Below are 113,444 nucleotides of genomic sequence, written 5' to 3'. Positions count from 1 at the left end.
TAGGCCCCCGCGCCGACGAAGAATGGCACCGAGCCCGCCGGCACGTTCTTCGCCGCGAGGCGGGCAAGCTGCCGCTCCACCTCCAGTTCGCCCTTGGCGCGCGGCAGATCGGGCAGCTCGCCCTCGCGCTTGTCCTTCGGGATGTCGGCGAACAGGGCGTCCACGGAGGCGATGCCGATCCGCGCCATCATCTCGGCGCGGTCGTCGGCGGTCAGCGGCAGGTATCGCATGATGCGGTCTTTCTCAGGCAGGCGGCACGCGCACGCGTCAGCCCAGCGTGTCCAGGAAGGCCTTGTAGGCGTCGGCATCCATGAGGGCGTCGAGCTCCGCCGGGTCGGCGAGCTTCAGCTTCAGGAACCAGCCCTGGCCCTCGGCGTCGGTGTTGACGAGGCCGGGATTGCCCTCCAGCTCGGCGTTCACCTCCACCACCTCGCCGGAGAGGGGGGCATAGACTTCGCTCGCCGCCTTCACGCTCTCGACGACGGCGGCCTCCTTGCCCTTCTCCACGGTCTTGCCGACGTCCGGCAGCTCGACGAAAACCACGTCGCCGAGCTGGCTCTGGGCGTAGTCGGAGATGCCGACGACGGCCACCGCGCCGTCGACGCGGACATATTCGTGGTCCTTGGTGTAGCGCACGCTGGTCATGGTCTCAGGCCCCCGGTTCAGGATTTGCGGTGGTAGCGCGTCGGCATGAAGGGAAGGGCGACGACCGAGGCGGGCAGCGCCTTGCCGCGCACCAGCACTTCGAGCGCGGTGCCGGGCGCGGCATAGGCCGGCGGCACATAGCCCATGGCGATCGGCGCGTTGAGGCTCGGCGCGAAGCCGCCCGAGGTCACGACGCCGATGACCGCGCTGGCGGCGGCGATCTCGGCCCCCTCGCGCGCCGGCTGGCGGCCCTCGATCCTCAAGCCAACGCGGGTGCGCTGCGTACCCTCGGTCAGCTCGCGCTGGATGCGCACCGCGCCGGGAAAGCCGCCATCGAGGCGCCGGCGCTTCTGGATCGACCAGGCGAGCGCGGCCTCGATCGGCGAGGTGGACAGGTTGATGTCGTGCCCGTAGAGGCAGAGCCCCGCCTCAAGCCGCAGGCTGTCGCGCGCGCCGAGGCCGATGGCGCGCACCTCCGGCTCGGCCATCAGGCGCGCCCAGAGCAGCGGCGCCTCCAGCGCCGGCACGGAAATCTCGAAGCCGTCCTCGCCGGTATAGCCGGAGCGCGACACCTGCATGGGGAAGTCGTCCACCAGCAGCACCGCGGCTTCCATGAAGCCGAGGCCGAGCGCGTCGGGGCAGTGGCGCTCCATGACCATGGCCGCCTCGGGCCCCTGGAGCGCGATCAGCGCGCGGTCCTCCACCACGTCGAGCCGCACGGAGGAGGGCAGGCGCGCGGCGATGTGGGCGAAGTCCACCTCCTTGCGGGCGGCGTTCACCACCAGCAGCAGGCGCCCGTCATTGGCCTCGCCGGCGGGGCGGGTGACCATCAGGTCGTCGATGATGCCGCCGTCCTCGGCGGTGAGCTGGGAATAGCGCTGGCGGCCCTCGGCAAGATTGAGAATGTCGGCCGGGATCAGCGCCTCGAGCGCGCGGGCGGTGGCGGCGTGGTCGCGCCCCTGCAGGATCGCCTGGCCCATGTGGGAGACGTCGAACAGGCCCGCATGGGTGCGGGTCCAATTGTGCTCGGAAAGGATGCCGTCGGCATATTGCACCGGCATCTCGTAGCCGGCGAACGGCACCATGCGGGCGCCGAGGGCGATATGTTCGGCGTAGAGCGGGGTCTTCTGGAGGGGACCCGCGTGTTCGTCCGGCTGCGCCATGAAAGGCTCCCGACAGGATGCGCCAAGCTGGCGGACCCGTGTCCGGGTCCGCGCGGCGCCCCCTCTGTCCGGGAAACCTGAGAGATTTCACCACGCCTCGTGGAAGGGCGCGGCTTACTCCTTCGGTGAGCGCCTGCCTCCGTCGCGGGAGGTGCGCTGCTTTCCAGAGTCTCGTCCCCCTGCGGCCCTTTTGCCTGAGCGGTTCCGGGGCGGTTGCGCCTTCGGCGCCGGCTGCGCCCCGAAAGGCCGCCGGTCTCTCCCGCAGGGATCGTCCGATCGGCTTCGCGCCACTCCTGATAGGCGAGTCGCGATGCCGTGCCGCAGCATAGGGGATAAGGCGATGGCGTCAATGCGGGAGGGCGCCGATGCGCGTTCCGGCGCAAGGACCGGCAGTTTCTCCGGTCATCGCCGGCGCTTCCGGGCCATCGGAAGATGCCGGTGACGGCACGCGCGTAGTTCCCTCCGCCGCCGTTACTGTCATGGGCATCACCGCATGAGAAGCGATGGATTTTTCTGTGTTTCGGCAATTCCGGTTGCATTTCTATTCCGTGAATGGCTCCTTCGCCGGGCGCGGGGTTCGATTTGGTCGGGTGGGATAGGAAATCATCATGCACATGATCCGCCTTCTTCTCTTCTTTCTCTGCGTCGCTTCCGCGCCCGCGCTGGCGGCGGAACGCACCATGATCATCCTCGATGCCTCCGGCTCCATGTGGGGCGCCATCGACGGCAAGCCGAAGCTGGAGATCGCCCGGCAGGCGCTGCGCCAGACGCTGGCCAGGCTGCCGCCCGGCGCGGAAGTCGGCCTCATGGCCTATGGCCATCGCGAGCGGGGCAACTGCGCCGACATCGAGCTGGTGGTTCCCCCCGCGCCCGGCAGCGGCGCCGCCATCGCGGCGGCGGCCGACAAGATGCGCTTCCTCGGCAAGACGCCGCTCACCGAAAGCGTCCGGCAGGCGGCCTCCGCGCTGCGCTCCGGCGAGGACAAGGCGACCGTCATCCTCATCACCGACGGGGTCGAGACCTGCGCCGCCGATCCGTGCGCGCTCGCGGCCGAACTGGAGGCGACGGGGATCGACTTCACCGCCCATGTGGTCGGCTTCGGGCTGACCCGGGAGGAAGGGCGCCAGGTCGCCTGTCTCGCCGAGCGAACCGGAGGGCGCTACATCCGCGCCGGCAACGAGGCGGAACTGAGGGACGCGCTCGCGCGCACCGTCGCCGCGCCCCCGGTGCCCAAGCCGCAGACGGCGGCGCCGCCGCCGTCCGTCGCCGTCCCGCGGGCGACGGTTTCCACCGCCGCCAAGCCCGCGATCGGCACGAGCTTCACGGTCAAATGGACCGGCCCCGCGGCCGCTAACGACTATCTGGACATCGTTCCCGCCGGCACCAAGGACATCGGCAACGAACTCTCCTACGCCTATGTCGCGAAGGGCACGGACGCGGCCCTGCGCGCGCCCGGAACGCCCGGAACCTACGACATCCGCTATGTCTGGGCCGGGCCGGACCAGCATCGGGTTCTGGCGACGGGCAAGGTCGAGGTTGGCGACAGCAAGGTGGCGCTCATCGCGCCCGCCTCCGTTCCCGCCGGATCTGCGTTCGAGGTGACCTGGAAGGGACCGGGCGAGGGGCACGACTATGTGGATGTCGTGCCCTCCGGCCACAAGGAAACGGCGGGCGAACTCTCTTATGCCTACGCCAAGCAGGGCAACCCGGCGACGCTGAGGGCACCCGGCGACGTCGGGCGGTACGCCTTGCGCTATGTCCTGGAGGCGCCCGGCGGCCGCACGGTGCTGGTCTCCGTCCCGCTGGAGGTGACCGCCGCCACCGCGGCGCTCGCCTTCCCGCCCAAGGCCAAGGTGGGCGCGGAGCTGACCGTCAACTGGCGCGGACCGAAGGGCGCGGGAGACTATGTGGACCTCGTTCCCGCCGCCCACAGGCAGACGACGGGCGAAACCGACTATGCCTATGTGGATAAGTCGGACGACGGCGAGACGGTGGAACTGAAGCTGCCGGCGCAGCCGGGCGCCTATGTGGTGCGCTATGTGCTCGAAGCCCCCGGCGGCCGGCGCGAGCTGGCGCGCGTCCCGCTCACGGTGGAGGATGTGGAGCCGGTCATGCTGAAGGCCCCGGCGCAGGTCGCCCCGGCCGCCGCCGTCGAGGTGGACTGGTCCGGGCCGAACGGCAAGGGCGACTATGTGGACCTCGTCCCGGCCGGCGCGGCCGAGACCAGCGGCGAGCTGGACTATGCCTATACCCGCACGCTCGACGGCAAGCCCGCCGTGCTGACCGCGCCGAGCGCGCCGGGGCGCTTCGAGGTCCGCTACGTGCTCCAGGGCGTCGACGGCCGGCGCGTGCTCGGCCGGGTGCCGGTGGAGGTGCGCTGAGCACCTGCGGCGGGCGGGCGCTGTCCTCCCGCCGCAATCCGGGTGCCCATCGCCCGCGCCTCTGATATATGCCCCCTCCGACCGAGACTTCCGACGAAGGGGCATTCCTCATGGCGAACGTCACCGCTTTTCCCGACAAGGCCACCATCGCCAAAGAGACTGCCCGCATGCTGATCGAGGTGGAGGCGGTGCGCTTCTCCTCGGGCGAGCCCTTCATCTTCACCTCAGGCTGGGCGAGCCCGGTCTATGTGGATTGCCGGCGCCTGATCTCGTTCCCGCGCGTGCGCCAGACGCTGGTGGACTTCGGCATCTCCACCATCTTCCGCGAGGCCGGCTACGAGAAGTTCGATGCGGTGGCGGGCGGCGAGACCGCCGGCATCCCATTCGCGGCCTGGGTGGCGGACCGGCTCATGCTACCGATGCAATATGTGCGCAAGAAGCCCAAGGGCTTCGGCCGCAACGCGCAGATCGAGGGCCATATCGAGGAGGGCCAGCGCATCCTGCTGGTGGAGGACCTCACCACCGACGGCAAGAGCAAGGTGCTGTTCGTGAACGCGCTGCGCAATGCCGGGGCCGAGTGCGGCCACTGCTTCGTGTTCTTCTATTACGACATCTTCGCCGAATCGGCGGGCATCCTCAAAGACGCCGGTCTCACCCTGCACCGGCTCGCCACCTGGTGGGACGTGCTGGCGCAGGTGAAGGAGATGAACACCTTCCCGACCGAGCAGGTGGCGCAGATCGAGGCATTCCTCCACGATCCCCACGCCTGGTCGAAGGCCCACGGCGGCGCCGCCACCACCGGAGAGTGAGCCCCCGCCGATGGACCTCTACGCCCTGATGCGCCCGGCGCTCGGCCTCGTCTCGCCCGAGCGTGCCCACGAGCTGGCGCTGGCCGCGCTCCGGCACGGTCTGGTGCCGGCGGCGCCGGATGGCGACGACCCGGTGCTGGCGACCCGCGTGTGGGGGCTTTCCTTCCCCAACCCGGTGGGCCTCGCCGCCGGGTTCGACAAGAATGCCGAGGCGGTGGACGCCATCCTCGGCCTCGGCTTCGGCTTCGTGGAGGCGGGGACGGTGACGCCCCGCCCGCAGCCGGGCAACCCGAAGCCGCGCCTGTTCCGCCTGGAGGAGGACGAGGGGGTCATCAACCGCTTCGGCTTCAACTCGCAGGGGCTCGACCCGTTCGTGCGCCGGCTGGAGGCGCGCCGCGCGGCGGGCCGGCCCGGCATCGTCGGGGCCAATGTGGGGAAGAACAAGGACACAGCGGACGCGGTCGACGACTATGCAGCCGGCATCGCCGCCACCTGCCGCCTTGCGGACTATCTGGTGTGCAACATCTCCTCGCCCAACACGCCGGGCCTGCGCTCGCTCCAGGCCAAAGTGGAGATGGAAACCCTGATCGCCCACGCCATCGCCGTGCGCGACGCCGCCATCGCCGATCCGGCGGCCCGCCCGCCGCTGCTGGTGAAGGTGGCGCCCGACCTCGACGACCAGGGGCTCTGCGACGTCGCCGAAGTGGCGCTGGAGACCAGGGTGGACGGCCTCATCATGGGCAACACCACGCTCGCGCGGCCGGCCACCCTGAAAAGCCGCTTCAAGGGCGAAACCGGCGGCCTGTCCGGCAAGCCGCTGTTCGCTCTGTCGACCGAGCGCCTCGCCGCGCTCTACCGGCTGACGCGCGGCCGCATCCCCCTGGTGGGGGTCGGCGGCATCGCCTCGGGCGCGGACGCCTACGCCAAGATCCGCGCCGGGGCGAGCCTGGTGCAGATCTACTCCGCCATGGTGTTCGGCGGGCCGTGCCTGGTGGCGCGGGTCAAGGCGGACCTTGCCCGGCGCCTCAAGGCGGACGGCTTTACCTCAGTCGCCGATGCGGTGGGTGCCGACGCCCGGTGAGCCGGCCTCGGCCTTCAGCAGGTCGCGGATCTCGGTCAGCAGCGCCTCGGTGGCGGTGGGCGCCGGCGGCGGCGCCTTGGCGGCGCTCTCCGCCTGCTGGCGGCGCAGATGGTTGATGCCCCGCACCAGCATGAACAGGATCGCCGCGACGATCAGGAAGTTGATGGCGATGGTGATGAACGCGCCGTAGGCGAGCACCGCCCCCTGCTTCTTGGCGTCGGCGAGGTTCTCCGCTGTCACCGCCGAGGACAGCGGAACATAGTAGTTCGAGAAGTCGAGGCCGCCGGTGACGGCGCCGATCACCGGCATGAAGATGTCGCTCACCAGGGAGGTGACGATGTTGCCGAAGGCGGCGCCGATGATGACGCCCACCGCCAGGTCGACGACATTGCCCTTCACGGCGAAGTCCCTGAATTCCTTCAGCATGTTTGTCAGCATGGTGGCCTCTCTTGGTCGTCGTGGCGCGGTCGGCTCCGGGCGTGGGGCACCAGGAACGCCGGCTCTCGGCGCGCCCCGCCTTGCAAGCCTAACCCGAAACGCGCCGCCCGGTTCGCCCAAGGCGCGACTTATCGTGCGCGTGACGCTTTCATGACTTTGAGCGCGCCCTTGCCTATGTTAGGGAGTGCCGCCCTCGTCCGCGGGGGCGGGCCTTCGGGCTCGATGGAAACGACCCTTCACGGGCCCTCATGGCCACCATGACGGGCAGCATGGCGAAACCGGCGAGAATGGCGGAACGGCAGACCAGCTTCGGGTATGAAGATCTTCTGGCGTGCGGACGTGGCGAGCTGTTCGGGGCCGGAAACGCGCAATTGCCGCTGCCGCCCATGCTCATGTTCGACCGCATCTCCGAGATTTCGGAAACCGGCGGCGAATACGGCAAGGGCATGGTGCGGGCCGAGTTGGACGTCAATCCAGACCTTTGGTTCTTTCCCTGCCACTTCAAGGGCGATCCGGTGATGCCGGGCTGCCTCGGCCTCGACGCCTTGTGGCAGATGGTGGGCTTCTTCCTCGGCTGGCTCGGCTCTCCGGGGCGCGGGCGGGCGCTCGGACTGGGCGAACTCAAATTCTCCGGGCAGGTGCTGCCCGAGATGAAGAAAGTGGTCTACGGGGTGGAGCTCAAGCGCGTCATGCGCTCCAAGCTGGTGCTCGGCATCGCCGACGGCTGGCTCGAGGCCGACGGCACCGTGATCTACCGGGCCAAGGACCTCAAGGTCGGCCTCTTCCAGACGGACATGGCTCCGGGGTCGGCGGGCGCCTGACAAGGCCTCGCCACGATCCCGCGCCATAACGTCTCAAAAGCAATGGGGGACGGGTGACATGCGCCGCGTCGTCGTTACCGGGATGGGCATCGTCTCGTCCATCGGAAATTCCACGCAGGAGGTGCTCGCCAGCCTGCGCGAGGCCAAGAGCGGCATCTCTTTCGCGGACGACTACGCCAAGCTCGGCTTCCGCTCGCAGGTGCATGGCGCCCCGACGCTGAACGCGGAAGAGGTGGTGGACCGGCGCGCCATGCGCTTCCACGGCGGCGGGACCGCCTGGAACCATGTCGCCATGGACCAGGCGATCCGCGACGCGGGGCTGGAGAGCACCGACATCTCCAACGAGCGCACCGGCCTCGTGATGGGCTCGGGCGGCTCGTCCACCAAGACCATCGTCGACGCCGCCGACATCACCCGCGACAAGGGACCGAAGCGCGTCGGCCCGTTCGCGGTGCCGAAGGCCATGGGCTCCACCGCCTCGGCGACGCTGTCCACCTGGTTCAAGATCAAGGGCCTGAGCTATTCCATCTCGGCCGCCTGCGCGACCACCAACATCTGCATCGGCAACGCCTACGAGCTGATCCAGTACGGCAAGCAGGACATGATCTTCGCCGGCGGCTGCGAGGACCTGCACTGGACGCTTTCCGTGCTGTTCGACGGCATGGGCGCCATGTCCTCGGCCTATAACGACCGCCCGGCGGTGGCCTCGCGGGCCTATGACAAGAATCGCGACGGCTTTGTCATCTCCGGCGGCGCCGGGGTGCTGGTGCTGGAGGAGCTGGAGCACGCCAAGGCGCGCGGCGCCCGCATCTATGCCGAGGTCGCCGGCTACGGCGCCACCTCCGACGGCGCCGACATGGTGGCGCCCTCCGGCGAGGGCGCGGCGCGGGCCATGAAGCTCGCCATGTCCTCCATCAAGGCGCCCATCGACTACATCAATCCGCACGCCACCTCGACGCCGATCGGCGATCTCAAGGAGATCGAGGCGATCCGCGAGGTGTTCGGCGCCAATTGCCCGCCGATCTCGGCGACCAAGTCGCTCACCGGCCATTCGCAGGGCGCAACCGGCGTGCACGAGGCGATCTACTCCATCCTCATGATGCAGAACGGCTTCATCGCCGAGAGCGCGAACATCGAGGAGATCGACCCGGCCTTCGCCGACATGCCGATCGTGCGCCAGCGGGTGGACAACGCCCAGCTCGGCCACGTGCTTTCCAACGGCTTCGGCTTCGGCGGCACCAATGCCTGCCTGGTGCTGAAGCATGTGGACGCCTGACGTCGGCGGGTTCCGGCGGCAGGCATCAACGAAGCTGCTCTAAGGGTAGGCGATGCAGGATCTGATGAAGGGCAAGCGTGGTCTGGTGATGGGCGTCGCCAACGACCACTCCATCGCCTGGGGCATCGCCAGGGCGCTGGCGTCGCAGGGCGCCGAGATCGCCTTCACCTATCAGGGCGAGGGCATGGGCAAGCGCGTGCGCCCGCTCGCCCAGAGCATCGGCTCGGACCTGCTGATGCCCTGCGACGTGGAGGATCTCGCCAGCGTCGACCAGGTGTTCGCGACCCTCAAGGAGACGTGGGGCAGCATCGATTTCCTGGTGCATGCGGTGGCCTTCTCCGACAAGTCGGAGCTGAAGGGGCGCTATGCCGATACCAGCCGGGAGAACTTCTCCCGCACCATGGTGATCTCCTGCTTCTCGTTCACCGAGGTGGCGCGGCGCGCCGCGGCGCTCATGCCGAACGGCGGCTCGCTGGTGACGCTGACCTATGGCGGCTCGACGCGGGTGATGCCGAACTACAACGTGATGGGCGTCGCCAAAGCGGCGCTGGAGGCGTCGGTGCGCTATCTGGCGGCCGACTACGGCCCGGCCGCCATCCGGGTGAACGCGATCTCCGCCGGCCCGGTGCGCACGCTCGCGGGCGCCGGCATCGCCGATGCGCGGCTGATGTTCAACTACCAGAAGCGCCACGCCCCGCTGCGCCGCACGGTCAGCATCGAGGAAGTGGGCGGCTCCGCGCTCTATCTGCTGTCGGACCTGTCCACCGGCGTCACCGGCGAGGTCCACTTCGTCGATTCCGGCTACAACATCATCTCCATGCCCCATCCGGACGTGCTGAAGACGCAGGAGGATGCGGAGGCCAAGCTCGCCGCCGATGCTCCGATTGCAGCCGCCGAATAGCCGCGCGGCGCCCGCGCGATGGCCGGCCACAGCCCCAATTCCGGCCTCTCGCGCCGGCATCTGATCGCGGCGGCCGCCGGTGCTCTGTCCGCCGCGGCGCTGCCCGCGACGTCGCGCGCGCAGGCCGCCGGCCCGCGGCCCCTGACGGTGGAGGCGGCCGCCAAGCTCGGCGCCCTGCCGGGGAAGGCCGTGCTGGGGGCGCCGGGGACCGCGCCGCGCATCACTGAGCTGGTGGATTTCAACACGCCCGAATGGCGCCGCTCGGCGCGCGACATGCGGGAACTCCTGGCCGGAGACCCGCGTCTCGCCTATGCGGTGGTCCAGGCGCCGCGCATCGATGTCCGCTCGCTGGAGGCGGCACGGGTGGCGCTCGCGGTGCTCGGCAGGGGCGTGGACCTGTTCGAGGCCTTCTATTTCGATCTGGCCGAAAGGGACGGACCGATCGACGGCGTGGTGGCCCTGGGGGCGGCCCAGCGCGCGGGTCTCGACCGCTACCAGATCTTCAACCGCTCCATCCAGCCGCAATATACCGAAGATCTTTCGCGGGCCGCTGCGCTGGCCTCGGCGCTCGGCGTCATAGACACCCCGGCCTATGTGATCGGCGACGCGGTGTATGCGGGCTATCTCGACCTTGCCCGCAAGCGCGCGCTGCTTGCCGCAGCGAGACCTTGAGGCAGGACCGCTTCTCCGGTTAAGGAGACGGTATTTCCCTCCTCGATGCCGGGTCCTCCGGAGCACGCGGCGAAACCTTCCATGCCGGATCTCCTGATCGCTGTAATCGTCTTCCTGGCGCTGTTCTGCGGCGCCATGCTCGGCATGGCGGTCGCGCGCCGGCTTGCCGAGCGCCATCTCGCCAAGGAAACGCAGGATGCGGTGAAGCTCGGCGTGGGCATGGTGGTGGCCGTGTCCTCGCTGATCCTCGGCCTGATGACCGCGTCAGTGAAAGGCAATTTCGACTCCACCTCGCGCGACGTGCAGCAGTTCGCCACCTATCTCATCACCCTCGACGGCACGCTGCGCGACTACGGGCCTCAGGCCGAGCCGGTGCGCCTGGCGCTCGCCGGATTCACGCGCGAGCTGCTGGCGGATACCTGGGGCATCAGGGAGCCGGCCGCCGCTCCCAATGGGCGGGGACAGGCGCAGGAGCACGACCCCTGGTCGCAGGTGCCGTTCTCCGACGTCACGCGGGCGCTGCGTGCGCTGTCGCCGGAGACGCCCCTTCAGATCGAGCTGAAGGCGGAGGCGCTCGATCGGAGCCGCAGCCTGTCGGTGCTGCGATGGACCGTGATCGAGGAAAGCGTGACCGCGGTGCCGCCGCTCTTCACGGCCGTGCTGATCGCCTGGCTCACGTTCATCTTCATGAGCTTCGGCCTGTTCGCGCCGATCAACCGGGTTTCCGTCACCACGCTCATGCTGTGCGCCGCCTGTCTCGGGGGCGCGATCTTCATCATCCTGGAGATGAGTTCGCCGTTCGACGGGCTGATCCATGTCTCGCCCGCCTCCATGGAGCATGCGCTGGCGCAGATGATGAAGCCGGTTTAGGGCACGCGCCGATCAGCTCGCACGGCAAGCTGATCGGATAACGCGTTCCCTCCCGACCGCGTGGATGGCCGGGACAAGCCCGGCCATGACGTGGCTCAAGGATTTAAGGGGGCTCCAGGCGCCCATCTCTGCGATTGACCAAACGGCCGCTCACGCCTTCCTGCGGCGGGTCGTGGTGCGCGGCCCGTCCGCGAGCGGCGCGGCGGCGGCGGTGAAATCGGCCCAGGGGTCGGCGGCGGCCGCGAGGCGCGCCGGCGCGTTCGCAACCGTGAAATAAGCGGGACCGATGGCCGGGCCCAATTCGTCCCAGTGGAGCGGCATGGAGACCGGCGCGCCGGGCCGGGCGCGCGGCGAATAGGGCGCGACGGCGGTGGCGCCGCGCTGGTTGCGCAGATAGTCGATGAGGATGCGCCCGCGCCTTTTGGCCATGGCGATGGTCGCCACATAGCGCTCGGGACTGTCGGCCGCCATGGCGTCGGCGATCGCCTTGGTGAACGCCTTCACCTGCGGCCATTGTGCCTTGGGTGTGAGCGGCGCAACGACGTGCAGGCCCTTGCCGCCGCTGGTCTTCACGAACGGAACGAGGCCGGCCTGCTTCAGCCGCTCGGCAACCTCGACGGCGCCGGCAAGGGTCGCCTCCCACGGCACGCCCTCGCCCGGGTCGAGGTCCATGACGATACGGTCAGGCGTCTCCCAGTCCTTCACCGTCGAGCCCCAGGGATGGATCTCCAGCGCCGCGGCCTGGACCAGGCCGAGCAGGCCGGCGAGGTCCTTGATGCTCACCAGCGCCGCGCCTGAGGCGTCCCTCGGATCGCGCACCGCGACGATGGCGCGCCGCGCGCCCTGCCACAGGTGCTTCTGGAAGAAGCGCTCGCCCGCAATGCCCTCCGGGCAGCGCACCAGCGCGAGCGGCCGGCCCGTGAGATGCGGCGAGGCCCGGTCGTAGACCTCGGCCCAATAGTCGGCGAGGCCCTGCTTGGTGACGCCTGCATCGGGCCAGTAGATCCGGTCGGGATGGGTGAGGGCGGCCGGCGCCCGGCGCGGCGCCGTTGCCTCCGCCGCCGGTTGTTTCGCCTGTGTCGGCATCTCGCGCACCACCTTGCTGGCCGGCTTGTCGTCGCGCAGGCCCTGGAACGAGGCGTGGCGCAGGTTGCCGTCCGCCGTGAAGCCGCGGAACTCCACCTCCGCCACCACCTTGGGATCGACGAAGCGCACGCCGCGCGCCGCCTCCGCCGACAGGGGCACGGCGAACGTGCTCTGGGCCGTCTCCAGGGCGGAGAAGGTGCGGAACAGCTCGCGCGCCGCGGCGGCGGAAAAGCCGGTGCCCACCCGCCCCACCGGCACGAGGCGGCGCTTCTCGTAGACACCGAGCACCAGGGAGCCGATGGCGCCCTTCGCCACCGACGAGGGGGTGAAGCCCGCCACCACGAATTCCTGCCGCGCCGTGCACTTGGTCTTGATCCAGTCGCGCGAGCGGCCGGAACGGTAGCGGCCGTCAGCGCGCTTGGAGACGATGCCCTCCAGCGCGAGGCGGCAGGCATGGGCGAACACCTGCGCGCCGTCCTCGGTGAAATGGGCGCTGAAGCGCAGCACCGGCGGCGCGCCCGCGAGCAAGGCCTCCAGCCGGGCCTTGCGCGCGATCAGCGGCACCGCCGTGAGGTCGACCCCGTCCAGATGGATCAGGTCGAACGCATAGAGCACGAGCCGGTCGCTGCGGCCCTCGGACAGATCGTGCTGGAGCGCCGAGAAATCCGCGGCGCCGGATGCCGTCTCCACCACCACCTCGCCGTCGATCAGTGCCTGCCGCACGGGGACGCCGGCGAGAGCCTCGGTCAATGCGGGACCGAAACGGTCGCTCCAGTCGAGCCCGCCGCGGGTGATGAGCCGCACCGTCCCTCCGTCGATGCGGGCGAGGACGCGGTAGCCGTCGAACTTGATCTCATGGACATAGTCCGCCCCCTTCGGCGGGGCAGCGGCGAGGCTCGCCAGCATGGGCGCCACCACATCCGGCAGCGCTGCGGCCTTGGCGCCCGGCAAAGCGAGCGGATCGTCGGCGGGCGGCGCGGCGGACACCGCTTGCGAGACGGCGGCCCGCTTGGGCTTGGCCCCGGCCTTCGCCGCCGGCAGCTTTTTGGCCTTGGCCTTCGGCGCCATCTTCGGGGTCGTCTTGGGTGCGCTCGCGGCCTTCGGTGCGGGGTCGCCCACCGGTCCGCCGGTGCGGGAGGACCAGCCCGGCGCCTCGCCTTCCACCGCCTCGATGGGGCGGCCCGTCTTCACCGAGAGCGGCTCGCGCTCGACCACCGGCGGCGCGTCCGGCGACCGGGCCTCGGCGTCCTCGCCTTTGATCAGCAGCCAGTTGACCCGCTTTTCCCGCGCCCGCGGCGCCATGCGCACCAGGTGCCAGCGGCCCTTGAGCTTGTCGCCGTGGAGCGCGAATTCCAGGTGCCCCTTCTTGAGCCCCGCATGGGCGTCGCCGATCGGGCTCCAGGTGCCGCGGTCCCAGACGATGACGGTGCCGCCGCCATATTCGCCCTTCGGGATCGTGCCCTCGAAATCCCCATAGTCCAGCGGATGGTCCTCCACCTCGACCGCAAGGCGCTTGTCCGCCGGGTCGAGGCTCGGGCCACGCGTGACTGCCCAGCTCTTCAGCACGCCGTCGAGTTCCAGGCGCAGGTCGTAATGCAGCCGCCGCGCCGCGTGCTTCTGGATGACGTAGGCGGCGCCCTTCGCCTTTTGAGCTGCGCCGCGCGGCTCCGGGGTCCGGGTGAAGTCGCGCTTCCTGCGGTAGGTGGCGAGCGACATGGCTCAGCCCGCCTTTCGCCGGGACTTGGCCGCCGGCGCTTTCGCTGGGGCCTCCTTGGCGCCCTTCGCCTTGGCGCTGCGCGCCGGCGCCTTCTTCGGCGCCTTCGCGGATGGGGTGCCGCCCGCCGTCCCGGCGCTGCGGCGCAAAGCATCCATCAGGTCGATCACCTTGCCGCCGGCCGCCTTGCGGGCGGGCTTCAGGGGCTTGCCGGCCTGCTTGGCCTTCACCAGTTCGGCCAGGGCCGCCTCGTAGCGGTCCTCGAACCCCGCCGGATCGAACGTGCCGCGCTTGGTGTCGATGATGTGCCGGGCGAGGTCGAGCATCTCCCCCTTGGTCTTCACCTGCGGCACGTCGGCGAACGCCGCGCGGGCGGAGCGCACCTCGTAGTCGAAGTTCAGCAGGGTGGCGACGAGACCCTCGTCCTGCGGCCGCACCAGGATCACGCGGAAGCGGCGGAACAGCACCGCATGGGCGAGCGCCGCCGCCTTGGCCTTGCGCAGTCCCTCCCTGAGCGCCACGAACGCGGTCTCGGCGCCCGCATCGGCCGGGGCGAGATAATAGGAGCGGTCGAGATAGATCTCGTCGATCTGGTCGCAGGGCAGGAAGCCGGTGACGTCCAGCGTCTTGTCGCTCTCGGGGACGGCGGCGGCCACCTCCTCGGGCTCCAGCGTCACGGTGCGGCCGTCGGCGGTCTCGTAGCCCTTCACCTGGTCTTCCGCCGGGACCGGCTTGCCGGTGACGGAATCCACGAACTCCCGCTTCACGCGGTGGCCGGTGGCACGGTTCAGGGTGTGGAAGGCGATGCGCTCGGAGGTGGAGACGGCGGTGAACAGCGCCACCGGGCAGGTGAAAGCGCCGATCCTGAGGACGCCCTTCCATTGCGCACGCGGTGCCATCTCGCCCCTCCCCGGCCCCTGTTGTGTCCGCCCTCTGCGGGGCGGAGAACGCGGCAGGCCCGGCTTTCGTTCCGGCGCGCTACCGCAGCCCCGCCTCGGCCAGTGCCGCTTCCTGCCGGTGGGCGAGGGCGGCCGGGTCGAAATCGCCGATGGCCTCCTCGAACAGCCGGTGGAAGTTCAGCTCCGCATTGAGGTGCAGGAACACCGCGCCGAGGCCGATGGCGGCGCGGTCCATGAACACGAACTCGCGCGGCACCGTCACCGGGCCGAGCGCCTTCAGCGCGGTATGGACCTGGAACGCCTCGCGCCGCCCATACTGGCCCGGCGCCACCCCGTCGGCGATGGTGCGCACCCGGTCGTCCATCAGCGGGCCGTAGATGAAGCCGGCCCAGATGTTGAGCACGTCGATGACCTCCCGCTTCAGGCCCTTGAAGCCCCAGGTCTCGTAGGCGCCGACGATGCGCGCCTCGTCGCCCGCCATGAGGCCGCGATAAAGCTCCACCACCCCGGCCACGAAGCGCGGCGGGAAGATGCGGATGCAGCCATAGTCCAGCAGGTTGATCCCGGCGGGAGCGTCCTCGTCCCGGAACACCGTGTAGTTGCCGAGATGGGGATCGCCGTGGATCACGCCGAACCGGCTGAACGGCACCCACCAGGCGGCGAACATGGCCTGCGCGAGACGGTTGCGGGTCTCAAGCGGCTCGTCCACGAAGGAGAGGATGCGCTCGCCCTCCAGCCATTGCAGCGTCAGGAGCCGGCCGGTGGACAGGTCGGCGCGCACGCGCGGGACGCGGACCCGCTTCTCGTCGGCAAGCATGGCAGCATAGAGCGCGGCGTGCTTCGCCTCGCGGCGATAGTCCAGCTCCTCGCGCACCCGCTCGCCGATCTCGACCGCGATCTCGCGGGTGTCGATCACCGCGCTCAGGCGGCGATGCAGCGAGAACAGCAGATCGAGCTGGGCGAGGTCCGCCTCCACCGCCGCCTGCATGTCCGGATACTGGAGCTTGCACGCCACCTCCTCGCCGTCGAGCGTGGTGGCGCGGTGCACCTGGCCGAGGGAGGCGGCGGCGGCCGGCTGGTGGGCGAAGGTGGCGAACCGGCTTTCCCAGTCCCGCCCGAGCTCCGCCATCATGCGGCGCTTCACGAACGCCCAGCCCATGGGCGGGGCGTCGGCCTGGAGCTTCTGCAGTTCGGCGGCATATTCCGGCGGCAGCAGGTCCGGAACCGTGGCCATGAGCTGCGCCACCTTCATGAGCGGGCCCTTGAGGCCGCCCAGCGCCGCGGCGAGCGCGGCCGCATTGGCGCCGCTCTCCCCGCCGATGAGGCGGCTCGATGCCATGCGGGCGGCGACGCCCCCCATGCCGGCGCCCACCCGCGCATAGCGCAAGGCGCGGGCGGAGAAGCGGTTCCTCTCCTCGTCGCTCATCGTCCCGGGTTTCCTGTTCGCCTGTCTTCCGTCAGGTGGGGTCGCGGCGGCCGGAAGTCCAGGTGACGCAGGGCAGCACCGGCCGCGCAAGCGGCGTCGGCATGTCGCAGGAGCGGGCCGCGCCCCCAAGGCCCGCCGCTCAGCGCGGCTCGACGCCATCGCGGATGGCGCGCAGGCGCGGATAGAGTTCGGGGAAGCTGTCGAGCGGCGTCACGCCGACCATGCGCATGTGGCCCGTCGTACCGAAGCGCATCCACTGGATCACCTTCACCGGCGTTCCGGTGCGGGCGTCCACGCCCTTCGCCATCACCTCGTAGCCGGTGTGGTTGGCGATGCGCAGCGGCTCGGCCCGCTCGACCTGGAGGTCCTTCAGGCCCGGCAGGCCGGCGAGCGCGCGTACCGCGAAGCGGCCGCGCTCGTCGTCGCGTGGCGCCCCGCCGGCGACGGAGACGACGAAATAGGGCTGCTCGGCGCCATCCACCACGTTGTTCGGCCCGTCGGTGAGGATGACGGTGGAGCCGCCGAGCGTGCGCACCACCCGGAAGCCGGCGAGGTCATTGAGGGTGTAGGGCAGCGCCGCCACCTGATCGCGGGCCGAGCGGAAGGCGAGCGTCGACAGCGCCGCGCGCACCTTGGCGTCGGGATAGGCGGCGTCCTGGCCCTCCGGCACCTGGACCGTCACGAGGGCAGTCAGCATGTCGTTGCCCGCCAGCAGCACCCACTTGCGCAGCGTCACCGCGCCGGCGGCCTGGGTGCCGGTGACGAGGATGCCCTTGGCTCCGGCCACCGGGAAGTTCTCGCGGCGCTGGACCTTGATGCCCTTCTCGGCGAGCGCCGCGTCGGTGAAGCTTGCCTCCAGCTGCGGGAACGCCTCGGCCGGCATGTCCACCAGCAGCACCGCGGCGCCCTTCTCGCGATCCTCGAAGCCGGCGAAGGTGCGCCCCTCGCTCATGCCGTCCGGCGGAACCATGCCGATGATTGAGCCGCGCGGGAACTCCACCTCGGCGGCGGCGGCGCTGGACAGGGCGGCGGAGACGGCGACGAGCACGGCGGCAAAGGCAAGGCGCATCAGGCGGGCTCCAAGGGGCCGGACCGGGATCCGGACGTTCGGCTTCTGTGGTCCAAAGGGGGCCGAAGCGTGACGAATCAAGCGGAAACCGTCACCCGGCGCAAGGTGAGGTTGATGCGACCGCCGCCGTCGATCAGCGTGGACGAGCCGGCGATCACCCGGTCCACCCCGTGAAAGGCGAGCCGGCTCGCCCCGCCGAGCCGCAGCACGTCGCCGGACGACAGACGCACCGAGCGGGTGGGATCGCTGCGCGCGGGGCCGCCGATGCGGAACACGGCGGTGTCGCCCAGCGACACCGACAGGACCGGCGCCGTCAGGTCGTCCTCGTCCCGGTCCTGGTGCAGGCTCATGCGCGCATCCGGGGCGTAGAGGTTGACGAGGCAGGCCTCCGGCGGCGGGGCGTCGCCCGCATGGGCCGCCCACAAGGCGCGGAGCGCCGCCGGCATGGCCGGCCAGGGCGCGCGGGTGTCCGGATGGAACGGCTGGTAGCGGTATCCGGTCTCGTCCGACACCCAGCCGAGCGGCCCGCAATTGGTCATGCGCACCGAGAACGGCTTGCCGGTGCGCGGCATGCGCGGGGTGAAGAGCGGCGCCGCGGCGATCACCGCGCGGATGTCGGCGATGAGCGACTCCTGCGCCGGCCGGTCGAGCGCCTCCCGGAACCAGAGGCATCCGGGCGCGATCTCAAGGCCCTGTTGATCGGCTTCACTTTCCCGCACCTGCGGCGCCTCCGAAGCGATTGGGATGGAGTAGTCGAAAACACCCCATTCGCCATGGTGCCATTGCAGCGAAGACAGGGCAAATATTCGGCTGAAACCATTCGTGACGCTTGAGCGTGACTGCTGCCGGGAACTTTTTCTTCGCTCGGCTGTCCTTCTCTTCAGTTTCGTAGCCGAGAGGAGTTCGGATCATGAGACATGGCAAGACCTTCGGGCTTTCGCTTTTCCTGCTGGCCGCCGGCACCGGCGGCGCGCTGGCTCAGGCGACGGTCGTCACCCCCCTCCAGCAGCAGTACATCACCGCCTATGTGGCCCAGAACCCGGTGCCGGCCGCCACTTACGGGTCCGAGTTCGATCCCACCGTGGGCGCGGTGGTTCCGGAAACCGTGGTGCTGAATCAGTTCGCGGTGCGCCAGGAGGAGAACCGCAACTGGGACGGCGGCCAGGATGCGGTGCGCTCCATGCTCTATTTCGTCACGCCGACCCAGCAGACGGTGCTGGTGGAGCCCGGCACGCGCCGCGTCGTCTACGTGATGCGGTAGAGCACCCCTCTAACTTTTAGCGCAAGAACGCGGTATCCGGTCAGCTTGCAGCTGCAAGCTGGCCGGTGCGCGCCGGATGCGCGCCACGAACGGGGGGGCCGATGGCGCCGCACGGAAAATTCTACTGGAACGAGCTGCTGACCGACGACGTGGAGAAGGCCAAGGCCTTCTACGGCGCGACGCTGGGCTGGACCTTCGAGCAGATGCCCATGGAGAGCGGCGGCACCTATTTCGTCGCCATGCTGGGCGAGGAGGCGGTGGCCGGCATCATGGACAAGACCGACATCGTCCCGCCGTCGGTGCCGCCGCACTGGTTCAGCTACATCAACGTGGACGACCTGCCGGCCCGCCTCAAGATCCTGGAGGCGGAAGGCGGGCGCATGCTGCGGCCGCCCTTCGAGGTGCCGGGCGTCGGCGCCTTCGCCATCGTGATGGATGCGACCGGCGCCCCGCTCGGCTTCATGAGCGCGGTGGACGCCTGAGGCGCTGGCCTCACACCGCGAGATCGTCGAGCCGCACCTGCCGCACGCCCGCCGCCGTCATGTCGGCCCACGCCTTGGCGAGCGAGCCGTCGAGGTCGATGGCGCGGCAGCAATCGTCCACCACATGGGTCGCGAAGCCGTGCCGCGCCGCGTCCACCGCCGACCAGGCGACGCAGAAGTCGGTGGCGAGGCCGGCGAGGTAGACGGTGTCGATGCCCTTGTCCCGGAGATAGCCCGAGAGCCCGGTCGGGGTGGTGCGGTCGGCCTCGTAGAAGGTGGAATAGCTGTCGATCCCCTTGTGCACCCCCTTGCGGATGATGAGCTGGGCGTGCGGCACATCCACATGGGCGGAGAAGCGCGCGCCGGGCGTGTCCTCGACACAGTGGTCGGGCCACAGCACCTGCGGCCCGTAGGGCAGGTCGATGGTCTCGAACGGCACGCGGCCGGAATGGCTGGAGGCGAACGAGGCATGGCCCGGCGGGTGCCAGTCCTGGGTCAGGACGACGTTGCGGAAGGTCGCCGCCGCGCGGTTGCACAGGCCGAGAACCTCGTGGCCGCCCGGTACGGCAAGCGCCCCGCCGGGCAGGAAGTCGACCTGCAGGTCCACCACCACGAGGACGGAGCGCGGGTCTGACCCCGGGGCGCGGCCCCTCGGGTGGCGGTCGGTCATGAAGGTTCTCCTCGCAGCAATGTGAAAAAGGGCCGAAGCGGCGCAATGGACGCCTTGCGGCGCCAAATGGCCCCCCCTATATGCGCCTTCGATCGTCGTTTTCGCGACGAACCCCAATTTCGTAAAGGGGGCCGGCGGATCGCCGCGGGAGGGGCCCGTGGGTATCCCCAGCGGACGCCGAAAGGGTCCGGCCGGTCTGCCGGCAAGGAGAAACATATGGCCAAGATCATCGGCATCGACCTCGGCACCACCAATTCCTGCGTCGCGGTGATGGAGGGGTCCACCCCGAAAGTCATCGAGAACGCCGAGGGCGCGCGCACCACGCCCTCCATCGTCGCCTTCACGGAGGACGGCGAGCGCCTCGTCGGCCAGCCCGCCAAGCGCCAGTCCGTCACCAATCCCGAGCGCACCTTCTTCGCGGTGAAGCGCCTCATCGGCCGCCGCTACGACGACCCGACCGTCGAGAAGGACAAGAAGCTCGTGCCCTACTCCATCGTGCGCGCCGACAATGGCGACGCCTGGGTGGAGGCCGACGGCAAGAAGTATTCGCCCTCGCAGATCTCCGCCTTCATCCTGCAGAAGATGAAGGAGACCGCCGAGGCGTTCCTCGGCGAGAAGGTCGAGAAGGCGGTCATCACCGTCCCGGCCTACTTCAACGACGCCCAGCGCCAGGCCACCAAGGACGCCGGCAAGATCGCCGGCCTCGAAGTGCTGCGCATCATCAACGAGCCCACCGCGGCGGCGCTCGCTTATGGCCTCGAGAAGAAGAATTCCGGCACCATCGCGGTCTACGACCTCGGCGGCGGCACGTTCGACGTGTCGGTGCTGGAGATCGGCGACGGCGTGTTCGAGGTGAAGTCCACCAACGGCGACACGTTCCTCGGCGGCGAGGACTTCGACATGCGCCTGGTGACCTACCTGGCCGACGAGTTCAAGAAGGAGCAGGGCATCGACCTGCGCAACGACAAGCTCGCGCTCCAGCGCCTCAAGGAGGCCGCCGAGAAGGCGAAGATCGAGCTGTCGTCTGCGACCCAGACCGAGATCAACCTGCCCTTCATCACGGCCGACGCTTCCGGCCCGAAGCATCTCACCATGAAGCTCACCCGCGCCAAGTTCGAGGCGCTGGTGGACGACCTGATCCAGAAGACCGTCGAGCCCTGCCGGCTCGCGCTCAAGGATGCCGGCCTCACCGCCGGGCAGATCGACGAGGTTGTCCTCGTCGGCGGCATGACCCGCATGCCCAAGGTGCAGGAAGTGGTGAAGCAGTTCTTCGGCAAGGAGCCCCACAAGGGCGTCAACCCGGACGAGGTGGTCGCCATCGGCGCCGCCATCCAGGCGGGCGTGCTCCAGGGCGACGTGAAGGACGTGCTGCTGCTCGACGTGACCCCGCTGTCGCTGGGCATCGAGACGCTGGGCGGCGTGTTCACCCGCCTCATCGACCGCAACACCACCATCCCCACCAAGAAGAGCCAGGTGTTCTCGACGGCGGAGGACGGCCAGACCGCGGTGACCATCCGCGTGTTCCAGGGCGAGCGCGAGATGGCGGCGGACAACAAGCTGCTGGCCCAGTTCGACCTCATGGGCCTGCCGCCGGCGCCGCGCGGCGTGCCGCAGGTGGAGGTGACGTTCGACATCGACGCCAACGGCATCGTCAACGTCTCCGCCAAGGACAAGGGCACCGGCAAGGAGCAGCAGATCCGCATCCAGGCCTCGGGCGGCCTGAACGATGCCGACATCGAGAAGATGGTGAAGGACGCCGAGGCCCACGCGGCCGAGGACAAGAAGCGCCGCGCGGCGGTGGAGGCGAAGAACCACGCCGAGGCGCTCATCCACTCCACCGAGAAGGCCCTCGCCGAGCATGGCGAGAAGGTCGGCGCGGCGGAGAAGGGCGCCATCGAGACCGCCGTGGCTGACCTCAAGAGCGTGATGGAGGGCGACGACGCCGAGGCCATCACCGCCAAGACCAACGCCCTGGCCCAGGCCTCCCTCAAGCTCGGCGAGGCCATGTATGCGGCCCAGCAGGGCGGCGAGGCGGGCGCCTCCAAGCCGGCGGACGACGTGGTGGACGCCGAGTTCACCGAAGTCGACGACGACAAGAAGAAGTCGGCGTGACCTGACGCGCGGCGCGCCGCTCTCCCCTCGCGGGACGGGCGGCGCGCTTTGCGCGTTCGACGGACGCGGCAGGGTCGCCGCGACGATTGTGTGCGGCGCTGGCCGAATTCCCGCCGTCGCCCTCCGGTTTGGCCGGGGGCTCATTTCATAGGGCATGTCCCTGACGCATGCCCGGGCGCGGCGGATGGAGGCTCGGTCAGGGCGGAGCATGACGGCCAGGGCTTAAAGGACGCTCCCTTCGCGGAGCCGGCGGCGGGTGAAGACGGAACATGGCCAAGCGCGATTATTACGAAACCCTCGGCTGCGACCGCGGCGCCGACGAGACGGTGCTGAAGACCTCCTACCGCAAGCTCGCCATGAAGTGGCATCCCGACCGCAACCAGGGGGATGCGGAGGCGGAGATCCGCTTCAAGGAGGTCAACGAAGCCTACGAGGTCCTGAAAGACCCGCAGAAGCGCGCCGCCTATGACCGGTTCGGCCATGCCGCGTTCGAGAATGGCGGCGGGGGCGGCCCCGCCGGATTCGGCGACGTCGCCTCCACCTTCGCCGACATCTTCGACGACCTGTTCGGCGGCGGCATGGGCCGCGGGCGCGGCGGGGCCGGCGGCGGGCGCGGGCGCGGCGCGGACCTGCGCTACAACATGGAGATCACGCTGGAAGAGGCGTTCTCCGGCAAGACCGCGCAGATCAAGATTCCCACCTCCGTCACCTGCGAGGCCTGCTCGGGCTCGGGCGCCAAGCCCGGCACCCAGCCGAAGGCCTGCCGCACCTGCGGAGGCGCGGGCAAGATCCGCCACGCCCAGGGCTTCTTCACCCTGGAGCGCACCTGCCCCACCTGCCAGGGCCGCGGCTCGGTGATCGAGGACCCGTGCGGCGCCTGCGGCGGCGCGGGCCGGGTGACGCGCGAGCGCACCCTCTCGGTGCAGATCCCCGCCGGCGTCGAGGACGGAACCCGCATCCGCCTCGGCGGCGAGGGCGAGGCCGGCGTGCGCGGCGGCGCGGCGGGCGACCTCTACATCTTCCTGTCCATCGAGCCGCACACCTTCTTCCAGCGGGAGGGGGCGGACCTCTATTGCCGGGTGCCCATCTCCATGGTCACGGCCGCGCTCGGCGGCCAGGTGGAGGTGCCCACCATCGACGGCGACAAGACCAAGGTGAAGATCCCCGAGGGCACCCAGTCGCAGAAGCGCTTCCGCCTCTCCGGCAAGGGCATGCCGATCCTGCGCACGCGCTCCCACGGCGACATGTATGTCCAGGTGGTGGTGGAGACGCCGCAGAAGCTCACCAAGCGCCAGCGGGAGCTGCTGGCCGAGTTCGACAAAGAGAGCTCCGGCGAGACCCACCCGGAATCCGCCGGCTTCTTCTCCAAGGTGAAGGAATTCTTCCAGGGCGCGCCGGGCGAGGGGGCGTGACACGGGGCCGGCTGGTCCGCTCTCCGCATCGAGACAAGCGCCGGAGCCAATCCCGGGTGCGACATCGCGTCGGTGCGGCTGCGGACGTAAGGGCAGGAGAGCAGGTGGCGGCCGGTCCGGCTTGACCCCCACTGCTTTCCCGTCTAATCGCCTGCCATCCCCCCGGGGGCTCCGAGGTGTCTATGCTGCATTCACACGACCAGCGCAGGGCGAGCTGCAAGCTGCCGCTCGGAAAGCCGCCGCTGAAGGACGAGGTGCGTTTCCTCCAGTCGTGGTTCCAGAATCCGCTGAAGACCGGCGCGGTCTCGCCCTCCGGCCCGGCGCTTGCGAAGATGATGGCGCGGTATCTCGATCCCGCCCACGACGGCCCGGTGATCGAACTCGGACCAGGCACCGGCCCCGTGACGAAGGCGCTGCTGGAGCGCGGCTTTTCGCCGGAGCGCCTCTATCTCGTCGAATACAATCCCGATTTCTGCGCCCTGCTGCGCCTGCGCTATCCCGGCGTGACCGTGATCCAGGGCGACGCCTATGCGCTCGGCAAGACGCTGGCCGGCAAGCTGCCCGGCCCGGCGGTGGGCACCATCTCCTCGCTGCCGCTGTTCACCATGCCGCAGCCCGAGCGCCACCGCATGGTCAACGAGGCGTTCGACCTGTGCCGTCCCGGCGCGCCGTTCGTGCAGTTCACCTATGCGGTGGTCTCGCCGGTGCCGCTGCTGCCGGGCAAGATCGAGGGCGAGGTCTCCCCACGGGTGTGGCGCAACCTGCCGCCCGCCCGCGTGTGGGCCTATCACCGCCCGTGAGGGCGAGCGCGCCGCCGCCTCCTCGCGCCCGCGCGGCGGAGACGGCGCCGTGACGCGCTTCGTTTATCTCACCCACCCTCAGGTCAAGGTGGATCCGGCCGTGCCGGTGCCCGACTGGGGCTTGTCCGACATCGGCCGGGCGCGCACGCGCGCCTTTGCCGCCCAGCCGGGGCTGAAGGCGTTCCGGCGGGTCGTCGCCTCCACCGAAGTGAAGGCCAAGGAGGCGGCGCAGATCATCGCCGCTGCCCTCGGCCTCGCGGTGGACGTGCGAGACGGCCTGCACGAGAATGACCGCTCCGCGACCGGCTACCTGCCCGAGCCCGAATTCCAGGCGGTGGCCGACGCCTTCTTCGCCAATCCGGACGAGAGCGTGCGGGGGTGGGAGAGGGCGCGGGACGCCCAGGCGCGCATCGTCGGCGCGGTCGAGGCGGCGCTGGCCGCTGCGCCCGGCGAGCCGACCCTGTTCGTCGGCCATGGCGGGGTCGGCACCTTGCTTCTGTGCCATCTCACGGGCTACCCCATTGCCCGGGTCCACGATCAGCCGCCGGTGGGCGGCGGTTGCTGGTACGCGGCCGGCGCCGGTGCGCCGCCGCGCGGCTGGCGCACCATGGAGGAGGGGCTGAGCCCGTGAGCGACGCTGAAATCTCCCCCCGCGAGCGCCTGATCGTGGCGCTCGACTTCGCGACCGTTTCCGCCGCCGAGGCGCTGGTCTGGCAGCTCGGCGACGACGTCGCCTTCTACAAGATCGGCCTGGAGCTCACCATCGCCGGCGGCCTCGACTTCGCGGCCGATCTCATCGGCTCCGGCAAGAAGGTGTTCCTGGACCTCAAGCTCCACGACATCGGCAACACGGTCGAGAAGGCCACCGCCGCGGCTGCCGAGCGCGGCGTCAGCCTTCTGACGGTCCACGCCTATCCGCAGACGCTGAAGGCCGCCGCCAAGGGCGCCGAGGGCAGCGCGCTGAAGGTTCTGGGCGTTACCGTCCTCACCTCCTACGACGATGCCGACCTCGCTGCCGCGGGCTATGCGAGCGGGGTGGAGGACATGGTGCGCCGGCGCGCGGCGAGCGCGCGCGAGGCGGGCGTCGCCGGCGTCATCTGCGCGCCGACGGATGCGGCCATGGTGCGAACCATCCTCGGGCCGTCGGGCCTCGTGGTGACGCCCGGCGTGCGTCCGTCCGGCGCCGACGTGGGCGACCAGAAGCGCATCGCCACGCCCGCGGACGCGCGGCGCGCGGGGGCGGACATGATCGTGGTGGGCCGGCCCGTCACGGCGGCGGCCGATCCGCTGGCGGCGGCGCGGGCCATCATCGCGGAACTGGCCGCGGCCTGAGCGGCAAAAAAAGGGGGGCGCAGGGATGGCGAAGGGCTACTGGTTCGTGAACCTCGACGTGGTCAACCCGGTCGATTTCATCACCTATCGCGACGCGAACCTCGACTACGCGCAGCGTCACCACATCCCGCTCCTGGTGCGCGGCGGCGACTTCGAGCAGATGGAGGGCATCAAGCGCCACCGCAACGTGCTGGTGGAGTTCCCCTCCTTCGAAGCCGCCGTTGCCGCGCATGCTTCGCCGGAATACGCGCCGATCGCCAGGCTGCGGAGCGCCACCGCCATCTGCGACGCCGCCGCTGTGGAGGGCTTCGACGGTCCCCAGCCCTCGGCAGCGCCGCCGACGCCGGTCGCCGGCCGGCCGCTCGGCTACTGGATGGTGCGGATCGATGTGAGCGATCCCGAGCGCTACAAGGACTATGCCGCGGCCGTTACCGAGCCGTTCGCCGAATACGGCGCCTGGTTCGTGGTGCGCGGCGGGCGCAACGCGCTGCTGGAAGGCAAGGGCCGCCAGCGCTACGTGGTGCTCTCCTTCACCGACGTGGAGACGGCGCGCGCCTGCTATTTCTCGCTCGGCTACCAGCGCGCCCTCGCCATCCGCAAGGAGGCCGCGGAGGCGGACTTCGTCATCATCTCCGGCTTCACCGGCCGCGAGACCTTCTCCGCCTGACGGGCGGCCCGTCCGCCCCCGCGAAACCCGGAGCACCTGTCCGTGTCCGATCTGCGCATCGTCATCTCGGGAGCCGGCGGCCGCATGGGCCGCGCTCTGATCTCGGCCATCCTGGACACGCCGGGCCTCGCTCTGGCCGGGGCGCTGGAATATGCCGGCAGCGGCCATCTCGGCGAGGATGCCGGGCTCATGGCCGCCGGCCGTCCCGCCGGGGTCAAGGTGACGGGCGTCGACGCGGCGCTGCCCGCGGGCGACGTGGTGGTGGATTTCTCGACCCCCGCAGCCTCGGTCGGGCTGGCGCGCCGGCTCGGCGCGTCGGGCACGCCCATGGTGATCGGCACCACCGGCTTCTCGGCCGCCGACCTCGCCGCGCTCCAGGAGGCGGCCGGCGCCATCGCCATCGTCCGGTCCGGCAATATGAGCCTCGGCGTGAACCTGCTGGCCGCGCTCACCCGCCGGGTGGCGCAGACGCTGGACGAGAGCTTCGACATCGAGATCGTCGAGATGCACCACAACAAGAAGGTGGACGCGCCCTCCGGCACCGCACTGCTCCTGGGCGAGGCGGCCGCCGAGGGCCGCGGCCGGCATCTGGACGAATGCGCCGACCGCGGCCGCGACGGCGTCACCGGCGCCCGCAAGAGCGGCGATATCGGCTTTGCCAGCCTGCGCGGCGGCTCGGTGGTGGGCGAGCACGTGGTGATCTTCGCCGGCCCGTCCGAGCGCATCGAACTCGCCCACAAGGCCGAGGACCGCCAGATCTTCGCCCGCGGCGCGCTCGCCGCGGCGCGCTGGGTCAAGGGCCGCCCCGCCGGCCTCTATTCCATGGCCGACGTGCTCGGCCTCGCCGATTTCTGAGGAGCAAGAAGAAGATGTCTGATCGCGTCCTCGTCCTCGTCCGTCACGGGCAGAGCGAGTGGAACCTCAAGAACCTGTTCACCGGCTGGCGCGACCCCGGCCTCACCGAGCAGGGCGTCGCCGAGGCGAAGCGCGCCGGCGCGCTGCTGAAGGCCGAGGGGCTCGCCTTCGACGTCGCCTTCACCTCCGCGCTCACCCGCGCCCAGAACACCTGCCAGCTGGTGCTGGGCGAGATGGGCCTCGACGGGCTGAAGACCATCCGCGACCAGGCGCTGAACGAGCGCGACTATGGCGACCTGTCGGGCCTCAACAAGGACGATGCCCGGGCCAAGTGGGGCGAGGAGCAGGTGCACCAGTGGCGCCGCTCCTACGACGTGCCGCCGCCCGGCGGCGAGAGCCTGCGCGATACGGTGGCGCGGACGCTGCCCTTCTACATCCAGGAAATCCTGCCCTGCGTGCTGCGCGGCGAGAAGACCCTGGTGGCGGCGCACGGCAACTCGCTGCGCGCGCTGGTGATGGTGCTGGAGCGCCTGTCGCCGGAGGGCATCATGAAGCGCGAGCTCGCCACCGGCGCGCCGATCCTCTACCGGCTCGCGGCGGATTCCACCGTGATCGAGCACCGCGACCTGATCGCCTGAGGCGGCCGTCCGCCGCACCTTGAGGCCGGCGCCGCGGCGCTGGTATCTAGAGCGGTGCAGTCCAGGGAGGCGGTCATGGGAGAGGGGGCGGGGCAGGCCCGGGTGGCGGCGCAGCGCGGCTTCCTCCTGCGCGGCGCGCGGCGCGCCGGGAGCGCGCTTGTCCTCGCCCTGCTTGCGGCCGGGGCGGGAACCGGCACGGCCCGCGCCGAGGCGACCATCTGCCGTTCCGTCGCCTGCGTCACGCTCCAGACCAACACCCAGGAGACGGCGCTCGCCGTTCTCGGCCGGCTCCTTGAGAGCGCCGAGGGTCAAGCGGTGCTCGACGCCAACGCCCGCGCCACCATCGCCATCTACACGACCTCGAGCGCGCAGGAGCGCGCCGTCGCGGTGCTGAACGCCCGCGCCCCGGACGATCCCGCCGTCACCAGCTTCAACATCTGGAACATGCTCGGCGGCCCGGCGAGCGCGCCCGTGAAGGCGCGCGCGGCGACCGGCGATCTGCCCGGCACGATCGCCGCCGATCTCAGGGGCGCCTTCTCAGTGCTTCAGATCGGGCCGCTGAAAGACTTCTATGCCGGCCGCACGGACGCCTACGGCATCGCCTACAAGGCTCCCGCGGGCCTCGTGGGCGATCCCCGCCCGTTCCTCGTCTTCCCGCAGGTGAAGGATGCGCCCTGGCGCACGCCCGAGACCGACGCCGCGACCGTGCAGGGCCAGAAGGACCAGTGGCTACTGCTCGCCCCGCAACCGGCCTTTCCGAGCGGGCATTCCATGTTCGGCTTCACCACGGCGCTCTATTTCGGGCTCCTGGCGCCGTCCTACTACCAGGACCTGTTCGCCGCCGCGCAGCAGTATGGCAAAAGCCGCCACGTCATCGGCGTGCACTATGCGCTCGACGTGATCGGCGGGCGCATCGCGGCCATGTATGTCCTGGCGCATCTGCTCGCCGGCGACCCCGATTATTCCACCGACTTCGCCGCCGCTTTGGAGCGCAACCGAGCGCCGGTGACGGCCCTGCTGGGCGCGGACGCGGTCTCCCCGATCCATGCGGCCTGCGGCGCGGACGTCGCGGCCTGCCTCGCGAACGGCCGGGTGCCCGAGGCGGCCGCCTTCCGGGCGGCGCGGGAGGCGGCGCGCCACCTCTTGACCTACGGTCTGCCCTCGGACGGCGCCACCGATCGCGCTCCCGTGGTCCCGCTTCATGCGCGGGAGCTGATCCGCAGCCGCTTCCCCTATCTCAGCGGCGCCGAGCTGGACGAGGTACTCGCCACCACTGCGCTGCCGTCCGGCGTGCCGCTCGACAGCGGCGGCGGCTGGGCGCGGCTCGACCTCCACGCGGCCGCAGGCGGCTTCGGCGCCTTCCCCCGCGAGGTCGGCGTGACGCTGGACGCCGCCCAAAGCGGGATGTCCGCCTTCGACATCTGGAGCAACGACATTTCCGGTCCCGGCGGCCTCGTGAAGCGCGGATCGGGGACGCTGCTGCTGGCCGGCGAGAACAGCTATTCCGGCGCCACGCGGGTGGAGGAGGGCACGCTGGCCGTCTCCGGCGCGCTGGCATCCGACGTTTCGGTCTCGCCCGGCGCGCGGCTGGTGAGCACAGCGCCCGGCCGCATCCTCGGTGGCGTGCTCGACAATGCCGGCACGCTGGTCGCGGACACGCTGCGGGTGAAGGGCGCGGTCTGGCTGTCGGGCAACTCGGAGCTGGTGGCCACGATCCGCCGCGGCGGCGCCGCCGCCGTGGCGGCCGACGGCCCGGCGCGGCTCGGCGGGCGGCTGGTCCTTGCGGCACCGGACGGCACGGCGCCGCAGCCGGGGGACTACGAGGTGGTGCGGTCGGACGGCGGGATTTCGGGCAGCTTCGCCGACCTCGCGGCGATCGACGGCAGCCTGGAGGCGCGGGCGCGCATCGAGGGCGGGGCGGTCATCGTCTCGCTCGCGCCGAGGCCCGGCGCGGCACCGACACCCGCCAAGTAAAGCCGACACGCCGCAGCGCCTCTGCGGGTCGTCATCGGGCGCGCCGGGCGACAACTTGCGTGGCCGATGTCTTCATTTGGAAATACGTTTGCTATCCCTTCTGTTTACGCTTCGACAACCAAATGTTCATCGCCCATTAAGAGAAGTAAAAACTCTTTTCTCTCCGTCCTTTAGAAAATTTTCATGCGCTGCTGTCACGCTCATTCCGGGTTGGGAACGAGTAACAGGTGGCGTACCGATGACCGATGCCTATCGGGCCAGAGTGAAATACGTGATCGGACCGGACGGGGGACCGCTGACCATTGCGGATCTGCCGCCGCCGGACACGCGACGCTGGGTCATTCGCCGCAAGGCGGAAGTGGTCGCGGCGGTGCGCGGCGGGCTGCTGTCCCTTGAGGAGGCCTGCAAGCGCTATACGCTCACCGTGGACGAATTCCTCTCCTGGCAGGCCTCCATCGACCGCCACGGCCTTCCGGGCCTGCGCACCACGCGCATTCAGCACTACCGGCAATAGCCGGCGCGCTCAGGCGCCGGCCTTACCGGTGCCTTCGAGCACCGCGGCGATGAAGGCGGCGAGCGCCTCTCCCCCGGCCTCGGGCGATCCCACATTCTCGATCACCAGGTCCGGTGCCACCTCCACGGCCGGCGCATGGCGCAGGCGCGCGGCGATCTCGGCCGCGCTTTCGCGCCCCCGCGCGGCGAGCCGCATGGCCCGGACCTCGGCCGGGGCGCTCACCAGCACCACCCGCACTGTTGCGAAACGGCGCCGCGCCTGCGGGAGGCTGGCGCGCGAGCCGTTGGCCACCACCACGCCGCCGCCGCGCAGATGCGCCGCCACTTCCGGCCCGAGCGCGTAGCCGAGCCCGTGGGCGCGCCAGGACAGCGGGAAGCGCGCCGCCGCGCACCCGGCCGCAAAATCCGCCTCGCCGAGCGTGCCATGGGCTTCGCCCGCGCCCGGCGGACGGGTGACGAGGCGGCGGGCGAACAGCACCCGGCCGTCCCCTTCAAGGCGGGCGCGCGCCTTGTCGATCAGCGTGTCCTTGCCGGCGCCCGAGGGGCCGACCACCAGCACCAGCGGGCCGGGACCGACCGGCTGCGTGCTTGCCCCTGACGCGGTCATGCCACCCGGATCCCCGCGCGATGGACCTCGCGCACCACCGGCATGTCGCCGACCAGCCGCACGCGCACGAGGTCGGCGCGCTGTCCCGCGGCGATCTCGCCGCGGTCGTCGAGGCCGGCGGCCCGGGCCGGCGTGCGGCTCACCATGCGCACCGCCTCGGGCAAGGTGATGGAGGGCACCCGCCGAGGCAGCTCGAAGGCGGCCCAGAGCAGGCTGGAGGGCACGTAGTCGGACGACAGGATGTCGAGCATGCCCTCCCGCGCGAGGTCTTCGGCGGCGACATTTCCGGTGTGCGAGCCGCCGCGCACCAGGTTCGGCGCACCCATGAGCACGCGCACCCCGGCGGCGTGGGAGAGCTTCGCCGCCTCGTAGGTGGTGGGGAATTCGGCCAGCGCCGCGCCTTCGGCGACCGCCTGAGCCACATGCTCGGCCGTGGCGTCGTCGTGGCTCGCCAGCACGCAGCCATGGGCATGGGCCAGCGCCACCAGCTCCTGCCGGTTGGCGCGCGCATAGCACTCCTGGAAGGCGATGCGGCTTGCGATGATCGCGTCCATCTCCTGCGGGCCGATGCCGGCCTTCTCCATGTAATAGCTCGCGAACTGCTCCACCGAGGCGAATTGCCGCTGGCCCGGCGTGTGGTCCATGAGCGAGATCAGGCTCACGGGCGCGATCGTCATCACCGCGGCGGCGTCCTCCACCACGGTCTTGGTCGGCACCTCGCAGCGCAGGTGGAGGAAGTGGTCTGCACGCAGCACCCCGGCCGCGCGGGCCTCGGCAAGCGCGGCGACGAGGCGGGGCAGGTCGCCGTCGAGGCTGGAGACGCCCTTGTCCGGCCAGATGCGCAGGCTGTCGAACACCGTGGTGATGCCCGAGGCGGCGATCTGCGCGTCGTGGGCCATGGCGGCGGCCATCGGGTTCCAGCGCACCTTTGGGCGGGGCGAGAGGTGGCCTTCCACATGGTCGGTGTGCAGTTCCACGAGGCCGGGCACCACGAAGTCGCCGTCGAGGTCCTGCGCTCCCTGCGGCACCGCGCCCGTACCGACGGCGGCGATGCGCCCGCCTCGGACGTGAACGTGCCCCAGGACCATCTCGTCCGCGAGCACCAAGCGGGCGTTGGCAAGCACCTGTTCGGTCATGAAATCCCCTGGTCTGGCGTGCCGGCGGTCGCGGCCGCGGCCACGCACACCGCGCGATGCCCGGTTCGACGCCGCAGGCGCGGCCGCCAACGGTCGCCCGTGCGCGTACGCAGCTCGGCTGGCGGGAGATGATCCGGCAACGCGGTCGCGGAGAGCTTTACCGCGCCGCTGGACGCGTCGCAAAAGGTACGCACGATTTGTATAGCGTTCTATACAAATGCCCAGGCCGCGTTCGGGAGCCATCAATGTCGGAGACGCCGGGAAGCCTGCACGCCGAAGGTCACATCCCTGTGACGGACGAACCGGCCGGCGTCGAACGGGGCAGCGGGGTGACCTTGTGGCGCCAGATCGCCGAGCGCATCGAGCAGGAGATCGCCACCGGCGCGCGGCCGCCGGGCGCGCGCCTTCCCGTGGAGACCGACCTTGCCGCCACCTTCGGCGTGAACCGCCACACGCTGCGGCGGGCGCTCTCCTATCTCACCGAGCGCGGCCTGATCGAGGCCACCGCCGGGCGCGGCACCTTCGTGAAGGAGCCGCCGCTGCGCTATCCCATCGGCCCGCGCACGCGATTCTCGGAGATCGTCGCGGCGGGCGGGCGCGAGCCGTTCGGGCGCTTCCTGGGCTCGCGGGTGGAGCCGGCGGATGCCGGGGTGGCGCGCGAGCTCTCCCTCGCGGTGGGCACGCCGGTGCTGCGCATCGAGAGTTCCCACGAGGCCGACGGGGTGCCCATGTCGGTGGGGACCTCCTGGTTTCCCCACGCGCGCTGCCGCGATCTCGACCTCGTCTATGCCGCCACCGGCTCGCTCACCCGCGCACTGGCCACCCTCGGCATCGCCGATTACCGCCGGCGTGAGACGCGCCTCACCGCCCGCCCGGCGACGGCGCAGGAAAGCCAGACGCTGAGCCTGCCGCCGGGCCGCGCGGTCATGGTGCTGGAGCGGCTCGATGCCGAGCTGAACGGCGCGCCGCTCCAGTTCGGCCGATCCGCCATCGCCGCCGACCGGGTGCAGCTGATCCTCAAGCCCTGAAGCGGACTTTGCCTCGCCGCCGCGCGCGCGATACATCCGATGGCCCGTTGCCGTATGGCGGCGGGGCAGCGCGGAGGACATCATGGCGGCGGACGGGAAGACTTATGACGGCGTGAACGAGAGCGTGCACGCGTCCACCGGCATCGTCGCAGCGCCGCACCATCTGGCCGCGGAAGCGGGCCGCGACGTTCTCGCCGAGGGCGGCAACGCGGTCGAGGCGGCGCTCGCCGCGGCGGCCGCCATCGCCGTGGTCTATCCGCACATGAACCATCTGGGCGGCGACGGCTTCTGGCTGGTGCGCGAGCCCTCCGGAAAGGTGCGCTATATCGAGGCCTGCGGCTTCGCTGCGGCCGGCGCCACCATCGCCCACTACCGCGACCTCGGCTATGACGCGCTGCCGACGCGCGGACCGCTCGCCGCGCTGACCGTTCCCGGCGCGGTTTCCGGCTGGGCCGCCGCCGGCGCCATCGCCCGCGCCCATGGCGGCCGCATGAGCCTGCCGCGGCTGCTGGAGCGGGCTGTCCACCATGCCCGCGAGGGCGTTGCGGTGTCGGCATCGCAGGCGCGCCTCTCCGCCGAGAAGAAGGCGGAGCTGGAGAACGTGCCGGGCTTCGCGGCGGCCTTCCTGCCGGACGGCAAGGTGCCCGAGGCGGGCACGATCCAGCGCCAGGGGCGGCTTGCCGACACGCTCGACCATCTCGGCCGCGCCGGCCTGCGCGACTTCTACGAGGGCGACATCTCGCGTGAGCTGGCGGCGGACCTTGAGCAGATCGGGAGCCCGCTCCGGCGCGCGGATCTCGCCGCCTACGCCGCCGTCGAGCGCGCGCCGCTGACGGTAAAGGTGGGCGCCGCCACGGTCTACAACGCGCCGCCGCCCACGCAGGGGCTCGCCTCGCTGCTGATCCTCGCCCTGTTCTCCCGGCTCGGGGTGAAGCGGGCCGAGGGCTTCGAGCACCTGCACGGCCTGATCGAATCCACCAAGCGGGCCTTCATGATCCGCGACAAGGTGGTGTGCGACTTCGACCACGTTCCGGAGGACCTCGCCGCCATCCTCTCCGACGCCCGGCTCGACCGGGAAGCCGGGGCGATCGACGCGCGGCAGGCGCTGCCCTGGCCGCGCCCGGCCCAGAAGGGCGACACCATCTGGCTCGGCGCCGCCGACAAGAGCGGCCTCGCCGTCTCCTACATCCAGTCCATCTTCTTCGAGTTCGGCTCGGGCTGCGTCCTGCCGGCGACCGGCGTGCTGATGCAGAACCGCGGCGCCAGCTTCTCGCTCGATCCCAAGGCGCTGAACCCGCTGATGCCCGGCCGCCGGCCGTTCCACACGCTGAACCCCGCGCTCGCGGTGCTGGGCGACGGGCGGGTGATGGCCTACGGCACCATGGGCGGGGAAGGCCAGCCGCAGACGCAGGCGGCGGTGTTCTCGCGCCATGCCATGTTCGGCGTGCCGCTGGGCGAGGCCATCGCGCGGCCGCGCTGGCTGCTCGGGCGCACCTGGGGCAGCTCCGTCACCAATCTGCGCCTGGAAAACCGCTTCGACCCGGAGCTGGTGGACCACCTGCGGCGCGCCGGCCATGATCTGGAGGTGCTGGCGGAACCGGTCTCGGACACCATGGGCCATGCCGGCGCGGTGGTGATCCACACCGACGGGCACCTGGAAGGCGCGCACGATCCGCGCGCCGATGGCGGCGCCGCCGGGGTGTAGCCTCCGGGCGGAGGCGAGCGGGGAGCGGGCGGCCATGATCGGACGTCGGAGCCTGGTGAAGAACGCGGCGCTCCTCGCCTTGGGCGCGCACGGCCTCGCCGCCGGCGTCGCGCGCGCGGCGCCCGGCCAGCCCACCGGCGGCGCGGTGCAGATGACGCCGGACCGGGTGCTCAACCAGACCGCCGTCCCTGTGTTCGACTTCACGGTGGTGAAGACCCATCCGCATGACACCTCCTCCTATACCGAGGGGCTGGTGAAGGCGGGCGGCACGATCTTCGAGGGCACCGGCCTCTATGGCCGCTCGCGCCTGCTGGAATGGGACCTGGAGAGCGGCCGCGTGCTGCGGCGCCTCGATCTCGACCCGAATTATTTCGGCGAGGGCGTCACGGTGCTGGACGGGCGCATCTACCAGCTCACCTATCTGGACAACCGGGCCTTCGTCTACGACCAGGCCACGTTCAGCAAGATCGGCCAGCTCGATTACGGCACCCAGGGCTGGGGCCTGACCCATGACGGCACGCATCTCATCATGAGCAACGGCTCGTCGATGATCGAGTATCGCGACCCGAAGACCTTCCGTCGCGTGCACCGCTTCTATGTCTCCGACGCGGTGGCGCCGGTGGGCTTCCTGAACGAGCTGGAATTCGCGCGTGGCCGGCTCTACGCCAATGTCTGGCAGACGCCCTTCATCGCCATCATCGATCCCGCTGCCGGAACGCTCGCCGGCTGGATCGACCTCACCGGGATCAATCCGGACCCGGCGGCGCTGAAATATCCCTATGTGCTGAACGGCATCGCCTTCGACGAGGCGACAGGTAACCTGCTCGTCACCGGCAAGTGCTGGCCGCATGTGTGGGAAATCGCTTTGGTGCCGCGGGCGGGGTAGGTCGCTTGCGGCGGGCAAATTCGGGGCGGGCAAGTTGGGACGGGCAAGGCGCAGCCTGCGCGAAGGGCGCCCCCGCCATCGGCCGGAGCGCCCTTCCTCATTCCGTTATGTCAGCCGGATCGCTGCTCAGGCCCTCAAGCGAGGGCGCTGGTGCAGCGTTCGGTTCAGCGCTGACGCTCGTCGCGGCGCTCGCCGGGCTGGCCCTGCTGGTCGCGGTGCTGCGGGTTGCCGTGCTGGCCACCCTGCTGACCGCCCTGGTGCTGGCCGCCCTGCTGGCCCTTCTGGTTCTGGCCGGGCGTCTGCGCGTGCTGCTGCTGGTTCTTCGGATCGTGCTGGTTCTTGGGATCGCCCTTCGCCGGGTTCTGCGGCTTTTCCCCGGGCATCTGATGGCGTTGATCCTGATCGCGGTTGGTCATGATCTTGTCCTCCAACCAGCCCCGCCAAACCAACGTGGTCGCCCCCCGAAGGTTCCGCCACTTCCGCGACGGCAGGATGGCGCTGGCGCCGCAGCGTGGTGCGCAAAAGCGAAGGCCCGGCGCTGGGCCGGGCCTCGACAAGGGGATTTTGCTTTGGAAGAAGGGCGATCAGGCCGCCTCTTCCGCCTCCAGGTCGCTGTCCACGTCGGCCTCGTCGGCCGCCTTGGCCGGGCCGCGGCGCGGGCCCTTGAGCAGGTTCTGCTCGATCAGCTTCACCGATTCGGTCTCGGTGATGTTCTGAACCGCCGACAGCTCGCGCGCCATGCGGTCGAGCGCGGCCTCGTAGAGCTGGCGCTCGGAATAGGACTGCTCGGGCTGGGCGTCGGAGCGGTAGAGGTCGCGCACCACCTCGGAGATCGAGACGAGGTCGCCGGAATTGATCTTGGCTTCGTATTCCTGCGCGCGGCGGCTCCACATGGTGCGCTTGATGCGGGCGCGGCCCTGCAGGGTCTCCAGCGACTTCTCGACGATGTTGGTCTCGGAAAGCTTGCGCATGCCGACGGTGGCGATCTTGGACAGGGGAACGCGCAGCGTCATCTTGTCCTTTTCAAACGAGATCACGAAAAGTTCGAGCTTGAAACCGGCGACTTCCTGTTCTTCGATGGCCGTGATGCGGCCCACGCCGTGCGACGGGTAAACGATATGCTCGCCCGTCTTGAAACCGAGACGGGCCTGCGCGCTCTTCTTCGTCGACATGCTCTGTGCACTCCTGATCCGGCCCGGAAGACCGGGCCGAACCTGTTGGCGCGGCGATCGGCCCGGTCCGGTCACCGGGGCGAGGCGCGCCTTGCGCTGCGGACTAGGATCGCGGCCGGAACGCCCGCCTATCCCATGATCCAGTCGATGGCGACGGAAAGCCGTCATGCCAAGCCGGTATTACCGGCGGGCACGCAAATTCTCGCCCCTTTGTTCCCGAGAATGCGCCACTGGCGGGCACGATGCGGCTGAGGTAGAAGCAATCGACTGTAATGGTTCATATATCACAATTTTCGTCAGAATCAAAGCACGTCGGATGTAAACCTTACCACCGGACAACTTCCGCTACGGCAGAAGCCGTCGGTTCTGGTTTCGCCTCTGGTCCGGCGGCGCCGGGCGGATGCGTCCCCCGCGGCGCTTTCGCGCAGGGTGGGGGGTTAGATATAAGGATGTCCTTATATCTTGATTGCCGTTGGCCGGCGTCCGTGCTAGAGGCTGCGCGCCCGGGGCGCATGGCGGCCCGGCGCACGACGCGGCCCCGGCCATCCGCGGGCGCCCCATCGGGGGCACCTTGCGGGCAGACCCGGCCGACCCAGCGGAGAGGATCCATGAGCAACGATTACGTGGTCAAAGACATCAACCTCGCCGATTGGGGCCGCAAGGAACTGGACATCGCCGAGATCGAGATGCCCGGCCTCATGGCCACCCGCGCGGAGTACGGTCCCTCGCAGCCGCTCAAGGGCGCGCGCATCGCCGGCTCGCTGCACATGACGATCCAGACCGGCGTGCTGATCGAGACCCTGAAGGCGCTCGGCGCGGACGTGCGCTGGGCCTCGTGCAACATCTATTCGACCCAGGATCATGCCGCCGCCGCCATCGCCGCGGCCGGCACCCCGGTGTTCGCCGTGAAGGGCGAGACCCTGGAGGAGTACTGGGAGTACACCCATCGCATCTTCGAGTGGGCCGACGGCGGCGCCCCGAACATGATCCTCGACGACGGCGGCGACGCCACCCTCCTGGTCCATCTCGGCAAGCGCGCGGAGGAGGGCGACACCGCTTTCCTCGACGGCGCCACCAACGAGGAGGAGGAAGTCCTCTTCGCGGCCATCAAGCGCCGCCTGAAGCACAAGCACGGCTGGTACTCGCAGCTCGCCAAGTCGATCCAGGGCGTGACCGAGGAGACCACCACGGGCGTGCACCGCCTCTACGAGATGCAGAAGAAGGGCATTCTTCTGTGGCCCGCCATCAACGTGAACGACAGCGTCACCAAGTCGAAGTTCGACAATCTCTACGGCTGCCGCGAATCGCTGGTGGACGGCATCCGCCGCGGCACCGACGTGATGATGGCCGGCAAGGTGGCGATGGTCGCCGGCTTCGGCGATGTGGGCAAGGGCTCGGCCGCTTCGCTGCGCAATGCCGGCTGCCGCGTCATGGTGTCGGAGATCGACCCCATCTGCGCGCTCCAGGCGGCGATGGAAGGCTATGAGGTGACGACCATGGAGGACGCGGCGCCGCGCGCCGACATCTTCGTGACCGCCACCGGCAATCTCGACGTCATCACCGTCGACCACATGCGCCACATGAAGGACCGCGCCATCGTCTGCAACATCGGCCACTTCGACAGCGAGATCCAGGTGGCCGCGCTGAAGAACTTCAAGTGGCACAACGTGAAGCCGCAGGTGGACGAGGTGGAATTCCCCGACGGCAAGCGCATCATCCTGCTCTCGGAAGGCCGCCTCGTGAACCTCGGCAACGCCACCGGCCATCCGAGCTTCGTGATGTCGGCGTCGTTCACCAATCAGACGCTGGCGCAGATCGAGCTGTTCACCAAGCCGGGCCAGTACGACAAGAAGGTCTACACCCTGCCGAAGACCCTCGACGAGAAGGTGGCGGCGCTGCACCTCGACAAGATCGGCGTGAAGCTCACCAAGCTCTCGGACCAGCAGTCGGCCTATATCGGCGTCGGCCAGAAGGGCCCGTTCAAGCCCGAGCACTACCGCTACTGACCCGTTCCGTGCGGGGGCACGCGAGAGGGCCGGCCGCAAGGCCGGCCTTTTTCGTTGGCGGGCGGCGCCGAAACTGGCCGGCGCATCACACCCAGCCGCCCCCCAAGCCTCCGTCATGCTCCGACTTGATCGGAGCATCCACCCCCGTCGCCGCATCGCGCCTGACTGCAGGATGGGCCCTCCGGTCAAGCCGGAGGGCGACGGCGGTGACAGGGGCGACGGTGAAAGGGGCGGCGGTGGGAGTTGGCGAGGGCGGTGCCTGAAGCGGGGCGGCGCCGCCGTGACCGGAGCATCGGTGGCGCGACCGTCGCCACCCCATCCCGCGCATTGTCTTCCCCCGCGATCGGAGCTAGGTGTTAGCAGATCTGGCGCGGTGACGCTGGGGAATGTGCTGCGGGGGCTGCCTTGGCAAGTTCGGAGCGAGGGTCCCGGGACGCCCGGCGTGCGGACCATTGCCGGCGGCGTCGCCCCATCCGCATCGTTTCGCCGGGCATCCGGTGCCGCGCCCTTTCGGCGCGCTGAAGGCCACGCCGCGCCATGTTCGCAAGCCTCCGGGACCGCACGCGCGCCGTGCCCTTCGCGGCCGAGATCGGCGCCCTCGGCGTCGTGTTCGGCGATATCGGCACCAGCCCGCTCTATGCCCTCAAGCAGGGCGTTCTGGCGGTAGGCGGCACCAACTTCCTCGCGTCCGACGTGCTCGGCCTGCTCTCGCTCATCACCTGGAGCATCATCCTCTCCGTCACGGTGAAGTACGTGATGCTGGTGCTGCGCGCCGACAATGACGGCGAAGGCGGCATCCTCGCTCTGGTGACGCTGCTCGACCTGCACCGCTCGGCCATCGGCCTGCGCAAATATCTGCTGGCGGCCGGCCTGCTCGGTGCCGCCATGCTGATCGGCGACGGCGTGCTGACCCCGGCCATCTCGGTGCTGTCCGCCATGGAGGGCCTGGAGGTGATCGCGCCCGAGCTGGACCACTGGGTGGTGGCGCTCACGGTGGTGGTTCTGGCCGCGGTGTTCCTCTCCCAGCGCCTCGGCACCGAGCGCATCGCTTCCTTCTTCGGACCGATCATGCTGGTCTGGTTTGGTTCGCTGGCGGCGCTCGGCGTCCACGGGATCGTCCAGGCGCCGCACGTTCTGGCCGGCCTCGACCCGCGCCACGGCATCCTGCTGATGTGGGACCATCCGACCCTCGCGGGCGTGATCCTCGGCGCCTGCTTCCTCGCCATCACCGGCGGCGAGGCGCTCTATGCCGACCTCGGCCATTTCGGCCGCAAGGTGATCGCGCGGGCCTGGCTCGCGGTCGCGATGCCGGCGCTGCTGCTCAACTATTACGGCCAGGGCGCGATCCTGCTGGTGGACCCAAACGCGGCCCGCAACCCGTTCTACGACCTCTCGCCGGACTGGTTCGACGTGCCGCTGCTGCTGCTCGCCACCGCCGCCACGGTGATCGCCTCGCAGGCCATCATCACCGGCGTGTTCTCGCTGGCGAAGCAGGCGATCGAGCTCGGCTACCTGCCGCCCATGCGCATCCGCTACACCTCCGAGCACAACGAGCAGCACATCTATGTGGGCCGGCTCAACTGGCTGCTGATGATCGCCTGCATCGCCGTGGTGCTGGGCTTCGAATCCTCCGACAGCCTCGCCTCGGCCTACGGCATCGCCGTCGCTTTCGCCATGGTGACGACCACCATCCTGTTCATCGCCCAGGTGCACCGCGCCTGGAACTGGCCCGCGCCGGCAGTCTGGGGCCTGGCCGTCGCCATGATGGCGGTGGACCTCTCGTTCGCGTCCGCCAACATGACCAAGATCCACGAGGGCGGCTGGCTGCCGCTCTCCATCGCCGGCCTCGTCATCTTCGTCATGGTGAGCTGGCGGCGCGGCCTGGAGGGGGTCGTCGCGCAGCAGGTGCGCTTCACCGAGCCGCTGGACAGCTTCGTCCTCCGCAAGGACCGCTCCGGCGACGCCCAGAGCCCGCGCACCGCCATCTTCCTCTCGCGCGCCGGCGCCATGACGCCGGTGGCGCTCTCGCGGCTCTCGGAACTGCTCAAGATCCGTTTCGAAACGTCGGTGATCGTCTCGGTGTGGATCGCCTCGCGCCCCCGCGTGTCGGTGGAGGACCGGGTCAAGGTCACGACCATGGATGCCGGGTTCGTGCGGGTGGACCTGCGCTTCGGCTACATGCAGCAGATCGACGTGCCCTCGGTACTCGGCCCGGCGCTGTCGGCGCGCGGCATCGACCCGGAGGTGGCGGTGTACGTGATCGGCCATGAACGCATCATCCCGCCGGACGAGGTGACGCGGCCCCGGGACGTGCTGGCGCATGCCTTCGGCTTCCTGGCGCGCAACGCCGAGCGCTCGGTGGACCGCTTCGGCCTGCCGCGCTCGCGCACGGTGGAAGTCGGCTACCCGGTCAAGCTCTAGCAGGGCGCGCGGCACGGCGCGGGGCGCCGGATGCCGTGCCGATGCCGGCATTGGAACAAGGAAAAGCTTTCACCTGATGCGAAAAGCGTGTTCAGGTGACGCTGGGCCCGGGGGCGGCAATGGACGCACCTCTCACGAGGCGACGTCCCAAACAGTGGGGTTCGAGGGCGATCCGGACACGCAGGGCCCGTTGCGGGGCTGAGGCGGGGAGGGGTCGCGCTCTGCGGGGGAACGGTGGCGCATGGGACTGAAAGAGGGAGTTGCGAAGGCGTGGGCCTTCCTGCGTGATCGCGTCGGCCTGCACGGCCTGGGGTTCATCGCCAGCCTGGCCATCATCGCCTTCGCGGCGACCGTGCTCTACAACATGCTGCACGACCTCAAGTTGTCGGACGTGACCGACGCGCTGAAGGAGAAGAACCCGGCGCACGTGGTCGCCGCCTTCTTCCTGGTCGCCGGCGCCTATGTGACGCTCACCTTCTACGACTGGTTCGCCCTGCGCACCATCGGCAAGGACCACGTGCCCTACCGCATCGCCGCGCTGTCGGGCTTCTGCTCCTATTCCATCGGCCACAATGTGGGCTTCACGGTCTTCACCGGCGGCTCGGTGCGCTACCGCATCTATTCCGCCTGGGGGCTCGGCGCCATCGACGTGGCGAAGATCTGCTTCATCGCCGGCCTCACCTTCTGGCTCGGCAACATCGCCGTGCTCGGCCTCGGCATCACGCTGCACCCGGAGGCGGCGACGGCGGTGGACCGGCTGCCGCCGACGATCAACCGCGCCATCGGCATCGCCGCCTTGTGCGGGCTCGTGGCCTATGTAGCCTGGGTGTCCGTGAAGCCGCGCACCATCGGCCGCTCGTCCTGGTTCGTGACGCTGCCCAAGGGGCGCACCACCCTGGTGCAGATTGGCATCGGCATCCTCGATCTGTCGCTGTGCGCGGCGGCCATGTACATGCTGATGCCCGCGACGCCCTATATCGATCCGATCTCGCTGGCGGTGATCTTCGTCACCGCCACGCTGCTCGGCTTCGCGAGCCATGCGCCGGGCGGGCTCGGCGTGTTCGACGCGGCGCTGCTCGTGGCGCTGCCGCAGTTCGACAAGGGCGAGCTCGTGGGCGCGCTGCTGATCTTCCGGCTGTTCTACTACATCGTGCCGTTCGCCCTCTCGCTGACCCTGCTCGGCATCCGCGAGCTGACCCTGCGCGGAGTGGGAGCACCGACCGTGGCGCTGGGGGCGGATGCGGCGCCGCCGGCTCCCGACGCTCCGCCGGTGCGCGACGAGCCGCCGGCCTCCAAGCCGGTCAAATCCGCAACGGCCCCGGTCGCCAAGGCCGGCGCCGCTGCCAAATAGGCCGCGGTCCAGGTTCTGCCGGTCAGCGGGGCAGGGTGATGCCGCCGCCGCCGAGGCCGCCGAGGCCGGGGATGCCGAGGGCGCTGCCCAGCTTGCCCTTGGGCACCTTCACCACCTGGGCGCCGGGCGGCAATGCGAACTGGCTCGGGTCCTGCGGCGCGCGGGTGAGTTCCGTCACCTCGTAGACGGTGGACTTCTTGCCCTCGATCTCCACCTCGGTGCGCAGGGCGATGCCGTCGGCGGTGATGCAGGCGAAGGTGGTGGCGCTGGTCAGGTTGGCCTGCGGGTCCACCTCCCACACGTCGCAGCTCTCGCCCGCGGCCTGCGACTGGCCGACCTTGGTACCGCTGCCGGCGAGCGCGCCGACCGAATACTCCTTGGGGATGTCGATCTCCATCGCCATGTTCGGCACGTTGGGGAGCATCATCACCATCCTGCGGGCGTTGAGGTCGATCAGGCCGAGGATCGGCGTCGGCAGGTTGGGATTGGTCATCTCCACCCGCATGCGCGACTGGCTGTGGGCGAGCTTCAGCGTGCCGCCCCGCTTCAGGGAGGCGGTGAGCGCGAAGTCGACGCTCGGCATGGGCAGCGGGTCCGCCAGAGCCGGACCGCAGGCGGCCGCCGCCGAAAGCACGGCGCCGGCGAGCGCCGCAACGCCGCGGGTCGGCAGGACGGGAGCGGTCGAGAAGGGCGCGGACAGGGGCATGGGTCCTCTTCCTTGGATCGGCACGTTCATAGCAGATGACGGCGCCCGATCATCCCTTCGCGGGCCGAGGCGAGATCACATCCGGTTTCCGGGCTGTCAGGTGCGGCCGGGTTTGGCGCCGCGGCGGCTTTGTCGTAATGGCTTCGCCAAGGCGCACCAGCATGGCCGGTCAAGGCCCGCGCCGCGATTCGCGCGGGACCGGCCGAGGCGCGAATCGCGCACGACGCGGGGATCGACACCGGCCGGGGGAACCGGGCCGGCGGGAGCGAAATGGACCATGAAGCGGCTTCTGTCCCTTCTTACCGGTGAGCAGGCGGGCCGGCGCGCGCCCGCCCTCGGCCTGTTCGCGCTGGCGCTCCTGTGCGCGCTCGGCATCGGCCTCGAACTCATGAACCCGGTGCTGGCGCTCGCCATGGGCGCGGTGCTGGTGGCGCTCGCGGTGTTTGCGCCGGCCGCGCCGCCCCCGCCTGCCAGCCCGCCTGTGTTCGAGCCGCTGCTGCCGGCCGAGGTGCCCGCGGTGCGCGACCGGCGCGTGGAGGCGCTGGTCGCGGCGCTGCCTGAGCCGGCGCTGCTGCTGACGCCGGAAGGCGAGATTGTCACCGCCAATGCCCGCGTCGCGCTCGCCATCGGCCCGGCGCGCCCGGGCGACCCCCTGTCCTTCCTGGTGCGGGTGCCGGAGGTGCTGGACGCGGTGCGCGCCGCCGCCAAGGACGGCCTGCCGCGCCGCGTGGAATTCGCCGAGCGCGTGCCGCTCGACCGGTGGCTGGAGGCCCATGTGGTGCCCCTGCACCTCGAACCCCTCGCCGAGGCGCGCGGCGGGCCCGACGCGGTGCTGCTCACCTTCCGCGACCTCACCCAGCAGCGCCGGGTGGAGCAGATGCGCGCCGACTTCGTCGCCAATGCCAGCCACGAGCTGCGCACGCCGCTGGCCTCGCTCTCCGGCTTCATCGAGACGCTGCAGGGCCCGGCGCGCAACGATCCGCCGGCGCGCGAGCGCTTCCTCGCCATCATGGCGGCGCAGGCGCGCCGCATGTCGCGCCTGATCGATGACCTGCTCTCGCTCTCGCGCATCGAGCTGAACGCCCATGTGCGGCCGGAGACGCCGGTGGAGCTGGGCGCCATCCTCGCCCATGTGCGCGACACGCTCTCCCCGCTGGCGAAGGATCGCGGCGTCGCCATCGAGCTGGCGCAGGAGGCGCCTGTAAGCGTGCGCGGCGACCGCGACGAGCTGATCCGCCTGTTCGAGAACCTGGTGGAGAACGCGCTCAAGTACGGCGCCGATGGGAAGAAGGTGACGGTGAGCCTCGCTCTGGAGGGACCGGCGGCGGCGCCGTCCGCCGTGGTGGCTGTGCGGGACTACGGCCCCGGCATCCCAGCCGAGGACCTGCCGCGCCTCACCGAGCGCTTCTACCGGGTGGACGTGGCGGCCAGCCGGGAGCAGGGGGGTACCGGCCTCGGGCTCGCCATCGTCAAGCACATCGTGGTGCGGCACCGGGGCCGCCTCAGCATTGACAGCGTGCCCGGCGAAGGGTCGATTTTCGCAGTGCGCCTGGACGCTTTGCCGGAGAAGGAAAAAAGCGAAGAATTTCCAGTGGCTTGACCTGTCATCTCGATGTCACTGACGCGTCATAGAACCTTGGCGCGCGGGGACTATGACTCCCCGGCCCAATGTTGCGTCGCGGCCACCGGGCCGCAGGGGCGCTGCGAAATTGGCAAGGAGACAAATCGTGAAGCTCACCACCGCTCTCGGCGCGATCGCCGTGGCCACCCTCATGGCCGGCTCCGCCCAGGCCGTCGACTTCAACGGCGCTGGCGCCTCCTTCCCCGCCCCGGTCTACCAATCCTGGGGTGCCAAGTATAAGGAGAAGACCGGCAACGCCCTGAACTACCAGTCCATCGGCTCGGGCGGCGGTCAGAACCAGATCATCAACCGCACCGTGGACTTCGGCGCCTCCGACGCCGTGATGCCGAGCGAGAAGCTCGCCTCCGCCAAGCTGCTCCAGTTCCCGACCGTGATCGGCTCGGTGGTCGCCACCGTGAACCTCGAAGGCGTCGAGACCAAGAAGCTGAAGCTCACCGGCGCGATCCTCGCCGACATCTATCTCGGCAAGATCACCAAGTGGGACGACGCCGCGATCACCAAGCTGAACCCCGACATCAAGCTGCCCTCGCAGGCGGTCGTGCCGGTGTACCGCTCCGATTCGTCGGGCACCACCGCCATCTTCACCGGCTACCTCAACGAGGTGAGCGCGGACTGGAAGTCCAAGGTCGGCTCCGCCACCTCGGTCCAGTGGCCCGTCGGCGCCGGCGCCAAGGGCAATGAGGGCGTCACCGGCACCGTCAAGAACACCAAGGGCGGCATCGGCTACGTCGAGTACATCTACGCCTCCGCCAACAACCTGGTGGTGACGCAGCTCCAGAACAAGGCCGGCAAGTTCGTGGCCCCCGAGGTCGCCGGCTTCCAGGCCGCCGCCGCTTCCGCCGACTGGAAGGGCGCCAAGGACTTCGCCGCCTCCATGATCAACGCCCCGGCCGAGAATGCCTGGCCGATCGTCTCCCCGACCTACGTGCTCCTCCCGAAGGACCCGAAGAACATCGAGGCCTCGCGCGAGACCATGAAGTTCTTCCTGTGGGCGTACACCAAGGAAGGCGCCGAGATCGCCGAGAAGCTGCACTACATCCCGCTGCCGGCGGACGTGGTGAAGCAGGTCGAGGAGGCCTTCAAGGCCGAGATCAAGACCCCGGACGGCAAGCCGGTCCTCTGATCGGAAAGGTTGCGGCGCCTCACCCCTCCGGGCGGGGCGCCCACCGCCTCCGGCCCGGCCGGAGCGCGCAGGGACAACCGGGCCGCGTTCATCCCGGCTCGCCGATACATCTGACTGACGCTTTCGATTGATTTGGGGCGTGGATGGGCGACGGTTGGCCACGGGCCGCCGACCCGGACACTTCAGCCGCCTGGCGCGGCACGCGGGGGAAGGGCAGCGGAATGGACGCGACGATGGACACCAGGGGGGGCGGCCAGATCGAGCCGATCACCAAGGCCAAGGCGACCGGCGCGGTCTCCGATCCGATCTTCATCGCCCTCTTGTGGGCGAGCGGCATCTTCGTCCTGCTGCTGCTCGGCCTGATCATCGCCCAGCTCTTCATGGGCGGGTTGCCCGCGCTCCAGCACTTCGGTCTCGACTTCATCTGGACCGCCAACTGGAACCCGGTGACCGAGAATTACGGCGCCCTGGTCATGATCTACGGCACGCTGTTCAGCGCCGTGATCGCGGTCGTGGTGGCGCTGCCCCTCTCGTTCGGCATCGCCTTCTTCCTCACCGAGATCTGCCCCCAGGCGTTCAAGCGCCCGATCGGCGTCGCGGTGCAGCTGCTCGCCGCCGTGCCCTCGATCATCTACGGCATGTGGGGCTTCTTCGTCATCGTCCCGCTGATGGCGGCCTATGTGCAGCCGCCGCTGATCGAGACGCTCGGCCAGGTGCCTATCCTCGGCCTGCTGTTCTCCGGCCCGCCCCTGGGTTCGGGCATGCTCACCGCCGGCCTGATCCTCGCGGTGATGATCCTGCCCTTCATCACGGCCATGTTCGTCGAGACCCTGGAATCGGTCCCGCCCATGCTGAAGGAATCGGCCTACGGCGTCGGGGGCACCACCTACGAGGTCTACAAGAACGTCTCCATCCCCTACGGCCGCACCGCCATGGTGGGCGCCATCATGCTCGGCCTCGGCCGCGCGCTCGGCGAGACCATGGCCGTCACCTTCGTGATCGGCAACGCGACGCGCCTGTCGGCCTCGCTGTTCGCGCCGGGCGCCACCATCGCGTCCACCATCGCCAACGAGTTCCCGGAGGCGCCGATCGGCTCGCTGAAGCTGACCTCGCTGCTGCAGCTCGGCTTCATCCTGTTCGTCATCTCGTTCATCGTCCTGGCCCTGTCCCGTGCGCTCGTGCGCTCGCGGCTCGACTGAGGGGAGCAAGCACCATGGCCTCTCTCGCCGCGCGCCGCGCCAAGGACACCACCATCAAGGCGATCTCCACCGTGTTCGCGGTGTTCGCCATCTTCCTCCTCGCCTGGATCCTGTGGACCCTGCTCGCCCGCGGACTGCCGGCCCTCAGCCTCGGTGTGTTCACCAACGTAACCGCGCCGCCCGGCCAGAATGGCGGCCTCGCCAACGCCATCGTCGGCTCGCTGATCCAGATCGTCATCGCCATGGCCATCGGCGGCCCGATCGGCATCTTCGCCGGCACCTTCCTGGCGGAGAACGGCAAGGGGACGAGGATCGGCGCCGCCGCCCGCTTCGTGAACGACATCCTGCTCTCCGCGCCGTCCATCCTGGTGGGCCTGTTCATCTACGGCTTCCTGGTGGTCCCGTTCGGCGGCTTCTCGGGCTGGGCCGGCGCGCTGGCGCTGGCGATCCTCGTGATCCCGGTGGTGGTGCGCACGACCGAGGACATGCTGAACCTCGTGCCCGTGGGCCTGCGCGAGGCGGCCTTCGCGCTCGGTGCGCCGCAGTGGAAGGTGGTGATGTTCATCACCTGGCGCGCCGCCAAGGCGGGCATCGTCACCGGCGTCCTGCTTGCCATCGCCCGCGCGGCGGGCGAGACGGCGCCGCTGCTCTTCACCTCGCTCGGCAACAATTCCTGGTCGCTGGACCTTTCCAAGCCCATGGCCAGCCTGCCGATCGCGATCTACCAGTATGCCGGCAGCCCGTTCGACGACTGGGTGGCGCTCGCCTGGGCGGGTGCGCTCATCATCACGGTGGGCGTGCTGGTGCTCAACATTCTCGCCCGCCTGTTCCTGGCGCGCACGAAATAGCCCCGCACCGGGGCTGGGCGCCCGCGAGCGGCGCCGCCCCGGAGCGCCACCTACGAAATGGCCCGCGGCCGGGATGCATGCCGGGCGCTTCAGGATCAAAATGAGGCTCAGATGAACTCTGCCGTCGATCCCACCTTCAATCTCGCCTCGGCCGTCGCCGCCAAGCCCGACGCTCCGCAGGCGCCCGCCAAGATCAAGGTCGAGAACCTCAATTTCTACTACGGGCAGAACCATGCCCTGAAGAACATCAACTTCGAGATTCCCGAGAAGCGTGTGACCGCTATGATCGGCCCGTCGGGCTGCGGCAAGTCCACGCTGCTGCGTGTGTTCAACCGCATGTACGACCTCTATCCCGGCCAGCGCGCCGAGGGGATGGTGGGCTTCGACGGCGTGAACATCGTCGGCAAGGAGCTCGACGCCACCATCGTGCGCACGCGCATCGGCATGGTGTTCCAGAAGCCCACCCCGTTCCCGATGACCATCTACGACAACATCGCGTTTGGCGTGAAGCTGCACGAGAGGCTGAACAAGGCGCAGATGGACGAGCGCGTGGAATGGTGCCTGCGCAAAGCCGCCATCTGGGACGAGACCAAGGACCGCCTGCATACCTCGGCGCTCGGCATGTCCGGCGGCCAGCAGCAGCGCCTGTGCATCGCCCGCACCATCGCGGTGAAGCCGGAGGTGATCCTGCTCGACGAGCCGACCTCGGCGCTGGACCCGATCTCCACCTCGAAGATCGAAGACCTGATCGACGAGCTGAAGCGCGAGTTCACCATCGTCATCGTCACCCACAACATGCAGCAGGCGGCGCGCTGCGCGGACATCACCGCCTTCTTCTATCTCGGCGAGCTGATCGAGGTGGCGCCTTCGGACGTGATCTTCACCAATCCGAAGGAGATCAAGACCCGCGACTACATCACCGGCCGCTTCGGCTGAGCGCGCAAGGAACATCGAGATGCCCGAGCATACCGTTTCCTCCTTCGATGCCGAGCTCAAGGAGCTGGGCCGCAAGGTGGTCGAGATGGGCGGCCAGGCCGAGCGCCTGGTGGCCGACAGCGTCACCTCCCTCATCCGCCGCGACGCCGCTCTGGCGCAGCGCGTGGTGCTCCTGGACGCCACCTGCGACCAGATGCAGCGCGAGATCGAGGAGAAGGCCATCCTGGTCATCGCCAAGCGCCAGCCGGTCGCCGGCGACCTGCGCGAGGTGGTGTCCTCGATCCGCATCGCCAACGATCTGGAGCGCATCGGCGACCTCGCCAAGAACGTCGCCAAGCGCGTGATCGCCATCGAGGGCGAATACCACCCGCAGAAGCTGGTGCGCGGCGTGGAGCACATCTCCGACCTGGTGCTGGAGCAGCTCAAGGAGGTGCTCGACGCTTATGCCGGCCACAACGAGACCAAGGCAGTCGAGGTGTGGGGCCGCGACGGTGCCATCGACACCATGTACACTTCGCTGTTCCGCGAGCTTCTCACCTATATGATGGAAGATCCGCGCAACATCTCGGTGTGCACGCATCTTCTGTTCTGCGCCAAGAACATCGAGCGCATCGGCGACCATGCCACCAACGTGGCGGAGATCGTCTACTACATGGTCACCGGCCAGAACCTGCCGGAGAGCCGCCCCAAGGCGGACGCCTCCAGCGAGACCACGGTGGCCTTCCCGGGACGCACTGTCCAGGGCTGACGCCGGTCGCGCCGGCGGCCTGGCCGCCGGGCGCTTCCCTACGCGGTTCGGAGCCGGACGGTCCGGCTCCGGCGCATGTGTCGATGACAGTGGAATGAGAGATCCGTGCCGGCGCATATCCTGATCGTCGAGGACGAGGAACCCCTGACCCTCCTGCTCCGCTACAACCTGGAGTCGGAGGGATACGGCGTCGAGAGCGTCGGCCGTGGCGACGAGGCGGAGACGCGCCTGCGCGAGAGCGTGCCGGACCTCGTCATCCTCGACTGGATGCTGCCGGGCCTGTCCGGCATCGAATTGTGCCGGCGCCTGCGCACCCGGCCGGAGACCGAGCGCCTACCGGTCATCATGCTCACCGCCCGCGGCGAGGAGACGGAGCGCGTGCGCGGCCTCGCCACCGGCGCCGACGACTATGTGGTGAAGCCCTTCTCGGTGCCCGAGCTGCTGGCGCGGGTGCGCGCCCTGCTGCGCCGCGCCAAGCCGGAGCACGTGGCGACCCTGCTGCGTGCGGGCGACATCGAACTGGACCGCGAGACCCACCGGGTGCATCGCGCCGGCCGCGAGGTGCATCTCGGCCCGACCGAGTTCCGGCTGCTGGAATTCCTCATGCAGAGCCCTGGCCGCGTGTTCTCCCGCGAACAGCTGCTCGACGGCGTGTGGGGCCAGGACGTCTATATCGACGAGCGCACGGTGGACGTGCATGTGGGCCGCCTGCGCAAGGCGATCAACCGCGGCCGCCAGTCCGACCCGATCCGCACCGTGCGCGGGGCGGGCTATTCGTTCAACGAGATGTTCGCCCGGTCGCACTGAGGCGGGCGCGGCGCCGGTCCTAACCCTCCGCCTCGAACGCCCCCGGCAGATGCTCGGCGGCGCCGGTGCGCGCCAGCAGCACGGCGTCGAAGCGCAGGTTCATGCCGTCATATTCCGGATGGGCGGCAAGATACGCCTCGGCCGCGGCGGCGATGCGGCGGCGCTGGCGCGGCAGCACGGCGAAGGCGGCGTCGTCCAGCCCGGCCCGCAGCTTCACCTCGCAGAACACCAGCAGGTCGCCGAGCCGGGCCACGAGGTCGATCTCGCCGGCCTTGGTCCGCACGCGCCGCCCCAGCACCTCGAACCCGCGCGCCTCCAGGAGCGTGGCCGCGCGATCCTCCGCCGCGAGGCCGCTGCGGAATGCGGCGCGGCGCTTCTCGGTGCCGGATGGTGGCTCAGCCACCGCCGTCCTCGGCCGGGTCGTCGTCGGCACCGTCGCGCGCGCGCGCCTCGGACAAGGCCAAAGCGCGGGCATAGACCTCGCGCTTGGGGCGGCCGGTCAGGTTCACCACCTCGGCCACAGCGTCCTTCACCGTCCCCTGCGACAAAGCGCGCAGCAGCGCGGCGTCCACCGCCGCGTCGTCGGCCGCCGCCTCGCGCGGCGGGCCGACCACCAGCACGATCTCGCCCTTGGGCGGCTCGCGCGCGGCATAGTGCGCGGCGAGGGCGTCGAGGTCGCCGCGCCGCACCTCCTCGAACGCCTTGGTCAGCTCGCGGCACACCGCCGCTGGCCGCGCGCCGAGGCCGGCGGCGAGATCCGCGAGGCTTTCGGCGAGGCGCGGGCCGCTCTCATAGAGGACGAGGCTCGCCGGGATGCGCGCCAGCTCGGCGATGCGCGCGCGCCGCTGGCCGCCCTTGGGCGGCAGGAAGCCGTCGAACAGGAAGCAGTCGGTGGGCAGGCCCGCCGCCACCAGCGCCGCCAGCAGCGCCGAGGCGCCGGGTATCGGATGCACCTTGTGGCCCGCCTCCAGCGCCTCCAGCACCAGCTTGTAGCCGGGGTCCGATACCAAAGGCGTGCCGGCGTCCGACACGAGGGCGAGGCGCGCGCCCTGCTCCAGCCGCGCCAGCAGCTTCGGCCGCGCCGAGGCGCCGTTATGGTCGTGATAGGGCACCAGCTGGGTCTCGATGCCGTAGCGGTCGAGCAGCCGGCGTGTGATGCGCGTGTCCTCGCAGGCGATGGCGTCGGCGCCGGCCAGCGTCTCCAGGGCGCGCACGCTGACATCGCCGAGGTTGCCGATGGGCGTCGCCACCACGTGGAGGCCCGGCGCCACAGGCGGCACCGGAACCCGCACGCCGGCGATGAGGAAGCTTTTCGGCGCCTCGCCCGCGCGGGCGGAGGATGAAGAGGGGACGCTCATGCGGCGACCATAGACCCAGCCGGGCGGCCGGGAAACGGCGCGGCGTCAGCCGGCATTGGAAATGTCCGAGCCGGCGCGGTTTCCCGGTGCCTTTGCCTTCCCCTCGTCAAATTGCCGCCGCAAGGGGTGGGGCGATCCCGTGCGGGGGCGCGGGCGGCGGGAGACGGGCATTGAGGCAGGACGGGCACGGGACGGCGCGCGCCGTAGCGGAAGGCGATATCTCGCGGCGCGCGGTCCTGGTGCGGTGGTTGCGCACCGGTGGCAGCCTCGGCGCGCTCGGCCTGCTCTCGGCCTGCGCCGGTGGCGACCTCGGCGACGCGCCGCAGGTGACGCCCGCGCCGCCGCCCACCACCCAGCAGCTCGGCGCGGGCGGCACGGTGGTCGCGCTGCTTCTGCCGCTGGGCGCGCAGGGCAATGCGGGCATCGTCGCCCAGTCCATGAAGAATTCTGCGGAGCTTGCCGTCGCCGAGGCGGGCGGAACCGACATCCGCCTGATCGTGAAGGACGACGGCGGCACCGCCCAGGGCGCGCGCATGGCCGCCGAGGCGGCGGTGGCGGAGGGCGCGAAGGTGGTCATCGGCCCGCTGTTCGCCCATTCGGTGGCGGCGGCGGCGCAGGTGGCGCGGCCGCTCAACATTCCCATGATCGCCTTCTCCACCGATGCGAACGTCGCCGGCGGCGGCGTCTTCCTGCTGAGCTTCCTGCCCTCGGGCGACGTGGAGCGCATCATCCGCTTCGAGGCCGGCGAGGGCCGGCGTTCGGTGGCGGCGCTGCTGCCGGAGAGCGCCTATGGCACCGTGGTGGAAGGCGCGCTTCAGCAGGTGGTGGCCGCCGCGGGCGGCCGGGTGGCGGTGCTGGAGCGCTTCGGCACCGACCGCGCCAAGATGGGCGAGGTGGCGCGCCGCGTCGCGCCCGCGCTCGCCCAGGCGGACGTGCTGTTCATCCCCGATACGCCGGACCAGGCCCTGCAGATGGTGCAGATGCTCTCCGCCAACGGCGTCGACATGAAGCGCCTGCGGCTCGCCGGCACCGGCCTGTGGGACGACCAGCGCCTGTTCGCCGATCCGCTGTTCGAGGGCGCCCAGTTCGCCGCGCCGGACCTCTCCGGCTGGCACGCCTTCTCCGACCGCTTCCGGGCGCGCTTCGGCGCCGAGCCGGTGCGCACCGCGACGCTCTCCTACGACGCGGTCTCGCTCGTCACCGCCATGGTGCGGGCCACCGGGCCGGACGGGGTGACGGTGGCGGCGCTCTCCAGCCCCTCGGGCTTCTCGGGCGTCGAGGGCACGTTCCGCTTCCGCGCCGACGGCACCATCGAGCGCGGCCTCGCGATCATGGAGATCAAGGGCGGCGCGGTGCAGGTCGTGAGCCCCGCGCCGCGCGCCTTCGCCCAGCTCTGAGCCTCAGACGGACGCGCGGACGGCGCCAGGCAGCATGGCGCCGGTCTCGCGCGCCCGCACATGCCAGGAGAGCGCCTCCTCGATCACGTGCGGCGTGTGGCCGCCGCGCGCGCCGGCACGCGCCACATAGTCCTCCAGCGCGTCGCGATAGAGCGGGTGGACGCAATGGGCGATGATGAGCCGCGCCCGCTCGCGCGGGGCCAGCTCGCGCAGGTCCGCGAGCCCTTGCTCGGTGATGAGGATGTCCACGTCGTGTTCGGTGTGGTCCACATGGCTCACCATGGGCACCACGGAGGAGAGCGCGCCGCCCTTGGCGATGGACTTCGTAACGAACACCGAGAGATAGGCGTTGCGCGCGAAGTCGCCCGAGCCGCCGATGCCGTTCATCATCTGCGTGCCGCCCACATGGGTGGAATTCACGTTGCCGTAGATGTCGAACTCCAGCGCCGTGTTGATGCCGATGATGCCGAGGCGGCGGATGATCTCCGGGTGGTTCGAGATCTCCTGCGGCCGCAGGATGAGGCGCGGCTTGTAGTCGGCGATCCGCGGCATCACCGCGTCGTGCTTCGCCTTCGACAGGGTGATGGAGGAGCCGGAAGCGAAGTTCAGCTTGCCGGCATCGAACAGGTCGAAGGTCGAATCCTGCAGCACCTCCGAATACATGGTCAGGTCGTGGAACGGGCTCGCGATAAAGCCGTGCATCACCGCATTGGCGATGGTGCCGATGCCCGCCTGGAGCGGCTGGAGGCGGGAGGTGAGCCGGCCGCGCCGCACCTCGTGCTCCAGGAACTGCATCAGGTGGCCGGCGATGGCGGCGGTCTCGCCGTCCGGCGGCAGCACGTTGGAGGCGCTGTCGAGCTTCCGGGAGACGACGATGGCGGCGATCTTCTCCGGCGGGATGGCGATGAAGGGCAGGCCCACCCGGCTTTCCGGCGTGACCACCGGGATCGGCTCGCGGAACGGGCGGCGGGTGGGGATGTAGATGTCGTGCAGCCCCTCCAGCTCCGCCGGCTGGGTGAGGTTGATCTCGACGATCACCTTTTCCGCCAGGATGGCGAAGGTGGCGGAATTGCCCACCGAGGTGGTGGGGATGATGCCGCCATTGGCGGTGATGCCCACCGCCTCGATCACCGCGACGTCGATCGGTCCGAGCATGTGGGTGCGCAGGTGCTCCACCGTCTCGCTGAGGTGCTGGTCCACGAACATCACCTCGCCGGCATTGATCGCCTTGCGCAGCGCCGGATCGGACTGGAACGGGATGCGGCGCGAGAGCAGGTGCGCCTCGGCCATCTGCTTGTCGAGGTCGTTGCCCAGCGAGGCGCCGGTGATGAGGGTGATCTTCAGCGGCTCGTTGAGCGCGTGCGCCGCCTTGGCCCGCGCCGCGAGCGCCAGGGGCACCGCCTTCGCCTCGCCGGCCCGGGTGAAGCCGCTCATGCCGACGATCATGCCGTCGCGGATCAGGTCCGCCGCCGCCTCCGCGGAGACGATCTTCTCGTGTAGCTGGCCGAGGCGGATGCGGTCGTGCGGCATGGGGGCTCCAAGCTGATGCGGGTTTGCGCGTCGCTTGGGCTGTCGCAATAGGAAGGGCGCCGCCCCCTGGGATATTCGACTAAAGGCCGCTTTGCCTCAGGCGTGGATGCCGATGGGCAGGCCGAACGCGTCCCTCTCCGGCGGATCGGGAAAGCGCAAGGCCTTGCCGTCCAAGGCCCGGCGCGCGGTCCACAGGCAGGCGCAGGCGTCCACCAGGTCGTCGAGCCCCGCGCGGAGCGCATTGGCCGTCTGCGTTGAGAGCGCATCGGTGGGAAGGCCAGCGGCCGCCAGGAGGTCGATGCGCAGGCGCAGGCCGTCCGGGCAGGGACGGCCCTTCACCTTCTTGGCGCGCGTCAGCTCCGCCTGCCCGTTCATGGCCCAGAAGGCGGCTTCCGGATGGCATTCGATCAGGCGGTCCCGCAAGTCCGCGCGCCCGCGCAGCAGCGCGTCCGCCTCGGCGATCTTGGGGAACAGGTGGAAGCTCTGCTTGGCCACCGCGCGCGGCGGATCGGAGGCGGCGCGGGCAGCGGCGCAGGCGGCGCGGTAGCGCGTCGCCTCATCGCCGGCGCCGAGCCCGGCTGCCACCGCGGCTCGGGCGGGCACCGAGAACACCGAGGACTGCCGCCGGCCCAGCAGCGGGCGCACCAGCCGCTCGGCGGCGCGTCCGCGCGGCCCGGAGCGCTCCGGCAGTCCGATGGGGATGTCGATCGCGGCGATGCGCGGGGCGTCGTCGCCGGAAAAGAGGTCGGCGAGCGCGGCGATGCGCGTCAGGGACAGGGGGCCGGCGCCAGTCCAGGCGGCGACGATCCAGCCGCCGCGACAGCCGTCGATGCCGGCGCAGAGGGCGGTTTCCATGGTCATGGCATGCGGCTCAATCCTCGCCCGGCTTGGCCTTGGGCAGGGGCATGGTGGAGGCCTGGGGCACGGGGGCGGTGTAGTATTTGCGGCCGGTGACCGAGCCGGTGGTCGCGGGGCCGTGGTCGCCCGGCGCGTAGGACATGGGCGGCGGGCGCTGGCCCTCCGGCCCGACGATCCAGCCCGGCGGCAGGTTGCCCGGGGGAAGATTGCCAGGTGGCACGGGGCCGCGCGCCGGAACATCGCGTCCGGTCCGCGCCGGCGCGCCGTAAAGTGCGCCGGGCGGCACCGGGTCCGGCGCCGGCTGGCGCGCCACCTCCGGTGCGGCGACCGGTGCCGCCGGGTAGGGCGCCGTCGGCGCGGAGGGCGGACGCAGGCTCGCCGGCTCGGGCGGCGGATAGGCGACCGGCGGATAGGACTGCGCGGGTTCCGGCGCCTTCACGGCGACCAGCGGCGCCGGCAGCGGGCGCGGCGCCGGCTTGCAGATGGCGCGCCCGGAGGTGCGGCGCATCAGGTCCACATGGATGTGGTCGTAGTGGAACATGTTGGAGCCCGGCGCCAGCACGGTGGTGAACAGCTCGCACGCGCCCGCCTGCACCTGGAGCAGGAAGCCGCGGGCATCGGCGGGGCCGCGCCAGCCGTCCTTCACCGTCACCCAGCGCCCGTCGGCGAAGCGGAAGGCGCCGATGTCCAGCGCATTGCCGAAGGCATGCTCGGAGATTTTGGCGTTGGGGTCGCCGTTCATGCCGCGGCAGGAATAGGCCGACATGTGGCGCATGGCGGTCACCGGCTGGCCCATCCAGGCCATGGCGGCAGGCTGGATCACTTCGGCGATCCAGCGGTCGGTCTCGCGGATGACGGGACAGGAGAGCTTTCCGGTGGGCTCCAGCACCACGTTGCCTTCGGCGAAGGCGTGCACCTGGAACGGATGCTCCATGCCGCAGGAACCGGAGCCGTTGAGCGCCGAGAGCGGCTCCATGAAGGCCGAAGCGACCACGCCCTTCTCGGCGAGGCACTGCTCTTCCGCCTGGGCACGCCAAGCCTCGCGCGTTTCGAAATCGAAACGACAGCCGGTGAGCAGCCCCATGAGGACGAGCGAGGCTACGAGAAACAAGGATACGCCGCGCGCCATGGCGGGCATCGTGGCGGAGCGGCGTTGCGAAGGGGTTAAGGGCAGGCCTGCCGGGGCGCTGTTATCCGCGGATCGGGCCCCGGATCGTTCGGCCGGCGGCGCGCGGCGGCGCCGCGCGAGAAGGGGGCGAAATTACACGAAAGGCGGCGCTCGAACCCGGCGCCGCCGTCTTGATGCACCCGTCGTCAGGGACGGCGCGCCGGCGGGGCCGGCACGCCGGTGATCGCGTCAGTCGGCCTCGGGCTCGCCGCGCAACGGTTTGGCGGGGGCGGGCTCTGCCGGGGGTGCGGCATCGCGCTGCTCGAACGCGGACTGGAGTTGTTCGGCGAGCCGCATCAGGTCGTCCGGCACCTGCTCGCTGGTGTAGCCGTCGAACAGATCGCGCAATTCACGGCCGATAAGGTCCTGACGTGCGGAAATGTCCCGTCGGTGAGGCGTTCGCATGCCGCCGGTCTCTTTCTGGTTCTGCGTCGACGCGGGGGAAGTATCCAAGGGGAAGGCGCGCACCGTTCGCATGGCTCTTCATCTAGGCAGACGCAGGCGAAAGGCACATGTGCCATCCGCAAGCGTACGTTGCAACAGGGATCGGCGGCGCGGGCGCACCACCGTCGACAATACCGGAAGACTGACGCCGGCACTCATTCGCGGAACAGCCGCGAGGGCTGCGCCTCGCTCGTTCCCGGCTCCTCGTCCCAGGCCAAGTGGCCGAACGCATCCACGTCGGCACGCTTGACGTGTGCGCCGGCGAGCGACTCGTGCGCCTGCCGCAGTAGACGTCGCTCCTCGTCGACGATACGCGGACGGCGCGGCCGCGCCCCCGCCTGCCCTTCGGGCAGCGCAGACCACGGCCTGGCCGTTGGGGGACCGCTGTGCGCGTGTCTCGGTTCGGTCATGGTGAAGGTCTCCGCACGTCCATCCGCCGGTCAAACGCGGCCCCGCTGAATTTGTTCCAGGCGGAAAGCAGGGTCGACGGGCGCTCTCGCGCCGGGAACTCGCGCGGGAGCGGTTTGCGCGCAAGCGGCTCGCGGGGGGAGGGGCTCGCGCGGGCACGAGCAAGAGCCGAAGGGAGCGGGCAAAAGAAAAGCGGGTCGGCGATGCCGGCCCGCTTATGAAGTCGAACTCAGAGGTCGGAGAACTCTAGGGTCAACAAGGTAAACAAAGTCTTCCTTGCGGCGCCGTCCGGCCAGAAAAACCACCCGCAATACCATCGGGAAAACCGCCACGAAAACAGTCGGAAGGTGCCGGATACGGGACAGGGACGGGTCAAAAAGCACAAAAGAAAAGGGGCGCCGGAGCGCCCCTTTTCCGCGATCGGTCCGGTCGGCCTCAGGGGCACTGCACCCGGTACTGGTTGCCGTAGCGATCCTTCGCCCAGCAGGCGCGCGGGGTGGTCTCGGCGCCGATGATGGCGCCCGTGCCGGCGCCGATGAGGCCGCCCACCAGGGCGCCAGTGCCGGTGCCCGTGGCGGCCGCGCCGATGAGCGCACCCGTGCCGGCGCCGATGGCTGCGCCGCCGACCGTGCGGTCGGAGCGCGAATATTCGCTGCACCCGCCGAGAGCGAGCGCGACGGCGCACGCGATGAGAGCCGCTTTCATCTTGATCTCCTGCCCCTTCTTACGGCCCGGAAGGCCGCAAGAGCGTCCGCACGTCAGAGTTTGCCCCGCAGAGCGGCCGGCGGACGACGCCGCTCGACGGGACGTTCCGGACGGCCGCCCGCACGGCACCGGACCCAACGTCATATACCATGGCGTTTCCCGGGCAGCCCATCCTTGCCCGAGATCAAGCGCAAGCACGGGCTTTCGGTTCCCGAGGTTCCCGACCCTTGCGTCATCGTGCTGCCGGCGAGGCGGGGGCGGCCCCGTCCGGCGTCCGCCCCCGCCTTGCCAGCATTTTCAAGGGATCAGCCGGGACATTCCGTTCTCCCGATAACCGCCGGCCCGTCGCTGCGCGGCGGGCGCCGCGGCAGGCCGGAAATCGCCGGGTGTGGCCTGTCGGCCACGTTGGGTGGTATTATTCGACTATGGATGCTCTTGGCGGATCGTCCGCGGCGCCTTTTTTGCGCCTGCCCAGAGACAAACCCGCGCCCCAATGGGAACCCCCGCCGATCCCCGGCGTTCGGTAAGGCATAGCTCAAGAGAGGTCGTGATTGATGCCGTCATCCGCCGCGCGCGCGCGCGCTTTCGATCCCCGCCGTGCCGTCCTTCCCGACCCCGAGACCCATGCCCTGTTCCTGGACGTGGACGGCACCCTGATCGACATCGCTCCCCATCCCGATGCGGTGCGGGTTCCGCCCGGCCTTGCGGGCCTGCTCGGCGACGTGTCCGCGCGCTTCGGCGGGGCGCTCGCGCTGGTGAGCGGGCGCACCGTGGCGCGGCTCGACGCGCTGTTCGCGCCGCTCGTTCTGCCCGCGGCAGGGGTCCACGGGGCGGAACTTCGCCTCGATGCCTCAGGCCCGGTCGCCTCCTCGGTCCAGCCCTTCCCGGAGCGGCTGCGCCAGGGCCTCGGCGAGCTCGCGCGCCGCTTCGACGGGGTGTTCACCGAGGACAAGACCAGCGCCATCGCCGTGCACTACCGCGCGGCGCCCGACGCCGGGGCGCTTCTGGGCCCCGAGATCGCCGCTCTGGTCGAGGCGTTCGGCCGCGGCTATGTGGTGCTGCCGGGGCAGATGGTGTTCGAGGTGAAGCCGGCGCTGCACGACAAGGGCACGGCAGTGGCCGCATTCCTGGAGCAGCCGGCCTTTGCCGGGCGCCGGCCGGTGTTCGTCGGCGACGACGTCACCGACGAGGCTGGGTTCGCCGCCGCCCGCGCCCATGGGGGCGCCGCGGTGTCGGTGGGCCGGCGGCTGCCGGACGTGGACATCGTTCTCGCGGATGCCGGCGCGGTGCGGGACTGGCTCGCCGGGCTCGCCGCAGGGACGGCCCGGTGATCCGGCCGGCGGGGGAAGAGATGGCAGGGCGCGCGTCCCGCATCGTCGTGGTGTCGAACCGGGTCGCCGTCCCGGACCCGGCGCGCCGCGCCCAGGCCGGCGGCCTCGCGGTGGCGGTGAACGCCGCGCTGAAGGAGCGCGGCGGCATCTGGTTCGGCTGGAGCGGGACGATCACGCCCACGCCCTCGGACCATCCGGTCGTGACCACCCAGAAGCGCATGACTTATGCGGTGATCGACCTGAAGGAGGACGATTACCAGGAATATTACAACGGTTTCGCCAACCGGGTCCTCTGGCCGATCTTGCACTACCGCGTCGACCTCGCGGAATTCGCCCAGGCGGACCTCTCCGGCTACATCCGGGTAAACCGGAACTTCGCGGACCATCTCGCCAAGATCATCGGGCCCGACGACGTCTTGTGGATCCACGACTACCACATGATGCCGCTGGCCCAGTATCTGCGCGAGCGCGGCCACAGGAACCGCATCGGCTTCTTCCTCCACATCCCCATGCCGCCCCCCGATCTGATCCAGGCCCTGCCGAAGCACGGCGAGATCGTCGGCGCGCTCGCTTATTACGACCTGGTCGGCTTCCAGACCGAGCAGGACAAGGAGAATTTCGCCCGCTATCTCGACACCCGCGGCGGCCAGTCCTCGGCGGACGGGCGCAGCTACGACGTGGGCGGGCGCCGGGTGAAGCTCGGCGCCTTCCCGGTGGCGATCGAGACCGCGGCGTTCGCCCGCCGTGCCCGGCACGCCAGCCGGAGCCAGTTCGTCAAGCGCTTCAAGGAGAGCCTGAGCGGCCGCAAGCTGATCGTCGGCGTGGACCGGCTCGATTATTCCAAGGGCATCCCCAATCGCCTGGAAGCCTATGAGCGCTTCCTGCGCAACGCGGAAGACTGGCACGACAAGGTCGCCTATGTGCAGATCACGCCCAAGAGCCGCACCGAGGTGCCCGAATATGCGGAGATGGACCGCTTCGTCTCGCGCAAGGCGGGGCAGATCAACGGCCTCTACAGCGACGTGTCGTGGACCCCGCTGCGCTATGTGAACCGCACCTATTCGCGCTCGGCGCTTGCGGGCATCTACCGGGCGGCGGGCGTCGCCATGGTGACGCCGCTGCGCGACGGCATGAACCTCGTGGCCAAGGAGTTCGTCGCCGCCCAGGACCCGGAAGATCCCGGGGTGCTGCTGCTGTCGCAGTTCGCCGGTGCCGCGCACGAGCTGTCCGCCGGGGCTCTGATCGTCAATCCGCACGATCTCGACGGCATGGCCGAGGCGCTGCGGCGGGCGCTGGAGATGCCGCTCCCCGAGCGGTCCGACCGCTACCGGCGCATGATGTCGGTGCTGGAGGCCAACGATATCGACCGCTGGGCCAAGCGCTTCCTCGCCGAACTCACCGACGACCGCGCGCTGCCCGCCATGTCGCTGCCCCCGGCGGCAGTGCGCACCGTGCGCGCCCGTCCCGACTGGCGGACCGGCCCTGCGCCGCGCAAGGCGTGAGGCGTTCCCTCCGGCGCCGGCGCATCATCCGCCCCAGCGCCCTTCGGCGAGGGCCGGCATCTCCTGCCGGCCGGCAGACCGGCCGCGGACCATGATCTCGGCGCCCGGCCGGAGCGGGGTGGGGAGCGGAAGCTCGATCTCGAACCCGCTTGCGCCGGTGGCGCCGGGATAGTGCACCGGCACGTCGGGACGATCGACCCTTCTGAGGGCGAAGTTCGCGGCGGCTTCGCCGTCCACCACCACCGCGAATGCATCGATCGGCGCGCCGTCCGGGCCGAACGCCCAGCCCTCCAGCCGCAGCACGTCGCCCTGAACCTCGCATTGGTCGAGGAACCCGGCGCCGAGCGGCGGCAGGGTGGGGGACCACGCGGCGAGCGCCGTGCGCTGGGCCGGCGTGAGCGCCGGAAAGAGGGCCCCGATCCGCGCCAGCAAAGGATGGCGCTCCGGGCGGGACAGGAGGCTGCGCGGCCAGGACAGGCCGGCAACGTGGCGCGCGTAGCGGCGCCTCAGCCGGGCGGCGCGGGACAGCAGCGCCCGGTGCGGGACGTCCCTGACCGCGTTGGCGTCGTGGATCTGGAAATAGGCCAGGTCCTTCTGCCGCGACAGCAGCGCGGCGCTCGCCTTCAGCCGCTTGCGGTGGAAGAATTCCTGCCGCGACTTGACGGGATAGTGGTTCAGCCGCACCGGTCCCCACACCACGTCCTGCGATCCGCCCGGACCGATCTCGGGGCAATCGCGCAGCGCCTGCCCGTCGGCATGGACATAGCGCAGGCCGTCCCGGAGCATGAAGGCGTGGGGGTTGATGCAGGCGAGGCCTGCCCCGCGCCGCAGCAGCGTCTTCACGTGCGGGTTCACCTCGTGGTGCCGCTCGCTGCGGTGCTGGAAGCGCTCCAGCACCGCGCGCGGGCTGAAGGCGATCTCGCCGGCGCTGCCATAGGTGCACCAGTTGAGCCCTATGGCGCCCACCGCGGGGTCGGCGGCGCGCGCGCCGATCCAGCCTTTCAGGTCGAAGCCGGCGCGGTCGGGATAGATGAACTCGTCGGCATCGATGAACGCGACGAAGTCCACATGCGCCGGCCAGATCTCCAGCATGCGCGCATAGGCGCGGGGCTGGGGGGCGGACGTCGCGTCGTCGGGGAAGGGGATGCGGGTCAGGAAGCCGAGGGTGGACAGGCGGTCGAGCAGCTCGGAGGTGCCGTCCCGGCTCTCATTGTCGAAGACGAAGATGTGGTCGATGCCGAGCGCGCGATGGTGCGCCACCCACTCCAGCACATAGGGCGCCTCGTCCCGGAAGATGGCGCAGATGGCGACGGACGGGGCGGCCGGGCGCGCCGCGTCAGGCTTGCCGGCCACGCCGCCGCCCGATCAGTCGAACAGGCTGGAGACCGATTCCTCGTGCGCCGTGCGGGCCACCGCCTCGCCGATGAGCGAGGCGATGGAGACCACGCGGATGTTGCGGGCCACGCGCACCGCCTCGGTCGGCTGGATCGAATCGGTGATCACCAGCTCCTTGAGCTTGGAGGCGGTGATGCGCGCCACCGCGCCGCCCGAAAGCACGCCGTGGGTGATGTAGGCGGTGACCTCCTTGGCGCCGCGGGCGAGCAGCGCCTCGGCCGCGTTCACCAGCGTGCCGCCGGAATCGACGATGTCGTCCACCAGGATGCAGGAGCGGCCCTCGACGTTGCCGATGACGTTCATCACCTCGCTCTCGCCGGGGCGCTCGCGGCGCTTGTCGACGATGGCGAGCTGGGCGTCGATGCGCTTGGCCAGCGCGCGGGCGCGCACCACGCCGCCGACGTCGGGCGACACCACCATGAGGTTCGAGATGTCGAACCGGTCCTTGATGTCGCGCACCATGACGGGAGCGGAATAGAGGTTGTCGGTGGGGATGTCGAAGAAGCCCTGGATCTGCCCCGCATGGAGGTCCAGCGTCATCACCCGGTCAGCGCCGGCGTGGGTGATGAGGTTCGCCACCAGTTTGGCCGAGATTGGCGTGCGCGGGCCGGGTTTGCGGTCCTGGCGCGCATAGCCGAAATAGGGCAGCACCGCCGTGATGCGTTTGGCCGAGGCACGGCGCAGCGCATCGATGATGATGAGCAGCTCCATCAGGTGGTCGTTGGCGGGGAACGAGGTGGACTGCACCACGAACACGTCCTGACCGCGCACGTTCTCCTGAATCTCGACGAAGATCTCCATGTCGGCGAAGCGCCGCACCACCGCCTTGGTCAGCGGGCTGGCGAGGTAGGCGGCGATGGCTTCGGCGAGCGCGCGGTTGGAATTGCCGGCGACGAGCTTCATGGGACCGTTCTCGGATGACATTTCGTACTCCGCCCGACGCCAGGGCCACCGTGCTGGATTGTCCAGATAGGCGGGCGGTCGGGCCTTTGTAAAGGCCGTGTCGGGTGATCGCTCCGGCGTCAGTGCGCGGCGTAGCCGAGGGCGGCGCCCCGCTCGCCCTGGAGGCCGAGGCTCGCGGACCGCTCGGGCGCCACGGGCGCCGCTGCCGCGATCGCGGCCGCCGCCGGCGCGGCCGGACCGCCGAGAGCCTCCGACAGGCCCGCCATGGTGCTTTCGGCGATCTTGGCGAGGCAGGCGTCGGTGCAGGCGGCCCAGGGGTCGGAGCCCTTGGCGGCCGAGACCGTCTCCTCGCCGGAGACGCGCGCGACCCGCTCGCGGTCGCGGCCATAGATGTCCCAGACATAGGCGACCGACGTCCTGCCGCCCTCCTGGTGCGCCGAGAGGTAGCCCTTGACGCGGTAGGGAGCGTCCTGCTGGCGCGACACCACTTCCACCCTGCGGGCGTCGGCGGCGCTGGACAATTGGGTCACGAGGCGGTCGAAGCTCTGCGGCGGGGGGCCTTCGATGCGGTCGAAGGCAAGCGCGCCGCCGCCGCCGGACAGGCCGTCGGTCTGGCAGCCGGCGAGCATCAGGCCCGCGCCGATCACGCCGATTGTGGCGAATGCCTTGAGGGCGCGCGCATATCCCGCTTCGCCCGACCGCATGGCCTTCATCCGTCCCCGCTAAGGTTTCATTAACACCTCAGGGGTAGCGGCAAACGGCGCGGCGGTCCATGGGAACGGTTAAGGAACGTTTAAGATTCCGCCTAGAGCGCGCGCAGGAAGCCGAGCAGGCGCATGGAGCCTTCCGGCCAGGGACCGAACCCCGCCTCGGCGTTCACATGGCCGGCATCGCCCGCATCCACCAGCGCCGCGCCCCAGTCGAGCGCGAAGCCTTCCGCCTGCCGATAGGCGCAATGGGGATCGGTGCGGCTCGCCACGAGAACCGAGGGGAAGGGCAGCGGATCGGTCGGCACCGGCGCGAACGTGGCAAGCTCCGGCACGCGGCTCGCCGCCAGGTCCGGCGGTGCCACCAGGAAGGCGCCCACGACCTTGCCCGAGGGGAAGGAGGGTGCCGCATGCACCACGGTGGGCACGCCCAGCGAATGGGCCACCAGCACCACGGGCCGGGTCGCGCGCGTCACCTCCTCCACGAGGCGCTGGGTCCAGGCTTGGCGGTCCGGGGCGTCGAAGTCCGCCTGGTCGACGCGCCGCGCGGTGGAGAGCGCACGCTCCCACCGGCTCTGCCAGTGATCGGGGCCGGAGCCCTGCCAGCCCGGCACCAGGAGGATGTCGACGTCGGATGACTTCATCAGCGGGCGATCCTTGCTTCAGCCGAGCGCGATGGCGGCGATCAGCCGGCCATAGTCCGGCTCGTGCCGGTGGGTGGCGCGGCGGTAGGAATAAAAGCGCTCGGCGTCGGGATAGGTGTCGAGGCCGAGGTCCTCCACATGGCCGACGCCGGCCTCCTTCAGCCGCAGGGCGATGAAGCCCGGCAGGTCGAACAGCGCGTGGTGCGGCCGGTCGGCCGGCGCGAAGAACTGGACGAACGCCTTGTCCGCCGCGAGGAAGCGCTGCACGAAGTCCTCGCCTACCTCGTAGCTCGGCTGGCGGATCAGCGGGCCGATGGCGGCACGGATGTTGGCGCGGCGCGCGCCCTGCTGCTCCATCAGCGCCACGGTCGCGGCGATGACGCCGCCGAACGCGCCCTTCCAGCCCGCATGGGCGGCGCCGACCACGCGCGCCTCCGGATCGGCGAACAGGACCGGGCCGCAATCGGCGATGGAGACGGCGGCGGCGATGCCCGTGGTCGCCGTCACCACGGCGTCGGCCTTGGGCGCGTCCTCGCGGCTCCAGGGGGCGGTGGCGAGCTCCGCGTCGGGCGAATGCACCTGCCAGCAGGCGACGAGGTGGCCCGCCTCCACCCCCAGCGCCTTCGCCATGCGGGCGCGGTTCTCGGCCACGTTCGCGGGATCGTCGTTCGAGCCCTGGCCGCCGTTCAGGCTCGCATAGATGCCGGAGGACACCCCGCCGCGCCGGGTGAAGAAGGCATGACGGATGCCCGGTAGGCCCTTGAACGACGGCGCTTCCACATACATCAGCGGACCTCCTCGGCGGCATCGAACGCGACCGGCGCGCCGAGCCCTTCATGGGCGATCACCATAGCCTTGAACAGCGCGCCCATCTGCCCCTCCTGCGTCCCGGCGAGCCGCAGCTCGGCAGCCTCCACCGCCGCCTGCGCCGCCGCGTCCTTGCCCGCCTTCAGCCGCTCGGCGCGCTGGGCGAGCCCGAGGCGCAGCAGGAACGCCCCCTGGCCGAGCGGGCCGAAGGCACGCGCGCCCGCGGCGCGGGCAAGCCGCGCGAGGGCGGAGAAGTCCACATGGGCGGTGAGGTCGGCCTCGCCCGGATCTGCGAGCGGATCGACAAAGCGATGGGCCTTCAGCGCCTGGAGCGTGTCGCCATAGCCGCCGCCATGGCCGTAGTCGATCACCAGCGCCGCGCCGCCTTGCCCGGCGATGCGACGCGCGAGCGCCTGCGCGGGGCCGGGCTCCATGCGCTCCAGCACCGCCCCCTCGGCGGGCGGGCCGAGCGGCGCGGCCAAGGGGGCGGCCTCCGGCGACGGCATGGGATGGAGCCCGAAGGCGAGCGCGCCCGCATCATCGAGGCCGACCCGGCGCTCGTGCCAGCGCCCACCTTGGAACACGAACTGGTCGATGGGGATGGCGTCGAAGAATTCGTTGGCGACGACGATGGCCGGGCCGTCCGGCACGTCCTCCAGGCGGTCGTGCCATTGAGGCGTGGCGACGCCGAGCGCGCGCGCCTGGGCGGCGCGCAGCGCGGGGCTCGTCTCCACGAGATGCAGCCGCGCGGCGGCGGCGAAGTCCGGCATGACGCGCGCCGCGCGCAGGGCATCCGCCATCAGCGTGCCGCGGCCGGGGCCGAGTTCGACCAGGCGGAAGGGGGAGGGAGCGCCCATGGCCTGCCACTGCGCCACCGCCCACAGGCCGATCAGCTCGCCGAACATCTGGCTGATCTCGGGCGCGGTGACGAAGTCGCCGGCCGCGCCGAGCGGGTCGCGGGTGATGTAGTAGCCGTATTTCGGATGGCCCAGCGCCAGCGCCATGAAGCGGCGCAGCGGCATGGGTCCGCCGGCGGCGATCTGCCCCCTGATCTCGGCTTCGAGCGCCCCGCTCACGGCGCGGGGCGCCTCCTGAGCGCATAGAGGAGCAGCGCGAGGCCGGCCAGCACCACCGGCACCGACAGCCACATGCCCATGGTGGTGCCGAAGGCGAGATAGCCGAGCTGGGCGTCGGGCTCGCGGAAGAACTCGCCGGTGATGCGCCCGAGCCCGTAGCCGATGCCGAAGATGCCGGCGGCGACGCCCGGCCGCTTCAGCCCGCCGAGCCGCACTACGAGCAGCATCACGAGGAACAGCACCAGCCCTTCCAGCGCCGCCTCGTAGAGCTGGCTCGGATGGCGCGCAACGTTGCCGCCGGTGGGGAAGACCACCGCCCACGGGACGTCCGCTGGGCGGCCCCACAATTCGCCGTTGATGAAGTTGGCGATGCGTCCGAACAGGAGGCCGAGCGGCGCCACCACGCCCGCGACGTCGAGCAGCGAGAAGATGCGTATGCCGCGGGCGTGGGCGAACAGAACCAGCGCGACGATGGTGCCGGCGAGCCCGCCGTGGAACGACATGCCGCCCTTCCAGACGGCGACGATGTCGGCCGGGTTGGCGGCGAAATAGGCCGGATTGTAGAACAGCACGTAGCCGAGCCGTCCGCCGAGGATGACGCCCAGCGTCGCCCAGAACAGAGCGTCGTCGAGGTCCTGCGGCCGCATGGGCGAGGTGCCGCCCCACAGCGCCGGCCGCGCCACCAGCCAGCGCGCATAGAGCCAGCCCAGCACCAGCCCGGCGATATAAGCGAGCGCATACCAGCGGATGGCGAGCGGGCCGACATGGACCAGCACCGGATCGATGGCGGGGAAGGGCAAGGCGAGGGTCGGCATCGGCTCCCCGGGGCTGCGGCGGCCGCCATGTGGCAAGCCGCGGGTGCCGCCGTCAAGCCGGCGCGGCGCAGGGCAGGGGTTCCGCCCAAGCGGCCCCCGCCGCTGGCGGGACGGCGCGGCGCCCTATAGATAGAGCAACGTTCGCAAGGCCCGCGCTCCGCCGCGCCGGGCGCCGGAGATGGTCATGGCTCTCAAGGTCGCGGTCCAGATGGACCATATCGCCCGCATCAACATCGCGGGGGATTCCACCTTCGCTCTGCTGCTGGAGGCGCAGCGGCGCGGGCACGCGCTCTACCACTACACCCCCGAGCGCATGGCCATGCGCGACGGCGTCGTCTTCGCCACCATCGAGCCGCTCACCGTGAAGGACGAGGCCGGCGCCCATTTCGCGCTCGGCGAGAAGGTGCGCGTGCCGCTCGCCGAGATGGACGTGGTGCTGATGCGCCAGGACCCTCCGTTCGACATGGCCTATGTCACCGCGACCCATCTCCTGGAGCGCATCCACCCGAAGACGCTGGTGGTGAACGACCCGGCCCATGTGCGCAACGCGCCGGAGAAGATCTTCGTCACCGAGTTCCCGGACCTGATGCCGCCGACGCTGATCTCCCGCGACCTCGACGAGATCAAGGCGTTCCGCGCCGAGTTCGGCGACGTGGTGATGAAGCCGCTTTATGGAAATGGCGGCGCCGCGGTGTTCCGCCTTGCCGCCGACGACCTCAATTTCGGCTCGCTCTACGACCTCTTCGCCACCACCTTCCGCGAGCCCTGGGTGATCCAGCGCTTCCTGCCCGCGGTGAAGCACGGCGACAAGCGCATCATCCTGGTGGACGGGGCGGCGGCGGGCGCGGTGAACCGCGTGCCGAGCGAGGGCGACCTGCGCTCCAACATGGTGCGCGGCGGCGCGGCGAAGCCCACCGACCTCACGCCGCGCGAGCAGGAGATCTGCGCCCGCATCGGCCCCTCGCTCAAGAAGATGGGGCTGATCTTCGTCGGCATCGACGTGATCGACGGCAACCTCACCGAGATCAACGTCACCTCGCCCACGGGCCTTCGCGCCATCAAGCGCCTGGGCGGCCCGGATATCGCCGTCGAGATCTGGGACAAGATCGAGGACAAGCGCGCGGCGCGCTGAATTTCGGAGTTTCGACGATGGCCCAGCCCTTCACCGCCTCGGTTCCCCACAAGCTCGGCCGGGAGGAGGCGACGCGCCGGCTGCAATCCGGCCTCACCACGGTGCGCGACCGCTTCGCGAGCCATGTGGAGATCGTCGAGGAGCGCTGGACCGACGGCCACCTCGACTTCCGCGTCGCGGTCATGGGCCAGCACGCCTCCGGCACGCTGGATGTGCTCGACGAGGCCGTAAACCTCTCGGTGGAGCTGCCCTTCTTCCTCTCCATGCTGGCCAACAAGGCCAAGGACCTGGTGATGAAGCAGGGGCAGATCCTGCTGGAGAAGAAATAGCGCGGCGCCCTTCACCGCCGTCCTCCCTCGGCTCGTCTGGGGGATGACGGCGGTTTAAAGGACGGATGCAGCTGGGTTTTGCCGGAAGCCTGCAGCCACCGCTGCCTCTCTCCCCGCCGTCATCCCCCGGCTTGTCCGGGGGATCCACCCGGCGGCTAGGCCGGCGCTTCAGTCTTCGGCCGCCCGCAGACCGCAGAGTGGATGCCCCGGACAAGCCGGGGCATGACGGCAACTCGGTCGGGTGCGGCGGGCTTTTTTCCTCCCTTGCCCCTTCCACCACCGTCGCCCTCCGGCTTGACCGGAGGGCCCATCCTGCGGCCGGGCGGGCGGCGGGGAGGCGCCATGGATGCCCCGGTCAAGCCGGAGCACGACGGCGGTTTAAAGGGCTGACGGTGCGAAAGGGGGAGGGCGACGCGAAACGCCCCCCGCCGCTCACACCGCCTTCAGCACCAGCGTCAGAGTGTCGAGCGTGAAGGTGCCGTCGGCCTCGATCTCGAAGTGGCGCTTCACCTCCTGCGGCGCGCCCTCCTGGAGCGAGCGGATGGCGGCGGCGTTGACCGGGCTGGTGCCGATGCGGGTGATCCAGGGGCCGTATTCGAGCCGCAGCCGCCGCGGCGTCTCGCCTTCCACCGCGAAGCCGGCCTCCCCGGCGAAGGCGCGCCACTCGCGCGCCGCATAGTCGCGCACGTGGGAGGGGTCGCGCAGCATCTCCACCGTCTGGAGGAAGGTGTCGAGCAGCGCGTTCTCGGCGGCGATCACGTCCATAAACACGCAGAGGCCGCCGGGCTTCAGCATGCGCCGCGCCTCGCGCACGCCCGCCGCCGCGTCCGCCCAGTGGTGGGCGCTGTAGCGCGAGACCACGATGTCGAAGCTGGCGTCGTCGAACGGCAGGCGCTCGGCGACGCCCTGCGCGGTGGCGATGTTGCCAAGGCCGCGGTTTGCCGCCTGGCCGGCCACCGCCGCCAGCATCTCGGCGGACAGGTCGTAGGCCACCACCTCGCGCACGTGCGGCGCGGCGGTGAAGCTCACATGGCCGCCGCCGCAGCCGAGGTCGATGAGGCGCGCATCGCCCCGGCCTGCGAGCAGGCGGGCGAGCGCGTTGAGGTCCTCGCCCTGGGCATGGACGGCGCTGGTCACATAGGCCTGCGCCTGCGGGCCGAACTGGCGCGCCACCAGGTCCTGGATCGTGGACGATTGTGCGGACATGGAGCGGCTCCGGCGTGGCGCGTGGGGGGATTTTGGGGGCCGGATTTCAGCCCGGCCCGGCCCTGCGCGCAAGCCGCCGGCGCGCAGGGCTCCTCAATGAGCCCTGCGGTCGCGGTCCGGGTGGTGGAACGCCAGCACCACCACCACCGAGGACAGGGCGAGCGCCGCCATCAGCAGGAAGCCGTCGGTGAACGACCCGCGCAGGTGCAGCACCCATCCCGTCAGCGCGGGGGCGAGGAAGCCGGCGAGCGCGAAGGCGAAGTCCATGATGCCGAGCGCGGTCGCCGCCCGCTCCGGCACGATGTCCACGTTCACCGCGTAATAGGCCGCATTGGCGCCCATGGAGGCGGCCACCGCCACCGTGATGCCGGCGATCGCCACAACGAGGTTGTCGGCGAACGCCACCGGCACCACCGCCAGCGCCGCCACCAGCTGGCTGCCGGCGATGACGTAGGAGCGCGCCACCCTGAGGCGCCCGGTGGTCTTCAGCAGGCGGTCCGACAGGAGGCCGAGCGCCCACAGCGCCACCGCCGCGGCCAGCCACGGCACCACCGTGAAGGCGCCGACCGTGGTCAGCTCCAGCTTGTAGACCGTGTGCAGGTAGCTCGGCAGCCAGCTCATGAAGAAGAACAGGAAATAGCCGAACACGAAGAACGCCCAGTAGTTGGCGAGCAGCGTGCGGTTGGTCAGCAGCGCGCGCAGCACCACGCGCTCGGGCCAGATGCGCTTGGCCGGGGGCGGCGCGGCGGCGGCCCCCGCGCGGATCGTGGCCAGCTCCGCCGCGTTGACGTGGGGCGAACGGGCGGGATCGTCGCGGAACAGGAAGAACCACAGCGGCACCCAGGCCACCGAGAGCGCGAACAGCACGCCGAAGGTCCAGCGCCAGTCGAGCAGCGCCAGAAGCTGGGTGACGATGGGGCCGCCGATGGCGAGCGCCACCGGCACCGCCAGCAGCGCGTAGCCGTGGGCGCTCGCCTGCTGCACCGGCGGCAGCCAGCGTGCGAGCGCGCCCGTCATGGCCGGGAAGTTCGGCCCCTCCGAGACGCCGAGCAGGGTGCGCGCCAGATAGAGGGTGAGGAAGCCGGAGGCGACGCCGGTGAGGCCGATGGACAGGCTCCACATGACCGCCGCGATGGTCAGCACCAGGCGCGCGCCGTAGCGGTCCACCGCGAAGCCGCCGATCAGCGTCGTCACCGCATAGCCGATGCCGAAGGCGCCGAGGATGGTGCCGGCATCGAGCTTGGAGAGCCCGAGCTGTGCCTCCATGGCCGGGATGGCATAGGAGATCGCGGCGCGGTCCACATAGTTCACCACCGTGATGATGAACAGCAGCAGCACCACCACGTAGCGAAACCGCGTCGCCGCCATGCATCCCTCCCCCGGCACCACCGGCGCACCCTAGGCGCGGTTGGGCGGCGAGGGAATGGGGAATGGATGTTCCCAATTCGTTCTTGCGCCGCTCCGCGTGCTCCGCTAGCCTTCCGCAATCAGGGGCTTCAGGGGGCGCGCATGATCCAGCGCGTGGCGACGGTGGCGTTCGAGGGGGTGGAGGCGCGCCCCGTGGACGTGCAGGTGCACGTGGCCGCGGGCCTGCCGGCCTTCACCATCGTCGGCCTGCCCGACAAGGCGGTGACCGAGGCCAAGGAGCGGGTGCGGGCGGCGCTGATCGCCTCCGGCCTCGCGCTGCCGGCCCGGCGCATCACCATCAATCTCGCCCCGGCGGACCTGCCGAAGGAAGGCTCGCACTATGACCTGCCCATCGCCCTCGGCCTCATGGCCGCCATCGGCGCCATCCCGGCGGATGCGCTGGCCGGCTTCACGGTGGTGGGCGAACTCGGGCTCGACGGCACGCTCGCGGCGGTGGCCGGCGTGCTGCCCGCCGCCATCGGCGCCAATGCGCGCGGGCACGGGCTCATCTGCCCCGCGCCCTGCGGCGCCGAGGCGGCCTGGGCGAGCCCCGACATGGACATCCTCGCGCCGGTCTCGCTCATCGCCCTCGCCAACCATTTCTCGGGGCGGCAGGTGATGGCGCGCCCCGAGCCGCGCATGGGCGAGCCGGCGCTGGCGCCGCTCGATTTGAGGGACGTGCGCGGCCAGGAGGCGGCGAAGCGCGCTCTGGAGGTGGCCGCGGCGGGCGGCCACAATCTGCTGTTCGTCGGCCCGCCGGGGGCGGGCAAGTCCATGCTTGCCCAGCGCCTGCCTTCGATCCTGCCGCCGCTCTCTCCGGCCGAGATGCTGGACGTGTCCATGATCGCCTCGGTGGCGGGCACGATCGAGAACGGCGCGCTGATGGACCGCCGGCCGTTCCGCGCGCCGCACCATTCGGCCAGCATGGCCGCCATGGTGGGCGGCGGCATCAAGGCGCGGCCGGGGGAGGTTTCGCTCGCCCATAACGGCGTGCTGTTCCTGGACGAACTGCCCGAGTTCACGCCCCAGGTGCTGGACAGCCTGCGCCAGCCGCTGGAGAGCGGCGAGGTGCTGATCGCGCGCGCCAACCACCGCGTCACCTATCCCGCCCGCTTCCAGCTGATCGCCGCCATGAACCCCTGCCGCTGCGGGCGCGCCGGCGAGCCCGGCTTCACCTGCAAGAGGGGGCCGCGCTGCGCCGACGAATACCAGGCGCGGCTCTCCGGCCCGTTCCTCGACCGCATCGACATCCATCTGGAGGTGCCTTCGGTCTCGGCCTCCGACCTCGTTTTGCCGGCGCCGGCGGAGGGCTCGCGGGAGGTGGCGGCGCGGGTCGCCATGGCGCGGGAGATCCAGGCCGAGCGCTACAGCGCCCTCGGGCGGCCGGACGTGCGCACCAATGCGGCGGCCTCAGGCCCGCTGCTCGATGCCGTCGCGCAGCCGGACAGCGCCGGCGCGGCGCTGCTGCGGGACGCGGCGGACGCCATGCGCCTCAGCGCCCGCGGCTACCACCGGGTGCTGAAGGTGGCGCGCACCCTGGCCGACCTCGACGGCGCGGACGGCATCGGCCGGCGCCACCTCGCCGAGGCGCTGGCCTATCGCGCCGCCGCCGAGCGCCCGCGTGCCGCGGCCTGAGCGGCGCGCCGTCGTGCCCGACGCATGCGGCGCGTGCGGAAAAGCGGGGCACCCGCTGCCGGGTCCCCCGCCGGCCGGTCAGCGCACGGCGTTGACGGTCAGGCCCTCGAAATAGGTGATCTGGGCGAGGTCGCCGGGCGAGACCTGCTGCAGGTCGCCGAGCACCTTGGGATCGGTCGACCGCATGGTGCGGACCGTGCCATCCGGCGCCTCGAAGGTGACGGTGCCCGCCGCCGCGTCGATGCCGACGAAGATGGTGGTGACCGTCACTTTGCGGACGCCGAAATCCTGCGGCCAGCCGGGCAGCCCGGCGTCCAGCACCTCTTCCGCCAGCACCTCGCCGGGCTTGCCTTGGCGCGCCTTGCCGAGCGCCGTGACCTCGCCGGGCAGGACGCGGATGACGAGGTTCTGGCCCACCGGCATGCTCAGCACGTCGGCATAGAGCGCCGGCACCCGCACCGCCCAGCGCCGTCCGTTCGGCTGCTCCAGCACCACCCGGCGGGTGGCGGGATCGCCGGAGACGAATGCGGCGTTGTAGGTGAGGATGTTCACCGGGCCGACGCCCGGCAGCACCACCGAGGTGACGCTCGAAGGGGTCGGCCGCGGCTGCGCCAGAGCCGGTGCGGAAAGAGCGATCAGGCCGGCCACGGCGAGGCCGGCGGCGCGGGCGGACGGACGGTAGCGCGAGATCATCTGAGAGGCCCCATCAAATTGCGTGTCGGGCACCGGCTGCCCGACACCATCCGGCCGGGCGCGGCCGGTGCCGCACGCAGGCGCCATAGCGCGATCCGCGCCACCTGGCGTGGCCGGGCGTCAAAATTGGCCCCGAACATCAAGGTCGCGCACAGATTTCTGGTCGGGAGCGCGGGGCGCGGTACGGGCGTGCGCGCCCTGTTTCCGATCCGGCATCCATGCCCATAGGGGAGATCGTGCTCCGCCATCGGCGCGGCAGCATGATTCGCCCTGTCATCGCGCGGCATCTTCCCCCGGCGACATGCCCGGGCGTCAATGCTAGTCTTGGGTCGACCGCGGGGGGCCGTGGCGCACTCCGGGCGCGTGCCGGCCCTGGCCGGACAAGAGGAGCGTGCCGCGCCGGACGGGGTTCGGGCGGCGCTTCGGCGTGGCGGAGATTGTCACACGGGCGTCGGAAAATTATGGTGTTGCTCTCGATCACCCGGCACATATGCCGGACCGCGGCCCCCGGCCTCGTTCAGGGCAGGGGCCGGGATGTCGGGATGCCCTTGAGACCGTGGATGGGGCGAAGGGCGCCAGCCCCGCAGTTCGCCCGCAGCGGCCCGAGGGAGGGGGCGTTGCAATGAAACGCATCGGACAGAACGATCCGGGCTTCGACTTTCCCGCGCTCGTCGGGCGCGGGATCGACGTGGCCAAGGAGAGCCTCGCCAAGTGGCCGGGCCTGAAGCCGGCCGGCCGGCTGGGCGAGGGACAGGCCGCGCCCGGCGCGCCGCTGTTCCAGCAGCCCTGGTTCGGCCGCGATGCCGCCTTTCCGTTCTTCCCCGAGCGGGCGGCCGCAGGCGTGCCGGGCGGCGTCGCCAAGCCGCTCCTGCCCGATCCGCAGAAATTCGTGACGGACCTGCGCGCCTATTCCGGCATCCGCCACCGCGAGGCGGTGCCGCTGAAGGACAATGTGGTGCTCGGCCGCCTCGGCGCGCTGGAGGTGCGGCTCGCCCGCACCGCGCGCGACGTGCGCCGCGCCCAGCGTCTGCGCTACAAGGTGTTCTACGAGGAGATGGCCGCGGTTCCGGACGCCGCCACGCGCCTCGCGCGCCGCGACATGGACAGCTTCGACACCATCTGCGACCACATCCTCGTGCTCGACCACGAGGCCGGCAAGGTGGTGCTCGGGCGCCGCAAGCCCAAGGTGGTCGGCACCTACCGGCTGCTGAAGCAGGACGTGGCCCAGCGCCATGGCGGCTTCTACACCCAGGGCGAGTTCGACGTCTCCGGCATCATCGCCGCCCATCCCGGCCTCAGGTTCCTGGAGCTCGGCCGCTCCTGCGTGCTCAAGCCCTACCGCAACAAGCGCACGGTGGAACTGCTCTGGCACGGCGTGTGGACCTACATCCTGCGCAACAAGATCGACGTGATGTTCGGCTGCGCGAGCCTGGAGGGCACCGACCCGGACGCGCTGGCGCTGCCGCTCTCCTTCCTGCACCACAATGCCCGCGCGCCCGAGGAATGGCGCGCCCGCGCGGTGGAGCGCCGCTACACCTCCATGGACCGCATGGCGAAGGCGGACATCAACCCCAAGGCTGCGCTGCACGCGCTGCCGCCGCTCATCAAGGGCTATCTGCGGCTCGGCGGCTATGTGGGCGACGGCGCGGTGGTGGACCACCAGTTCGGCACCACCGACGTGCTCATCATGCTGCCGGTCTCGGCGCTGAGCCCGCGCTACGTGGAGCATTTCGGCCCGTCCGCCAACCGCCACGCCATCTGACGGCGCCGGCGGGGGGCCGCGGAAGGCGCGCGCGGCGCATGCGGGGCGCCGGAGAACCGCTTATGCTCCGGCGGTCCGGACGCCCTCTAACTCAAAGAGAGAGAACGCGTGATCCGATCAGCTTGCGAAGCAACCTGATCGGCGCGTGCTCTAGCGAATCATGATCGAAGTCTCGCCCCGCATCCGCATCCCCGAGGAGGAGATCGTCCTCGCCTTCGTGCGCGCCTCCGGGCCGGGCGGGCAGAACGTGAACAAGGTGTCGAGCGCAGTGCAATTGCGCTTCGACGTCGCCGCATCCCCGAGCCTGCCGGAGGCGGTGAAGGCGCGCCTTGCCGGCCTCGCCGGCCGGCGCCTCACGCGCGAAGGCGTTCTGGTGATCCAGGCCCAGCGCTTCCGCACCCAGGAACGCAACCGCGATGACGCCATCGAGCGCCTGGTGGAGCTGGTGCGCGCCGCATTGAAGGTGGACCCGCCGCGCCGCCCCACGCGGCCCACCCTCGGCTCCAAGACGCGCCGCCTGGAATCGAAGGCCCGGCGCGGCGCGGTCAAGAGCCTGAGGCAGGACAAGCCCGGGCAGGAGTGAGGCGGCAGCCGCGCAGGGGCTGCGTCCCCTAACGTGCCGTCTTCAGCAGCCGGTCCGCCGCCGCGCGGGCCTCGGCGGTGACGGTGGCGCCGGCCAGCATGCGGGCGATCTCCTCGCGCCGGTCGCGCGTCCCGAGCACGGCGACGGAGGTGGTGACGGGCAGTTCCTGATCGGCGGGGGCGCGCGCGGTGCCGTCCATCGCCCCGTCCATCGCGCCGTCCATCGCTCCCTTGGCGATCAGCAGGTGGTGCCGCGCCCGCGCCGCCACCTGCGGCGCATGGGTCACGCACAGCACCTGCACCTGGTCGGCGAGCCGGGCGAGGCGCAGGCCGATGGCATCCGCCACCGCGCCGCCGACGCCGGTGTCGATCTCGTCGAACACCAGAGTGGGCGCCGAGCCCTTGTCGGCCAGCACCACCTTCAGCGCCAGCAGGAAGCGCGCCAGCTCGCCGCCCGAGGCCACCTTCATGAGCGGGCCGGGGCGGGTGCCGGGATTGGTGCGCACCCAGAATTCCACCTGGTCGTAGCCGTCGGGGCCGGCGCTCGCGGGGTCGCTCGAAACCTTGGTGATGAAGGTGGCGCGTTCCAGCTTCAGCGGCGCGAGTTCGGCGCCCACCGCGTCGTCGAGGCGCCGCGCGGCAGCGTGGCGGCCCTGCGAGAGCGTATCGGCGGCAGCGCGATAGGCGGCCTCGGCATCGGCCGAGACCCTCTCCAGGCCCGCGAGATAGGTCGCGCTCTGGTCGAGCCGCTCCAATTGTCCGGCGAATCGCGCGACCACGGCCGGCAGGTCGTCCACGGGCGAGGCATATTTGCGGCCCGCGGCGCGCAAGGCGAACAGGCGCTCCTCGATGCGCTCCAGCTCGGCCGGCTCGAAGGCGGCGTCGGCAAGCGCCGTCTCCAGGTGGCCGCGTGCCATCTCCAGGGCGTTGAGCGCCTCGTCGATGGCCGCGACCGCCGGGCGCACCAAATCCTGCGCCTCGCCGGCGCGGCGTTCCAGCCGGCGCACTGCGGCGGCGAGCGCTGGAATGGGGGAGGCGCCGCCCGAGACCGCATCGAGCGCCTCGGAGAGGTCGCCGGCGATCTTCTCGGAACGCATCATGGTGGTGCGGCGCTCGGCGAGCTGCGTCTCCTCGCCCGGCTTCGGCGCGAGCGCGCCCAGTTCCTCCACCGCATGGCGGATGAAGTCCGCCTCCTTCTCGGCGGCGGCGATGCGCGCGCGCTCGGCCCGGGCGTTCTCCAGCGCCTCGCGCCACAGGCGCCACAGGCTGCCGAGCCCGGAAGCGGCGCCGGACAGGCCGGCGAAGGCGTCCAGCAGCGCGCGATGGCTCGCGGCGTCCACCATGGCGCGGTCGTCATGCTGGCCGTGCAGTTCCACGAGGCTCGCGCCGATCAGGCGCAGCGTCTGCACGCTCACCTGCTCGTCATTGATGCTAGCGCGAGTGCGCCCATCCGCCATCTGCACCCGGCGGATGACGAGCGGGCCTTCGTCGGGCAGGTCCGCGCCGGCGAGGATGTCATGGGCGGGATGGTCGGGCGCGAGGTCGAAGACCAGCGTCACCTGGCCCTTCTGGGCGCCGTGGCGGACCAGGGCGCCGTCGCCACGCCCGCCGAGGGCGAGCGACACGGCATCAAGCAGGATCGACTTGCCCGCTCCCGTCTCGCCGGTGAGGACGGTCAGTCCGTCCGCAAGGGAGAGATCGAGTTTCTCGATGAGGACGATGTCCCGGATCGAGAGCGAGGCGAGCATGGACCTTTAGCCGAGCCCCATCTTCTTGAATGCCTGGCTGATCCAGGACGCCTTGTTCTCCTGGGGCGTCATGCCGCCGGAGGAGACCAGCTTGTAGGCGTCCTTGTACCACGGACTGTCGGGGAAATTATAGCCCAGAACCGCGGCTGCCGTCTGCGCTTCGCTCACCACGCCGAGCGCCATGTAGCACTCGGTGAGGCGCATGAGCGCCTCTTCCACCTGCCGGGTGGTCTGGTATTGCGTAACCACCACCTTGAAGCGGTTGATGGCGCCGGTGTAGTTGCGCTGCTCCATGTAGTAGCGGCCGATCAGCATCTCCTTGCCGGCGAGCTGGTCGCGCGCGACCTCGATCTTTCGCTTGGCGGTGGCGGCGTATTCCGAGTTGGGATACTTGCGCACCACGTCTTCGAGCGCCTCCAGTGCCTGGCGGGTCTTGCGCTGGTCTCGGGTGATGTCGGGAATGTTCTCGTAGAGCGAGGAGGCGACCAGATACTGCGCGTAGGCGGCGTCCTGCGAGCCGGGATAAAGCGCCACGTAGCGGCGGCCGGCCATGATGGCCTCGTCGTACTTTCCGGCTTCGAAATAGGAATAGGTCGCCATCAGGAGGCCCTTTCGGGCCCACTCGGAATAGGGGTGGGTGCGGTCCACGTCCTCGAATCGGGTGGCCGCCTGGTCGGGCCGCTGCTGGCGCAGCAGGGTCAGGCCCTCATTGTAGATCTTCTCCGCCGGCTCGTCGGGGGGGAGCACCTCGTCCTTGTCGCTGGCGCAGGCCGACAGGACCAGCGCGCAGGCCAGCGAGACGGCGCACAGGGCGCCCCTCAGGCGCGCGCGCAACGTGTGAGCTTCGGTCGAAGATGGCATCACGATCCGTTTCCGTGCCGCGCCGTTCGGCTGCTGCGTTTCTATAGAAGCTTCGGGGTTAAGGAAATCGCGTCGCGATCGCCGCCGCCCCCCGGCTCTGCTCTCGGCCTTCGGCCCGCCCGCGCCTTGCCGCAGATGCGGGTAGGGGAATTTTCGGCCGGTATTGTGGCAGCAACCGGCCGGCAAAGCATTTCCTTGGGCAGGGCGTGTCGTGTGGGCCACAGCGGAGGGCACGGGGGACCCCGGCGGGGCGCCAAAAAAGGAAAACCCGGCGGGAGAACCCGCCGGGTGAGGAGGTTGACGAAAGTCGGGCCGCGGCGATCAGACGTCCGGGGCGAACACCGGCACCGGGGCGGAGACGCCGATGTCGACACCCACCGTGTCGCGCACCGGACGGGCAGCCTCCTCGACCACGGCGAAGGCCGAGCGGTCGGCGAGCAGCGCGTCCACCACCGCGAAATTCAGCTTGTGGCCGCCGCGGAACGAGCGGTAGCGGGCCAGCAGCGGCAGGCCGGCGAGCGCCAGATCGCCCACCGCGTCCAGCGCCTTGTGGCGCACGAACTCGTCGTCGAAGCGCAGGCCCTCGGGGTTGAGCACGCCGGCCTCGTCGAGGCAGACGGTGTTCTCCAGCGCTGCGCCGCGGGCGTAGCCGGCCGAGCGCAGGCGCTCCACGTCCTTGAGGAAGCCGAAGGTGCGGGCGGGCGCCAGCTCGCGGCGGAACACGCCGGGGTTCATGGTGGCGGCGAAGCGCTGGCGGCCGATCAGCTCGTGGGAGAAGTCGATCTCCACTTCGAGGCGGAAGCCGGCGTCGTAGGGGAGAAGCTCGCCGAAGGAGGCGCCGTTCTCGACCCGGACGGGCTTGAGGACCTTGAGATACTTGCGGCGGCCGCGCAGCTCGACCACGCCGGCGTCGTCGATGGCGTCCACGAATTCGGCGGCGCTGCCGTCGAGGATCGGAACCTCGGGGCCGTCGATCTCGACCGTCGCATTGTCGACGCCGAGGCCGGCGAAGGCGGACAGGAGATGCTCGACGGTGGAGACCAGGGCGCCGGAGCGATCGCCCAGCACGGTGGCGAGGTCGGTGGCCTGGACGGACTTGTGGGAGACGGTGGCCTTGCGGGGAGACTGGTCGGCGAAGGAACGGACGAAGACGGTACCGGTATTGGCGCTCGCGGGCTTCAGCGTGACGGTCGCCTCGACCCCGGCGTGGACGCCGGCCCCCTTCAGGGTGATCTCACGAGCGAGCGTGGTCTGCATGTTCCGCACCGTTCTTCAGGGAATGGCGACCCGAAGGCTGCCCACTTCCCTCCCCCAAAACATCACCTTGCGTTCCCACTTTCGCCGATCTTTCCCGAATAATTCGGAAACAGCGGAACCGGGAATCGCCCGAGGCGTTGGGTGAACCGTAGTCGGATGAGGCTGCGGCGCCAAATCACGCTTGCTTACCGCCTGTTACTGCGGTGCATATTAAAAATATTGTTAAATATCAATGAATTGGGGCCGCGTGCGTGGCGCGGCCCCGGGGCCTTTGTTACATCCGCGAGAGCAGGTCAGTTGGCCTGCCGGCGCAGGAAGGCGGGAATCTCCAGCTGCTCGTCGTCGTCGTGCGGCATGGCGCGCTGGGGCACTTCCGCGGCCGGACGGGGCGCGGGGCGCTTGGCGAATTCGGACACCGGATCGCCGGGGCGCTGCGGCAGGGTCGGACGCGCATCGCCCATCGGACGCTCACCCATCGGACGCTCACCCTGAGGACGCGGGCGACGCTCGCCGGCCCGCGGATCCATGCCGCGCGGTTCGGCCGGCGGCGCCATCGGCGGGCGCTGGCCGCGCGGCTCCATCGCACGGCCCTCGGGACGGCCTTCGGGGGGACGGCCGGGGGCGCGCATGCTGGGCTGGTCGCGGCGCTGCGGCTCGGCGGCCTCGGGCTCCTCGCGGCGGCCCACATTGGCGAGGCGCTGGAGCAGGCTCATGCGCTTCTTGTCGCCCTGGCCTTCGGCCGGAGCCTCGCCGCGCTGGGCGCGGATCTGGTTCTGCGCCGGCAGCGGCAGCTCCTCCAGGCGCGGCATGCGCGGCGGACGCGGGCGCTGGCCCTGCGGCGGGATGTAGGGGGCGAAGTCGTCCTCCACCGGCACCGGCGCCTCGGGCGCGGCCTCGGGCTCGACGAAGAAGGAGGGCTTGGGCGCCGCCTGGCGGATGGTCACCTCGTCGATGGCGACGGCGGACCGCTCCTGCATCCGATCCTGGCGCACCGGCTCCGGCGCGAACGGGTCGGCCTGGGGGGCGAGGCCGGCGGTCTCCGCTTCGAGGCCGATCAGGTCCTCGGCGGAGATGGCGGCCACCGCGCTGCGGATCTGCGCCTCACGGGTCGCCTCGACGGCGGCGCGGCCGGCGTTCGACATCTTGCGGCCCTGGAGGTCCGGGAAGCGGTCGGCCGGGATCACCTGCTCGGGGATCACCGCCGGATCGATGCCGGTCGCCACCACGCTGACGCGGATGATGCCTTCCAGGCCCTCGTCGAAAGTAGCGCCGAGGATGATGTTGGCGTCCGGGTCCACTTCCTCGCGGATGCGGGTCGCTGCCTCGTCCACCTCGAACAGGGTCAGGTCCTTGCCGCCGGTGATGGAGATCAGCAGGCCGCCGGCGCCGCGCATGGAGGTCTCGTCCAGCAGCGGATTGGCGATGGCGGCTTCCGCCGCCTGGAGGGCGCGCTTGTCGCCCGAGGCCTCGCCGGTGCCCATCATCGCCTTGCCCATGTCGCGCATCACGGCGCGCACGTCGGCGAAGTCGAGGTTGATGAGGCCTTCCTTCACCATCAGGTCGGTGATGCAGGCGACGCCCGAATAGAGCACCTGGTCCGCCATCGCGAAGGCGTCGGCGAAGGTGGTCTTCTCGTTGGCGACCCGGAACAGGTTCTGGTTCGGGATGACGATGAGCGTGTCGACGCTCTTCTGCAGTTCGTTGATGCCGTGCTCGGCCACCCGCATGCGGCGGGCGCCCTCGAAGTGGAACGGCTTGGTCACCACGCCGACGCACAGGATGCCGAGCTCGCGCGCCGCGCGGGCCACCACCGGGGCGGCCCCGGTGCCGGTGCCGCCGCCCATGCCGGCGGTGATGAAGACCATGTGGGAGCCCGAGAGGTGGTCGCGGATCTCGTCGAGGACTTCCTCGGCGGCGGCGCGGCCGACTTCCGGCTGGGAGCCGGCGCCGAGGCCCTCGGTCACCGCCACGCCCATCTGCACCACACGCTGCGCCTTGGTCAGCGCCAGCGCCTGGGCGTCGGTGTTCGCCACCACGAACTCGACCCCGTTGAGGCCGGCCTCGATCATGTTGTTGACGGCATTGCCACCGGCGCCGCCCACACCGAACACCGTGATCCGCGGACGAAGCTCACGAATGTCGGGCATCTGAAGATTGATCGTCATGCTGTTGCTCCGTCGAACCCGACCCTACGCGGCCCGCGCTTCACGAATCGTGCCTGGTTAATTTCTACGGCACCGATCGTTAACCATGTCTAAAAGCTGTCCCTCAGCCAGCGTCCGACGCGGCCGAAATATCCCGGCGCCTCGCCGTTGGCGGCCTGCCGGCGGCGCGGTTCGAAATGTTCGAGCCCGGCCACCTGCGGATAGACGAGAAGGCCCGCCGTGACCGCGAATGCGGCCCCGCGCGCGGCTTCCGGCAGGCGCGACACGCCGAGCGGGCGGCCGATGCGCACCTGCGGCCCGATCACGCGGGCGACGAGGTCCGGCAGCCCCTGGAGCTGCGCCGCCCCGCCGGTGAGCACGATGCGCCGGCCGGCGTCGGAGGCATGGCCCGTCGCCTTCAGCCGGTCGCGAATCAGTTCGACGATCTCCTCGGCGCGCGGACGCACGATGGTGACGAGGCGCGACTTCGGCACCATGTGCGGCTGGTCGCGCGGCTCGCCGGAGAGCGGCGGCACGGTGAGCATGTCGTGGTCGTCCGAGGACACCGCCACCACGGCGCCGTGCAGCGCCTTCATGCGCTCGGCGTCGGCGAGGCGCGCGGGCAGGCCGCGGGCGACGTCGTTGGTGATGTGCTGGCCGCCGATGGCGATGCCGTCCACATGGATGCAGTGGCCGCCCTGGACGATGGAGAAGGTGGTGGTGCCGGCCCCCATGTCGATGAGGGTGACGCCCAGCTCCATCTCGTCGTCGGTGAGCGAGGAGAGCGCCGCCACATAGGGCGCGGCCACCATGGCCTCGATCGAGAGATGGCAGCGCTCGATGCAGAGCACGAGGTTCTTGAGCGCCGTGAGGTCGGCGGTGATGACATGCATGTCGACGCCCAGCTCGCGGCCGAGCATGCCGCACGGCTCGCCGATGCCGCGCCGGCCGTCGAGCGAATAGCCCACCGGCAGCGCGTGCATCACGGCCCGGCCGTCGCCCACCCCGTAGGTGGAGGCGGCCTCCAGCACGCGGCGGATGTCGAATTCCTCCACCGCCGGCCCGGCGATGCGCACCGCGGCCTCGTAATGCTGGGAGGCGAGGCGCCCGCCCGAGACCCCGACCACCACGGAGGCGATCTGCACGCCGGCGGCGCGCTCGGCCATGTCCACCGCCTGGCGGATGGCGAGCTCGGCCTTCGCCATGTCCACCACCGCGCCGCCCTTGATGCCGTGGGCGCGGGTGTGGCCGATGCCGAGCACGTCCACCGCATGGGTACGGCGGGTGAGTACGTCGGAGGCGCCGCGCGGCTTCAGCCGGGCGATGGCGCACACCACCTTGCCGGTGCCGATGTCGAGCACGCCGACGATGCCGCTCTTGCGCGGCGGCAGCGGGCGCATCTTCGGCGCGAAACCCTGGGCGAGCCTGTGCCTGCTCATGTCGCGCCTCCCTTCCTCGCCTTGGCCCGGGCCTTGATCGCCTGCGCCCGCGCGTCCGCCGCGGCGTCGGACAGGCGCACCGCGACGCGGTCGGGAAGACGCAGGTCGATGATGGTGATGTCGCGGGACAAGAGCTTCCTGTCCCGGTCGAGGTCGGCAAGCTGGGTCAGCGCGCCTTCGAGGCCCTCCTCGGGCAGGCGCACGTCGACCCCGTTGCGCATCTTCAGCGTCCAGCGCCGGTCGGCCACCAGGATGGCGGCGCGCACCTGGTCGGCGATCACCGGGATGCGCGCCAGCGCGTCGACGATGTCGCCCACCCTCCTGTCGGCGCCCTCGCCGACGACGATGGGCAGGTTGATGTAGCGCGGATCGTCCGAATAGGGCGCGATGATGCGGCCGTCGCGGCCGATCACGTTGATCTCGCCGTTGATCTGCCAGAGCGCGAACGGCACCCGCTCGGTGATCGCGATGTCGATGCGGTCGGGATAGAATTTGCGCACGCTCGCGGACTGGATCCACGGCATGGCTTCGAGGCGCGCGCGGGTCTCGTCGGCGTGCACGAACAGGATCGAGGTGGAGGACTTGATGCCGGCCGCCTCCAGGATCGCCGCCGGGGTCACGTGATTCTGGCCCGACAGGTTCACCTGCACCACCTTGAAGCCGGCGATGTTGGCCGCCGCGTCGGCGATGTCGAGGCCGATCTCCTTGGCCTCCTGCACATGGCCGCCGATGACGGTGCCGTAGAGCGCGAAGCCGCCGATCACCGCCACGGTGAGTAGGCTCGCCCCGCGCCGGCCGAGGCTGGAGGCGGCGAGGCGCACGGAGAGGCGGCGCAGCAGCAGGGACAGGCGGCTCGCCGGCCGCGGCTCGGGCGGCAGGCGCTTGTGTCGGTCCGGCGGCACCGCGGCCGGACGCGGCGCCGCGGGCCTGTTCGGCTTCAGCGTTGGAGCGACGCGTCCTCGACCATCCATTTGACAAGCTCGCCGAACGATATGCCCGCATGGGCTGCCATATCGGGCACGAGCGAGGTCTCGGTCATTCCGGGCTGGGTGTTGACCTCCAGGCAGACGAGACCGGAGATGTCTCCGGTGCGCTCGTCGTATCGGAAGTCGGATCGCGACACCCCCCGGCAGCCGAGAGCTCGGTGCGCCGTCACGCTCAACATCCGCACGTGCTGGTAAACTTCAGGTAAAATCCGGGCCGGAAGGATGTGGATCGAGCCGCCGGGCGCATACTTGCTTTCGTAGTCGTAAAACTTGTGCGCCGATTCGATCTCGATCACGCCGAGGGCGTCCTCGCCCATGACGCCGCAGGTCAGCTCAAGCCCGGGAATGAAGCGTTCCGCGAGCAGAAGCTCGCCGAACGACCAGTCGTCCCGGTGGAGTTCCTGGGGCGGGTGGGCCTGGTCCTCGCGCACGATGAACACGCCGAAGCTCGACCCCTCGCAGATCGGCTTCAGCACGTAAGGCGGCTCCATGACATGGCCGGCCGCCGCCTCGGCGCGCGATACGGTGCGCCCCGCCGCCACCGGCACGCCGGCCGCCGCCAGGGTGATTCGCGCCTGCGCCTTGTCCATGGCAAGCGCCGAGGCGAGCACGCCGGAATGGGAATAGGGGATGCGCAGGATCTCCAGAATGCCCTGGATGGTGCCGTCCTCGCCCGGCCGCCCGTGCAGCACGTTGAGCGCGACGTCGGGTTTCAGGCGGGCCAGCACTTCGGCGACGTCGCGCCCCACGTCGACACGAGTGACGCGGTAGCCCTCGGCTTCGAGCGCCGCGGCGCAGGCGGCGCCGGACCTCAGGGACACCTCGCGCTCGGCGGACCAGCCGCCCATCAGCACCGCCACGTGTTTCGTCATCGCGTCTCGTTCCTCATGTGCCGCGCGGGCGCGCAGGCCGGGCGCGCGGAGGCGCGCCGCAGCCGCGGCCGGCCGGCAGCGCGCATTCCACCGCCGAACCCTTCCCAAATCCATAATGGGCACCGCGCCCCGATGCCACTCCGCGCCCCGCGGCGCGCGCCGCCGCATCGTGCTAATCTTGACGCAACATCACGGCCTTGACCCGGAGGATGCCATGACCGACCTCTCCGACGCGGGCGCCCCGGACGGGCCGCCGGAAGACACCAAGCTCACCCGCACCAAGCTGCGCTGGGCGCAGGAGGGCAAGTTCCTAACCGGCCGCGTGGCGCGGCCCGAGGGCGAGCGCCTGCCGCCGGGCCAGCATCTGGTGAAGGACTGGCCGGTGCTCGACCTCGGCATCCAGCCCATGGTGCCGCCCATGCGCTTCCGGCTCGACGTGTCGGGGGCGGTGGAGAACCCCGTCTCGCTCGACTGGGACGCCTTCCTGGCGCTGCCGCAGAAGAGCTTCGTCAACGACATCCACTGCGTCACCACCTGGTCGCGCTACGACAACACCTGGCAGGGCGTCTCCACCCATGACCTGCTCGATTTGGTGATGCCCGCGCCCCATGCGGTGGCGGTGATGCTGCACTCGTTCGACGGCTATTCCACCAACCTGCTGCTGGAGGACTTCGCGTCGGAAGACGCACTGCTCGCCCATGCGTGGGCGGGCGCGCCGCTCACCCGCGAGCATGGCGGCCCCATGCGCCTCGTGGTGCCGCACCTCTATTTCTGGAAGAGCGCCAAGTGGCTGAAGTCCATCGACTTCATCGCCGCCGACAAGGCCGGCTTCTGGGAGGAGCGCGGCTACCACATGCGCGGCGATCCCTGGGCGGAGCAGCGCTACTCCGACGACTGAGGCGCTCCCGCCGTCATGCTCCGGCTTGACCGGAGCATTCATCTTCTGCGTCGCGGGCGTTCTGACACCCCCACCCCAATCCCCTCCCCACAAGGGGGAGGGGTTTTCACGTCGCGATCGGGAAGGGCGTGACGCCCTCCACGTGAAGCCTCCCCTCCCCCTGGTGGGGAGGGGCAGGGGAGGGGGTGTCGACAGCCCGCGAAGCTGTTCTCACTCCTCCGCCCTGTGCGCGGCCGGGGCCGGCATGGCGGGGGCGCCGTGCCCGGCCGGCTCGGCGACGAGCGGGGCCGGGCCGTGCTGGGTTAGCGGGCGGTTGCCGGAGAGCGCGCGCAGCATCACGTAGAACACCGGCGTCAGGAAGATGCCAAAGAAGGTCACGCCGATCATCCCCGAGAACACCGCGATGCCCATGGCCCGGCGCATCTCGGCGCCGGCGCCCACCGACAGCACCAGCGGCACCACGCCCATGATGAAGGCGAGCGAGGTCATCAGGATCGGCCGCAGCCGGAGCCGGCTCGCCTCGATCGCCGCCTGGATCGGCGTGCGCCCGGCGAACTCCAGCTCGCGCGCGAACTCGACGATGAGGATCGCGTTCTTGGCCGAGAGCCCCACCAGAACGAACAGGCCGATCTGGGTGAAGACGTTGTTGTCGCCGCCCGAGAGCCACACCCCGGTCAAAGCGGCGAACAGGCCGGTGGGCACGATCATGATGATCGCCAGCGGCAGCATGAGGCTCTCATACTGGGCGGCGAGCACCAGGAAGACCAGGAAGATGGCCAGCGGGAACACGTAGATCGCCGAATTGCCGGCGAGGATCTCCTGGTAGGTCAGCTCGGTCCATTCGAAGTCGAAGCCCTTCGGCAGGGTCTCGCGGGCGATCCGCTCCACCGCAGCCTGGGCCTGGCCCGTGGAGAAGCCGGGGGCGGCGCCGCCGTTCACGTCGGCGGTGAGGAAGCCGTTGTAGCGCATGGCCCGCTCCGGCCCGGCCGCCGAGCGTACCTTGAGCAGCGCCGAGAGCGGGATCATCTCGCCGCTCTGCGAGCGCACCTTCAGCTGACCAACGTCCTCGGCGCGGGCGCGGAACGGCGCGTCGGCCTGGACGCGCACCGTGTAGGTGCGGCCGAACTTGTTGAAGTCGTTGACGTAGGTCGAGCCCAGATAGATCTGCATGGTCTCGAACACGTCGGTCACCGCGACGCCGAGCTGGCGCGCCTTGACGCGGTCGATATCGGCATAGAGCTGCGGCACGTTCACCTGGTAGGAGGAGAACAGGCCGGCGATCTCGGGCGCCTGCATGGCCTTGCCGAGGAACGCCTTGGTCGCCTCGTCCAGCGCCGCGTAGCCGAGGCCCACGCGGTCCTCGATCTGCAGCTTGAAGCCGCCGATTGTGCCGAGCCCCGACACCGGCGGCGGCGGGAACATGGCGATCATCGCCTCCGGGATGGCGGCGAACTTCATGTTCAGCGCCATCGCCAGAGCATTGCCCGACAGATGGGGGTCGCGCCGTTCCTCGAACGGCTTCAGCGTCACGAACACGATGCCGGAGTTGGACGAGTTGGTGAAGCCGTTGATGGACAGGCCCGGAAAGGCGATGGCGCTCTCGATGCCCGGCTCCTTCAGGGCGATCTCGCTCATCTTGCGGATCACCTCCTCGGTGCGGTCGAGCGTGGCGCCGTCCGGCAGCTGGGCGAAGCCGACGAGATACTGCTTGTCCTGCCCCGGCACGAAGCCCGACGGCACGGCGCGGAACACGCCCACCGTGAGGGCGATGATGACGAGATAGAGCCCCATCATCACCACGCGCCGCGTGACGATGCGCCCGACGATGCCGCCATAGCCGCGCGAGGCGGCGGAGAAGGCGCGGTTGAAGCCGCGGAAGAACCAGCCGAACAGCGCGTCCATCACCCGCGTCAGGCGGTCCTTGGGCGCGTCGTGGCCCTTCAGCAGCAGCGCCGCGAGCGCCGGCGACAGCGTCAGCGAGTTGATCGCCGAGATCACGGTGGAGATGGCGATGGTGAGCGCGAACTGGCGGTAGAACTGCCCGGTCAGGCCGCTGATGAAGGCGAGCGGCACGAACACCGCGATCAGCACCAGGGCGATGGCGATGATGGGTCCGGAGACCTCCTGCATGGCCTTGTAGGTGGCGGCGCGCGGGGAGAGGCCCTCCTCGATGTTGCGCTCCACGTTCTCGACCACGACGATGGCGTCGTCCACCACGATGCCGATGGCGAGCACCAGGCCGAACAGCGTCAAGGCGTTCACCGAGAAGCCCATCACGTACATCACCGCGAAGGTGCCGACGATGGACACCGGCACGGCGAGCAGCGGGATGATCGAGGCGCGCCAGGTCTGGAGGAACACGATCACCACCAGCACCACCAGCAGCACCGCCTCCAGCAGCGTGTGCACCACCGCGTCGATGGAGGCGCGCACGAACTGGGTGGTGTCGTAGACGATGGCGTAGTCCACGCCCTCGGGCATGTTCTGCTTGATCTCGGCCATCACCCGCTGCACCTCGTCGGCGATGCGGATGGCGTTGGAGCCGGGCGCCTGGAACAGCGGCACGGCCACCGCCTGCTTGTTGTCCAGCAGCGAGCGCAGCGCGTATTCGGCGGCGCCGAGCTCGATGCGGGCGATGTCGCGCAAGCGCACGATCTCGCCGCCGGTGCCGCTCTTGACGACGATCTCGCCGAATTCCTCGACGCTCGCGAGCCGGCCCTGGGCGTTGATGGAGAGCTGCAGGTCCACGCCCGGCTGGGACGGGGAGGCGCCCACCACGCCGGCGGCGGCCTGCACGTTCTGGGCGCGGATCTCGTTCACCACGTTGGCGGCGGACAGTCCGTGCTCGGCCACCTTCTGCGGATCGAGCCACACGCGCATGGAGTAGTCGCCGGCACCGAAGATCTGCACCTGGCCGACGCCCTCGATGCGGGCGAGCCGGTCCTTCACGTTCAGCACCGCGTAGTTGCGCAGATAGGTGGTGTCGTAGCGGTTGTTGGGGGAGAGGATGTGCACCACCATGGTGAGGTCGGGCGAGGACTTCACCGTCGTCACGCCGAGGCGGCGCACCTCTTCCGGCAGGCGCGGCTCGGCCTGCGAGATGCGGTTCTGCACCAGCTGCTGCGCCCTGTCCGGGTCGGTGCCGAGGCGGAACGTCACCGTCAGCGTCATGATGCCGTCGGTGGTGGCCTGGGAGGACATGTAGAGCATGTCCTCGACGCCGTTGATGGCCTCCTCCAGCGGCGTCGAGACGGTCTCGGCGATGACGATGGGATTGGCGCCCGGATAGGTCGCACGCACCACCACCTGGGGCGGCGAGACCTCGGGATATTCCGAGATCGGCATCGCCCGCATGGCGATCAGGCCGGCGAGGAAGATGAGCACCGACAGCACGCCCGCGAAGATCGGGCGGTCGATGAAGAACTTGGACAGGTTCATGGCACCTTCCTCCGTCGGAGGCGGCTGGACGTTGGCTGGGACGCGGAACGCGTAGGCTCGGCCCGATTGGGCGGGAGCCGCGAAAAGAGATGGGTGAGGGCCGGCCTCCAGCCGGGGGCGGTGGCCATCGGCCAGCCCTCACCCGACCCTCTCCCTGGGGGAGGAGAGGGATGGGAATTCAGATCCTGGGCCACCGTCGCCCTCCTCCCCGCCGTCATCCCCCGGCTTGTCCGGGGGATCCACTGCGGGGCGCCGCGACGCCGGGGTGTCGGCCCGGTGGATGCCCCGGACGAGCCGGGGCATGACGGTGGCTTGTTTGGGCGCCGGAGGGGCTTCCCCCGTCGCCAAGTCTGCTCCACCGCCGACCATCCCTCCCACCGTCGCCCTCCGGCTTGACCGGAGGGCCCACGCCCTGCCGGTATCCCGGCTCGGCGGTGGATGCTCCGGTCAAGCCGGAGCATGACGGCGGTTCTCGCCGCGGCGCCGGGCTATCGGCCTGGCGGATGCCCTAGATGCGCCGGGGCATGACGGCGACTACTTCACCGTCGCGGCCGCGGCCTGGGTGACGAGCATGGGCACCGGCTCCGGCGTCACCTCGGCGCCGGGGCGCACGCGGTGGAGGCCGTTCACGATCACCCGCTCGCCGGGCTTGAGGCCCGTGGTGACGACCCGGAGACCGTCGGCCGCCGGGCCGAGCGTCACCTCGCGCCAGACCGCCTTGTTGTCGGCGCCCACCACGAACACGAACTTCTTGTCCTGGTCGGTGCCCACCGCGCGCTCGCTCACCAGCAGCGCCGGCTCGGTCTTCACCTGGCCCATCTTGAGCCGCACGAACTGGCCGGGAATGAAGCGCCCGTCGGCATTGGCGAACTGGGCGCGCACGCGCACCGTGCCGGTGCGGGCGTCGACCTGGTTGTCGATGAGCTGCATGCGGCCCTCGACCGGGCGGCCCGCGCCGACGCTCATCAGCACCGGGATGCGCTCGATGCCGCCATCGGCGCCGCCGAGGGCGTCGAGCGCCTTCAGCACCACGCCCTCGTCGGCCGAGAAGCTGGCATAGATCGGGTCGACCGACACCAGCGAGGTCAGCACCGGCGCGCCGGGGCCGGCGGCCACCAGGTTGCCCACCGTGATCTCCAGCCGCCCGACCCGGCCGGACACCGGGGCGCGCACCTGGGTATAAGAGAGATTGAGCTGCGCGGCGCGCAACTGCGCCTCGGCGGCGCGCTGGCCGGCGCGGGCGGCGCGCTCGGCGTTCACCCGCTCGTCGATGTTCTGCTGCGAGATGGTCCGCGAGTTGATGAGCCGCTCGCCGCGCTCCAGCTCGTTCTTGGCCAGCTCCACGCGCGATTCGGCGGAGGCGACCTGCGCGGCCGCCTGGTCGACGTCGGCCTGGAACGGCTCGGGATCGATGGTGACGAGGAGGTCGCCGGCCTTCACCAGCGCGCCCTCGCGGAAGTGCACGGACTTCACCTGGCCGGCGACGCGCGAGCGCACCTCGACGCGCTCCACCGCCTCCAGGCGGCCGGAGAACTCGTCATAGAGCTGGGTCTCGCGCGACTCCACCGTCGCCACCGAGACGGGCGGCGGGGGCGGGGCGCTGGCGGACGCCGCGGCGGGGTCCGCCTTCGCTCCGTGCTCGGGCAGGAGGGCGAAGCTGGCGGCGCCGAGGGCGCCCACGGCGATGCCGAGGAAGAGCAGGCGCTTCAGGGACAAAGGACGGGTCATGGGTCGTTCCTGGATGCGGTCGGTCAGAGGACGGACGAGGCGGCGGCGTTCCGACGCCCGGTCGCGGATTTGAAGAAGGCGGCGAACAGCGCGGTGAGGCGCGCTTCCCAGGCCGGCGGCACGGCGGCCTCGCCGTCGAGCCCCTCGGGCCATTCGGTGGGGGCTTCCAGCACCTCGATGGTGGTGGGCACGCCCGCCTTGGCGAGCGCGCGGGCATAGGCGACGCTCTCGTCACGCAGGGGGTCGTCTTCGGCGCTGACGATCAGCGCCGGCGGCAGGCCGGCGAGCCGGGAGGAGGCGAGCGGCGCCGCATAAGGGTGGGACGCCTTGTCGGCAGTGCCGAGATATTTCTGCCAGCCGTCCGCCCACTTGCAGCCGGAGGCGCCGATCTCGGCCTCGCGCCACGAGGCGGTGGCGAGCGTCGGGTCGAGCATGGGCGAGATGAGGATCTGCCCGGCGATCGGCGGGTGCTGCTGGTCGCGCGCCATCATGGCGAGGCCGGCGGCGAGGTTGCCGCCCGCCTCCACCCCGGCGACGAACAGCTTCGAGGACTTGCGGGCGATCTCGCCGCGCTGGGCATGGAGCGCCGCCAGGACGCCGGCCATGGCGGTGAGCGCGAACGGAAACGGATGCTCGCAGGCGAGCGGATATTCCGCCGAGACCACCACCGCGCCGGCCACCGCCAGAAGGCGGGCGACCAGGTCGCCGCACTGGCACGAGCCTTCGGTGAAGGCGCCGCCGTGCAGATTCAGCACCAGAGGAGCCCCCGGCACCGCCCGTCCATAGACCCGCACCGGCATCTCGCCCGACGCGGTGGCGATGCGCCGCTCGGTCCAAGGCTGGCAGGTGGGGATGAGGGGCGGGGTCATGGCGCGTTTTCGGTCCGTCTTGGGGGCTGCTCTTGGAGACCGCTCTTGGGAGCTGTTCGCGGAGGCCCGCTGGCCTTGTGCGATGCAAAAAGCTAGACCTAACGGAAGTCTGGATAAACTGGCCAATTGCGATATTATTATTCACTTACATGAACAATCAGAGCTAAATCACAGGAAGCGACCGGGTGATGGACCAGCTTGCTGCAATGCGGGGATTCATGCGGGTGGTGGAAACCGGCAGCTTCACCCGGGCCGCCGCCGTGCTCGCGCTGCCCAAGGCGACCCTCACCAAGCAGATCCAGCAATTGGAGGCGCACCTCTCCACGCGCCTGCTCAACCGCACCACCCGCCGGGTGACCGTGACGCCGGACGGCGCCGCCTATTACGAGCGCGCGCTCGCCCTCCTCAACGACCTCGAGGAGCTGGACGGCTCGATGTCCGCCTCCCAGGCCAATCCGCGCGGGCGGCTGCGCATCGACCTGTCCCCCTCGCTGGCGGTGGAGGTGCTGATTCCGGCGCTGCCCGACTTCCTCGCCCGCTATCCCGACATCCAGCTCGACGTGGGCTGCACCGACCGGCCGGTCGACCTGCTCGGCGAGAACGTGGACTGCGTGATTCGCGCGGGCGAAATCCGCGACCCCTCGCTGATCGCCCGCCGCATCGGCCAGGTGCCGTTCCTCACCTGCGCCGCGCCGTCCTACATCGCCGCCCACGGCATCCCGCGCCATCCCAGTGAGCTTGAGACCGAGCACGTGGTCGTGCGCTATTTCAGCGAGGCGACCGGGCGCTATTTCGACTACGAGTTCCGCCGGGACGGGGAGGTGATCGAAGTGGCCGGCCGCTACCGGGTCGCCTGCAATGACGGCGTCGCCTACCTCGCCGCCGGCCTCGCCGGGATGGGCGTGCTGCAGGCGCCCGCCTTCCTGGTGGCGCCCCACATCGCCCGCGGGGCGCTCGTGTCCGTGCTCGGCGAGTGGGACGCCGAGCCGCTGCCCATCCACGTAGTCTATGCGCCGAACCGGCACCTCTCGAACCGGGTGCGGGTGTTCGTCGACTGGGTGGCCGACCGGTTCGCGCGCGCCAATCTGGCGTGACCCGGACCGGGGCGACTTCGGCCTAGTCCGGCACCATCCCGTTCTGCGCCAGCACCGCGCCGGCCAGATACAGCGATCCCGCCACCAGGACTCGCGGCGGCGGGAATTGGGGGTGGAACGACAGTCCGTCCAGCGCCGCGCCCACGTCCGCCGCGACCGACGCGGGGATGCCGAGCGCCTGGGCGGTGGCCGCCACCTCCTGCGGCGACAGGCCCATATGGTCTCCGGGAACCGGCACCGCCACCGCCGCCCGCGCCAGTCCGGCGAATGGGGCGAGGAAGCCGCTGACATCCTTGGTTCCCAGCATTCCGACCACCAGCACCAGCGGCCGCGAATAGCGCTCCTCCAGCTCGCAGACCGCATGGGCGAGTGCTTCGCCGCCGGCGGCGTTGTGGCCGCCGTCGAGCCAGACCTCCGCCCCCGCCGGCGCCCGCGCCACCAGGGGGCCGGAGCCGAGCCGCTGCAGCCGCGCCGGCCAGTCGGCCTTCAGGATGCCCGCCTCGAAGGCGGCGGCCGGTAAGGCCAGGCCCGGCATGGCCCGGAGGGCCGCTACCGCGATCCCGGCATTGCCGATCTGGTGCGGCCCCACGAGCCGCGGCCGCGGCAGATCGAGCAGCCCGTTCTCGTCGGCATAAGCGAGCCGCCCGGCATCGTCGGCGATGCTCCAGTGCTGGCCGCACATGAAGACCGGCGCGCGGGCGCGCGCCGCCGCGCGCTCGATCACAGCCTCCGCCTCGCCGGCCTGGGCGCCCGACACGACCGGCACCCGGGGCTTGATGATGCCGGCTTTTTCGCCGGCGATGGCGGAAAGCGTCGAGCCGAGGAAGTCCACATGGTCGATGGAGACCGGGGTGATGACGCTCACCGCCGGCGTCTCAATCACGTTGGTGGCGTCGAGCCGCCCGCCGAGGCCCACCTCCAGCAGCAGCACGTCCGCCGGCGTCTCGGAGAAGAGGATGAGCGCCGCGGCGGTGGTGATCTCGAACAGGGTGATGGGCGCGCCGGCATTCGCCGTCTCGGCCCGCTCCAGCGCCTCCGCCAGCGGGGCGTCCTCCACCAGATGCCCGGCGAGGCGGATACGCTCGTTGAAGCGCACCAGATGCGGCGAGGTATAGACGTGGACGCGCTTTCCCGCTGCCTCCAGGATGGCGCGCATGAAAGCGATGGTGGAGCCCTTGCCGTTGGTTCCGGCCACATGGATCGCGGGCGGCAGCCGCCGCTCGGGATGGCCGAGCGCCGCCATCAGCCGCTCCATGCGTGCGAGCGACAAATCGATCTTCTTGGGATGCAGAGCGGAGAGCCGGTCCAAAATGGAATCCGGCGCCCGCATGGGCTGGGCTAGGGCCATCTTCGTCTTCTTTCGAGGCCCCGCGGCTGGCGGGGACCGTCAGGCCGCGGAAGCGGGCGGCGCGGCCTCCGGAGCGGACGGGCGCGGCAGGCGCGCCTTGGGCGGCAGCGCCGGGGCGCGCATGAGCAGCCGGCACAGGCGGCCCAGCGTCTCGCGCATCTGGTGGCGGTGCACCACGAGGTCGATCATGCCGTGGGCGTGCAGGTATTCGGCCCGCTGGAAGCCCTCGGGCAGCTTCTCGCGGATGGTCTGCTCGATCACGCGCGGGCCGGCGAAGCCCACCAGCGCGCCCGGCTCGGCGATCTGGATGTCGCCCAGCATGGCGTAGGAGGCGGTGACGCCGCCCGTGGTGGGATTGGTGAGCACGACGATGTAGGGCTTCTTCGCCTCGCGCAGTTCCTGGATCGCCACCGTGGTGCGCGGCAATTGCATGAGCGAGAGGATGCCCTCCTGCATGCGCGCCCCGCCAGAGGCGGCGAACATGATGAAGGGCGTGCCCTTCTGCGCCGCGGTCTGGAGGCCGGTCACCACCGCCTCGCCGGCGGCCATGCCGAGCGAGCCGCCCATGAAGCCGAAGTCCTGCACCGCGATCGTGACCGGCAGCTCCTCCAGCATCCCGGTCGCGACCTTCACCGCGTCCTGGTAGGAGGTCTTGGCGCGCGCGTCCTTCAGCCGGTCCACGTAGCGGCGCTCGTCGCGGAACTTCAGCGGGTCGATCGCCACGTCGGGGAGGGCGACCTCCTCATAGGCGCCGTCGTCGAAGGTGTTCTTCAGCCGCGTCACCGCGTCCATGCGCATGTGATAGCCGGAGCCGGGGATGACGAACTGGTTCGTCTCCAGGTCCTTGTGGAACACCATCTGCCCGGTTTCCGGGCACTTCACCCAGAGGTTCTCGGGAACCTCGCGCCGCGCCAGGAAGTCGCGAATCTTCGGGCGGACGACGTTGGAAATCCAGTTCACGGGCATCTCCGGCGGATCAGCGCGGCGGCGTGTTGCAGCGCGGCGTGCCACGGCACACCTCTAAAGGCAAGCCGAGCGCGGCGAAAGTGCGGCGTGGGTGCCGCCCGGCGCCGTTCAGCGCCGCACGGCGCGCACTGCATCGGCGAGCGCGCGGGCGAGCTGCTCCACGGCGGGCACGGTCTCGGCGGTCGCCTTGCCGTGGGAATCGAGGCTGGCGCGCACCGTCTCCACCAGCGCCGAGCCCACCACCACGGCGTCCGCGCCCTTGGCGATGGCGGCCGCCTGCTCGGGCGTCTTCACGCCGAAGCCCACGGCCACCGGCAGCGCGGTGTGCCCCTTGATGCGCTTCACCGCGGTGCCGACCGCATCGGCGTCGGGGGTCGCCGAGCCGGTGATGCCGGTGATGGAGACATAATAGACGAAGCCCGCCGTGTGCTTCAGCACGGCCGGCAGGCGCCTGTCGTCGGTGGTCGGGGTGGCGAGCCGGATGAAGTCGATGCCGGCGGCGAGCGCCGGCAGGCACAGCTCGTCGTCCTCTTCCGGCGGCAGGTCGACGACGATCAGGCCGTCCACGCCCGCCGCCTTGGCGTCCGCCAGGAAGCGGTCGACGCCGTAGACGTAGATCGGGTTGAAATAGCCCATCAGGACGATCGGCGTTGTGGCGTCACCTTCCCGGAAGGCCTTCACCATGCCGAGCGTCTTGGCGAGCGTCTGGCCGGCACGAAGCGCGCGCAGGCCGGCGGCCTGGATCGCCGGGCCGTCCGCCATGGGGTCGGTGAAGGGCACGCCCAGCTCGATCACGTCCGCACCCGCGCCGGGCAGGGCCTTGAGGATAGCGAGCGAGGTCGCCCCGTCCGGATCGCCAGCGGTGATGAAGGTGACGAGGCCGGGCCGTCCCTCCTTCGCGAGGGCCTGGAAGCGGTCGTCGATACGGGTCGGGCTCGTGGTCGGGCTGGTCATGGAAGGTCGCCGGATTTTTGTTGGCCTGCCGCAAGGCAGGCAGGCGCCGCGACGGCGCCGGGACAGGGGCAGCGCGCCGCGGGAGCGGCGCGCGGTCGGAATGCCGTCAGGACTTCGGGCTGGTGATGGCGCAGTCCGCCGCCGTGGCGTTCGCACCGAACAGGCGCACCTGGTCCTGGCCGGTGACGCCGGGAACGGTCGAGAACAGGGTGGTGGAGGAGGTGCCCACCGCCTTGCCGCCGTTCTTGAACGTGCAGGTGACGACGATCTGGTCGATCACCTGGGTGGAATTGTTCTTCACCGCGACCGAGATGAACGCGCCGCCGCCGTCCGAGCGCACCTTGTCGGTGGTCAGGATGAGGCCGGCGGGATCGGCGGCCGCGCCCCCGGCGAAGGCGGCCATGGCGAGGGTCGGAATGGCGGACGCAAAGCGCAGCTTCTGCCTCATATCTGTGCCCCCAGATGCTCGGCCACCGTGAAGATGTCCTTGTCTCCCCGGCCCGAGAGATTCATCACCATCAGGTGGTCCTGCGGCCGCTCGGTGGCGAGTTCCAGCACCTTGCCGAGCGCATGCGCGCATTCGAGCGCCGGTATGATGCCCTCAAGCTTCGAGCACACCTGGAACGCGGCCAAGGCCTCGGCATCGGTGCAGGTGATGTACGTCACCCGGCCGATGTCGTTGAGCCAGGAATGCTCGGGGCCGATGCCGGGATAGTCGAGGCCGGCGGAGATGGAATGCGCCTCGGCGATCTGCCCGTCGCCGTCCATCAGGAGATAGGTGCGGTTGCCGTGCAGAACCCCGGGCTTGCCGCCGGTGATGGAGGCGGCGTGCTGGCCGGAGGCGATGCCGTGGCCCGCCGCCTCGACGCCGAACATCTCCACGGTGGGATCGTCCAGGAACGGATGGAACAGGCCCATGGCGTTGGAGCCGCCGCCCACGGCCGCGATCAGGCTGTCCGGCAGGCGGCCTTCCGCCTCCATGATCTGCTCGCGCGTCTCTCGGCCGATGATGGACTGGAAGTCGCGCACCATGCCGGGATAGGGGTGGGGGCCCGCCACCGTGCCGATGCAGTAGAAGGTGTCGTGCACGTTGGTGACCCAGTCGCGCAGCGCCTCGTTCATGGCGTCCTTGAGGGTCTTGGAGCCGGACTGAACCGGCACCACCTCGGCGCCCAGCATCTTCATGCGGAACACGTTGGGCTTCTGCCGCTCCACGTCCACCGCGCCCATATAGACCACGCACTTCAGGCCGAAGCGCGCGCAGAGCGTGGCGGTGGCGACGCCGTGCTGGCCGGCGCCGGTCTCGGCGATGATGCGATGCTTGCCCATGCGGCGGGCCAGCATGATCTGGCCGAGCACGTTGTTCACCTTGTGGGAGCCGGTGTGGTTCAGCTCCTCGCGCTTGAAATAGATCTTGGCGCCCCCATCCTTGCCGGCCTTGCGCGCCACATCGCGCAGATGCTCGGTGAGGCGCTCGGCGTAATAGAGCGGGGAGGGCCGGCCCACATAATGGGTGAGGTAGCCGTCCATCTCCGCCTGGAAGGCGGGATCGGCCCTGGCCGCCTCATAGGCCTTCTCCAGCTCCAGGATGAGCGGCATCAGCGTCTCGGCGACGAAGCGGCCGCCGTGGATGCCGAAATGGCCACGCTCGTCGGGACCGGTGCGGAAGGAGTTGGGGGCGTTCACGAAACCTCGGCTTTATCAAGAGGATACGGTTTTGCTGCGGCAGCGTCCCTCGCCGCGGCTGCGCTGCGCGCCGCCGCCACGAAGGCGCGGATCTTGTCCGGCGACTTGACGCCCGGAGCATCCTCGACGCCCGAGGAGACGTCCACGCCATCGACCCGCGCCACCGAAAGGGCGTCGGCCACATTCGCCGCGTCGAGCCCTCCGGAAAGCATGGCGGGACGGGAAACGTCAAGGCCGGCGAGCAACCGCCAGTCGAAAGGCCGCCCATTGCCGCCTGGCAGCACGTCGTCCGGGGCGGGCTTGGCATCGAACAGCAGGCGGTCGGCGACGGCCGCGAAGGCCGGCACTACGGCGAGGTCCTCGCGCCGGGCGACCGGCAGCGCCTTCATCACCGGCCGGCCGAAGGCGGCGCGGATGGCGGCGACCCGCGCCGGGCTCTCGGTGCCGTGAAGCTGGAGGATATCGGGATCGAGCGCGGCGACGAGGGCGGCGAGCGTCGCGTCGTCCGCATCCACCGTGAGCGCCACCTTGAGCGCCCGGCCGGCGACCTGCGCGGACAGGGCGGGCAGCGCGGCGATCGACAGGTGGCGCGGGCTCTTCGGGAAATGCACGAAGCCCACGAGATCGGCGCCCACCGCCAGCGCCGCCTCCAGCGTGGGGGCAGTCCGGAGGCCGCAGATCTTGATCTCGATGCCCATGGGTCTTCCGAAACGTTGAGGCGCGGGCCGTCGGGACGCCGCGCCGGCGCCCCCTCAGGTGGCGAGGCGGGTGAACTGTCCTCCCTTGCGGAAGCGCCAGAGATAGGTCGGCAGGATGGTGGCGAGGGCCGATGGGGCGACGCCGAGGCCTTCCAGCGTGAAGCCCGCCTTCGCCGCGGCCTCGCTCACCACGTTGTCGGCGCGCAGCATCGCCACCTGGTCGCGGGTGAGCGGCGCGCCGGGCGCCCAGTCGGTGAGGTAGGCCATGAAATGGGCGAGGCCGAAGGGCAGGTCGATCAGCAGCCGCTTGGCGGCGATCTCGTGCAGCATCAGCTCCATCAGTTCCCGGAAGGTGCGCACCTCCGGCCCGCCCAACTCATAGGTGGCGCCGGCCTTGGCCTTGCCATCCACCGCCGCGAGCACCGCCTGGGCGAGGTCGCCGACGAACACGGGCTGGAATTTCGTCGCACCGCCGCCGATCAGCGGCAGCGCGGGGGAGAACTGCGCCATGGCGGCGAAGCGGTTGAAGAACTCGTCTTCCTGGCCGAACACCACCGAGGGGCGCATGACGACGGCGTCGGGCGCCAGCTCGCGCACGGCCATCTCGCCCTCGGCCTTGCTGCGGCCATAGGCGGAGGGGGACGCGGCGTCAGCGCCGATGGCCGACATGTGCACCAGCGGCGCCCCTACCGCCTTCGCGGCGGAGGCGATGGTGCGGGCGCCGAACACGTGGACCGCATCGAAGCTCTGCCGGCCGCTCTCGGCCAGCACGCCTACCAGATTGACGATCGCCTCCGAGCCCTCCGCCGCGCGGGCGACGCTGTCGGGAAAGCGGACATTGGCCTGGCTGACCTGGATCTGGCCGACGAAGCCGAGCGGCTGGAGGAAGCCGGCGAGATCGGGCCGGCGCACCGCGACTCGCACCCGGTAGCCGCGCTTGGCGAGCACGCGCACCACGTGGCGTCCCAGGAACCCCGAGCCGCCGAATACCGTCACGAGGCTGTCGCTCACCGGACGATCGGTCACCGCCACATCGCTCATGCCATCACCCTCGCCTCAAGCGGGTCACCCGCCGCTTCGCATTCCGGCCCAGCACATACGCGAATGCGCCCTTGGCCGTAAAGCGTCCAGGTGGTCGCGCGGCCGGTCGCCGGAACCCCGCATGTATATATAGAGAGACAGGTGCCGCGGCCCCAGGCCGGCCGGGCTGGGGAAACGCGGCGGTTCGCGGCCATCCGTATTGACGGCGCGCCGCTTCCCTCCTATAAGCCCGGCACTTCGCTGGCGGCCAACGCTGCCCGCGTGTTCACCCATTCCAGCGCAGGGCACCAGAGCTGCAAGGGCTCGCACCGCCATTTGCGCGAAACGACAAGGATGGCCGATGGCCAATACGCCTTCCGCCAAGAAAGCGGCCCGCAAGATCGAGCGCCGCACCGAAGTGAACCGCTCGCGCCGTTCGCGCGTCCGCACCTTCCTGCGCAAGCTGGAGGATGCCCTCGCCGCCGGTGACGCCACCCAGGCGCAGGCCGCGTTCCAGGCCGCCCAGCCGGAGCTGATGCGCGCCGTGACCAAGGGCGTGATCCACAAGAACACCGCCTCCCGCAAGGTGTCGCGCCTCGCGGCCCGGGTGCGCAAGCTTTCCGCGTGAGCGGTAAGTAAATAGATAAGACAACATTTCTGTCTTACGGAAAAAGGCCCGACCTGTCGGGCCTTTTTCTTTGCGTGCGCTCGCGGGATCTGTCCGAGGGGGTGGAATGATTCGCGGCGGCCCCTACGGCGATCGGGTCCGCACGTCAATCCCCGCCGCCGAGTCGGGTCAGTTTTCGCCGTCATACGTCCGTCGCAGACCGATCAGGAAAAGAATTGGGCGCTGAACCACTTATGGGCCAAGCGCGCGGAGCGGCCGGGGGCTATTTTTATTGGCTGTATCATCTTGCCAGCGGCCTGCGACGCCCCTCATTGCGTGCCGCGCGCGTATCCGCCTCGAATCTCGTTGCTGGCACAGAGGTTTGCCGGCTGATTGAAGGCCCGGAACGCCCGGGCACCCTGCGACGCTTGTGCCCGTTATCCCGTGCGGCGGGGAAAGGCGTTGCACCCCCAACAGGGCCTGTGTATGTTCGACCTCACTCCCGGAGCGACACCGGGTGTTCACCGACAGGCCAAAAGTTTTCACGCTCTTCGTGGAAGAGGAGGGGTGTATCATGTTCTATTACATTGATATTTCCCCGGCGTGCGGCGTGCCCTTCCACTCCAGGTGTCTGTCTTTGATCAAAGTATTGCTCAGAATGAACGTGTAGTTTTCTTCTAGAGCAACCAAAGAACATAAAAACTCTTGAAATTCTAATGGTCCGCATCGCGCGTGCGCATGCGGCGGATGGGGCGGCTATGACTTTAGGCAACGGAATGGCACAAGGCGTGGCACCCTTCGCTTCCCTCAAGCCGTTTGCGTGCCTGGTTCCTCCCGCCATTCGATCCCGTCAGATGGTCAAGGCCGAAGCCGGGCCGCCGTCGGGATCGCCGATGGGCGCATGATGCCGCGCTGACACCGACGGCGCCGGACGGGCGCCCAGCCTCCCACACGCCAACCTTCGCGCGATGGCTGCGCAGCCCGCTTCCGGGCGCGACCAGCCGTCTCGTCTCAACCAGGGAGCCGCATGACCCGCGGCCGGGACCTCTATGTTCAAGTCGCACAATTCCGATGGATCCGAGCCTGGCAAACGCCCCTTCCGACCCGGCCTCGCCGATGCGGTGGGAGTGGATGCGGGCGCCAGCCAGTGGGAGCGCGTGCGCCAGCGCCTGCATGAGGAATATGGCGAGGAGAAATACACCAGCTGGTTCGTTCGCATGGAACTGGAGGCGCTGAAAAGCGACCTGGTCCAGCTCTCCGTCCCCACGCGCTTCCTGAAGTCCTGGATCCAGGAGAACTTCCTGCCGCGGATCACCGACCTGTGGGCCGAGGAGAGCGGCGTTGCGCGCCGCATCGACCTCGCCGTGCGCAGCGCGGTGAACCGCACCATTCCGCTCAAGGCCACCGAGCCCCGCGAGGCGGTGAGCGAGCGCACCGCGGAGCCGCGCGCCGCGGCGTCCGCGTCGATGCCGGCTGCCGCCGCGGCGAGCCTCGCCGCGCGCGACGTGGCCGCCGGCTCGCCGCTCGACCCGCGCCTCACCTTCGAGACCTTCGTGGTCGGCAAGTCCAACTCGCTCGCCCATGCCGCCGCGCGCCAGGTGGCGGACGCCGCCAGCGGCGCGAGCCCGGTGTTCAACCCGCTCTATCTCCATGCGGCGGTCGGGCTCGGCAAGACCCACCTCTTGCAGGCAGTGGCCTGGGCCGGCGTACAGAACGGTCGCCGCACCACCTATCTGACCGCCGAGCGCTTCATGTACGGCTTCGTCGCCGCGCTGAAGGCGCACTCGGCGATCGCCTTCAAGGACACGCTGCGCACCATCGACACGCTGGTGATCGACGACCTCCAGTTCCTGAAGGGCAACAACCTGCAGCAGGAATTCTGCCACACACTCAACGCGCTGCTCGATGGCGGGCGGCAGGTGATGGTGGCTGCCGACTGCCCGCCCGGCGAACTGGAGCATCTCGACGAGCGCGTCCGCTCGCGCCTCGCCGGCGGCCTCGTGGTGGAGCTCGCCCCGCTGGAGGAGGACCTGCGCCACCAGATCCTCAAGGCGCGCTACCAGACGCTCGCCGAGCAGCACCGCGGCTTCACGGTGCCGGCGCCCGTGCTCGAATTCCTCGCCCGCTCCGTGGGGCAGAGCGGCCGCGACCTCGACGGCGCGCTGAACAAGCTGCTCGCCTTCAACCAGCTCACCGGCGAGCCGGTGACGCTGGAGATGGCCGAGAACGCGGTAAAGGACCTGGTGCGCCCCTCCGACCCCAAGCGGGTGCGGATCGACGACATCCTGCGCATCGTGGCCAAGCACTACAACGTGTCGCGCGCGGACCTCCTCTCCCAGCGCCGCACCGCCAACGTGGTGAAGCCGCGCCAGATCGCCATGTATCTCGCCAAGGTGCTGACCCTGCGCTCCCTGCCGGAGATCGGTCGACGCTTCGGCGGTAGGGACCATACTACCGTTCTTCACGCCGTGCGCAAGATCGATGGGCTGGTCGCGACCGACCGCGCACTGGCGGACGAGATCGAGATTCTCAAGCGCCTCGTCCTGGAGGGCTGAGCGGAACTGCGGGGACGCGCGCCGCGCCGCAACCCGCTCCTGTGGACAGGCGCATCCACAGGGCTGTGGAGCACCCGCACGATCGCCGGCGGGCCTTGAGCGCGGCCGGTTCTTCCCGCCCGCGCCCTGTGGATGGGAACCCCGCGCCGCGAGCCCGGCCTGTGGGCGACGGCCCGGCCCGCGGGCTGTGGATGATCGTTGCGCAACCCACCGAAGCCTTGTGGATGAAGGCGCCGGGGGGCATTTCGGCGCACATTTTTTGCCCCTGCCCTTGCTTTGAGCCGGCGCGGGCGGCAATGTCGGCGGCCCGGCGCCCACCCCAGGGGCGCCCGTCCGCGGCGTGTCCACGCCGCGAGCGCCAAATTTCCAGAGCGAAGAGTGAACGGGCCAGGGCCATGAAGGTGACCGTCGAGCGCGCCGAGCTTCTCAAGTCGCTCAGCCATGTCCACCGCGTCGTCGAGCGGCGCAACACCATTCCGATCCTCGCCAACGTGCTCATCCGCGCCGCGAAGGCAGGCCTGGAGCTGAAGGCGACCGACCTCGATCTGGAGGTGGTGGAGACGGTGCCGGCCGAGATCGGCCAGGACGGCGCCACCACCGTGCCCGCCCACGTGCTCTACGACATCGTGCGCAAGCTGCCCGAAGGGGCGCAGGTGCAGCTCGAAGTGGGCGGCGAGCGCGGCACGCTCACGGTGCGCGCCGGCCGCGCCCGGTTCCAGCTCCAGACCTTGCCCGAGGCGGACTTTCCGGACCTCGCCGCCGGCGAGTTCTCCCACACCTTCAAGCTGAAGGGCGCGGAGTTCCGGCGCCTCGTCGACAAGACGCAGTTCGCGATCTCCACCGAGGAGACGCGCTATTATCTCAACGGCATCTATCTGCACGTGGCCGAGCCCACCAAGGGCAAGCCCATGCTGCGGGCGGTCGCCACCGACGGCCACCGCCTCGCCCAGGCGGAGCTGGACGCGCCCGAAGGCGCCATCGGCATTCCCGGCGTGATCGTGCCGCGCAAGACCGTCGCCGAGATCCAGAAGCTGCTGGAGGACAAGGACGCCGAGGTGTCCGTATCGCTCTCCGCCAGCAAGATCCGGGTTCAGGTCGGGCAGGTGGTGCTGACCTCCAAGCTGATCGACGGCACCTTCCCGGACTATGGCCGCGTGATCCCCCAGGGCAACGACAAGACGCTGTTCGTGGACAAGGTGGAGTTCGCCGCGGCGGTGGACCGCGTCTCCACCGTCTCGTCCGAGCGCGGGCGGGCGGTGAAGCTCTCGCTCGGCGACGGCAAGCTGACCCTGTCCGTGACCAACCCGGATTCCGGCAGCGCCACCGAGGAGCTGGAGGTCGACTACGGCTCCGAGCCGCTCGATATCGGCTTCAACTCGCGCTATCTGCTGGACATCACCTCGCAGCTCGAAGGCGACACGGCGGAGCTCAAGCTCGCCGATCCCGGCTCGCCGACCCTGGTGCGCGATTCCACCAAGACCGACGCGCTCTACGTGCTCATGCCCATGCGGGTGTGACGCCGCAGTTGCGTCTTCCGGGCGGCGTGTCCTAACTCTGGCCGCCCATGCCCCCCGCCGCGCGAATCCTCAAGCTCCAGCTCACCCGCTTCCGCTCCTATGCGGCGGCGCAGGTGAGCGTCGGCGCGGGTCCCATCGTCCTCACCGGGCCGAACGGCGCGGGCAAGACCAATGTCCTTGAAGCCATCTCGTTCCTCTCGCCCGGCCGCGGCCTGAGGCGCGCGCAGCTTCCCGACGCGGCTTACGCGGAGGCGGGGGAGGGGGCGCAGGCCTCGGGGGGCTGGGCCGTCTCGGCGCTGGTGGACGGCGCGCTCGGCGAGGCGCGGCTCGGCACAGGCATCGACGGCGGTCCGGACGGCGTGCAGCGCCGCTTCCGCATCGAGGGCGAGGCGGCCTCGTCCTCGGCATTCCTCGATCATCTCAAGGTGGTGTGGCTGACGCCGGAGATGGACGGCCTGTTCCTCGGCCCGCCCTCCGATCGCCGGCGCTATCTCGACCGGCTGGTGCTGGCGGTGGACAGCGCCCACGGCACGCGCGTCAACGCGCTGGAGCGGGCGCTGCGCTCGCGCAACCGCCTGCTGGAGGAGAACGGCGCCCCGCGCTTCCTCGACGCGGTGGAGCACGAGACGGCCGAGCTGGCGGTGGCGGTCGCGGCCGCGCGCCTGGAGACGGTGGAGCGCCTCGCCGCCGAGATCGCCGCCCACCGCGACGAGGCCTCGCCCTTCCCCCACGCGGAGATCACGCTCGACGGGGCGGTGGAGCGCCTCGTCGCCGAGCATCGCGCGGCCGTGGCCGAGGACCGCTACCGCGCCTTGCTCGCCGACAACCGCCCGCGCGATCGCGCGGCAGGCCGCACACTGGAGGGGCCGCACCTCACCGATTTCCTGGTGAGCCATGGCGTGAAGCGCCTGCCGGCCGCGCGCTGCTCCACCGGCGAGCAGAAGTCCCTGATGATCGGCCTCACCTTGTCCCATGCCCGCCTGGTGGCGGCCATGGGGGGGCTGACGCCGGTGCTGCTGCTGGACGACGTCGCCGCCTATCTCGACGCCGCGCGCCGCGCCGGCCTGTTCGAGGCGCTGGCGCGGCTTGGCGCGCAGGTCTGGATGACCGGAGCCGACCCCGCCGCCTTCGCGGCGCTGGAGGCGGCGGAACGCTTCATCGTCAGCCCGGGGCGGATCGTGCGGGACGCATAGGATGGCGTGCCGGGAGCACTGCGGTCTCCCCACCGTCGCCCTCCGGCTTGACCGGAGGGCCCATGGCCCGGCTCGGGAGCCATCCGCGGGGCATGGATGCTCCGGTCAAGCCGGAGCATGACGGCGGCTGGGGGCGGCCGCGGCGGCGCCTTGACCCGTTGCCGCGCTCCTTCGCCTTCTCGCGCTGCCCTGTGACCCCAAACTGCCGTCGCCCTCCTCCGGCGCGATTCACGGCCGCCTCCGGCCCACTCACTGCCCTGCGGCCCTCTCACTGCCGTCGCCCTCCGACTTGATCGGAGGGCCCACGCACCGCTTCCGCTTCCCGGCGCTCGGAAGGATGCTCCGGTCAAGCTGGAGCAGGACGGAGCGGGGGCCTTCGGCTGCAAAGAGTGGGCGAGTTGCGCGCTGGTTCCGCAAACGGCATCGCACCCTCCTGGCGCTCTCACATTCCCGCGATGTTCATTCGGGAAATCCTGTGGCGCCCGCGCCACCTGCGCGCCGGCGGCGGGTGCTAGGACATTTCGCATCTGCGAAGGCGGCACCGGTCGCGCTTTGCGGCGTTAACCTTAACGCCACCCAAACACGCTTGAATGCGCAGCGACGGGCGGCCTTCTGCCGCCGGCGTGCGTTGTGCGCGCAATGGCAAACCCGGAGTTCAGTTGGGCACCATGGCCAGCGATGACCCCATAACCTCCTCGCGCCTTTCCCGCCGCCTGTTCATGCTCGGCGCGCCGCTGGCGCTTGCCGCATGCCAGACCACCCAGCCGTCGGCGCGGGGGCCGGTCTATTCGTCCCATCTGGTGAGCATGTACGGCCCCGTCGAGGGCGAGCCCCATCCGGTGGACGCGGTGGACCTCGACGAGGTCGACCCTCAGTTCCTGCGCCAGGAGGTCGACTATTCCGGCGGCTACGCGCCGGGCACCATCGTGGTCGATATCGACAAGCGCTATCTCTATCTGGTCGAGCGGGGCGGCCGCGCCATCCGCTACGGCGTGGGCGTCGGCAAGCAGGGCTATTCCTTCAAGGGCTGGGCCACTATCCGGCGCAAGGAGAAGTGGCCGGGCTGGACTCCGACGACCAACATGATCCGCCTCCAGCCCGAGCGCTACGGCCCCTATGCCGGCGGCCTGCCGGGCGGCGAGGACAACCCGCTCGGCCCGCGCGCGCTCTATCTCTATGACGGCGACCGGGACACCATGTTCCGCATCCACGGCACCATCGAGCCGTGGAGCATCGGCAAGCAGGTGTCCTCCGGCTGCATCCGCCTGCTCAACCAGGACATCATCGACCTCTACGAGCGCGTGCCGCTCGGCACGCGGGTCATGGTGGTGGGCAGCGGCAGCGCCGGCGCCTGATCCCGTTCTGGGCCCAGGGGCGCGCCCGCACGCCGGGCGCGCAGTCTCCCGGAGTTGCGCGCTGGACAAGCCTTCCGGCTAATGATGAGCTTGAGCCAACCACAAGGCTCCGAGCGCGCGCCGCCGGAAGGGAGAGATGGTCCAGGCCTCCGTCGTCATCTTCGCGGCCCTCGGCTATATCGGGCTGCTGTTCGCCATTGCGAGCTTCGGAGACCGCATCCGGCCCGCATCGGCGCGGCGCGCCCCGCGCCCGCTGATCTATTCGCTGTCGCTGGCGGTCTACTGCACCTCCTGGACCTTCTTCGGCTCGGTCGGCTTCGCCACCACCCACGGCTTCGACTTCCTCACCATCTATCTCGGCCCGGTCATCGTCATGACCGTGGGCGCGCCGGTGTTCCTGCGCATCGTGCGGCTGGCGAAGGCGCACAACATCACCTCGGTGGCCGACTTCATCGCCGCGCGCTACGGCAAGAACCAGGGCATCGCCGCCTTGGTGGCGCTGGTCGCCATCGTCGGCGCCATCCCCTACATCTCGCTGCAGCTGAAGGCGGTCTCGGCCTCGCTGCTGGCCGTGCTCGGCCATTTCGCGGGCGATGCCTCGCACTTTTCGGTGGTGGGCGACCTCGCGCTGTTCGTCGCCTGCGCCATGGCGGCGTTCGCGGTGCTGTTCGGCACCCGCCATGCCGACGCCACCGAGCACCAGGACGGGCTGATGCTCGCCATCGCCACGGAATCGCTGGTGAAGCTCGCCGCGTTCCTGATGGTGGGCATCCTCGTCACCTTCTTCCTGTTCGGCGGCCCGGTGGACCTGTGGGACGCGGCGCGCAACGCGCAGGTGATCGGCCCGTTCGCCCAGGGCCTGTCGCTGGAGAACTGGATCACCATGACGGTGCTCTCGGCCGGCGCCTTCGTGCTGCTGCCGCGCCAGTTCCACGTGGCGGTGGTGGAGAACAAGGGCGAGAGCGAGATCCGCCGGGCGCGCTGGCTGTTCCCGCTCTACCTTGTGCTCATCAACCTGTTCGTGGTGCCGCTCGCGCTCGGGGGCATGACGCTGTTCCCGACCACCATCGTCGACAGCGACGTCTACGTGCTCGCGGTGCCGCTCTCGGCGGGCATGGAGGGGCTAGCGCTGTTCGCCTTCGTGGGCGGGCTCTCCGCCGCCACCGCCATGGTGATCGTGGAGAGCGTGGCGCTCTCGATCATGATCTCCAACGACCTCGTCATGCCGCTGCTGCTGCGCCGCCGCGCCGAGCGGACCGAGGAGGACAGCCAGCCGCGCGACATGATGGGCATCGTGCTGCTGGTGCGGCGCACCTCCATCTTCCTGACGCTGCTGCTCGCCTACCTCTATTACCGCACCACCGGCGAGGTGCAGCTGGCGCAGATCGGCCTGCTCTCCTTCGCCGCCATCGCCCAGGTGGGGCCGGCCTTCCTCGCCGGGCTCATCTGGCAGCGCGCCACCGCCAAGGGCGCCATGGCGGCGATCGTCGCCGGCATCGCCATCTGGGCCTACACGCTGCTGCTGCCGAGCCTCGCCGATGCCGGCCTGATCTCGCGCGGCTTCGTGGAGAACGGGCCGTTCGGGATCGCCTTGCTGCGGCCCACGGCGCTGCTCGGCATCCATGCCGGCTCGCTCGCCCACGGCGTGACCTGGAGCCTCGGCATCAACGCCTTGGTGCTGATCGTGGTGTCCTTCCTCACCCGCCCGAGCCAGATCGAGCGGGTGCAGGCCGGCCTGTTCATGATCCACAACGCCGACAAGCTGCCGCTGCGCCCGGCGTTCCGGCGCTGGCGCTCGTCGGTCACGGTGGGCGAGGTGATCGCCACGGTGGAGCGCTATCTGGGCGAGGCGCGGGCGAAGGCCGCGTTCGAGAACTTCGCCCGCATGCAGGGCATCCCGCTCGACGTCAACCGCGAGGCGGACGCGGGCACGGTGCGCTATGCCGAGCACCTGCTCGCCTCGGCGGTGGGCGCGGCCTCCTCGCGCCTCGTTCTGTCGCTGCTGCTGCGCAAGCGCGCGGTGTCCACCAAGGCGGCGCTGAAGCTGCTCGACGATGCCTCCGCCGCCATCCAGTACAATCGCGAGCTGCTCCAGAACGCCATCGACCATGTGGGCCAGGGCATCGCGGTGTTCGACAAGGACCTGCGCCTCGTGTGCTGGAACCGGCGCTTCGGCGACATGCTGGACCTGCCGGCGGACTGCTATGCGGTCGGCGTGCCGCTGCACGAGATCCTCGCCAGCGCCCCGGCCGAGCGCGAGGGCGCGCAGCTGCGCCCGGAAGAGCGCGTGGCGCGCTACGCCAATGCCAGCACCGCCTTCTCCGAGCGCCTGCACCAGCGCGGCACGGTGATCGAGGCGCGCTCGGACCCCATGCCGGACGGCGGCATCGCCGTGACCTACACCGACATCACCGCCTCGGTGGAGGCGGCGCTGGCGCTTGAGCGCGCCAACGAGACGCTGGAACGCCGCGTGCGCGAGCGCACCAAGGAGCTGGAGCGCCTCAACCATGCTTTGGAAAAGGCCAAGGCCGAGGCGGACGAGGCCAACATCTCCAAGACGCGGTTCCTCGCCGCCGCGAGCCACGACATCCTGCAGCCGCTCAACGCCGCCCGGCTCTATGTGACCAGCCTGGTGGAGCGCTCCAAGGGGCCGGAGGACCAGCGCCTCGCCGGCAATGTGGACGCCTCGCTGGAGGCGGTGGAGGAGATCCTCGGCGCGCTGCTCGACATCTCGCGCCTCGATTCGGGGGCCATGCGGCCGGAGATCGCCCCGTTCCGCATCGCCGACGTGCTGAAGCAGCTGGAGATGGAGTTCGCCCCGCTGGCGCGCGAGAAGGGCATCGACCTCGCCTTCGTGCCGTGCGGCCTCGCGGTGCGCTCGGACCGGCGGCTGCTGCGGCGCCTGCTGCAGAACTTCATCTCCAACGCCATCAAGTACACGCCCAAGGGCAAGGTGTTGGTGGGCTGCCGGCGCCTGAAGGGCAAGCTGCGCGTCGAGGTCTACGACACCGGCCTCGGCATTCCGAAGTCGAAGCACAAGCTGGTGTTCCAGGAGTTCCAGCGCCTCGACCGGGGCGCCCGCGAGGCGCGTGGCCTGGGGCTCGGCCTGTCCATCGTCGAGCGCATCGCCCGAGTGCTCGACCATTTGGTCGCCATGCGCTCGCAGCCGGGCAAGGGCTCGGTGTTCACCGTGGAACTGCCGATCGCGGTGCAGGTGCCGGAGGAGGTCCCAGTGCCGGCCGAGCCGGCGCGCGGCGGCGCGCGCCTCGACGGCCTCACCATCCTCGCCATCGACAACGAGCCCGCCATCCTGGAGGGCATGGAGCTGCTGCTCACCGGCTGGGGCTGCGAGGTCATCAAGGCCGCCGACGCGGTGGAAGCGCTGGAGCGGGTGCGGGACCTGCGCAAGCAGCCCGACTTCGCGCTGGTGGACTACCACCTCGACGACGGCAACGGCATCGACGCGGTGATGGCGCTGCGCTGGAAGCTCGGCAAGCTGCCGGCGGTGCTGATCACCGCCGACCGCTCGCGCAAGGTGCGGGAGGCGGCGAAGGCGGCCGAGATCACGGTGCTCAACAAGCCGCTGAAGCCCGCCGCCTTGCGCGCGGTGCTGGCGCAGGGCCGGCTCGCCCGCACCGCGGCGGAATGATCCGCGCCGCACCCTTGCGTGGTGCCGCCGCTCAGTCGGCGATCACCACCTGCGGCTCGCGGCCGATGAGCTTGGCGAGCTGGCGCAGCCGGCTCACCACTCGGTCGTTGATGAGCGCGGCGAGGGCCTGCGGCACGCTCAGCACAAGCTGGTCGCCCTGAACCTTCAGCGGCGTGCGCGGCAGGATGCCGGGCATGGCGGCCGACAGCAGATAGGCGACGCGCATGGCCGCGCCGAGGATGCGCGCGCGGTCCAGCATGCCGGTGGAGACGAGTTCCAGCACACGGGTGCCGTACTCGTCCTCGCCGAGGCCCATGTGGCGGAAATAGACCGCCAGCGCGATGTAGCCGCGGCCGGGGTGGTCCACGCCCACGAAGGCGGCATGGGCGATGATGTTGAGGCTCTGCTCGCCGCGATAGTCGGGATGGGCACGCCAGCCGATGTCCGCCAGAAGGCAGGCGGCGCGGCGCAGGCGCGCCTCCTCCTCGCTCTCCTCCAGCACCAGGGAGGAGGCGAAGAAGCCGTCGGTCCAGGTCACCAGCTCCTCGCCGTGGCGCGGGGCGCGCGAGCGCAGGAGGTTCAGTTCCGCGGCGGCGGCGATCAGCGGGTCCTCGCGCCGCGCCTCGGGGGTAAGCAGCGAATAGAGCAGGCCCTCGCGCACGCCCATGGCCGAGATCACCACCTCGGACGGGCGGCCGAGCCGCACCACGTTCTCCAGCACCAGCGCGCCGTAGGTGAGCAGGGGCCGGCGCGCGTCGGAGACGGTGTCGATATGGGCCAGCGCCTCCGGGTCGGCGCGATGGACGATGCGCGAGAAGTCCAGCGCCTCCTTGGCCGGCAGGGTGTAGCCGTGCATCACGTGCAGCGGATAGCCCTTCTGGAACATGTGGAGCCGCGCCAGCGCGCGCCACGTGCCGCCCACGGCGTAGAAGGTGCGCCCGGCGAGCTGGCTCAGCACGCCGGCCTCCGGCATGGTGTCGCGCACGATCTTCTCGGCCTTGCGCGGCGACTTCGACGAGCGGTCCTCAAGCGCGAGCCCGCCCAAAGGCAGGGTGATGCCGGCGCCGATCTTCTGGCCCTTCACGTCCACCAGTTCCAGCGAGCCGCCGCCGAGGTCGCCGACGATGCCGTCCGGCTGGTGCACGCCGGAGACCACGCCGCAGGCGGCCAGCTCCGCCTCGCGCTTGCCGGTGAGCAGCTCGATGGACACGCCGCAGATGGCCTCGCACTCGGCGATGAAGGCCGGGCCGTTCTGCGCATCGCGCGCGGCGGCGGTGGCGAGCGCCAGGACGCGGCCGACCCGCATGGCGTCGCACAGGGCCCGGAACCGGCGCAGCGCCGCGAAGGCGCGCTCCACCGCGTCCTGGGCGAGGCGGCCGGTGGAGAGCACTTCCCGGCCGAGGCCGCACAGCGCCTTCTCGTTGAAGATGGGTGTCGGCGCCCGCGTCAGGCCTTCATAGACCACGAGGCGCACCGAATTGGAGCCGATATCGATCACCGCGATCGGCGGGCCGGAGGCGAGGCGCCCCGGCGCGCCGTGCAGGTCGTCCGGCGCCTCAGCGGCGGACGAGGAGACTGCGCGGCGAAGAATCTTTGAGAGACTTTCCACGTCCAGACAAGCTCGGGTTCGTCATGAAATACTGGTGGGCGTTGAAGCGTTCCTCGCCCGGGCCGGGAACGATGCGCTCGGACGACCCGTCCGGCAACACCCGCCAGCTCTGCTCATTGTCGATCAGGTTGGCCACCATGATCTGGTCGAGAACCTGCTCATGCACGGTCGGGTTGGTAATGGGGCATAGTGTCTCGACGCGGCGGTCGAGGTTGCGCTGCATCAGGTCCGCCGAGGAGATGTAGACGATCGCCTGCGGGCTCGGCAATCCATGCCCGGCGCCGAAGCAGTAGATGCGCGAGTGCTCCAGGAACCGGCCGACGATCGACTTGACGCGGATGTTCTCCGAGAGCCCCGCGATGCCGGGCCTGAGGCAGCAGATGCCGCGCACCACGCAGTCCACCTTCACGCCCGCCTGGCTCGCCGCATAGAGCGCGTCGATGATCTCGGGGTCCACCAGCGAGTTGCACTTCAGCCAGATGGCCGCCGGCCGGCCGGCGCGGGCGTGGGCGATCTCCTCGGCGATGTTGTGCATCAGGCGCGGCTTCAGCGTGGTGGGGGAGACCGCCATCACGTCCAGCTCGCCCGGCGTCGCATAGCCGGTGATGAAGTTGAAGATGCGCGCCACATCCTGGGCGATCACCGGGTCGGCGGTGAAGAAGGAGAGGTCGGTATAGATGCGGGCGGTAATGGGGTGGTAGTTGCCGGTGCCCACATGTACATAGGTGGCGAGCGCGCCGCCCTCCCGGCGCACCGCCATGGAGAGCTTGCCGTGGGTCTTCAGCTCGATGAAGCCGAACACCACCTGCACGCCCGCACGCTCCAGGTCGCGCGCCCAGCGGATGTTGGCCTCCTCGTCGAAGCGCGCCTT

General features: G+C 70.3%; 101 protein-coding genes and 2 riboswitches (2 of these 103 cut by a window edge). Of the genes, 49 read left to right on the top strand and 52 right to left on the bottom strand.

Going from position 1 to position 113,444, the window contains the following annotated elements; translation table 11 throughout:
- The 3 genes in view from gcvPA to gcvT are tightly spaced (at most 37 nt apart) and all read right to left on the bottom strand, a layout consistent with a single transcriptional unit that may run on beyond the window.
- Positions 1 to 230: the 5' portion of an aminomethyl-transferring glycine dehydrogenase subunit GcvPA gene (gene gcvPA / locus D9R14_RS07335; RefSeq protein WP_121622658.1), read on the bottom strand. The gene continues 1,114 nt to the left of window position 1, outside the view; the window shows 230 of its 1,344 coding nt (coding positions 1-230); it begins with the start codon at positions 228 to 230; its stop codon lies beyond the left edge, outside the window.
- Between the two features lie 37 nt (positions 231 to 267).
- Positions 268 to 645 (bottom strand): glycine cleavage system protein GcvH, encoded by a 378-nt coding sequence (gcvH, locus tag D9R14_RS07330; RefSeq protein ID WP_121622657.1) that lies wholly within the window; start codon positions 643 to 645, stop codon positions 268 to 270.
- Between the two features lie 17 nt (positions 646 to 662).
- Positions 663 to 1,808 (bottom strand): glycine cleavage system aminomethyltransferase GcvT, encoded by a 1,146-nt coding sequence (gcvT, locus tag D9R14_RS07325; RefSeq protein WP_121622656.1) that lies wholly within the window; start codon positions 1,806 to 1,808, stop codon positions 663 to 665.
- A 62-nt stretch (positions 1,809 to 1,870) separates the two neighbouring features.
- Positions 1,871 to 1,977: riboswitch (glycine riboswitch) on the bottom strand.
- Positions 1,978 to 1,980: 3 nt separating this feature from the next.
- Positions 1,981 to 2,080: riboswitch (glycine riboswitch) on the bottom strand.
- 336 nt (positions 2,081 to 2,416) lie between these two features.
- On the opposite strand from gcvT, the gene D9R14_RS23275 reads away from it, so the two are divergent.
- The 3 genes from D9R14_RS23275 (at position 2,417) to D9R14_RS07310 (ending at position 6,079) form a co-directional block, all read left to right on the top strand.
- Positions 2,417 to 4,189, top strand: coding sequence for a vWA domain-containing protein (locus D9R14_RS23275; protein WP_184759501.1), 1,773 nt, complete (start codon positions 2,417 to 2,419; stop codon positions 4,187 to 4,189).
- Between the two features lie 110 nt (positions 4,190 to 4,299).
- A complete protein-coding gene (locus D9R14_RS07315) occupies positions 4,300 to 4,998 on the top strand; it encodes an orotate phosphoribosyltransferase (protein ID WP_121622655.1) in 699 nt (232 codons plus the stop codon).
- Between the two features lie 10 nt (positions 4,999 to 5,008).
- Positions 5,009 to 6,079 carry a quinone-dependent dihydroorotate dehydrogenase gene (locus D9R14_RS07310; protein ID WP_121622654.1) on the top strand — a complete coding sequence of 357 codons (1,071 nt, stop codon included), beginning with the start codon at positions 5,009 to 5,011 and terminating at the stop codon, positions 6,077 to 6,079.
- Here D9R14_RS07310 and mscL read toward each other — a convergent pair.
- Complete coding sequence (mscL, locus tag D9R14_RS07305; RefSeq protein WP_121622686.1) at positions 6,044 to 6,505, bottom strand: large conductance mechanosensitive channel protein MscL; 462 nt, start codon at positions 6,503 to 6,505, stop codon at positions 6,044 to 6,046. The two genes, D9R14_RS07310 and mscL, sit on opposite strands and share 36 nt — an antisense overlap.
- A gap of 299 nt (positions 6,506 to 6,804) precedes the next feature.
- Between mscL and fabA the strand changes: the two genes are divergently transcribed.
- From fabA to D9R14_RS07280, 5 genes are all read left to right on the top strand, one after another.
- Positions 6,805 to 7,338, top strand: coding sequence for a 3-hydroxyacyl-[acyl-carrier-protein] dehydratase FabA (fabA, locus tag D9R14_RS07300; protein ID WP_121622653.1), 534 nt, complete (start codon positions 6,805 to 6,807; stop codon positions 7,336 to 7,338).
- A 58-nt stretch (positions 7,339 to 7,396) separates the two neighbouring features.
- On the top strand, positions 7,397 to 8,614 hold the full coding sequence (gene fabB, locus D9R14_RS07295) for a beta-ketoacyl-ACP synthase I (RefSeq protein WP_121622652.1): 1,218 nt from the start codon (positions 7,397 to 7,399) through the stop codon (positions 8,612 to 8,614).
- Between the two features lie 52 nt (positions 8,615 to 8,666).
- On the top strand, positions 8,667 to 9,515 hold the full coding sequence (gene fabI, locus D9R14_RS07290) for an enoyl-ACP reductase FabI (RefSeq protein WP_121622651.1): 849 nt from the start codon (positions 8,667 to 8,669) through the stop codon (positions 9,513 to 9,515).
- Positions 9,516 to 9,533: 18 nt separating this feature from the next.
- Entirely contained in the window at positions 9,534 to 10,187 is a 654-nt protein-coding gene (locus D9R14_RS07285; RefSeq protein WP_121622650.1) for a DsbA family protein, read from the top strand.
- 81 nt (positions 10,188 to 10,268) lie between these two features.
- On the top strand, positions 10,269 to 11,057 hold the full coding sequence (locus D9R14_RS07280) for a bestrophin-like domain (RefSeq protein WP_121622649.1): 789 nt from the start codon (positions 10,269 to 10,271) through the stop codon (positions 11,055 to 11,057).
- A 150-nt stretch (positions 11,058 to 11,207) separates the two neighbouring features.
- On the opposite strand, the gene ligD is transcribed toward D9R14_RS07280, so the two are convergent.
- From ligD to D9R14_RS07255, 5 genes are all read right to left on the bottom strand, one after another.
- A complete protein-coding gene (gene ligD / locus D9R14_RS07275; RefSeq protein WP_121622648.1) occupies positions 11,208 to 13,859 on the bottom strand; it encodes a DNA ligase D in 2,652 nt (883 codons plus the stop codon).
- Positions 13,860 to 13,862: 3 nt separating this feature from the next.
- Positions 13,863 to 14,756, bottom strand: a complete 894-nt coding sequence (gene ku, locus D9R14_RS07270; protein WP_121622647.1) for a non-homologous end joining protein Ku — start codon at positions 14,754 to 14,756, stop codon at positions 13,863 to 13,865.
- A 79-nt stretch (positions 14,757 to 14,835) separates the two neighbouring features.
- Positions 14,836 to 16,182: an ABC1 kinase family protein gene (locus D9R14_RS07265; RefSeq protein ID WP_121622646.1), complete on the bottom strand. Its 1,347-nt coding sequence runs from the start codon at positions 16,180 to 16,182 to the stop codon at positions 14,836 to 14,838.
- Between the two features lie 139 nt (positions 16,183 to 16,321).
- Positions 16,322 to 17,251 (bottom strand): hypothetical protein, encoded by a 930-nt coding sequence (locus tag D9R14_RS07260; RefSeq protein WP_121622645.1) that lies wholly within the window; start codon positions 17,249 to 17,251, stop codon positions 16,322 to 16,324.
- Positions 17,252 to 17,328: 77 nt separating this feature from the next.
- Positions 17,329 to 17,970: an alpha-ketoglutarate-dependent dioxygenase AlkB gene (locus D9R14_RS07255; RefSeq protein ID WP_121622644.1), complete on the bottom strand. Its 642-nt coding sequence runs from the start codon at positions 17,968 to 17,970 to the stop codon at positions 17,329 to 17,331.
- 191 nt (positions 17,971 to 18,161) lie between these two features.
- Between D9R14_RS07255 and D9R14_RS07250 the strand changes: the two genes are divergently transcribed.
- Positions 18,162 to 18,512 (top strand): DUF1236 domain-containing protein, encoded by a 351-nt coding sequence (locus D9R14_RS07250; protein ID WP_121622643.1) that lies wholly within the window; start codon positions 18,162 to 18,164, stop codon positions 18,510 to 18,512.
- A gap of 101 nt (positions 18,513 to 18,613) precedes the next feature.
- Entirely contained in the window at positions 18,614 to 18,994 is a 381-nt protein-coding gene (locus tag D9R14_RS07245; protein WP_121622642.1) for a VOC family protein, read from the top strand.
- Between the two features lie 10 nt (positions 18,995 to 19,004).
- Here the strand turns inward: D9R14_RS07245 and pncA are convergent, their stop codons facing one another.
- Positions 19,005 to 19,664: a bifunctional nicotinamidase/pyrazinamidase gene (gene pncA / locus D9R14_RS07240; protein WP_147452972.1), complete on the bottom strand. Its 660-nt coding sequence runs from the start codon at positions 19,662 to 19,664 to the stop codon at positions 19,005 to 19,007.
- A 216-nt stretch (positions 19,665 to 19,880) separates the two neighbouring features.
- On the opposite strand from pncA, the gene dnaK reads away from it, so the two are divergent.
- The 10 genes from dnaK (at position 19,881) to sciP (ending at position 29,968) form a co-directional block, all read left to right on the top strand.
- Positions 19,881 to 21,776, top strand: coding sequence for a molecular chaperone DnaK (dnaK, locus tag D9R14_RS07235; RefSeq protein WP_121622640.1), 1,896 nt, complete (start codon positions 19,881 to 19,883; stop codon positions 21,774 to 21,776).
- 269 nt (positions 21,777 to 22,045) lie between these two features.
- Positions 22,046 to 23,188 carry a molecular chaperone DnaJ gene (dnaJ, locus tag D9R14_RS07230; RefSeq protein WP_121622639.1) on the top strand — a complete coding sequence of 381 codons (1,143 nt, stop codon included), beginning with the start codon at positions 22,046 to 22,048 and terminating at the stop codon, positions 23,186 to 23,188.
- 182 nt (positions 23,189 to 23,370) lie between these two features.
- Complete coding sequence (locus D9R14_RS07225) at positions 23,371 to 23,988, top strand: class I SAM-dependent methyltransferase (RefSeq protein WP_184759503.1); 618 nt, start codon at positions 23,371 to 23,373, stop codon at positions 23,986 to 23,988.
- 49 nt (positions 23,989 to 24,037) lie between these two features.
- A complete protein-coding gene (locus D9R14_RS07220; protein WP_121622638.1) occupies positions 24,038 to 24,619 on the top strand; it encodes a histidine phosphatase family protein in 582 nt (193 codons plus the stop codon).
- A complete protein-coding gene (gene pyrF, locus D9R14_RS07215; protein ID WP_121622637.1) occupies positions 24,616 to 25,320 on the top strand; it encodes an orotidine-5'-phosphate decarboxylase in 705 nt (234 codons plus the stop codon). The genes D9R14_RS07220 and pyrF overlap by 4 nt, the downstream gene beginning before the upstream one ends.
- Before the next feature lie 25 nt (positions 25,321 to 25,345).
- Positions 25,346 to 25,987 (top strand): DUF1330 domain-containing protein, encoded by a 642-nt coding sequence (locus D9R14_RS07210; RefSeq protein ID WP_121622636.1) that lies wholly within the window; start codon positions 25,346 to 25,348, stop codon positions 25,985 to 25,987.
- A 42-nt stretch (positions 25,988 to 26,029) separates the two neighbouring features.
- Positions 26,030 to 26,842, top strand: a complete 813-nt coding sequence (gene dapB, locus D9R14_RS07205) for a 4-hydroxy-tetrahydrodipicolinate reductase (protein ID WP_121622635.1) — start codon at positions 26,030 to 26,032, stop codon at positions 26,840 to 26,842.
- A gap of 14 nt (positions 26,843 to 26,856) precedes the next feature.
- Positions 26,857 to 27,480 carry a 2,3-bisphosphoglycerate-dependent phosphoglycerate mutase gene (locus D9R14_RS07200; RefSeq protein ID WP_121622634.1) on the top strand — a complete coding sequence of 208 codons (624 nt, stop codon included), beginning with the start codon at positions 26,857 to 26,859 and terminating at the stop codon, positions 27,478 to 27,480.
- A gap of 75 nt (positions 27,481 to 27,555) precedes the next feature.
- Positions 27,556 to 29,454 (top strand): phosphatase PAP2 family protein, encoded by a 1,899-nt coding sequence (locus D9R14_RS07195; RefSeq protein ID WP_121622633.1) that lies wholly within the window; start codon positions 27,556 to 27,558, stop codon positions 29,452 to 29,454.
- 238 nt (positions 29,455 to 29,692) lie between these two features.
- Complete coding sequence (gene sciP, locus D9R14_RS07190; RefSeq protein WP_121622632.1) at positions 29,693 to 29,968, top strand: CtrA inhibitor SciP; 276 nt, start codon at positions 29,693 to 29,695, stop codon at positions 29,966 to 29,968.
- Positions 29,969 to 29,977: 9 nt separating this feature from the next.
- On the opposite strand, the gene phnN is transcribed toward sciP, so the two are convergent.
- Both phnN and D9R14_RS07180 read right to left on the bottom strand, forming a co-directional pair.
- Complete coding sequence (gene phnN / locus D9R14_RS07185) at positions 29,978 to 30,574, bottom strand: phosphonate metabolism protein/1,5-bisphosphokinase (PRPP-forming) PhnN (protein WP_121622631.1); 597 nt, start codon at positions 30,572 to 30,574, stop codon at positions 29,978 to 29,980.
- Positions 30,571 to 31,710, bottom strand: coding sequence for an alpha-D-ribose 1-methylphosphonate 5-triphosphate diphosphatase (locus tag D9R14_RS07180; protein ID WP_121622630.1), 1,140 nt, complete (start codon positions 31,708 to 31,710; stop codon positions 30,571 to 30,573). The genes phnN and D9R14_RS07180 overlap by 4 nt, the downstream gene beginning before the upstream one ends.
- 245 nt (positions 31,711 to 31,955) lie before the next feature.
- Between D9R14_RS07180 and phnF the strand changes: the two genes are divergently transcribed.
- The 3 genes from phnF (at position 31,956) to D9R14_RS07165 (ending at position 35,329) form a co-directional block, all read left to right on the top strand.
- The gene (gene phnF / locus D9R14_RS07175) at positions 31,956 to 32,738 is read left to right on the top strand and encodes a phosphonate metabolism transcriptional regulator PhnF (protein ID WP_121622629.1); all 783 of its coding nucleotides are present in this window, start codon (positions 31,956 to 31,958) and stop codon (positions 32,736 to 32,738) included.
- Between the two features lie 82 nt (positions 32,739 to 32,820).
- A complete protein-coding gene (locus tag D9R14_RS07170) occupies positions 32,821 to 34,443 on the top strand; it encodes a gamma-glutamyltransferase family protein (RefSeq protein ID WP_210313797.1) in 1,623 nt (540 codons plus the stop codon).
- A 34-nt stretch (positions 34,444 to 34,477) separates the two neighbouring features.
- Entirely contained in the window at positions 34,478 to 35,329 is an 852-nt protein-coding gene (locus D9R14_RS07165) for a glutaminyl-peptide cyclotransferase (RefSeq protein ID WP_170168533.1), read from the top strand.
- A 164-nt stretch (positions 35,330 to 35,493) separates the two neighbouring features.
- On the opposite strand, the gene D9R14_RS07160 is transcribed toward D9R14_RS07165, so the two are convergent.
- A complete protein-coding gene (locus tag D9R14_RS07160) occupies positions 35,494 to 35,745 on the bottom strand; it encodes a hypothetical protein (protein WP_121622627.1) in 252 nt (83 codons plus the stop codon).
- A 168-nt stretch (positions 35,746 to 35,913) separates the two neighbouring features.
- The gene (locus D9R14_RS07155; protein WP_121622626.1) at positions 35,914 to 36,501 is read right to left on the bottom strand and encodes a CarD family transcriptional regulator; all 588 of its coding nucleotides are present in this window, start codon (positions 36,499 to 36,501) and stop codon (positions 35,914 to 35,916) included.
- Positions 36,502 to 37,109: 608 nt separating this feature from the next.
- On the opposite strand from D9R14_RS07155, the gene ahcY reads away from it, so the two are divergent.
- The 3 genes from ahcY to D9R14_RS07140 all read left to right on the top strand — a co-directional run bounded on the left by ahcY (position 37,110) and on the right by D9R14_RS07140 (position 42,279).
- Positions 37,110 to 38,507: an adenosylhomocysteinase gene (gene ahcY / locus D9R14_RS07150; protein WP_121622625.1), complete on the top strand. Its 1,398-nt coding sequence runs from the start codon at positions 37,110 to 37,112 to the stop codon at positions 38,505 to 38,507.
- A 537-nt stretch (positions 38,508 to 39,044) separates the two neighbouring features.
- A complete protein-coding gene (locus D9R14_RS07145) occupies positions 39,045 to 40,928 on the top strand; it encodes a potassium transporter Kup (RefSeq protein ID WP_184759505.1) in 1,884 nt (627 codons plus the stop codon).
- Positions 40,929 to 41,169: 241 nt separating this feature from the next.
- Positions 41,170 to 42,279: a putative bifunctional lysylphosphatidylglycerol flippase/synthetase gene (locus D9R14_RS07140; protein ID WP_121622624.1), complete on the top strand. Its 1,110-nt coding sequence runs from the start codon at positions 41,170 to 41,172 to the stop codon at positions 42,277 to 42,279.
- Positions 42,280 to 42,301: 22 nt separating this feature from the next.
- Here the strand turns inward: D9R14_RS07140 and D9R14_RS07135 are convergent, their stop codons facing one another.
- Positions 42,302 to 42,985, bottom strand: a complete 684-nt coding sequence (locus tag D9R14_RS07135) for a hypothetical protein (RefSeq protein ID WP_121622623.1) — start codon at positions 42,983 to 42,985, stop codon at positions 42,302 to 42,304.
- A gap of 277 nt (positions 42,986 to 43,262) precedes the next feature.
- On the opposite strand from D9R14_RS07135, the gene D9R14_RS07130 reads away from it, so the two are divergent.
- From D9R14_RS07130 to phoB, 7 genes are all read left to right on the top strand, one after another.
- Positions 43,263 to 44,585, top strand: coding sequence for an ATP-binding protein (locus tag D9R14_RS07130; RefSeq protein WP_121622622.1), 1,323 nt, complete (start codon positions 43,263 to 43,265; stop codon positions 44,583 to 44,585).
- Positions 44,586 to 44,712: 127 nt separating this feature from the next.
- Positions 44,713 to 45,750 carry a phosphate ABC transporter substrate-binding protein PstS gene (gene pstS / locus D9R14_RS07125; RefSeq protein ID WP_281041995.1) on the top strand — a complete coding sequence of 346 codons (1,038 nt, stop codon included), beginning with the start codon at positions 44,713 to 44,715 and terminating at the stop codon, positions 45,748 to 45,750.
- Positions 45,751 to 45,971: 221 nt separating this feature from the next.
- Positions 45,972 to 46,949 (top strand): phosphate ABC transporter permease subunit PstC, encoded by a 978-nt coding sequence (gene pstC / locus D9R14_RS07120; protein ID WP_121622620.1) that lies wholly within the window; start codon positions 45,972 to 45,974, stop codon positions 46,947 to 46,949.
- Between the two features lie 14 nt (positions 46,950 to 46,963).
- Entirely contained in the window at positions 46,964 to 47,797 is an 834-nt protein-coding gene (gene pstA, locus D9R14_RS07115; protein ID WP_121622619.1) for a phosphate ABC transporter permease PstA, read from the top strand.
- 111 nt (positions 47,798 to 47,908) lie between these two features.
- Positions 47,909 to 48,733: a phosphate ABC transporter ATP-binding protein PstB gene (pstB, locus tag D9R14_RS07110; protein ID WP_121622618.1), complete on the top strand. Its 825-nt coding sequence runs from the start codon at positions 47,909 to 47,911 to the stop codon at positions 48,731 to 48,733.
- A gap of 19 nt (positions 48,734 to 48,752) precedes the next feature.
- The gene (gene phoU / locus D9R14_RS07105) at positions 48,753 to 49,481 is read left to right on the top strand and encodes a phosphate signaling complex protein PhoU (RefSeq protein ID WP_121622617.1); all 729 of its coding nucleotides are present in this window, start codon (positions 48,753 to 48,755) and stop codon (positions 49,479 to 49,481) included.
- 105 nt (positions 49,482 to 49,586) lie between these two features.
- A complete protein-coding gene (gene phoB / locus D9R14_RS07100) occupies positions 49,587 to 50,288 on the top strand; it encodes a phosphate regulon transcriptional regulator PhoB (protein ID WP_011995880.1) in 702 nt (233 codons plus the stop codon).
- 19 nt (positions 50,289 to 50,307) lie between these two features.
- Here phoB and D9R14_RS07095 read toward each other — a convergent pair whose 3' ends face one another.
- Both D9R14_RS07095 and rsmI read right to left on the bottom strand, forming a co-directional pair.
- A complete protein-coding gene (locus D9R14_RS07095; RefSeq protein ID WP_245420618.1) occupies positions 50,308 to 50,691 on the bottom strand; it encodes a YraN family protein in 384 nt (127 codons plus the stop codon).
- A complete protein-coding gene (gene rsmI, locus D9R14_RS07090; protein ID WP_121622615.1) occupies positions 50,684 to 51,646 on the bottom strand; it encodes a 16S rRNA (cytidine(1402)-2'-O)-methyltransferase in 963 nt (320 codons plus the stop codon). The genes D9R14_RS07095 and rsmI overlap by 8 nt, the downstream gene beginning before the upstream one ends.
- Positions 51,647 to 51,885: 239 nt before the next feature.
- Here rsmI and D9R14_RS07085 point away from each other — a divergent pair, with 239 nt between their 5' ends.
- On the top strand, positions 51,886 to 53,043 hold the full coding sequence (locus D9R14_RS07085; RefSeq protein WP_245420616.1) for a penicillin-binding protein activator: 1,158 nt from the start codon (positions 51,886 to 51,888) through the stop codon (positions 53,041 to 53,043).
- 3 nt (positions 53,044 to 53,046) lie between these two features.
- On the opposite strand, the gene scpC is transcribed toward D9R14_RS07085, so the two are convergent.
- The 6 genes from scpC to D9R14_RS07055 all read right to left on the bottom strand — a co-directional run bounded on the left by scpC (position 53,047) and on the right by D9R14_RS07055 (position 58,156).
- Positions 53,047 to 54,573 (bottom strand): succinyl-CoA:acetate CoA-transferase ScpC, encoded by a 1,527-nt coding sequence (gene scpC / locus D9R14_RS07080; RefSeq protein WP_121622613.1) that lies wholly within the window; start codon positions 54,571 to 54,573, stop codon positions 53,047 to 53,049.
- Between the two features lie 96 nt (positions 54,574 to 54,669).
- A complete protein-coding gene (locus D9R14_RS07075; protein ID WP_245420614.1) occupies positions 54,670 to 55,434 on the bottom strand; it encodes a DUF429 domain-containing protein in 765 nt (254 codons plus the stop codon).
- A gap of 10 nt (positions 55,435 to 55,444) precedes the next feature.
- Entirely contained in the window at positions 55,445 to 56,542 is a 1,098-nt protein-coding gene (locus tag D9R14_RS07070) for an extensin-like domain-containing protein (RefSeq protein ID WP_245420612.1), read from the bottom strand.
- Between the two features lie 246 nt (positions 56,543 to 56,788).
- Positions 56,789 to 57,076, bottom strand: a complete 288-nt coding sequence (locus D9R14_RS07065; protein ID WP_121622611.1) for a hypothetical protein — start codon at positions 57,074 to 57,076, stop codon at positions 56,789 to 56,791.
- A 122-nt stretch (positions 57,077 to 57,198) separates the two neighbouring features.
- Positions 57,199 to 57,453 carry a hypothetical protein gene (locus D9R14_RS07060; RefSeq protein WP_121622610.1) on the bottom strand — a complete coding sequence of 85 codons (255 nt, stop codon included), beginning with the start codon at positions 57,451 to 57,453 and terminating at the stop codon, positions 57,199 to 57,201.
- A gap of 433 nt (positions 57,454 to 57,886) precedes the next feature.
- Positions 57,887 to 58,156 (bottom strand): YMGG-like glycine zipper-containing protein, encoded by a 270-nt coding sequence (locus tag D9R14_RS07055; protein WP_121622609.1) that lies wholly within the window; start codon positions 58,154 to 58,156, stop codon positions 57,887 to 57,889.
- Positions 58,157 to 58,710: 554 nt separating this feature from the next.
- Here D9R14_RS07055 and otsB point away from each other — a divergent pair.
- Positions 58,711 to 59,487, top strand: coding sequence for a trehalose-phosphatase (gene otsB, locus D9R14_RS07050; protein ID WP_121622608.1), 777 nt, complete (start codon positions 58,711 to 58,713; stop codon positions 59,485 to 59,487).
- 20 nt (positions 59,488 to 59,507) lie between these two features.
- Positions 59,508 to 60,989: an alpha,alpha-trehalose-phosphate synthase (UDP-forming) gene (gene otsA, locus D9R14_RS07045; protein ID WP_121622607.1), complete on the top strand. Its 1,482-nt coding sequence runs from the start codon at positions 59,508 to 59,510 to the stop codon at positions 60,987 to 60,989.
- Between the two features lie 24 nt (positions 60,990 to 61,013).
- On the opposite strand, the gene D9R14_RS07040 is transcribed toward otsA, so the two are convergent.
- From D9R14_RS07040 to lgt, 7 genes are all read right to left on the bottom strand, one after another.
- Positions 61,014 to 62,342, bottom strand: a complete 1,329-nt coding sequence (locus tag D9R14_RS07040) for a glycosyltransferase family 2 protein (RefSeq protein ID WP_121622606.1) — start codon at positions 62,340 to 62,342, stop codon at positions 61,014 to 61,016.
- Between the two features lie 12 nt (positions 62,343 to 62,354).
- Positions 62,355 to 63,308, bottom strand: a complete 954-nt coding sequence (locus tag D9R14_RS07035) for a ribose-phosphate pyrophosphokinase (RefSeq protein ID WP_121622605.1) — start codon at positions 63,306 to 63,308, stop codon at positions 62,355 to 62,357.
- 98 nt (positions 63,309 to 63,406) lie between these two features.
- The gene (locus tag D9R14_RS07030; protein ID WP_147452971.1) at positions 63,407 to 63,991 is read right to left on the bottom strand and encodes a hypothetical protein; all 585 of its coding nucleotides are present in this window, start codon (positions 63,989 to 63,991) and stop codon (positions 63,407 to 63,409) included.
- A 101-nt stretch (positions 63,992 to 64,092) separates the two neighbouring features.
- A complete protein-coding gene (locus D9R14_RS07025; protein WP_121622603.1) occupies positions 64,093 to 64,638 on the bottom strand; it encodes an RBBP9/YdeN family alpha/beta hydrolase in 546 nt (181 codons plus the stop codon).
- Between the two features lie 18 nt (positions 64,639 to 64,656).
- Positions 64,657 to 65,424, bottom strand: a complete 768-nt coding sequence (gene pgeF, locus D9R14_RS07020) for a peptidoglycan editing factor PgeF (RefSeq protein ID WP_121622602.1) — start codon at positions 65,422 to 65,424, stop codon at positions 64,657 to 64,659.
- Positions 65,424 to 66,521, bottom strand: a complete 1,098-nt coding sequence (locus D9R14_RS07015) for a class I SAM-dependent methyltransferase (RefSeq protein WP_121622601.1) — start codon at positions 66,519 to 66,521, stop codon at positions 65,424 to 65,426. The genes pgeF and D9R14_RS07015 overlap by 1 nt, the downstream gene beginning before the upstream one ends.
- On the bottom strand, positions 66,518 to 67,336 hold the full coding sequence (lgt, locus tag D9R14_RS07010) for a prolipoprotein diacylglyceryl transferase (RefSeq protein WP_121622600.1): 819 nt from the start codon (positions 67,334 to 67,336) through the stop codon (positions 66,518 to 66,520). The genes D9R14_RS07015 and lgt overlap by 4 nt, the downstream gene beginning before the upstream one ends.
- Before the next feature lie 184 nt (positions 67,337 to 67,520).
- Here lgt and gshB point away from each other — a divergent pair, with 184 nt between their 5' ends.
- Both gshB and D9R14_RS07000 read left to right on the top strand, forming a co-directional pair.
- Entirely contained in the window at positions 67,521 to 68,468 is a 948-nt protein-coding gene (gene gshB, locus D9R14_RS07005) for a glutathione synthase (protein WP_121622599.1), read from the top strand.
- A gap of 17 nt (positions 68,469 to 68,485) precedes the next feature.
- Complete coding sequence (locus D9R14_RS07000) at positions 68,486 to 68,797, top strand: polyhydroxyalkanoic acid system family protein (RefSeq protein ID WP_121622598.1); 312 nt, start codon at positions 68,486 to 68,488, stop codon at positions 68,795 to 68,797.
- A 432-nt stretch (positions 68,798 to 69,229) separates the two neighbouring features.
- Here the strand turns inward: D9R14_RS07000 and D9R14_RS06995 are convergent, their stop codons facing one another.
- Complete coding sequence (locus D9R14_RS06995; protein WP_121622597.1) at positions 69,230 to 70,003, bottom strand: class I SAM-dependent methyltransferase; 774 nt, start codon at positions 70,001 to 70,003, stop codon at positions 69,230 to 69,232.
- 93 nt (positions 70,004 to 70,096) lie between these two features.
- Entirely contained in the window at positions 70,097 to 71,371 is a 1,275-nt protein-coding gene (locus D9R14_RS06990) for an MFS transporter (RefSeq protein WP_121622596.1), read from the bottom strand.
- 141 nt (positions 71,372 to 71,512) lie between these two features.
- Between D9R14_RS06990 and D9R14_RS06985 the strand changes: the two genes are divergently transcribed.
- Entirely contained in the window at positions 71,513 to 73,045 is a 1,533-nt protein-coding gene (locus D9R14_RS06985; protein WP_121622595.1) for a YifB family Mg chelatase-like AAA ATPase, read from the top strand.
- A 78-nt stretch (positions 73,046 to 73,123) separates the two neighbouring features.
- On the opposite strand, the gene D9R14_RS06980 is transcribed toward D9R14_RS06985, so the two are convergent.
- Positions 73,124 to 73,738: a hypothetical protein gene (locus tag D9R14_RS06980; protein ID WP_121622594.1), complete on the bottom strand. Its 615-nt coding sequence runs from the start codon at positions 73,736 to 73,738 to the stop codon at positions 73,124 to 73,126.
- A 622-nt stretch (positions 73,739 to 74,360) separates the two neighbouring features.
- Between D9R14_RS06980 and olsB the strand changes: the two genes are divergently transcribed.
- Entirely contained in the window at positions 74,361 to 75,500 is a 1,140-nt protein-coding gene (gene olsB / locus D9R14_RS06975) for a l-ornithine N(alpha)-acyltransferase (protein WP_121622593.1), read from the top strand.
- Between the two features lie 160 nt (positions 75,501 to 75,660).
- Positions 75,661 to 76,083, top strand: coding sequence for an alternative ribosome rescue aminoacyl-tRNA hydrolase ArfB (gene arfB, locus D9R14_RS06970; RefSeq protein ID WP_121622592.1), 423 nt, complete (start codon positions 75,661 to 75,663; stop codon positions 76,081 to 76,083).
- Between the two features lie 28 nt (positions 76,084 to 76,111).
- On the opposite strand, the gene recN is transcribed toward arfB, so the two are convergent.
- The 7 genes from recN to D9R14_RS06935 form a co-directional block, all read right to left on the bottom strand.
- Positions 76,112 to 77,830: a DNA repair protein RecN gene (recN, locus tag D9R14_RS06965; RefSeq protein WP_121622591.1), complete on the bottom strand. Its 1,719-nt coding sequence runs from the start codon at positions 77,828 to 77,830 to the stop codon at positions 76,112 to 76,114.
- A 6-nt stretch (positions 77,831 to 77,836) separates the two neighbouring features.
- The gene (locus D9R14_RS06960) at positions 77,837 to 78,691 is read right to left on the bottom strand and encodes an outer membrane protein assembly factor BamD (RefSeq protein ID WP_121622590.1); all 855 of its coding nucleotides are present in this window, start codon (positions 78,689 to 78,691) and stop codon (positions 77,837 to 77,839) included.
- A gap of 321 nt (positions 78,692 to 79,012) precedes the next feature.
- Positions 79,013 to 79,948, bottom strand: a complete 936-nt coding sequence (lpxC, locus tag D9R14_RS06955; RefSeq protein ID WP_121622589.1) for a UDP-3-O-acyl-N-acetylglucosamine deacetylase — start codon at positions 79,946 to 79,948, stop codon at positions 79,013 to 79,015.
- Between the two features lie 293 nt (positions 79,949 to 80,241).
- Positions 80,242 to 82,113, bottom strand: a complete 1,872-nt coding sequence (gene ftsZ, locus D9R14_RS06950) for a cell division protein FtsZ (protein WP_121622588.1) — start codon at positions 82,111 to 82,113, stop codon at positions 80,242 to 80,244.
- An 89-nt stretch (positions 82,114 to 82,202) separates the two neighbouring features.
- Positions 82,203 to 83,531, bottom strand: coding sequence for a cell division protein FtsA (ftsA, locus tag D9R14_RS06945; protein WP_245420611.1), 1,329 nt, complete (start codon positions 83,529 to 83,531; stop codon positions 82,203 to 82,205).
- Entirely contained in the window at positions 83,528 to 84,502 is a 975-nt protein-coding gene (locus D9R14_RS06940; RefSeq protein WP_121622587.1) for a cell division protein FtsQ/DivIB, read from the bottom strand. The genes ftsA and D9R14_RS06940 overlap by 4 nt, the downstream gene beginning before the upstream one ends.
- On the bottom strand, positions 84,469 to 85,389 hold the full coding sequence (locus D9R14_RS06935) for a D-alanine--D-alanine ligase (RefSeq protein WP_121622586.1): 921 nt from the start codon (positions 85,387 to 85,389) through the stop codon (positions 84,469 to 84,471). The genes D9R14_RS06940 and D9R14_RS06935 overlap by 34 nt, the downstream gene beginning before the upstream one ends.
- Before the next feature lie 214 nt (positions 85,390 to 85,603).
- On the opposite strand from D9R14_RS06935, the gene D9R14_RS06930 reads away from it, so the two are divergent.
- Positions 85,604 to 86,287, top strand: coding sequence for a sulfite oxidase-like oxidoreductase (locus D9R14_RS06930; protein ID WP_121622585.1), 684 nt, complete (start codon positions 85,604 to 85,606; stop codon positions 86,285 to 86,287).
- A gap of 210 nt (positions 86,288 to 86,497) precedes the next feature.
- Here D9R14_RS06930 and D9R14_RS06925 read toward each other — a convergent pair whose 3' ends face one another.
- The 3 genes from D9R14_RS06925 to D9R14_RS06915 form a co-directional block, all read right to left on the bottom strand.
- Complete coding sequence (locus D9R14_RS06925; RefSeq protein ID WP_121622584.1) at positions 86,498 to 89,725, bottom strand: efflux RND transporter permease subunit; 3,228 nt, start codon at positions 89,723 to 89,725, stop codon at positions 86,498 to 86,500.
- A 534-nt stretch (positions 89,726 to 90,259) separates the two neighbouring features.
- Entirely contained in the window at positions 90,260 to 91,453 is a 1,194-nt protein-coding gene (locus D9R14_RS06920; RefSeq protein ID WP_121622583.1) for an efflux RND transporter periplasmic adaptor subunit, read from the bottom strand.
- A gap of 23 nt (positions 91,454 to 91,476) precedes the next feature.
- Positions 91,477 to 92,322 carry an alpha/beta hydrolase gene (locus D9R14_RS06915; protein WP_121622582.1) on the bottom strand — a complete coding sequence of 282 codons (846 nt, stop codon included), beginning with the start codon at positions 92,320 to 92,322 and terminating at the stop codon, positions 91,477 to 91,479.
- A 188-nt stretch (positions 92,323 to 92,510) separates the two neighbouring features.
- Here D9R14_RS06915 and D9R14_RS06910 point away from each other — a divergent pair, with 188 nt between their 5' ends.
- Complete coding sequence (locus D9R14_RS06910; RefSeq protein WP_121622581.1) at positions 92,511 to 93,416, top strand: LysR family transcriptional regulator; 906 nt, start codon at positions 92,511 to 92,513, stop codon at positions 93,414 to 93,416.
- Positions 93,417 to 93,438: 22 nt separating this feature from the next.
- Here the strand turns inward: D9R14_RS06910 and D9R14_RS06905 are convergent, their stop codons facing one another.
- The 7 genes from D9R14_RS06905 to D9R14_RS06875 all read right to left on the bottom strand — a co-directional run bounded on the left by D9R14_RS06905 (position 93,439) and on the right by D9R14_RS06875 (position 100,109).
- Positions 93,439 to 94,764 (bottom strand): bifunctional folylpolyglutamate synthase/dihydrofolate synthase, encoded by a 1,326-nt coding sequence (locus D9R14_RS06905; protein WP_121622580.1) that lies wholly within the window; start codon positions 94,762 to 94,764, stop codon positions 93,439 to 93,441.
- A 39-nt stretch (positions 94,765 to 94,803) separates the two neighbouring features.
- Positions 94,804 to 95,724 carry an acetyl-CoA carboxylase, carboxyltransferase subunit beta gene (gene accD, locus D9R14_RS06900; protein ID WP_121622680.1) on the bottom strand — a complete coding sequence of 307 codons (921 nt, stop codon included), beginning with the start codon at positions 95,722 to 95,724 and terminating at the stop codon, positions 94,804 to 94,806.
- A 114-nt stretch (positions 95,725 to 95,838) separates the two neighbouring features.
- Complete coding sequence (gene trpA / locus D9R14_RS06895) at positions 95,839 to 96,684, bottom strand: tryptophan synthase subunit alpha (RefSeq protein WP_121622579.1); 846 nt, start codon at positions 96,682 to 96,684, stop codon at positions 95,839 to 95,841.
- Positions 96,685 to 96,790: 106 nt separating this feature from the next.
- The gene (locus tag D9R14_RS06890) at positions 96,791 to 97,132 is read right to left on the bottom strand and encodes a hypothetical protein (protein WP_121622578.1); all 342 of its coding nucleotides are present in this window, start codon (positions 97,130 to 97,132) and stop codon (positions 96,791 to 96,793) included.
- Positions 97,129 to 98,370, bottom strand: coding sequence for a tryptophan synthase subunit beta (trpB, locus tag D9R14_RS06885; RefSeq protein ID WP_121622577.1), 1,242 nt, complete (start codon positions 98,368 to 98,370; stop codon positions 97,129 to 97,131). Before trpB ends, D9R14_RS06890 begins: the two co-directional genes overlap by 4 nt.
- Entirely contained in the window at positions 98,367 to 99,068 is a 702-nt protein-coding gene (locus D9R14_RS06880; protein WP_121622576.1) for a phosphoribosylanthranilate isomerase, read from the bottom strand. The genes trpB and D9R14_RS06880 overlap by 4 nt, the downstream gene beginning before the upstream one ends.
- Positions 99,069 to 99,122: 54 nt before the next feature.
- The gene (locus tag D9R14_RS06875; protein WP_121622575.1) at positions 99,123 to 100,109 is read right to left on the bottom strand and encodes a complex I NDUFA9 subunit family protein; all 987 of its coding nucleotides are present in this window, start codon (positions 100,107 to 100,109) and stop codon (positions 99,123 to 99,125) included.
- A 340-nt stretch (positions 100,110 to 100,449) separates the two neighbouring features.
- On the opposite strand from D9R14_RS06875, the gene rpsT reads away from it, so the two are divergent.
- The 6 genes from rpsT (at position 100,450) to D9R14_RS06845 (ending at position 110,964) form a co-directional block, all read left to right on the top strand.
- Entirely contained in the window at positions 100,450 to 100,716 is a 267-nt protein-coding gene (rpsT, locus tag D9R14_RS06870; protein WP_121622574.1) for a 30S ribosomal protein S20, read from the top strand.
- Between the two features lie 1,028 nt (positions 100,717 to 101,744).
- A complete protein-coding gene (gene dnaA / locus D9R14_RS06865) occupies positions 101,745 to 103,250 on the top strand; it encodes a chromosomal replication initiator protein DnaA (RefSeq protein ID WP_121622573.1) in 1,506 nt (501 codons plus the stop codon).
- A gap of 395 nt (positions 103,251 to 103,645) precedes the next feature.
- Positions 103,646 to 104,767 carry a DNA polymerase III subunit beta gene (gene dnaN / locus D9R14_RS06860; RefSeq protein WP_121622572.1) on the top strand — a complete coding sequence of 374 codons (1,122 nt, stop codon included), beginning with the start codon at positions 103,646 to 103,648 and terminating at the stop codon, positions 104,765 to 104,767.
- A 47-nt stretch (positions 104,768 to 104,814) separates the two neighbouring features.
- Complete coding sequence (recF, locus tag D9R14_RS06855; RefSeq protein WP_121622571.1) at positions 104,815 to 105,960, top strand: DNA replication/repair protein RecF; 1,146 nt, start codon at positions 104,815 to 104,817, stop codon at positions 105,958 to 105,960.
- Between the two features lie 668 nt (positions 105,961 to 106,628).
- Positions 106,629 to 107,315: a L,D-transpeptidase gene (locus D9R14_RS06850; RefSeq protein ID WP_121622570.1), complete on the top strand. Its 687-nt coding sequence runs from the start codon at positions 106,629 to 106,631 to the stop codon at positions 107,313 to 107,315.
- A gap of 136 nt (positions 107,316 to 107,451) precedes the next feature.
- Entirely contained in the window at positions 107,452 to 110,964 is a 3,513-nt protein-coding gene (locus tag D9R14_RS06845; protein ID WP_121622569.1) for a hybrid sensor histidine kinase/response regulator, read from the top strand.
- 31 nt (positions 110,965 to 110,995) lie between these two features.
- Here the strand turns inward: D9R14_RS06845 and ppx are convergent, their stop codons facing one another.
- The gene (gene ppx, locus D9R14_RS06840) at positions 110,996 to 112,507 is read right to left on the bottom strand and encodes an exopolyphosphatase (protein WP_121622679.1); all 1,512 of its coding nucleotides are present in this window, start codon (positions 112,505 to 112,507) and stop codon (positions 110,996 to 110,998) included.
- Between the two features lie 13 nt (positions 112,508 to 112,520).
- A protein-coding gene (locus tag D9R14_RS06835; protein ID WP_184759507.1) for an RNA degradosome polyphosphate kinase crosses the window boundary here: on the bottom strand, positions 112,521 to 113,444 show its final stretch. Its footprint extends 1,266 nt past the window's final position; 924 of the gene's 2,190 nt are visible here — the last part of the coding sequence; the start codon falls outside the window, past its right edge — the gene reads right to left on this strand; it ends in the stop codon at positions 112,521 to 112,523.

This window comes from Xanthobacter tagetidis (genome assembly GCF_003667445.1).
GTDB lineage: Bacteria > Pseudomonadota > Alphaproteobacteria > Rhizobiales > Xanthobacteraceae > Xanthobacter > Xanthobacter tagetidis.
Note: the sequence above shows the minus strand (reverse complement) of the source record. Positions and strands in the feature narration are given on the sequence as shown.

Coding starts and splice junctions, on each gene's coding strand:
- D9R14_RS07210 (WP_121622636.1), top strand. CDS start 25,346: ATGGCGAAGGGCTACTGGTTCGTGAACCTCGACGTGGTCAACCCGGTC.
- D9R14_RS07155 (WP_121622626.1), bottom strand. CDS start 36,501: ATGTCGACGAAGAAGAGCGCGCAGGCCCGTCTCGGTTTCAAGACGGGC.
- pstA (WP_121622619.1), top strand. CDS start 46,964: ATGGCCTCTCTCGCCGCGCGCCGCGCCAAGGACACCACCATCAAGGCG.
- fabB (WP_121622652.1), top strand. CDS start 7,397: ATGCGCCGCGTCGTCGTTACCGGGATGGGCATCGTCTCGTCCATCGGA.
- D9R14_RS06995 (WP_121622597.1), bottom strand. CDS start 70,003: ATGTCCGCACAATCGTCCACGATCCAGGACCTGGTGGCGCGCCAGTTC.
- D9R14_RS06920 (WP_121622583.1), bottom strand. CDS start 91,453: ATGACCCGTCCTTTGTCCCTGAAGCGCCTGCTCTTCCTCGGCATCGCC.
- D9R14_RS07165 (WP_170168533.1), top strand. CDS start 34,478: ATGATCGGACGTCGGAGCCTGGTGAAGAACGCGGCGCTCCTCGCCTTG.
- fabA (WP_121622653.1), top strand. CDS start 6,805: ATGGCGGAACGGCAGACCAGCTTCGGGTATGAAGATCTTCTGGCGTGC.
- D9R14_RS06890 (WP_121622578.1), bottom strand. CDS start 97,132: ATGAGGCAGAAGCTGCGCTTTGCGTCCGCCATTCCGACCCTCGCCATG.
- D9R14_RS06915 (WP_121622582.1), bottom strand. CDS start 92,322: ATGACCCCGCCCCTCATCCCCACCTGCCAGCCTTGGACCGAGCGGCGC.
- lgt (WP_121622600.1), bottom strand. CDS start 67,336: ATGCCGACCCTCGCCTTGCCCTTCCCCGCCATCGATCCGGTGCTGGTC.
- D9R14_RS06905 (WP_121622580.1), bottom strand. CDS start 94,764: ATGGCCCTAGCCCAGCCCATGCGGGCGCCGGATTCCATTTTGGACCGG.
- D9R14_RS23275 (WP_184759501.1), top strand. CDS start 2,417: ATGCACATGATCCGCCTTCTTCTCTTCTTTCTCTGCGTCGCTTCCGCG.
- D9R14_RS06850 (WP_121622570.1), top strand. CDS start 106,629: ATGGCCAGCGATGACCCCATAACCTCCTCGCGCCTTTCCCGCCGCCTG.
- D9R14_RS07180 (WP_121622630.1), bottom strand. CDS start 31,710: ATGACCGAACAGGTGCTTGCCAACGCCCGCTTGGTGCTCGCGGACGAG.
- gcvH (WP_121622657.1), bottom strand. CDS start 645: ATGACCAGCGTGCGCTACACCAAGGACCACGAATATGTCCGCGTCGAC.
- D9R14_RS07065 (WP_121622611.1), bottom strand. CDS start 57,076: ATGCGAACGGTGCGCGCCTTCCCCTTGGATACTTCCCCCGCGTCGACG.
- D9R14_RS07060 (WP_121622610.1), bottom strand. CDS start 57,453: ATGACCGAACCGAGACACGCGCACAGCGGTCCCCCAACGGCCAGGCCG.
- phnN (WP_121622631.1), bottom strand. CDS start 30,574: ATGACCGCGTCAGGGGCAAGCACGCAGCCGGTCGGTCCCGGCCCGCTG.
- pstB (WP_121622618.1), top strand. CDS start 47,909: ATGAACTCTGCCGTCGATCCCACCTTCAATCTCGCCTCGGCCGTCGCC.
- rsmI (WP_121622615.1), bottom strand. CDS start 51,646: ATGAGCGTCCCCTCTTCATCCTCCGCCCGCGCGGGCGAGGCGCCGAAA.
- mscL (WP_121622686.1), bottom strand. CDS start 6,505: ATGCTGAAGGAATTCAGGGACTTCGCCGTGAAGGGCAATGTCGTCGAC.
- D9R14_RS07025 (WP_121622603.1), bottom strand. CDS start 64,638: ATGAAGTCATCCGACGTCGACATCCTCCTGGTGCCGGGCTGGCAGGGC.
- D9R14_RS07030 (WP_147452971.1), bottom strand. CDS start 63,991: ATGCGGTCGGGCGAAGCGGGATATGCGCGCGCCCTCAAGGCATTCGCC.
- phoU (WP_121622617.1), top strand. CDS start 48,753: ATGCCCGAGCATACCGTTTCCTCCTTCGATGCCGAGCTCAAGGAGCTG.
- pgeF (WP_121622602.1), bottom strand. CDS start 65,424: ATGTATGTGGAAGCGCCGTCGTTCAAGGGCCTACCGGGCATCCGTCAT.
- D9R14_RS07145 (WP_184759505.1), top strand. CDS start 39,045: ATGTTCGCAAGCCTCCGGGACCGCACGCGCGCCGTGCCCTTCGCGGCC.
- trpA (WP_121622579.1), bottom strand. CDS start 96,684: ATGACCAGCCCGACCACGAGCCCGACCCGTATCGACGACCGCTTCCAG.
- D9R14_RS06940 (WP_121622587.1), bottom strand. CDS start 84,502: ATGGATGGTCGAGGACGCGTCGCTCCAACGCTGAAGCCGAACAGGCCC.
- recF (WP_121622571.1), top strand. CDS start 104,815: ATGCCCCCCGCCGCGCGAATCCTCAAGCTCCAGCTCACCCGCTTCCGC.
- dnaA (WP_121622573.1), top strand. CDS start 101,745: ATGTTCAAGTCGCACAATTCCGATGGATCCGAGCCTGGCAAACGCCCC.
- D9R14_RS07280 (WP_121622649.1), top strand. CDS start 10,269: ATGCCGGATCTCCTGATCGCTGTAATCGTCTTCCTGGCGCTGTTCTGC.
- sciP (WP_121622632.1), top strand. CDS start 29,693: ATGACCGATGCCTATCGGGCCAGAGTGAAATACGTGATCGGACCGGAC.
- dnaN (WP_121622572.1), top strand. CDS start 103,646: ATGAAGGTGACCGTCGAGCGCGCCGAGCTTCTCAAGTCGCTCAGCCAT.
- D9R14_RS07250 (WP_121622643.1), top strand. CDS start 18,162: ATGAGACATGGCAAGACCTTCGGGCTTTCGCTTTTCCTGCTGGCCGCC.
- fabI (WP_121622651.1), top strand. CDS start 8,667: ATGCAGGATCTGATGAAGGGCAAGCGTGGTCTGGTGATGGGCGTCGCC.
- D9R14_RS06875 (WP_121622575.1), bottom strand. CDS start 100,109: ATGAGCGATGTGGCGGTGACCGATCGTCCGGTGAGCGACAGCCTCGTG.
- rpsT (WP_121622574.1), top strand. CDS start 100,450: ATGGCCAATACGCCTTCCGCCAAGAAAGCGGCCCGCAAGATCGAGCGC.
- D9R14_RS07075 (WP_245420614.1), bottom strand. CDS start 55,434: ATGACCATGGAAACCGCCCTCTGCGCCGGCATCGACGGCTGTCGCGGC.
- pstC (WP_121622620.1), top strand. CDS start 45,972: ATGGACGCGACGATGGACACCAGGGGGGGCGGCCAGATCGAGCCGATC.
- D9R14_RS07260 (WP_121622645.1), bottom strand. CDS start 17,251: ATGCGCCTTGCCTTTGCCGCCGTGCTCGTCGCCGTCTCCGCCGCCCTG.
- D9R14_RS07140 (WP_121622624.1), top strand. CDS start 41,170: ATGGGACTGAAAGAGGGAGTTGCGAAGGCGTGGGCCTTCCTGCGTGAT.
- dnaK (WP_121622640.1), top strand. CDS start 19,881: ATGGCCAAGATCATCGGCATCGACCTCGGCACCACCAATTCCTGCGTC.
- D9R14_RS06845 (WP_121622569.1), top strand. CDS start 107,452: ATGGTCCAGGCCTCCGTCGTCATCTTCGCGGCCCTCGGCTATATCGGG.
- arfB (WP_121622592.1), top strand. CDS start 75,661: ATGATCGAAGTCTCGCCCCGCATCCGCATCCCCGAGGAGGAGATCGTC.
- ftsA (WP_245420611.1), bottom strand. CDS start 83,531: ATGAGCAGGCACAGGCTCGCCCAGGGTTTCGCGCCGAAGATGCGCCCG.
- D9R14_RS06910 (WP_121622581.1), top strand. CDS start 92,511: ATGGACCAGCTTGCTGCAATGCGGGGATTCATGCGGGTGGTGGAAACC.
- D9R14_RS07225 (WP_184759503.1), top strand. CDS start 23,371: ATGCTGCATTCACACGACCAGCGCAGGGCGAGCTGCAAGCTGCCGCTC.
- D9R14_RS07055 (WP_121622609.1), bottom strand. CDS start 58,156: ATGAAAGCGGCTCTCATCGCGTGCGCCGTCGCGCTCGCTCTCGGCGGG.
- D9R14_RS07170 (WP_210313797.1), top strand. CDS start 32,821: ATGGCGGCGGACGGGAAGACTTATGACGGCGTGAACGAGAGCGTGCAC.
- D9R14_RS07245 (WP_121622642.1), top strand. CDS start 18,614: ATGGCGCCGCACGGAAAATTCTACTGGAACGAGCTGCTGACCGACGAC.
- D9R14_RS07000 (WP_121622598.1), top strand. CDS start 68,486: ATGGCCCAGCCCTTCACCGCCTCGGTTCCCCACAAGCTCGGCCGGGAG.
- gshB (WP_121622599.1), top strand. CDS start 67,521: ATGGCTCTCAAGGTCGCGGTCCAGATGGACCATATCGCCCGCATCAAC.
- phnF (WP_121622629.1), top strand. CDS start 31,956: ATGTCGGAGACGCCGGGAAGCCTGCACGCCGAAGGTCACATCCCTGTG.
- ku (WP_121622647.1), bottom strand. CDS start 14,756: ATGGCACCGCGTGCGCAATGGAAGGGCGTCCTCAGGATCGGCGCTTTC.
- D9R14_RS06880 (WP_121622576.1), bottom strand. CDS start 99,068: ATGGGCATCGAGATCAAGATCTGCGGCCTCCGGACTGCCCCCACGCTG.
- D9R14_RS07160 (WP_121622627.1), bottom strand. CDS start 35,745: ATGACCAACCGCGATCAGGATCAACGCCATCAGATGCCCGGGGAAAAG.
- recN (WP_121622591.1), bottom strand. CDS start 77,830: ATGCTCGCCTCGCTCTCGATCCGGGACATCGTCCTCATCGAGAAACTC.
- D9R14_RS07285 (WP_121622650.1), top strand. CDS start 9,534: ATGGCCGGCCACAGCCCCAATTCCGGCCTCTCGCGCCGGCATCTGATC.
- D9R14_RS07035 (WP_121622605.1), bottom strand. CDS start 63,308: ATGTCATCCGAGAACGGTCCCATGAAGCTCGTCGCCGGCAATTCCAAC.
- scpC (WP_121622613.1), bottom strand. CDS start 54,573: ATGCCGCACGACCGCATCCGCCTCGGCCAGCTACACGAGAAGATCGTC.
- D9R14_RS07200 (WP_121622634.1), top strand. CDS start 26,857: ATGTCTGATCGCGTCCTCGTCCTCGTCCGTCACGGGCAGAGCGAGTGG.
- D9R14_RS07315 (WP_121622655.1), top strand. CDS start 4,300: ATGGCGAACGTCACCGCTTTTCCCGACAAGGCCACCATCGCCAAAGAG.
- pncA (WP_147452972.1), bottom strand. CDS start 19,664: ATGACCGACCGCCACCCGAGGGGCCGCGCCCCGGGGTCAGACCCGCGC.
- D9R14_RS06985 (WP_121622595.1), top strand. CDS start 71,513: ATGATCCAGCGCGTGGCGACGGTGGCGTTCGAGGGGGTGGAGGCGCGC.
- D9R14_RS06980 (WP_121622594.1), bottom strand. CDS start 73,738: ATGATCTCGCGCTACCGTCCGTCCGCCCGCGCCGCCGGCCTCGCCGTG.
- D9R14_RS06960 (WP_121622590.1), bottom strand. CDS start 78,691: ATGCCATCTTCGACCGAAGCTCACACGTTGCGCGCGCGCCTGAGGGGC.
- otsA (WP_121622607.1), top strand. CDS start 59,508: ATGGCAGGGCGCGCGTCCCGCATCGTCGTGGTGTCGAACCGGGTCGCC.
- D9R14_RS06925 (WP_121622584.1), bottom strand. CDS start 89,725: ATGAACCTGTCCAAGTTCTTCATCGACCGCCCGATCTTCGCGGGCGTG.
- D9R14_RS07135 (WP_121622623.1), bottom strand. CDS start 42,985: ATGCCCCTGTCCGCGCCCTTCTCGACCGCTCCCGTCCTGCCGACCCGC.
- D9R14_RS07265 (WP_121622646.1), bottom strand. CDS start 16,182: ATGAGCGACGAGGAGAGGAACCGCTTCTCCGCCCGCGCCTTGCGCTAT.
- ligD (WP_121622648.1), bottom strand. CDS start 13,859: ATGTCGCTCGCCACCTACCGCAGGAAGCGCGACTTCACCCGGACCCCG.
- ahcY (WP_121622625.1), top strand. CDS start 37,110: ATGAGCAACGATTACGTGGTCAAAGACATCAACCTCGCCGATTGGGGC.
- D9R14_RS07130 (WP_121622622.1), top strand. CDS start 43,263: ATGAAGCGGCTTCTGTCCCTTCTTACCGGTGAGCAGGCGGGCCGGCGC.
- D9R14_RS06990 (WP_121622596.1), bottom strand. CDS start 71,371: ATGGCGGCGACGCGGTTTCGCTACGTGGTGGTGCTGCTGCTGTTCATC.
- olsB (WP_121622593.1), top strand. CDS start 74,361: ATGAAACGCATCGGACAGAACGATCCGGGCTTCGACTTTCCCGCGCTC.
- lpxC (WP_121622589.1), bottom strand. CDS start 79,948: ATGCAGACCACGCTCGCTCGTGAGATCACCCTGAAGGGGGCCGGCGTC.
- D9R14_RS07195 (WP_121622633.1), top strand. CDS start 27,556: ATGGGAGAGGGGGCGGGGCAGGCCCGGGTGGCGGCGCAGCGCGGCTTC.
- D9R14_RS07310 (WP_121622654.1), top strand. CDS start 5,009: ATGGACCTCTACGCCCTGATGCGCCCGGCGCTCGGCCTCGTCTCGCCC.
- gcvT (WP_121622656.1), bottom strand. CDS start 1,808: ATGGCGCAGCCGGACGAACACGCGGGTCCCCTCCAGAAGACCCCGCTC.
- D9R14_RS06930 (WP_121622585.1), top strand. CDS start 85,604: ATGACCGACCTCTCCGACGCGGGCGCCCCGGACGGGCCGCCGGAAGAC.
- dnaJ (WP_121622639.1), top strand. CDS start 22,046: ATGGCCAAGCGCGATTATTACGAAACCCTCGGCTGCGACCGCGGCGCC.
- D9R14_RS06935 (WP_121622586.1), bottom strand. CDS start 85,389: ATGACGAAACACGTGGCGGTGCTGATGGGCGGCTGGTCCGCCGAGCGC.
- otsB (WP_121622608.1), top strand. CDS start 58,711: ATGCCGTCATCCGCCGCGCGCGCGCGCGCTTTCGATCCCCGCCGTGCC.
- ftsZ (WP_121622588.1), bottom strand. CDS start 82,113: ATGACGATCAATCTTCAGATGCCCGACATTCGTGAGCTTCGTCCGCGG.